Origin of the sequence: Cupriavidus sp. BIS7, assembly GCF_000292345.1 — a bacterium.
Classification (GTDB): domain Bacteria; phylum Pseudomonadota; class Gammaproteobacteria; order Burkholderiales; family Burkholderiaceae; genus Cupriavidus.
Genome location: NZ_ALOU01000093.1, coordinates 1 through 92,302 on the forward strand (window position 1 = coordinate 1; position 92,302 = coordinate 92,302).

Sequence of the window (92,302 nt, forward strand, 5' to 3'; positions counted from 1 at the left end):
GGAGAGGGGCAGGGGGAGAGGGCCAGCGGTTCAATCCATGACAGATCGCAACCTGGACCTCATCGCCCTCTCCCCCAACCCCTCTCCCACTTGTGGGAGAGGGGAGCAAACCATCACGGTCAGCTTACTTCTTCAACAGCGAGCACTTCGACTCGGCCGGCGTCGTGAATGCCTGGTCGCCCGGGGTCGTCGCCACGATCTTCAGGTAGTCCCACGGCTTCTTCGATTCCGCCGGCGTCTTCACCTGCATCAGGTACATGTCGTGGATGTTGCGGCCATCGGCGCGGATGTAGCCCTTGTTGTAGAAGTCGTTGATCTTCATCTTCTTCAACTCGGCCATGACCTTGTCCGGATCGTCGGTCTTGGCGGCTTCCACGGCCTTCAGGTACGTGCTGATCGCGGAGTAGTCGGCGGCCTGCAGGCTGCTCGGCATCTTCTTCATCTTGCTGAAGAAGCGGTTCGCGAACTTGCGCGTGTCGTCGTTCATGTCCCAGTACCAGCTGTCGGTCATCAGCAAGCCCTCGGTGGTCTTCAGGCCCAGCGAGTGGATATCGTTGATGAACATCAGCAGGCCGGCGATCTTCATGGTCTTCGTGATGCCGAATTCCTTGGCCGCCTTGATCGCGTTGATCGTGTCGCCACCGGCGTTGGCCAGGCCCAGAATCTGTGCCTTCGACGATTGCGCCTGCAGCAGGAACGACGAGAAGTCCGATGCGGACAGCGGATGCCGCACCGAGCCCACCACCGTGCCGCCATTGGCCTTCACCACGGCTGCAGTATCGCTTTCGAGCGAGTGGCCGAATGCATAGTCTGCCGTCAGGAAGAACCAGCTCTTGCCGCCCTGCTTGACCACCGCGCTGCCGGTACCCTTGGCCAGCGCCACCGTGTCATACGCGTAGTGCACCGTGTACGGCGAGCACTCTTCGTTGGTCAGGCGGGCCGTGCCGGCGCCCACGTTGAAGTAGACGCGCTTCTTCTCCTGCGCCACCTTGTTCATGGCCAGGCCGGTGGCCGAGTTGGTACCGCCCAGCAGCATGTCCAGGCCCTGCTGGTCCATCCATTCGCGCGCCTTCGAGGCAGCGATGTCGGCCTTGTTCTGGTGGTCGGCCGAGACCAGTTCGATCGGCTTGCCCAGCACCTTGCCGCCGTGGTCCTCGATGGCCATCTTGACTGCTTCCAGACCGCCCGGGCCGTCGATGTCGGCATACAGGCCCGACATGTCGGTGATGTAGCCGATCTTCACCACGTCACCCGACACCTGCGCCGAAGCGCCACCTGCAAACGCACCAAGGACAGTAGCTGCCAACGCGACAGCCAGCCGAGTCTTCTTCATTTCTTGTCTCCTGAGTTGCGGCGGCGTACCCACGCCACCCGTTCCTGCCAGCACCAGTGGTGCGAGTGAATTGAGATTCGCTGCGCGAATGTGACGCGGCGAAATCAGACCCCAAGCAATTCGTGGAGCACAGGCATCTTTGCCTGCAGCTCGTTGGCGGCAAATCGCTCGACGATCTCGCCGTGTTCCATCACGTAGAAGCGGTCGGCCAGCGGCGCGGCAAAGCGGAAGTTCTGCTCCACCATCACCACGGTGTAGCCGCGCTTCTTGAGCATCAGGATCATGCGCGCCAGCGCCTGCACGATCACCGGCGCCAGGCCTTCCGAGATCTCGTCGAGCAGCAGCAGGTTTGCGCCGGTGCGCAGGATGCGGCCCACGGCCAGCATCTGCTGCTCGCCGCCCGAAAGGCGCGTGCCCTGGCTCTGGCGCCGCTCCTTGAGGTTCGGGAACATCTCGTAGATCTCGGCCTCGCTCATTCCCTTGCCCGCGTTGGCGCCCTTGAGCACCGGCGGCAGCATCAGGTTTTCTTCGCAAGACAGGCTCGAGAAGATTGCGCGCTCCTCGGGGCAGTAGCCAATGCCGTAGTGCGCGATCTTGTGCGTCGACAGGTGGATCGTCTCGTGTCCGTTGACCTTGATCGATCCCTTGCGCGCGCCGGTCAGGCCCATGATCGCGCGCATGGTGGTGGTGCGCCCCGCACCGTTGCGGCCCAGCAGCGTGACCACCTCGCCGCGATTCACGGTGAGGTCCACGCCATGCAGGATGTGCGACTCGCCGTACCAGGCGTGCAGGCCCTTGATTTCAAGAGCGGGGGTGTTGGTATCCATGCTCATCAGTGCGCCCCCTGCAGTTCGGCGTCGGCCGTACCCATGTACGCTTCCATCACGCGCGGGTCCTTCGACACTTCGGCATACGGGCCTTCGGCCAGGATCGCGCCGCGCTGCAGCACGGTGATCTTGTCGGCAATCGACGACACCACGTTCATGTTGTGCTCGACCATCAGGATCGTGCGGCCGGCGGAGACCTTCTTGATCAGTTGCGTCACGCGGTCCACGTCCTCGTGGCCCATGCCCTGCGTAGGCTCGTCAAGCAGCATCAGCTCCGGCTCCATCGCCAGCGTGGTGGCGATCTCCAGCGCGCGCTTGCGGCCATAGGGCAGATTGACGGTGACGGTCTCGGCAAATTCGGTCAGGCCCACCTGCTCCAGTAGTTCCATCGCGCGCCCGTTGAGCACATCGAGCGAACGCTCGGTGCGCCAGAACTGGAACGCGGTGCCAAGCTGGCGCTGCAGGCCGATGCGCACGTTCTCGCGCACGGTCAGGTGCGGAAACACAGCGGAAATCTGGAACGAACGAATCACGCCGCGGCGCGCAATCTGGGCGGGCTGCTCGCGCGTGATGTCTACACCGTTGAACAGGATGGTGCCGGTGGTCGGCTCCAGGAACTTGGTGAGAAGGTTGAAGCAGGTGGTCTTGCCCGCGCCGTTCGGCCCGATCAATGCATGAATCGACCCACGCCGCACGCGCAGATTGACGTCGCTTACTGCGGTGAACCCCTTGAATTCCTTCGTGAGGTTCCTGGTTTCCAGGATGGTTTCCTGAGTCATAGTCTCCTGCCCGCCCTCTTGCTGCGGTGCCGGATTTTGCCCGGCACTGACAATGGTCCGAACTGCGGCGCGCGTGGCGCCATGGTTGCCGCTTTATATGTATGGGACGGCGCGGCTGCCGAAAGGACGCGGCGGCGCGGCGCGATGTGAAGACTGCGCCACCGGTATACCGGCGACTATTGTGTGCGCCTGCTGCGTCGCAAAACATCGGGGTTTGCACTAGGCGTAATACATGTACCGCGTGTCACCTTTGCGACACAAGTGCGAAAGCGTACCGACGTCTGCGCAGCACGCCGGCCGGGAGACCGGCCGACATGTTGCGTGGAAGGTTTGTGTTGCGGGTTTGTGTGAACTCAGGCGGTGACCGTCGGCGGCGTCACGGTGACGACATCCGCCCCGCCGGCTCGTGCCTTGCGGTCCGCGCGGATCATGTCACTGGCGCGCTCCGCGATCATGATCGTCGGCGAGTTCGTATTGCCTGACGTGATCAGCGGCATGACCGAGGCATCGACCACCCGCAGGCCCGCAATGCCACGCACGCGCAGCCGGTTGTCCACCACGGCGTCACCGTCGTCGGCACTGCCCATGCGGCAGGTGCCAACCGGGTGGAAGATCGTCGTGCCGATCGCGCCTGCGGCCTCGGCCAGTTCCTCGTCGGTCTGGAATGCCGCGCCAGGCAGGTGTTCCTGCGGCTTGTAAGGCGCCAGCGCGGGAGACGCGACAATGCGCCGCGTCAGGCGAATCGAATCGGCGGCCACCTTGCGGTCCTCGTCGGTCGACAGGTAGTTTGGCGCGATCAGCGGTGCGCGCCGGAAATCGGCATGTTCGATATGCACGCTGCCACGCGACGTCGGGCGCAGGTTGCACGCGCTGGCCGTGAAGGCATTGAAGCTGTGCAGCGGATCGCCGAACTTGTCCAGTGACAGCGGCTGCACGTGGTATTCGATATTGGCGCGCGCCTGGCCCGGATCGCTGCGCGCGAATGCGCCTAGCTGCGACGGCGCCATGCTCATCGGCCCGCTCTGGTTGAACGCGTACTGCAGGCCGATGCCGAGCTTGCCCCACCAGTGCGACGCACGCGTGTTGAGCGTGCGCACGCCTTCCACCTTGACCACGGAACGCAACTGCAGGTGATCCTGCAGGTTCTCGCCAACGCCGCGCAGCGCGTGGCGCACGCGGATACCAAGCGCCTGCAGCCGATCAGGCTGGCCAATGCCCGACAACTCCAGCAACTGCGGCGAGCCGATCGCACCTGCGGCAAGGATCACCTCCTCGGACGCACGTGCCTCGCTGGCATGGCCGCCGCCAATGTACTGCACCCCGGTGCAGCGCCGGCCATCCGGACCGTCGAACGTCAGCGCGCTGACCTGGGCGCCCGTGACGATAGTCAGGTTGGGCCGCTCTGAGGCCTTGCGCAGGAACGCCTTCGACGTATTCCAGCGAATGCCGCGGCGCTGGTTGACTTCGAAATACCCGACGCCAAAGTTATCGCCACGGTTGAAGTCATCGGTGCGCGGAATGCCGGCCTGCTCGGCGGCGTCGATAAAGCGCTCAAGAATCTCCCAGCGCAGCCGCTGGGCCTCCACGCGCCATTCGCCGCCGGCGCCGTGAAACTCGCTGGCGCCACGGTAGTGATCCTCGCTGCGTTTGAACAGCGGCAGCACGCTGTCCCAGCGCCAGCCGTCGTCGCCGGTGATGCGCGCCCAGTCGTCGTAGTCCTCGCGCTGGCCGCGCATGTAGATCATGCCGTTGATCGACGATGATCCGCCCAGCACACGCCCGCGCGGATACCCGAGCGAGCGGCCGTTCAGGCCCGGTTCGGCCACCGTGCGGTACAGCCAGTCGGTGCGCGGATTGCCGATGCAGTAGAGATACCCGACCGGGATATGAATCCAGTGGTAGTCGTCCTTGCCACCCGCCTCGAGCAGCAGCACGTTGACATCGCTGTCCTGCGTCAGGCGATTGGCCAGCACGCAGCCCGCCGAACCGGCCCCCACGATGATGTAGTCGTATGTCTCCATATCCCTGCTATCCCTTTCAGGCACCGGCTGTTCTTGTTGGATTGCCGGAAATCATCGCACGTCTTGGTGGCGCCTTGGTGGCGCCTTGGTGGCGCATTGGTGGCGTCTTGGTGGCGCCATCGTCAGGGCCTTGGCTGCGCCCCCAGACGCCGCAGCAGCCAGTCGGACAGCGCGGCAAACACCTCGCTGCGCAGCGGCTCGGCCTCGTTGAAGATCTCGTGATAGCCGGTGTCGAACCAGACCATCGTGCTCAGGTCCTTCGGCGCGCTGTCGAAGAAGATGCGGCTGCCCTCGGGGTCGACGACCTGGTCCGCGCCGCCCACCAGCATCAGCATCGGCGCCTCCAGCCGCGGCGCATCGGCCAGGGCCTGGGGCATGCCACGGATGAACGTCTCCAGCACGCTGGCACTGATCGTCCCCTGCACCAGCGGGTCGGTGCGGTAGGCCCGCGCCACCTCGGCATTGTGCGACAGCATCCGGGCGTCGATGGGATTCGGCACACGAATATGCGGTAGCAGCGCAAGCAGTACGCGATGCATCGTAAGCATGGTGTTCGACAGGCGCAGCGCCAGCGCGGGGGACGAGAGAATCAGTGCCCGGATCGGCCGTACACGGGCCGTGGCAAAGCGCGCGGCAATCAGTCCGCCCATGCTGTGCCCGAGCACGAAAGGCAGTTCGTTCCATTGCCGCACTGCAGCGTCGTAGATCTCGGCCAGGTCGTCGAGATAGCTGCCGGGATGCGGCACCACCATGCGCGGCCCGCCGCTGGCGCCATGCCCGCGATGGTCGTAGGCACGCACACGAAGTCCAAGTGCACAGAGCACGGCCGCCACATGCGCGTAGCGGCCGCTGTGCTCGGCCAGGCCGTGCACGAGCAGCACCGTACCAAGTGGATCAGGAAAGCGCAGCGGGTCCGGCAGCCAGGTGCGCAGCAGCAATTCGGTGCCGTCTCGCATCCGCTGGCGTGTCTCGGTCGGCACGGCGCCCGTGGCAACGGGTTCATGCGCCCCGGGCAAGCCAGGGGCGGTCACAGGTTCATTCATCCCACACGTCTCCTCGTCGGGTACACCTGCTTGTTGTTATCTGCTCCCCTCTCCCGCGATGTGGGAGAGGGGAGAAAACCCATGAGCATCTATACGTCCATCAGTGGCACGCCGGGCAATCCTCGCCACCGGCACGTGCCATGTCCGACAGGATCGGGCAATCGGGCCGGTCGTCGCCGCTGCATGCATCCGCCAGCGCCCGCAGCGTGTCGCGCATTGCGCCGAGTTCTGCAATGCGTACTTCCAGGTCCGCCACATGCTTGAGCGTCAGGGCCTTGACGTCGGCACTGGCGCGCGCGCGGTCATGCCAGAGCGACAACAGCCCGCGAATCTCGTCCAGCGAGAAACCGAGATTACGGGCGCGCCGCACGAAGCGCAAGGTGTGCACCGAGCGTTCGTCGTACCTGCGGTATCCGCCCTCGCTGCGCGGCGGTGCGTCGACAAGCCCGATCGACTCGTAGTGACGAATCATCTTCGCGGAGACGCCCGAGGCCTCCGCCGCTTCTCCGATATTCATGGCATTGCCCCCTTGCCTTCGCCCTTGCCTGCACCCTTACCCTCGGCCAGCGGATGCCAGCGCCGCAGCAGCAGCGCGTTGCTGACCACGCTGACGCTCGAAAACGCCATCGCGGCACCGGCCACCACCGGGTTGAGCAGACCGGCCGCCGCAAGCGGAATGCCGATCACGTTATAGATGAATGCCCAGAACAGGTTCTGGCGGATCTTGCGCACGGTGCGGTGCGACACTGCCAGCGCATCGGCCACCAGCGCGGGATCGCCACGCATCAGCGTGATGCCGGCCGCATGCATTGCCACGTCCGTGCCGGTGGACATGGCGATGCCCACATCGGCCGCCGCCAGTGCGGGCGCGTCATTGATGCCGTCGCCGACCATCGCCACCACGGCTTCTCCGCTTCGCTTGAGTGCGGTCACGCGCGCAGCCTTGTCCTCGGGCAGCACCTCGGCCTGCACTTCATCGAGCCCCAGTTGCTTGCCCACGCGCGCCGCCGCCCCCGCATTGTCGCCAGTCAGCATCACCGTGCGGATGCCGGCCTTGCGCAATCGTGCGATGGCGTCGGCGGCGCCCGGCTTGAGCGCATCGCCAAATGCCACCAGCCCCAGCACGCGATGCTGATTCGTGTCGACGAGCCATGACACGGTGCGGCCTTCGCCACGCAGCCGCTCGGCGTCGGCGTGAAAGGCTCCCGCGTCGGCATCAAGCGAGACGCGCAACGCCTCGCTACCGAGCTGCAGTGCCTGCCCCGCCACCACGCCAACGATGCCGCGCCCCGGCAGCGCACGCACTTCGGTAGCCGCCGGTGCCGTGATGCCCCGTTCGCCAGCCAGCGTCGTCACCGCACGCGCCAGCGGATGTTCGCTGCCGGCCTGTAGCGCCGCAAGCTTCGTTAGCAGTGCGGCATCATTGCCATCGGCGGCACGCAGCGCCACCACCTCGGGCTTGCCGACGGTCAGCGTTCCCGTCTTGTCAAACGCCACCACCGATACGCGATGCGCCACTTCCAGCGCCTCCGCATCCTTGATGAGGATACCGGCGCGCGCACCGGCACCGGTACCCGCCATGATCGCGGTCGGCGTAGCCAGGCCCAGCGCACATGGACAGGCAATCACCAGCACGGCCACCGCATTGAGCAGTGCCACGGTCCAGTCGTGCGTGATCAGGCCCCAGCCAAGCAGCGTGGCCAGCGCGATGGCCAGCACCACCGGGACGAATACCGCGCTGACCTGGTCGACGAGCCGCTGGATTGGCGCCTTGGCCGCCTGGGCATGCTCGACCATGCGGATGATCTTTGCCAGCACGGTCTCTGCGCCCACGGCCACCGTGCGCGCGACGAGCAGCCCTTCGTAGTTGATGGCGCCACCAGTCAGCCGATCGCCAGGTTGCTTGGGCACCGGCACCGATTCGCCCGTCAGCATTGACTCATCCGCATGGCTGCTGCCTTCGATGACTTCGGCGTCGACCGGAATCCGCTCACCGGGGCGCACGACGATCTCGTCGCCAACGCGGACGCTTGCCAGCGGCACCGTCTGCTCCACACCGTTGCGGCGCACCTGGGCTGTATCTGGACGCAGCGCGGCGAGTGCGCGAATGGCATCCGCGGTCTGGCGCTTGGCGCGCGTCTCAAGCCACTTGCCCAGGCGCACCAGCGTGATGACCACCGCCGCACTTTCAAAGTAGAGATGCGGCATGCCATCCGCTGCGTCGGCCCCCACCCCAGCCATCTGCCAGATCGACAGGAAATAAGCCGCCGACGTACCAAGCGCGACCAGCAGGTCCATATTGCCGGCGCCCGCGCGCACGGCTTTCCAGCCGGCCTTGTAGAAACGCCAGCCGAACACGAACTGCACCGGCGTGGCCAGCAGCCACTGCACCCAGCCTGGCAGCATTGCGTGGATGCCAAACCATTCGAGCACCATCGGCATCACCAGCGGCACCGACAGCACGGCCGATATCGCGACCGGCCACGGGCCCGCCCAGAAATCGGGCCGGGTATCGCCCGTACCCACCGCTGCGGCCGTGGCCTCCTGCACAGGCGCCGCGCCGTATCCGGCACGTGTCACGGCATCGGCCAGCGCCTCAGCATCGGCTGCGCCGCGCAGCACCGTCACGGTTGCCCGCTCGGTTGCCAGGTTCACCTGTGCATCCACCACGCCCGGCACGGCACGCAGCGCACGCTCCACGCGGCCAACACATGACGCGCAGGTCATGTCGGCGATGCCAAGTTCGATCTCGTCGCGCGGCACCTCGTAGCCCGCATCGGCCACGGCCTGCGCAGCCGCGCTCAATGCTGCGGGACTGTCAGCTTGCAGCGTGGCCAGTTCCGTTGCCAGGTTGACGGCAACCTCGCTCACACCGGGCACCTTGGCCAGGGCATTCTCAACGCGGCGCACGCAGGAAGCACACGTCATGCCCTCGACGGGCAGACGCCATTCGGACGGATTGAGGATGGTGGCTGGAGTGTTCATCGTGATCGATGGATCTGGGCGACGGAGCGCGACAACTGCACTGTGGACCTTACCATCATTGGAAGGTCAAGATTTTCCTGAGCCGCACGCGACACTTGCGTTTCCCACGGTGGGAAGGTTCACAATTCCGTTCGTAGTCGGATTCTGCATCTATTACTCATGCTCACGGGAGTCACCATGATTCAGTTCGAAGTCGAAGGCATGTCCTGCAACCATTGTGTCGGGGCAATCACCCGCGCCGTGCAGGCGGTGGACCCCGCCGCGCGCGTGTCGGCCGACGTGCCGACCCAGTCGGTCAAGGTGGAGTCGGGCGTGGATCGCCAGGCGCTGCAACAGGCCATCGAAGGCGCCGGATACCCGGTCAAGGCGGCCAGCTAAGCTGCACTAAGCTGCACGGCAATGAAAAAGGGCACCCGCGCGGGTGCCCTTTTTTACGCTCAGGCCGATAAGGCTCGGAAGCTCAGAAGCTTAGAAGCGGTAGCCGACGTTCAGGTACGTCACGACCGGATCGATCTTGATCTTGGTGTGCGACTGAACCAGCGCGCCGTTAGCCAGCGTCGTCGTGAAGCTGGCCGTGGTGGTGACCGGCACATACGACACCGAGAAGCCGACGAACCAGTTGTCGGTCACGGCGTAGTTGGCACCGGCGGTGAACACCGGGTTCCAGGACGACTTGGCGCTCGCGGACATGTGCGAACCCGGGCCGAATTCGCCTTGCACGAACGACTGGTTGGTCACCGTCTCACTCGTGAACCACGTGTAGTTCACGCCGAGGCCCAGGAACGGGCGGAACTTGGTCTTGGCGTCGAAGAAGTGCCACTTGGCCACGATGGCCGGGCTCCACTGGCGCACTTCGCCCAGCTTGCCGTACTTCTCGTAGCCGCGGTCACCGCTCACGTTGTGCTTCGGCGGCACCCCAAACACGAATTCCCCCGAGATGTTGTCGGTGAAATAGTGGGCGAAGGTCAGGCCGAGCGTATCGGCCGAATCGATCGTCGCGCCCGTATTCGGCTTCTGCGCGCCAACCGGGAAGCCGCCGATCGAATCAATCGTCAAAAATTCAGAGTGGCCCGTCGGCATGATGCGCATCCAGCCGAAACTGACCATATTGCTGCCCGCGGATTGTGCCTGTGCAACACCAGCGAGTGCCATGGCGGCGCCTGCCACCAGCATCTTCTTATAGATCGTTTTCATCGTTCCTCTTACTCCGTCCTTTGTTTCACATCGCACTGCAAGGCACGCATTATCCTGCGCACCGCATGCGGGCTGTTTCAAACCAGATACCGGACGGTAGAAGAATTGCCCTAAAGGCAGGGTTAACCCAAAAAGAGAGCAGCAATTTTCCGATTTACGCCCGCAAAACGACGCATACGCGCAACGATTCAGTTTCAGATATGAAAGACCCCGGGTACTGAGTGGTCTTCCTGCTGCACATGGCCCCGCTCAAACATGCGTTTGGATGCATCGGAAACATCCGACACATCACTTCTGGCTGGCGAGTACGCAGGCGGCAAGGTCCCAGAGCGCGTAGCCCACGCTCTTGAACACCAGCGGGCTGCCGGTACGGGCACGCAGCGTGTCGGCCTCCAGGATCGCGGTTTCGAATGGCTGCACGGTTTGCCAGTCGATACCGGCCTGCAGCAGGTCTCCGGCTTCGTCCTCGATACCGAACAGGGTGTCCGCAAGCAGGCGGCCACTGGCCGAAGCCGCGTGACAAAGCTGCGGCGGCAATTCGCACATCTCGGGCCGGAACGCGCCCACGGCGGCAATGAAGTGCCGATCGGTCCACAGGCCGCTATCGAGATCGGGCAGCACCGGCGTACGACTGGAAGTCACCGTCACCACCATCGACACATGTGGCAGCACCTGCGCCACGTCGTCGATCACAGTAGCCGCCACGCCCAGTTGCGCGGCGTGCGCGGCAAGCGCCTCTGCCTTGTCGCGCGTGCGCGAGTGCAGCCAGACCTTGCGCACGGGCAGGCCGGCCACGAATGCTTCCAGGTGGGTTTGCGCCTGCACGCCCGCGCCCACGATCAGCAGTTCGCCATCGGGCACCGGTGCGAACGACTGCGCGGCAAGCAGGGACACGGCAGCGGTGCGGCGGCCCGTCACGGTCGGGCCATCGAGCAGCGCGATCCGCTCGCCCGTGTGTGCATTTGCGACGACCACCTCGCCAAGGATATTGGGCAGGCCGCGCCGGGGATTGTCGGGGTGCACCGTGATGTTCTTGGTCATCACGATGTCGCTGTTGCGCGCGGGCATGACCAGCAGCGTGCCCTGCCCGCGTTCGGCATCGCCCACCGGCAGCGCGATGCGCGGCGGGGCCATCGCCGTACCGTTACGCAACTCCGAGAGCATCGCCGCGATGGCCTGGGCGAGTTCCGGATAAGGCAGGCGTGCCGCCGTGGCGGCGGCATCGAGGAGAGCAAGTGAAGCGGAAGCGGCGGTCATCGGCAACGCAGGCGGGGTGTCGGTGAAGCCGACATTGTCGCCCAGACCGTTACCTATACCGTCACCTATACCGTCACCCATATCGCCGCCTCTTCCGCGATGCCCTGCCCGTTCAGCGCGACAGAAGCTGCATCATCGCCTCCGCGTAGCGCGTACCTGCCGCTGCGCCGAGCGGGAAGATCGCGTCGATGCCGGCCAGGTCCTGTGCGGTCAGTTTCACGTCGAGCGCGCCAAGGTTGTCGTCAAGGTTGGCCACGCGCCGCGTGCCCGGAATCGGCACCACGTGCTCGCCGCGCGCCAGCACCCACGCCAGCGCCAGTTGCGCCGGTGTGCAACCCTTGGCGCTCGCCAGTTCGCGCACGGCATCCACCAGCTTCAGGTTTCGCGCGAAGTTCTCGCCCATGAAGCGCGGGTTGGTACGCCGATAGTCGTCCGCCGCGAAATCCTCGGGCGTACGGATCGCGCCGGTCAGGAACCCACGGCCTAGCGGGCTGTACGGCACAAAGCCGATGCCCAGCCGCTCGCACGTGGCCATGATGCCGTTCTCGTCGACGTCGCGCGTCCACAGCGAATACTCGGTCTGCAGCGCCGTGATCGGGTGCACGGCGTGCGCCCGTTCCAGCGTCGAGACACCAGCCTCGGAAAGCCCAATCCAGCGCACCTTGCCCGCCTTGACCAGGTCTGCCATCGCGCCAACGGTCTCCTCGATCGGTGTTTCGGGGTCGATGCGGTGCTGGTAGTACAGGTCGATATAGTCGACGCCAAGCCGCTTCAGGCTGGCATCGCAAGCCGCGCGCACATACTCGGGACGCCCGCTGACGCCGCGCGCCGTTGGATTGGCCGGATCGCGTACGATGCCGAACTTGGTCGCCAGCACTACCTTGTCGCGACGTCCGCCGGCCAGCGCCCGGCCAACGAGCTGCTCGTTCGTATGCGGGCCGTAGACGTCCGCCGTATCAAGCAGATTCACACCACGGTCGAGCGCGTGGTGAATCGTTCGGATCGATTCGGCGTCGTCATGCGCGCCGTAGAACTCGCTCATGCCCATGCAGCCCAGGCCGATGGGGAACACTTCGGGGCCAACACGGCCCAGTTTGCGCAAAGCGGTCTTGGTCATCGATGTCATCTGAAGGCTCCTGAGAAACGGAAGTGGAAGACGGCCGGCAGTGCCAGCCGGACGAGCGCCAGTATCGCCAGCCGGCGCACCGGGATATAGCGTGCTACGCTGCATGCATCATGAAGCCAGACTTCACAATCGACGCTGATTCCCTGCCCGCGCTGGCCGCGTTCATCCGCGTGGCGCGCCTGGGCAGCTTCACCGCTGCCGCCGGTGCGCTGGCCGTCAGTCCCTCTGCCGTATCGCAGACGATCCGTCATCTTGAGGACCGGCTCGGCGTGCGGCTGCTGCAGCGAACCACGCGACGCGTCGGGCTGACGGAAGCCGGGGCCGCATTGCTGGCCCGCGTGGAACCCGCGCTGGCGGAAATCCATGCCGCCGCCGACGACGTCCGGCAGCAGCGGGACCAACCTGTCGGCACGCTGCGCCTGACGAGTTCCCACTCCGCCGTGGTCATTGCGCTGCGCCCGATCCTGACCGACTTCATGCGGGCCTACCCGTCGATCTGCGTCGATCTGGTCACTGACGAGCGCTTCATCGACCTGATTGCCGAAGGCTTCGACGCAGGCCTGCGGCTGGGGGAGGCGCTGCAGCAGGACATGGTGGCGATCCCGGTGACGGGACCAATGCGCATGGTGGTTGCCGCATCGCCCGACTACCTGGCCCGCAACGGTACTCCGCAAACGCCCCAGGAACTGCATCGGCATGCGTGCCTCCAGTACCGGTTCGGCCCGCTGGGATCGGTCTATCGCTGGGAGTTCGCACGCGGCGGCCGGCCGTTCACCGTCGATACGCACGCCGCACTGATCGCGAACGACAAGTCGATGCTGCATCAGGCCGCGCTGGCCGGGCTGGGGCTCATCTACGAATTTCCACAGCATGTTGCCGACGCACTCGCATCGGGCGCACTGGTCACCGTGCTGGAGGACTGGACGCCACCGTTCTCGGGCTTCTATCTCTACTATCCGAGCCGCGCGCTGATGCCGCCGAAGCTGCGCGTGTTTGTCGACTTCCTGAAGACACGCGGGACGGCACACGGGCTGCCCTGACCCCTACCGGCGCAGCGAAGCCTTCTGCGAACCCACAGCGCGCACACCCGCGCCGCGTACCTCGATGCCGATCTCGTGCACCACCTTGCCTGCGGCATCGACCAGTTGCACGCGATGCCGTCCCGGCCACGGCAGCCAGGCCACCTGCCCGCCCTTGCCGAGTGGCTTGCCGTCCATGCGCCACGTCACGGCGTGCGCAGTCTGTCCGGTCAGCCCATCGGCCTGAAACCAGACGCGCTGCGCAGCCGGGGGAATATCGGGATCGAGCGCGAAGATCGTGCCGTTAGCCGGGCTGGCGATTGCCGGCACGCCACTGCCCTGCCCCGCCGTGCCCACGCTGACATGCCGCATGACGGTGCCGCTCAGGAACACCTCCTGCCGAGCCGGTTCGAGATCGTTATCGAACGTCAACGCCACACGCTCCACGCCGGGCGGCATCGCCGGTGCACCGCTTGGCGTGGTGCGATGCAGTGCTTCCATGACCTCGTGCCACACCGGCGCTGCGCCCGACACTCCCGACACATCATGCATGCTCGCGCCGCTGGCATTGCCCACCCACACGCCGACCGTGTAACGCTGCGACCAGCCAACACACCAGTTGTCGCGCATGTCCTTGCTGGTGCCGGTCTTCACCGCCGTCCAGAAGCGCGTGGTCAGCGGACTGTCGAGCCCGAACGTGCGGGCGCGAGCGTGCCGGTCGGACAGCACGTCACCGATCACGTAGGCCGATGCCGGCGTCATCACGCTCAATGTCGATGCCTGCTTCGAACCCACCGGCGCACCCGGCGTCATCCGCGAAGGACCGTACGTGCCCTGGTTGGCGAAGCTGCGATACGCATTGGTCAGCGACAGCAGCGACACATCGGCGCTGCCCAGCGCGAGGCTGTACCCGTAGTAGTCACCTGATTGCGTCAGCGGCAGACCAAGCGCAACCAGACGCTGGTGAAAGCGATGCGGCGTGACCATCACCAGTGTGCGCACGGCCGGCACGTTCAGCGACGAACCCAGTGCTGCGCGCAGCGTGACCCAGCCTGCGTAGCGGTGATCGTAGTTCTGCGGAATGTAGAGGCCGCCGCCGGTTGGCAGATTGACGGGCCGATCGTCGAGCAGCGACGCCGCCGTCAGCCTTCGTTCCTCGATCGCCTCGGCATACAGGAATGGCTTCAACGTCGAGCCGGCCTGCCGCAGCGCGGCTGCGTGATCGACCTGGGCCGCCGCCGACAGCACGCCCGACGACCCGACATAGGCCAGTACATCGCCGCTGGCGTTGTCGATCACCACCACCGCGCCGTCTTCAACGTTACGCCCGGCCAGCTCGCGCAGATGGCGGTCGAGGCTGCTCATCGCCACGCGCTGCAGTTCGGCATCGAGCGTGGAGACAATGCGCGGCGGCAGCGGCTTGCCAGACTCGCGCGCCTGCGCGATGACGATGCGCGCCAGATGCGGCGCGAGGTTTGCGCTGCGCGCTGCGGATGGCCCCGGCACGCTCGCGGTCCTGGCCAGCACCAGCGTCGTGAAGCCGTCGAGCCCATCGCACTCGCGCGGCTGCTGCATGTCGCGCAGGATGCCGCATGCGCGCTTCGACACTTGCGCAGCCGTGGCATTGGGTGCGCGCACAAGCGCCACCGCCACTGCCGACTCACGCGCATCGAGACCGCTCGGCACCTTGCCGAACAGCGTCTGCGACATTGCCGACAGTCCAACGAGTTCGCCGCGGAACGGCACAAGGTTCAGGTACGCCTCAAGGATCTGGTCCTTGCTCCAGCCTCTCTCCAGCGACGTCGCGCTGACGGCCTGCCCCACTTTCTGGCCCAGGCTGCGGCCACGGCCCGCGCGCAGGTCTTCGTCGAGCAACCCGGCCAGCTGCATGGTCAGCGTGGACGCACCGCGCGTGCGCGTGTTCCACAGATTGGCCCACGCCGCCGCAGCCACGCCCTGCCAGTCGACCCCGCTGTGCGCATAGAAGCGCCTGTCCTCCGACAGCACGATGGCGGTACGCAGCGCTGGCGATGTGTCGGTCAGCGCTACCCAGTCGCCGCGCCGTGCGCGGAAATCGTCGCGCACACGCGCCACGGTTTCGCCATGACGATCGACAACCGCGATATCGGCACTGCGCCAGTTGTCGCGTACCTCGCGAAACGTCGGCACGGCGTGCGCGGCCCCTGCAACCAGCAGCAGCGCCGCCGTGGCGATCGCCATGGTGACCGAGACAGGGAATCGCTTCATCACCAACTCCAGCCGCTCACACGTCGCGCTGCGTCACGACGCCAGCCACGATCAGCACCTGTGCAATCGCATAGGTCCACCAGATGCCGAGCTGGTACGTGTCGAACGGTGACAGGAATCTGGCCATGCCGATCATCGCGTCCGATGACACGAAGAACAACGCGCCCAGCGCTGTCAGCGGCGTAGGCACCACCGCCAGCAGCGCCGCGCAGGCCATGGCCGCCAGCACGCAGATGTAGGCGGTGACCGGCCACATCATCTCGCCAAGGTTGGGCCAGAAGCGCCCGAGCAGCGCACCTGCCGCACCGATGACGAGTCCGCAGCCGATCAGCCGATGCGGCCGCAGGTCGCCGAACAACGGCACGAACAGGCGCAGGTAGGCCAGATGCGCCATAAGGAACGCAGCCAGTCCGCCAATGAAAGAGATCTTCAGGACCGGCAGCGCCAGCAACAGGTCACCGATCCCCGAAAAGACCAGCGCGGTGACCAGCCAGCGCCGCTCGGAAAACGGGCGATGAAACCACGCCGCACGCGCAAGCATGATGGCCATCGCGATTTTCCAGAGCGGCTGATACGCGATCTGGCCCGTCAATGGCGTGCCGGGGGGCAGGTCCATCGACAACTGGATCAGCATGACGCCGTAGGTAACGCCGGCCAGCACACCGGCGATCCACCATTCGCGCACACGTGGGGGCATCCGCATGGCGATCCAGCTCACGGCCGTGCTCCCACGGTCAGCTTCGCGTTCGGCGTCTCGCCGAATACGTCGGGCGCGTACATCGCCTCCACGCGCGTTGGCGGTAGCGAGAACTCGCCGGCGTTGTTCAGCCGCACCGTGTACTCGACCGAGAGCGCGCCCTTCGGCACATAACCGAAATACTCGCGATAGGCCGCCGGCGTGCGTTCCGTGAACGCCGACCACGTCTTTTTCTCGTCCCGTGTGGCGATCTCGGAGTCGCGGCCCAAACCGCTGCCGAGAATCGTCGCGCCGGTTGGCACAGGGTCGCTGACCACCACCCACGTCATGTCGGCCTGCGCATCGATATCGAGCCTGACGCGATACGTGTCGCCACGCGACCACTTTCCGGCAACCGCCTGCTCCACCGGCGTCACCGTGCGGCGTACGCGATAGCCCGCAGTCACAGGCTCACTGAGCGGCACAGCAGCCAGCGCGCGCACGGTGGCCCACGGCCGCCCCGAGCCCTGCTGCTCGACATGCAGCGTGGCAGGTGCCGCCGATGCCGCCGGCCATGGCAGATCCACCGTGCCGCTGGCCACACCGTCCTTCTGCGTGGCCTTGGACCAATCGAACGTGCGCGAGGCATCGGCCAGCGCGACTCGCGCACTACCTGCCACCGGCGTCTTCTCGTACACCTGCGCATAGCGCTGGACGGCCAGCACGCCCCATGCGTTGGCCGTGGTGGTCATCCACGCGCCGCGCGTCTGGCGGCCGAGCAAACCGGTCACCAGTTGCGGCACGTCGTCCTTCCATCCTGGCAATTCCGTGGCCAGCGCCAGCAGCTTTGCCGCATTGACGTCGCCGCCGGACATCAGCCACCACCAGTAGTCCGTGCGTTCGGTCGAGAACACCAGCCGCGTGCCTTGCACCGTCAGCCGGCTACGCAGCAATTGCGTGGCCTCGGTCATGCGCTTGTCGCGCTGCGGGATGTCCTGCACGCGCGACAGGATGCCGAGCCAGTCGATCAGCGCCGACGTCGGCCATTGCTCGGGCAGGATCTGGATCGAGCCAAGCATGCGCGCCTGCGCATGGCCGGTGCGCGACAGCGCGTCGAGCGCGGCAAGCTTGCGCACGTCGAGGTCCATCGTTGCCGATGACGGTGCCCAGCGCGGCGGCGTGATGCGGCCCTCGACGAACGCGGTGAGCCCGCGCTCCATCTGCTCGCGCAGCGTATCGGGTATGCGCATCGGCAAACCTGCACGCGTGGCCTCGTCGGAGATCGACAACAGATAGGCCGTCAGCACTTCGCTGCCATAACTGCCGTCGCTGCGCAGCGGGAAGTAAGAGGCCAGCCCGTTGCCGTCGAGGTACGAAGGCAGTTGCGCCATCAGCGCGTCCCATGCCGCCGCATCGCCAAGACCAAGCGCCTTGGACGAACGCTGCTCCAGGCAACTAAACGGGTAGTTGCGGAACCACTCGCGCACGCCGGGCATACCGCCAGCCAGCGACGACTGCAGCGACACCTGCATGCCGCCACGCAGCCTGCCCTTGGGATCGGCCAGCGCACCTTCGGGAGCCTGTACAGGTATCGACATGTTGGGCGTCAACTGCGCGAGCGCCGCCTGCTGCACGGTGACCGGCACGGCGGGCACGATCTGCTGCGAGACCTTGAGCTTGTCGGTGGCGTTGCCCGTGCCCTTCTCCGTGGCCGCAACTTCCCACATGATCGTGCCGCTGCGGCTGAATGCCAGCAGGCCCGGCGCCGTGACATCCCAGCCGATCTCGCGCGCTTCGCCGGCCGGAATCTGCACGGTCTGCGCGGGCAGCGTCTGGGCGTCAACGAGCGTCGCGCGGGCCGTTGCTTCCACGGTCATCGCGCGTTGCGTGGTATTGCGCAGCGTGAACATCGCGCGGTACTTGTCATCCTCGCGTACCAGCAGCGGCAGGCCAGCGATCATCTGCAGGTCCTGCGTCGCGGCGATCGTCGCGCTGCCGCTGCCAAAGCGGCCCACACCGAGATCGGCCACGGCGACAATGCGGAAGCTCGTCAGCGAGTCATTGAGCGGCACGTCGAGCGTTGCCTTGCCATCTGCATCAAGCTGCACGCGCGGGTTCCACAGCAGCAGCGTGTCGAACAGTTCGCGCGTCGGGCTCTTGCCGCCACCGCCGCCCGCGGGCACCGCCTTGCGGCCATAGTGACGGCGGCCAATGATCTCCATCTGCGCGGTCGAGGTTTCCACGCCATAGCTGCGCCGCTGCACCATCGCGTCAAGCACGTTCCAGCTCGTGTTCGGCATCAGTTCAAGCAGCGCCTGATCCACGGCGGCCAGCGCCACTTCACCGTTAGCGGCAGGCTTGCCGTCGGGCAGCTTTACCTGCACCACCACGCGCGCCTTGCCGCGCACGGGATAGGTGGCCTTGTCCGGCGTTACCGTGACGTCGAGCCGGTGCGCCTCGTTGCCGACGCGGATCTCCGCCAGGCCAAGCCGGAATGCCGGCTTCGACAGATCGACCAGCGGCGACGGCGCCACGTACTCCTTGCCCTCGCTGCGGAACGCGTGCCACCAGTCCAGCGGCTGGCGCCAGCCCCACGTGAAGAACGAATACCACGGCACTTCGCGCAGGCGCCCACGAATGCTGAGCACAGAGACGTAGACGTTCGGGCCCCACTCTGGCTTGACCTTGAGCTTGATGGTCGGGTCGGTACCGTTCAGTTCGATCACTTCGGTGTCGAGGATGCCTTCGCGCTCGATGGCGACCAACGCTGTCGCACGGCGGAACGGCATGCGCACCTGGAACACTGCCGTGTCGCCCGGCGCGTAGGCCTTCTTCTCGGGCAGCACGTCCATGCGGTCGTGGTTCTCGCCGCCGAACCAGAGTTCACCCTGACGCGTGACCCATACGGTCGTCGCCGCCTGCGCGACGCGGCCATCGCCATCGCGTGCATTGGCAACCAGTTCCACTTCGCCCGCCTGCGACAGCGCGACTTCGCAGCGCGCGCGGCCCTGTGCATCGGTGCGCGCCTCGCAGACCACGCCAAGGTCCTTTGTCTCGCTACGATTGTCATAGCGATAGAAGCCGCCAACCACACGCTTGCGCGCCGAGGTGGTGATCCGCGCGCGCGCCTTGATCTGCACCGGCGAATCGGCAATCGGCTTGCCCTGCGTGTCGAGCACCACGCCATAGACAGCAAGCTTCTGGCTGACCGATACCCAGTTCGCGGCGCGGATGCCCGCTACCACGGCCGACGGCCACACCGGCACGGTCTGGCGCAGCGTCTGGATCTCTCCATTCGGATCGGCAAAGCCCGCTTCCAGCACGAGGTCGCCGGGCACGTTCACCTTCGGCAGGTTCTTCATCGAAACCTTGCCATTGCCGTCCTTGTCGAGCGTCATCGGCAGCTTGTCCGCCACGAGCTTTTCCGTTTCGTCGCGCGAGCTTTCGCCTTCCTGGTCTTCGTCCTCGTCACCGGTGGCGCTCTGCTGCTGCGGACGCGGCGGGTTGAACGAGAAGTCGTCGTAGTCGGCGAAGTTCACGTACTTGTTGCGCAGCAGGGCCGACACGGTCACCGGCAGGCCGGACGCGCCGCCGCCGTTCGTGTAGTGAATCTCGACACCAACCGGCACCTCGGCCGGTGCCACCAGCGCATTGCCCTTTGCCTTCGGGTCCTTGATCACCGATAGCGTGCCGGCCAGCACCGGCAGGCGGAACGCCTCCACGCGGAAGCTGCCGCTGTCGAGCGTGCGGCCATCGCCATACACCAGCGCCACGCCGTAGACGCCGAGCTTGGCCGCCTGCGGCACCTGGAAGCTGTTCTCCGCGCTGCGGCCGCCGGTGGCGGTGCTGCGCCACGTCAGCGGCAGTTCATAGGTCTGGCCGCTGCCCTCATGCGTAATAACGGCCTTCTCCGGCATGGCGGCGGGCAGCGCGAAGCCCTGCGCGGTTTCCGTGCGGATCAGGTGCTTCATCGACACCGTTTCGCCCACGCGCAGCAGCGTGCGGTCGAAGATCGTATGCGCACGCACGGTCTGGTTCGGGCTCAGGTCCGTCGGCACGTTGAAGCGCCATGTCTCGATGCCGCGATTCCAGTCGGACATCACGAACGCCATGTCGGCCTTGCCGCGTGCCTGGGCATGGTCGGCACCAATGCGGGCCGACACGAAATAACCTTCCATGCCGTTCGCGCAATCCTTGTAGCGGCGGTCGGGCAGCTTCGCGAAGCGTGCCACGCCGGTGGCATCGGTCGCGCCTTCGCCAAGCAGATCGCCGTCGCAACTGCGCACGGCAACCTTTGCATTGGCCACCGGCTTGCCATCGTCAAGCGTGGTGACCCACGCCAGGCCGCTCATGTCGCCATCGGCTGTGCCGCGCGCCAGCTTGAAATGCACGCCCAGGTTGGTGACCAGCACGGCGGTACGCACGTACATCGGCGCCTTCTTGCCGAGCAGCGCTTCACCGAGCATTGGCGACGCAATCTCCACCACATGAAAGCCCGGTTCCGGCAGCGGGATGCCGACCACTTCGAATGGCCGTGGCGTCGTATCGTTCGATTTCGGGATCGCAAGCGTCTTCGCGCCAGCAACGCCCTCGAGCAATGACACGGAGCGCGTTTCGATCGATGGCGCGTTGCGCGGGCTGCGCGCCTCCGACGGCGGCTTGCCGGCACGTATCGCGTCGAGCTCCTGTTTTGTCCACGCGTTCTCGTGCATGCGCTTGACCATGCCGAACCAGCGCAGGATCGCGCCGTCGTCATCGACCTTGATCCGCGCCACGGTGCCCGCTTCTGCCCGCACTAATTTGGCGGGAAGGTCCGCTTCCACGTTGCGCAGCGTCACCGGCAGCAGCGGCGGATAGTCGTTTGGCGACTTGCCACGTGGCAGATCGGCAAAGCGCTCAACCACGCCGAACGGCGCGGCGGCGAACTTGGCCAGTGGCGGCAACGCTGCCGTGGTCAGCTTGATCGGGAACAGATCGGCATTGGACAGCGCCCGGCCGCTCTCATCCTTCAGATCCTTCGGGGCTTCGATCGTGAGGCTCGCCTTTTCCGGGAACGGGCCGGGGAACCTTATCGACGACACGGGGGCATCGCCGGGCTGCTCGTCATCGAACTTCGGCGCGCGGGGCCCCGATGGCGTCTTGAGCACGATGTGCTCGGCCAGCTTGCGTGGCACCGGCGCGGTGAAGGTCACGACCATCGGCCGCAACGGCGTGCATGGGGCTTCGGCACGCTCACGCTCGCAGGTGAAGCCCGCAGCGAATGGTTCGCGCACCACGTAGTCAAAGCGGCGTGCCGTGGTGGTGGCCAGGCCGGACGGCGTGGCAATGCCGGCATCGAGCACAAGCTGCATGCGCGCACCGGCGGGCAGGCGCTGCTGGCAAGCCAGCAGGTGCACGGCATCGGGGTTCTGCTTGACGATTTCCTTCCAGCGCACGGCATCGACGACGCTGTCGCGCTCCTTGCCCGTCAGCAACCGTACCGGAATCCGCTCACCAAGGCCTTCGGCCTGACACCAGGCATGTTCGCGGACCGATCCCGCCGTGGCCGCGCCATTGAAACGCAGCACGAATACCTGGTCTTCTTCGATCTGGCCGCCGGACGGACGCGCTGCAATCACGAACGGGCCGCCCGTTTCAAACTTGTATTCCGGTTTGCCGGCGTAGGCCTTGCCGGCCACGCTCTTGAGTCCGGCGGACATCCGCACCGAACAGCGCACGCCCGGCGGCAGGTCGCGTTCGAAGTCGTACACCCAGTTCGTGGCGTTGACCCAGCGTCCGCTGCCGCCAACGCTGCCGCCCGTACACGACACGGCTGCCGGAGGCGCGGCCTTGAGATCGCCCATCGGGACCATCGGCTCGTCGAAGCGGATTGCCACCTGGCGCACCTGCGGGATCACCCCTTCGGGTGAAAAGCGCGTGATCTGTGCGGCCGACGCCGCCGGCACCCACATCGCCGCACCCAGCGCAGCCCCCAGCGCGAGACCCGCAGCGACGGTTCCAGCCGCCGTGACGATCTTCGACATCATCCTGCCCTCTCCGGAAATGGCACCGGGCGAGGGTGACATGCGCGCATGGCAAGCGCAAGCCTCTGCACATTTTGGGCGGATCGGGCGGCGAATTCAGCGCAAATGCGACAGCGGCAGCGCCCCTTCTCGCTTGAGCGCCGTCAGGACGATGTTCGATCGCACGCTTTCCACGCCGGGCACGCGCATCAGGCGTTTCATCGTGAATTCGGCCAGCGTGGGCAGGTCTGGCACGACCACGCGGATCAGGTAGTCCGCCTCACCCGCCACCGAGTAGCACTCCTGCACTTCCTCCAGCAGCAGGATTTCCTCGCGGAAGCGCTCGATGATCGTGTCGCCGTGGTGCGCCAGCTTGACGCTGATGAACACCAGCACCCCAAGCCCAAGCGCCTGTGGCGACAGGTTCACGCGATAGCCGGTAATCACCCCTTCGGCTTCCAGCCGCGCCAGGCGCCGCCCAACCTGGCTTGGGGACAGGTGCACGCGCTCGGCCAGTTGCTGGTGGGTCGACCTGCCGTCGTCCTGCAGCGCCGCCAGCAGCGATAAATCGTAGGGGTCCAGGTTGGTTGGGTTCATGACTTGCAGCGATACCGCATCGATTAATCGTTACATGCGGATTATATGCATCCATGAACGAAAGCAGGCCGATTTTGCGGCCTGAATGCAGCAGCGGATGGCTAGACTATGCAGAAATTCCGCATCAATGGAGACATACATGATCGACGCCCCGGCCGCTACACAAGAAAATTCCGGCAATTTTTCTGGCACGCTGACTGCCAAGCTCAAGGAACAGTTCGAAGAAGGCCTGCTGTCTGGCCAGGAACTGCGCCCGGACTTCACCATCGCCCAGCCGGTGCACCGCTATACCGACACCGACCATGCGATCTGGCGCAAGCTGTACGACCGCCAGGCATCGATGCTGCAAGGCCGCGTCTGCGACGAATTCCTGCAGGGCCTGACCACGCTGGGCATGGAACGCGACCGCGTGCCCGACTTCGAAGAACTCAATGAAACGCTGATGCGCGCCACTGGCTGGCAGGTGGTGGCCGTGCCGGGCCTCGTGCCGGACGAAGTGTTCTTCGAGCACCTGGCCAACCGCCGCTTCCCGGCAAGCTGGTGGATGCGCAAGCCCGAGCAGCTCGATTACCTGCAGGAGCCGGACTGCTTCCACGACGTGTTCGGCCATGTGCCGCTGCTGATCAACCCGATCTTCGCCGACTACATGGAGGCGTACGGCAAGGGCGGCCTCAAGGCGGCCCGGCTTGGTGCGCTGGACATGCTGGCACGCCTGTACTGGTACACCGTGGAGTTCGGCCTGATCCGCACGCCTGCGGGCCTGCGCATCTTCGGCGCCGGCATCCTGTCCAGCCAGGGCGAATCGATCTACAGCCTTGATTCGGCCAGCCCGAACCGGATCGGCTTCGACCTGAAACGGATCATGCGCACGCGCTACCGCATCGACACGTTCCAGAAGACGTACTTCGTGATCGACAGTTTCGAACAGCTGTTTGACGCCACGCGCCCCGACTTCACCGCGCTGTACCCGGAACTGCGCTCGCTGCCGACGCTGGGCGCCGGCGATATCGTCGACGGCGATCAGGTGATCAATGTTGGCACCCGCGAAGGCTGGGCCGACAGCGACGACATCTGAGCCAGGCCATCCAACCCGCTGCTTTGTGAAACAATGCCGGCATGCCCGGCCGTCCGCGGCCCGGGCGGGCCGGCATTTGTCTTGAATTTACCCTTCAGATCGAGCCCATCATGACTCCTCTCTCGCAAGAGGCCCGCGCGAGCCTGCTCGCCGGCCTTCCCGGCTGGACCGCTGTCCAGGACCGTGACGCCATCCAGAAATCGTTCCGCTTCGCGGACTTCAACGCCGCGTTCGGCTTCATGACACGCGTGGCGCTGCAGGCCGACAAGGTGGACCACCACCCCGAGTGGTTCAACGTGTACAACCGCGTGGACATCACGCTGTCCACGCACGACGCCAATGGGCTGACCCAGCGCGACATCGACCTGGCCCAGTTCATCGAAAAGGCAGCCGCCGGCCTGGCACGCTGAAGATGTAGGGCAACTGAAAGGCAGACAACGAAACGGCCCTGTACAATCGGCGGCATCGTTCCCATAGTTTCGTTGTCTTGCTGCCATGCGTATCCTGCTGATCGAGGACGACCGTCAAATCGCCAGCGGCGTGGAGGCCGGCTTGTCCCGTGCTGGCCACCAGGTACGCGTGGTCCATGACGGTGTCTATGCCACCGACCATCTGCTGCGCGAGCAGCACGACCTTGTCATCCTCGACCTGGGCCTGCCCGGCATCGACGGCATGACCCTGCTGGCGCGCTACCGCGCCCGCAACCGCACCACTCCCGTCATCATCCTGACCGCCCGGGACGAACTCGAAGACAAGCTCTCCGGCCTGAACGCTGGCGCCGATGACTACCTGGTCAAGCCGTTCGCGTTGCCAGAACTGGAGGCGCGCGTGCGCGTGCTACTGCGGCGCAGCCAGCATGGCGAGGCGGCGCCCGAGCGCGACGTCCGGCTGGGCCGGCTGCGCCTGTCCGGCAACGACCGCCGCATGTTCGTGGATGGCCGCCCGCTGGAACTGTCTCCGCGCGAATTCGCCGTGCTCGAACTGCTGCTGCAACGCCAAGGCCGTGTGGTCAGCAAGGCGCAAATGCAGGACCACCTGGCGACGTTCGCGCATCCGGCCGGCGAAGGCGGCGACACGGTGGGTGACACCGCCATCGAGGTCTACGTGCACCGTGTGCGCAAGAAGCTCGAGGACGGGGATGTCGAGATCGTCACGGTGCGCGGCTTCGGTTACCTGCTGCAACTCCGTGCCGGGCAATAACACCCACGCTAGCCAAAGCACTCGCGCGGAGCCCTGAATCGCCATGTGGCGGCGTTCGTCATCCTCCACCGCACAAGCCGGCGATACGCCTGCCGCGTCAGCGACGGGCAAGCCGAAGCCAACGTCGAACCCAAGCCTGCGCGTGCATCTGCTGCGCGCGCTGGCCACGCCGCTGTTCGCGCTCGTGCTGACCAGTGGCTCGCTGTCTTACTGGCTGGCCGCCCACTACACGACTCAGGTGTTCGATCGCGCGCTGTACGGCGTGGCCAACAACATCGCCCAGCAGATCCGCATCGCCGGGCCACGCCTGGATCAGGACATTCCGATGATCGCGCAGACCCTGGTCGAAGCCGAAGGCTCCGACCGGATCTACTGGCGCATCCACGGTCCCGACGGGCTGATCGGCGGCATGGATACCTGGCTCGGCTACGGCACGGGCCAGACCACGCTGCACGATGCGCGCCTGTTCTATGCGTGGTTCAGCGGCCGCCAGGTGCGTGCGGTGCGCTTGCCGGTCAACCTGCCGCCGCCCGGCCCCGATGAAGCGGGTACGCCTGGCGGAGCCAGCACGCCGCGCGGGCCGATCGTCATCGAGGTGGCAGAGCTGCTCGACCGCCGCGAAACGGCGGCCAATGAAATCCTGCTGTCGGTGTCAGTGCCGCTGATCCTGCTGCTGCTGGTTGGCGGTCTGATCCTGTCGCATGTGCTGAAGGAAGAACTTGTACCGCTGCAGATCCTCACCGACAAGCTCAACCGCCAGACCGCGCGCTCGCTGGCCGCACTCGACGAAACCCAGGTGCCGGCCGAGGTCGAACCGCTGATTCGCGCGCTGAACGCGCTGCTGTCCAGGCTGCGCGACGCCCTGGACGCCCAGCGCAAGTTCATTGCCGATGCCGCGCACCAGCTTCGCACGCCGCTTACCGCGGTAAAGCTGCATGCCGATCGCGCGGTCGATGCCGATTCGTTCGACGTGGCACGCCAGGCTTTGCGCGAAGTCCAGACTGCCGCCGATCGCGCGGTGCGCCTGTCCAACCAGTTGCTGTCGCTGGCGCGGGCCGAGCCGGGGTTGTCGCTGGAGCGGCTTGGGCCGGTCGAGCATTTCGACCTGGCCGAACTGGCCTTTGAAACGGGTGCCGAGTGGGTGCCGCAGGCGCTGGCGCGACGTGTCGACCTGGGCTTTGAAGTGCTGCCCGGTCCCACGTTCACGGGCGGTGCGCCAGCCGTGGTGCGCGGCAACCGGCTGCTGATGCGGGAAGCACTGTCGAACCTGATCGACAACGCGGTGAAGTATGTGCCCTCGGGCGGGCGGATCACGGTGCGCGCCGGCGGCGAGGCCATGGGCCATCGCGGCATGGCCGTGGTGATGATCGAGGATAACGGCCCCGGTATTGCGCTGGCGCGCCGCGAGGAGGTGTTCAAGCGCTTCTTCCGCGGCGATCACACGCCGGGCGCGCAGCCGATCCAGGCCGTGCCCAGCGGCGCGGGCCTTGGGCTGGCCATCGTGCATGAGATCGTGACGCTGCACCAGGGCACGATCCGCATCGAGGACGTACCCGCACCTGCGGGCTCCCAGACAGGTTCCCAGACAGGCCCCCAGACAGCGTTGGCCGCCGGGACGGTATCCGGCGAGATCGACGAGACCGTGGGCGGCGAGCCGCCGGTGCGTCGTCCGACCATGCGCTTCGTGATCCGGATCCCCTGCGAAGCGCCCGGGACCGCGGCCTGAACGGGCCGTCCTGCCTTACTTCTTGTCCTTCGGTGCCAGCATCGTGCCGCGGCAGTTCGGGCTGCCGCAACGGCACTCGTATTCCTTCTTGAGCTTCTTCGTGTAGCGCGCGTCGATCACGAGGCCATAGTCGTAGAACAGTTCCTCGCCTGGCTGGATGTCGCGCAGCGCATGGATAAAGACACGGCCCTTCTTCTCGCGTGCCTCGCAGTTCGGCTCGCAGGCGTGGTTGATCCAGCGCGCGCGGTTGCCACCGAACTTGGCGTCGATCACGTCACCGTCTTCCAGGCTGAAGTAGAAAGTGTGGTTTGGGTCGCTCGGATCGTGCGGATGGCGGTTGAGCGCTTCCTTCCACGAAATGTGCTCGCCCTTGTACTCGATCACACGCTCGCCCTCGGCAATGTGGCCGATCGCGTATACGCCCCTGCCGTGCACGCCCGATTGGCGCACCTCGATGCGATCGCTGGCGGTTTTCTTCTTGCCCGCCTTTTCCTCTTTGGCGTCCTTGGCCTTGTCCGACATGTGCTGATTCCCGTAAACGGTGGATGGCCGGTCCAGTCCGGCGCGAACCGGATGATACCCGTGGAGGCATGTCAGGTATACGCGCCAGGTCCGTATACGTCACAGCCGGCAATGTGGATAACCAGGCCAATTTCTGTGGAAAAGCGCGCGCGTTTGGTGTGGGTTTACTGGGGCTGGCATGGGGACGAGTCAGGAACAACTCGGGAGGTATACGTCCACCCCCTCATCCAAACGGTCGAGTCATCCACGCGGCCCGGGAATTCTTCCCTGCACTTTCGGTATACGTAAACACTTGATCTGCTTGACGTATACGGGGTTATCCACAGAAACGGGCGCTGCTTACCTACTACTACTATTCGTATACATGAAAAGAAGATGTAAACCGTATGCATGAGATGCGCCGGCAGGCGTATACGTCGACGCGTGGCCGGCACCCCTCCAATTCCAGGCCAGATCAAAAAATAAGCAGCAGCGGCAACGTGCGCTGGCGCGTATACCGCCCGCAGGCCACGTAAACGCTGCTGGAGCCCCCTGAAGGCCCTGAGACGTCCTTAGGGGCCCTCAGCGGTCCTGGGGGCTCTGGAAGACCTCAGACGGCCGTATACGTCTCCTTGGGCCCTCTGCGGCTTATGGAACGTCCAAGCCCTTCCAGGGCCGTATACGGGCTTCAGGTACGCGCTCCAGGCCCTCGCCATTACCCTGCCTTCCCCCAACCCGCGCGGCTGCACAGCCGGTGGCAGTAACAATCTGTTCCCGGTGCCCTTTGCCCGACACGGTATGATGTGGCCCGCGGCGTCTTTGCCGGAGCGGCTTCCAGGGTGGAGCCCCCGGTCGGGGCGTCAGTGTTTTTTCAACTCGATACGGAGTGAAGCATGACGAAAACTGAACTGATCGACGCGATCGCAGCAGGTGTGGACGGTCTGACCAAGGCCAAGGCTGAACAGGCTCTCAACGTGACCCTGGGCGCCATCATGGACGCCGTGGCCAAGGGCGACACCCTGAGCCTGATCGGCTTCGGTACCTTCAGCAAGGGCGAGCGTGGCGAGCGCATGGCGCGCAACCCGCGTACGGGCGAAGAGATCAAGGTGGAAGCTGCGAAGACCGTGAAGTTCAAGGCTGGTCAGAAGTTCAAGGACGCCGTCAACCAGTAATGCCGACGGGCGCCTTCGTGCCCATCGTATGACCCCGCCGTGCCGCCGCCAGACGCCAGAACCGGCGCAGGTGCGCGCCAGGCGGGGACGTTATCCACAACGAATTTCCCGCCACGGCGCGGGTAGAATTACACAGACGGTGGCATCACTTTCCAGGCCGCCGGAATTCCCTGAAAAATGGCATCCATGCGTGTTTAATCAAGGCATCGCGGGATGTCGCGATTCGTGGACCTGACATGCTGTACCGCTTGCTGTTGCGCAGATTTCCACAGCGTTATTCACAGCGCTTTCCACACAAGGCTCCACAATTTTCTCCACAGGCGCTGGCGCAGATGCTCACGGGGGCAATCGCCCTGGCCGTGCTCTGTGGTTGCACGACTACCCCACTGCAAACTGCCCGCCCGCAAGCCGTACCGCTGCCCGATTACGAGCGTGTCGTCACCCCGCCCGGGGACACTCAGCGCGAGCGCATCGTCGACATCGCCATGCAGGAATGGCGCAAATGGGGTAGCCAGGTGGTGCGTATCGGGCGGGACGACAGTGCCTGTGTCACACAGAGCCCCCTGCCCGCACCGGTGATTCAGGCACCGGCCGACGATTCGGACGGCGGCGATGTCAGCAGCCAGCCATCGGCCGACACAAATAGCGATGAAAACGACCGTACCAGCGACTGTGTCCGCTTTCCGGATGGCACCGGCATGGAAGCCACGCCGCAGGGCTGCAGGATGGCGCAGCGTTACTGGGCCATCGTTGGCGAGGCGCCGGACTGCCGCCAGATCACCCAGGGCGCCTGGGCCTGGTCCGCGGTGTTCATTTCCTGGGTCATGCGCAAGGCCGGGCTCGACAACGACCAGTTCCTGACCGGGCAATCGCATTCGATGTATGTGGTCGATGCGCGCGACGGCATCCTGCCGCGCCCCGCGTTCCATATCGAGCCGACACCGGCGGTACCCAGGCCGGGAGACCTCATCTGCGCCGGTCGCGGGCGGGACAAGTACATCTCCAGCCCGGATGAGATCGGCTTCGGCACCACGCCGATGCACTGCGACATCGTGGTCAAAGTGGACCCCGCCGCGCGCGTGGTCAAGGCAATTGGTGGCAATGTCCAGCAGTCGGTATCGATGGATGTGATCGACATGAACGATGCTGGCCAGCTAGACAGCTTCACGAACGCGCACATGCCGTGGCTGCTCCTGATGCGCAGCAACCTTCAGTAACGACGATCATCGACGGGATGAATGCAATCTATTTCATGATCGTTGTTGCTATTGATCGTGTCGATATAGCTTTGGCTGCCATTCGATACCCGCAGTTCGTTCAAAACATCTCCGTGCTGCATTGACGGGGTTTGCCACCGCGCGGAACACTGCGCGGTCGCTTTCACACCCCCCTTCAGCACGATGACCGCCACCACAGACACGTTTCGTACCCCGACGACCGCCCGCCGGCTCGTTGCCGAAGGACTGGGTACGGCGTTGCTGATTGCTATCGTGGTGGGGTCCGGCATTCGTGCCGAGCGGCTCGCAGCCGGCAATACCGCGCTTGCGCTGCTGTGCAACGCGCTGGCGACTGGCGCTGGGCTCGTGGCACTGCTGGTGTCGCTGGGCCCGGTCTCCGGCGGTCACTTCAATCCGGTTGTCAGCCTGTCGAACCTGGTTCAGGGCAATCTGTCACCACGTGATGCATTCGGCTACGTACTCGCGCAATTGTGCGGGGCTGTGGCCGGTGTAATGGCTGCGCATGCGATGTTTGGCATGCCGCTGCTGGCGTTCGCAACGCATGTGCGCACCGGACCGCCGATGTGGTGGAGCGAGTTCCTTGCTACGTTCGGGCTGATCGGCCTGGGCCTTGCCACCAGCCGCGCGCGGCCGGGGCTCGTTCCGTTCGTCGTGGCCGGCTATATCACGGCGGGATACTGGTTCACGTCCTCCACGTCGTTTGCCAATCCCGCGCTCACGATTGCGTGCGCGTTGACCGATACCTTTACTGGTATTCGCCCAACGGATGTTCCGATGTTTATTCTGGCACAGATTAGTGGTGCCATGAATGCTGCCATGCTCTTCCAGTGGCTGTGCCCTGCACCGGTCTGTGCGTCTTCCCCTGCGCAGTCAAACCCGCCAGCCCAAGGCTGGCAACGAGCCACCGAACTTACCAGCGCCGATTGAGCTGAACACCGAAGATGGAGCCGGACGCCTGGGACGCCCAGGTGTCGGCCGGCGTGGCAAACGTGATGCCGTCCACATCGTTGGCGCGGCTATACGTATAGAACGCGCGCAGGTTGGCGTTTCCGGCCGCTTTGCCCAGCGTAAGCGTTGGCGCCACGGTGAATGCGGTGCGCTGTCCGCCGACGCCAAACCCGGACGAGATCTGGTCGTGCGCCACCTCGAATGTCAGCCGGAACTGGTCATTGGCAATATATGCAGGCCGGATGCGCGTGGCGGCCCATTGCAGCGTGCCGATGTTCGAGCGATCGAACTGCAGACTTGACTCCACAGAGCCCGCCAGGCCGGAACGGGTTTTCCACTCCACCGAATCGGCTACGCGTACCCGCGACAGCGAGTTGCCCATACCCGAATAGCCAGTCATGGCCGTGCGCGATCCCTGGCCATACTGCAGCCCGAGCCGATTGGTGCCATAAAGCACGCCCTTTTGCTCATGCATGGCCGATGCCCACCACGCGCTGCCCGAATCCTCGACTTCCTGCATTGGCTCCACGCGCGTGAAGCCTATCTGTACCGAACCCTTGTCATTGGTGCCGATAGGCGCCGTACGCACTGTGTGATAGCTGGGCAGCTTGGCGCCATTTAGCTCGTTACGCGCGGTGTATTGATAACTCAGTCCAAAGTCACCGATTTTGGCGTTGTCGACGCCGAATCGCATCGATGGCGAGTTCGGCGGCAGCAGGCCGGACGACATCAGGAACTGATTGTTCTCGCGCCGGCCAGCCCAGACGTTGGCATCTTCCAGCACGGACAGTCCCGACAGTCCGCTGACCGATGTATAGAAGTTAGGCACCAGTGCATAGGGATCCACTGCGGCGGCGTTGCCGTTGTAAGACGTGGCGTTGGTGCCTTTAGCCTGCGCAATCAGCTGAACCTGCGTGCCGCCGCCCATATCGACGAGCGATTCGCGGATCTTGACCTCACCGGAACTGGTGCAGGCCAGCCCCTTGCCGAAACCGGCGGAAGGCGTGCCGCCGCCAACGCAGGCACGCTGAGACCCCGATCGGTCTTCCGCGGCGGCGCGGCCACTGTAGCCAAGCCGCCAGACCGAATCCCCAGCGGGATCTTCGGCAGGCAGTTGCGAGCGCAAGACCGGCGGTGCGTCGGATGGGGTTTCGGCGGAAGCGGCATCTTCTGCGCCGCTGCTGTCAGCGTTGCCCTTCTGAGGCTCGGCCTGAGCGGGAAACTCGCCAAGCCGGTGCGGAAACAGCACGAGCGGCGGAGGCGGCGGGGGCGGCGGCGCGAGGGAGTCGGGCGGGCCCATGAAGTCGGGGTCGGCCGATTGTGAGGACTGTGCGGCCTGTGCGGACTCCACAACGGGTGCCTCTGTCGTCGATGACTGGATCAGATCGCCAAGCGGATCTGCCGATGCTGCCGGCGCAGCGTCAGGTACGGCGGCGAATGGTTCCAGTGACGCGATGGCCGACACGACAGGCGGCGTAGTGCGTTCCGCGATGACCGGCGGCGGTGCCACCGTATTGCCCGTCTGCGCGCAGGCGCTCACGCCCCACGCGGCCAGGATGGCATACGTGAAGCGACGGTGGGCAGGCAGACGACGGGGAGACAGGGCAGAACGCAGCATGGAAACGACGAAACCGGCTTGGGACGAACTCCGGAGCAAGGGCTCAGGTTTTATCAGGTGAACTTTTGGACCGCAAGGCGGGTTACAAAATCCGCGGAACCGTGTGGCTTCTCACATTGCGAAAGGCCTTCGGCACCGTTGCCGAGCATGCTGGCAATCCGTTGCAGAAGTGCGAATTCCTAGCGAAAACCCCCATCCTGACGGGGCTCCGTGCATAAAACGCCACCGCTATAATCGACCGACCTGTCTTGCCGACAAAACAACCGGATTGGGACAGTTCTGCATACATACATATCTATAAAGAGGAGATGTCCATGGAACGCCGTTCCTTCCTGTTGAAAGCGTCCGCGGTGGCAGCCACCGGAGCGCTTGCCGCGTGCGGCAAGGAAGAAAAGCCCGCCGCGCCGGCCGCATCGGCCAGCGCCCCGGCAGCACCCGCCGTCATCGGCAGCAACCCTGCCGTGGAATGGCGGATGGCTTCGAGCTTCCCGAAGTCGCTCGACACGATCTATGGCGGTGGCGAACTGCTGGCCCAACGGGTGAAGGAACTGACGGACGGCAAGTTCACTATCAAGGTATTCGCTGCTGGTGAAATCGTGCCGGGCCTGCAGGTGCTGGACGCTGTGCAGAATCAGACTGTGCAGATTGGCCACACCGCCGGCTACTACTACTTCGGCAAGAACCCGTCGCTGTGCTTCGACACGACGATTCCGTTCGGCCTGACCGCTCGCCAGCAGAACGCCTGGATGATGCAGGGCAACGGCATGAAGCTGATGCGCGAATTCTTCAAGGAATACAACGTCGTCAACTTCCTGGGCGGCAATACCAACGCCCAGATGGGCGGCTGGTTCCGCAAGGAAATCAAGAGTGTGGCCGACCTGCAGGGCCTGAAGTACCGCATTGCCGGGTTTGCCGGCGTGGTGCTTTCGCGCCTGGGCGTGGTGCCGCAGCAGATTGCCGGCGGCGACATCTACCCCGCGCTGGAAAAGGGCACGATCGACGCGGCCGAGTGGGTGGGCCCGTATGACGACGAGAAGCTCGGCTTCTACAAGGTGGCACCGTACTACTACTACCCGGGCTGGTGGGAAGGCAGCGCCCAGCTGTCGTTCTACGCATCGGCGCCCGAGTTCGAGAAGCTGCCTGCGCTCTACAAGCGCGCGCTGGAAACGGCCACCATCGAAGCCCACACGAACATGATGGCCAAGTACGACACCGTGAACCCGCAGGCGCTGGCCCGCCTGCTGGAAAACGGCGTGAAACTGCGTCCGTTCTCGAAGGAGATCATGGAAGCCTGCTTCAAGGCCACGCAGGAAGCGTACGCGGACGAAAGCGCCAAGAACCCGTCGTTCAAGAAGATCTATGACGACTGGCGCGTCTTCCGCAACAACGAAGCCGCCTGGTTCAACGTGGCCGAGCAGGCGTTCTCCCAGTTCAGCTTCGCGCGCAAGCTGTAAGTACGCGGTTTACCCCTCCCACTTCGCGGTGCGAGGGGGCGCATAACGACGGATGGCGTCACCCAACGCCCTGACAGCCGGCATCGGCAGTCAGGGCGCTTTTATTTCCGGCATACCGGAAACTCGCTGATTCCGACAGTCCTGCTATCGATCAAATACAGAACTCCGCATCCTTCCTATCCTTTTGATCCATCGTCTTGATGGGAAAATTGGAGATACCAATGGAACGAATGCCGGAACGACGTCCTTCAGTTTCAATTGAAGAAAATATGCGGGTTTCCCGGAGAGCAGCTAGGTTTCGCGGGCCATTGTTTTACATCTGGTTCTATCAGCAGGTCCGCAATGGCGGACCATGGGATTACAAGCAGGAAAGTCGCGACTACGAGAATTTTGGCAACTTCCACTATGGGGCCACGGGCTATGCCGGGGGAATTCCAGAAGCCATCCTATTGAGGGCTGCGGGCTGTGCGCAATATTTTGCCGGCACCACTGAACTAGCTTGGGGAAATTGCTTGCGGCATGCCCCATATGGAGATGATCCAAAGGATCAAGAATGGATTCGTGAAGGAATAAAATATGCAAAAAAAAAAGGTTATTAATTACTTTCACCGAATATCGACGCTCCTGTTATCCCTCGGCTTGGCCGGCGTTATTCTGTTTAATTACTGGTCGTCGGATGAAATGCAGGCCGCAGCCAGCAAAATCGTTGTCGACAGGCCGCTATCCGATGATATTCACCTGTACGTGACGGAATGGACCGGCGGCAACGCGACGACGTCATTCGTATTTCGTTACTACCTGACAACCAAGGTGCGGGGGCCGGACGTCGTCAAGGTGCTCGCACAACGGTCCAGCGTCCTGATGGCCGATACCAAGGACGCCGAAATATCGGTGGCGGATCGCAGAATCATTCTCGCGATGAAAGGTCGCGTCTTCAGATTCAGAAATGTTATTTATCTGGCTGATACGGATGGCCGCTTGATTCCGAAACCACTGGAAATTGTTGCTCATTTGGAAACAGAGGCGCCCTGAAGCGTGGGGAGATTCCCGGTAGAATCCGCCGCACTACCGGACCGTTCTCCCGGACACTCCCATGCAACTCGGCATTCTCTACGCGCTGTTCGCGTACATCATCTGGGGCCTGTTGCCCCTCTACATCAAGTCACTGCACGGCGTGGCGCCGCTGGAAATCCTGCTGCACCGCATGGTGTGGTCGCTGGTATTCCTTGGGGCGATCCTGCTGTGGCGCAGGCATTTCGGCTGGCTGCGCGATGTCGTGGCCAATCCGCGCCTGGTGCTCGGCTTTGCTGCCAGCGCAGGCCTGCTCTGCTGCAACTGGTTCCTCTATATCTGGGCGGTTTCGGCCGACCGTGTGGTGGATGCGAGCCTGGGTTACTTCATCAACCCGCTGTTCAGCGTGCTGCTTGGTGTGCTGCTGTTGCACGAGCGGCTGCGGCCGGCCCAATGGCTGTCGATCGCGATTGCCGCGGCCGGCGTGCTCTGGCTGACCGTGACGGCCGGCCAGTTGCCGTGGATCGCATTGGGTCTGGCGGCAACGTTTGCCGGCTACGGCCTGTTGCGCAAGACCGGTGCGCTCGGCGCACTGGAGGGGTTGTCGCTGGAGACGCTGTTGCTGTTTCCGCTGGCGGCCGTCACGCTTGGCTTCCTGTTCGTGACCGGTCAGGACACCACACGCGCCGCAGCGCCGGGTACGCAGGTGCTCCTGATGATGGCGGGGCCGATAACTGCCGTGCCCCTGCTGTTCTTCGCGGCCGGCGCGCGGCGCATTCCGCTGTCGCTGCTGGGGCTGCTGCAATACGCGGGACCAACCATCCAGCTCGTGCTTGGCATCTGGCTCTATCACGAGCCGTTTCCGGCCCAGAAGCAGATTGGCTATGCGCTGATCTGGGTATCGCTGGCCATCTACGCGGCTGAAGGCCTGCTGGTGGCTCGGCTGACACAGCGCAAGCCTATTGATGTCAAGAATGATGTTAGTGCGGAGGCGTCACAGTAAATCCATCCTGTCGATGGAATATATCGGCGGCAGGTTGAGGGCTCTCCGCAAAATCCGGACACAACACTATACTGTACGTTTATACAGTATCGAAACGCCCTCTTCCGTCCATGTCCTCACCTGTCCGGCGCATTGCTCATCTCGACATGGACGCCTTCTATGCGTCGGTGGAGCTGTTGCGCTATCCCGACCTGCGCGGCCATGCCGTTGTCATTGGCGGCGGCCGCAACGCCGCCCCCGAGACTCAGCCCGACGGCACGCGCAGCTACGCGCGTTTGCGTGACTACGTAGGGCGCGGCGTGGTAACCACGTCGACCTACGAAGCCCGTGCGCTCGGCGTGTTCTCGGCCATGGGCATGATGAAGGCGGCCAGGCTGGCGCCTGACGCAGTTCTGCTGCCTACCGATTTCGACGCCTACCGACGCTATTCGGGCCTGTTCAAGGCTGCGGTCAGAGCATTCACGGGACAAATAGAAGACCGTGGAATCGATGAAATATATATCGATCTGACTGATGTGCCTGGCGACGCGCGCGATGTGGCGGCGCGCATCAAGGCGGCCGTCAAGGACGCAACCGGCCTGACCTGCTCGATCTGCGTGGCGCCGAACAAGCTGCTGGCCAAGATCGGTTCCGAACTCGACAAGCCCGATGGCCTGACGATCCTGACCCCGGCGGACATTCCTACGCGGATCTGGCCGCTGGCGGCGCGCAAGGTCAATGGCATCGGCCCGAAGGCGGCGGAAAAGCTGGCCGCTATCGGCATCGAGACCGTGGGCGAACTGGCCGAGGCCGACCCCGGGCTGCTGCAGGCCCATTTCGGCCGCAACTACGCAAGCTGGCTGGCCGAAGTTGCCAACGGGCGCGACGAGAGGCCGGTGGTGGTCAGCTCGGAGCCCAAGTCGATGAGTCGCGAAACCACGTTCGAGCGTGACCTGCATCCGCGCAACGACCGTCCCGTACTCTCCGAGCAGTTCACCCGGCTCTGCATGCACGTGGCCGAGGATCTGCGGCGCAAGGGCTACGTGGGGCGCACGGTTGGCATCAAGCTGCGGTTCGACGATTTCCACACCGTGACGCGCGACCTGACCATGACGGTGCACACCGCCGATGGCGCGGCGATCCGGCGCGGCGCCACCGAGTGCCTGAAGCGCATCCCGCTCGAGCGGCGCATCCGGCTGCTCGGCGTGCGCGTCAGTGCGTTGATTCCTGCTGGCGAACAGGGCGACGATCCGGCGCCGGTACAGGAGGAATTTCGCTTCGATGCCGATCCGGATGAGCCCGCGCCGCGTTGATCCGCGCTGAAAAGCCCTAAAGCCCCCACGTCATATGGCCTTTTTCATGTGCCGGTAGAATCGGCCGCCATGACATCCGCCACCGCCCAGCGCGCCGAAGCGCCCGCCTGGATCACGCTGCTACTGGCCACCGCCTGCGGCATGATCGTCGCCAATCTCTACTACGCCCAGCCGCTGGTCGGCCCGATCGCACGGGCCTTGCAGCTCTCGCCGGAGATCGCCGGCCTGATCGTTACGCTGATCCAGATTGGCTATTGCGCCGGCCTGCTGCTGCTGGTGCCGCTGGGCGATATCGTCGAGAACCGCAGGCTTGTGCTGACGCTGATCGGCGGGTGCGCGGCGGCGCTGCTGGCGGCCGCGCTGGCCAGTCACGCGAGCGTGTTCCTGATTGCCGGTTGTGCAATCGGCCTGTGCTCGGTGGCCGTGCAGGTACTGGTACCGTTTGCGGCGCACCTGGCGCCCGAACATGCGCGCGGACGTGCCGTCGGCAATGTGACCAGCGGCCTGCTGATGGGCATCATGCTGGCGCGCCCGGTGTCGAGCGTGGTGTCCGACCTGTTCGGCTGGCATGCGATCTTCGCGGCATCGGCCGTGGCCATGGTGCTGCTCGGTGTAGTGCTGTCGCGCAAGCTGCCGCAGCGCCGGCCGGCCCCCGGCGTCAACTACATCGGCATGCTTGGGTCGATGGCGCACCTGCTGCGCACGCAGCCGGTGTTGCGCAGGCGCGCGCTGTACCAGGCCGCCATGTTTGGCGTATTCAGCCTGTTCTGGACCACCACGCCGCTGTATCTGGCCGGGCCCGCGTTCCACATGTCCCAGACCGGTATCGCCGTGTTTGCGCTGGTGGGTGTGACTGGCGCGATTGCCGCGCCAATGGCCGGCCGATATGCCGATCACGGCCACAGCCACCAGATGACGGCGATCGCGCTGGCGCTGGGCGCCGGCTCGTTCCTGCTGAGCCGTATCGGGGCGGAGGGCTCGCTGCTGTCGCTGCTGGCCCTGACCGTCGCGGCCATCGTGCTCGACTTCGCGGTCTCGTCGAACCTCGTGATCGGCCAGCGGGCCATCTTCTCGTTGTCAGATGAGCATCGCAGCCGCCTGAACGGTCTCTACATGGCGATTTTCTTCGTGGGCGGCGCGATTGGCTCATCGGTCGGCGCATGGGCCTATGCCCGCGCCGGCTGGCCGCTGGCGAGCTGGATCGGCTTCGCGCTGCCTGCCATCGCCCTGCTCTATTTCCGCACGGAGCCCCGCCAGCGCTGACGCCGTTCCCGCCCCACGTGCCATGCGCGGCGCGGCTGCACTACACTGTGCCAGTTTGCCGTTGCCGTAGTTGTCGCCGAAGCAGTCATCGCAGTACCCGCAACAAGCGGGCTTGCCTGGAGACGTTCGATGTCGTGGCACAAAATGCTGCCGGGGCCGCGCTGGCTGCCGAACGCGGCACTGATGCATCCGCAACGGGTTGTGGTGGTGGGATTCAGCATCGCAATGCTGCTGATGTTCATCGTTGGTGTACGCGACCTGTACCTGCTGCGCGAGCGCGTGTTGAGCCTGCACCAGCATGACGTGGCGCTGCGCGCGCGCGGTACCGAGGCAGTCATCAACTCCGAGCGTTTCAAGCTGTCGTTCTTGCGCGATTACGCGCAGCAGCTCATCGAGCTTCAGCAGGGGGCGGGCCGCGTAACCGGCGACGACGCGATCGAGCAGGCCTATGCGGCGCGCAATGACCACGTGTGGCAACTGCCGGTGCCATTCGGCGACTCGCCGGTCGTGGGCGTCTCACCCGATGTGATGAAGGGGCTCGCGGGGTTCGACCGTCGCGACGATGAACTGCGGGCCGATCTTCGCGCGGCTCGCCAGCTCAGCCATGTGCTCGGCGTCAACCAGCGCAGCAATCGTTCCGAGGGCAACTTCACATTCATTTCGAGCAACGGTTTCTACGTCACCTACCCTCCGCTACCGCTGGACAAGGCGCCGGAACTGATCAGGCGCTTCAACGACATGGCCTACTACCGAGGCCTGCTCCCCGATCGCGATCCGAACCAGGACATGCGCTGGGCGCCGATCTACACACAGTACGAAAGCGCCGCGTTACTTACCACGTTGAGCGTGCCCGTCTATGTGGAAAAGCGCTTTCGCGGCGTGGTGGCCGTGGACGTGGAGCTGAGTCTGCTGCGTGACATGATCGGCCAGCCGGAAGTTGTGGGCGCCCGGCGCTATCTGCTGGACCGCAAGGGCGATGCCATCGTATCGAGCGAGACCAAGGACAGGACAAACCTGCGCTGGCCGGATGATTTCGGAAAGGGCCTGCGCAACATCCCTGTCACGAAGCTCTATGCGCGCGGTGCGGGCATGCTGCACGTCGATGGCCAGTACGTGATCTTCGAGCGCGTGGGGAGTGCCGGCAACTGGATGTTGATCGATACGCTCGACGACCTTGACGTCTACCGCACCGTTGCCGAGCGCACCAGCCTTCCGCTACTGGCAATCTGGATCGCATTGCCACTGCTGATGTACATCACGCTGCGCGTAGTGACGCTGCTGTTCAGGCACTATCTCGCCGCGGGTGAAAAGCTGCAGCAGATGGCCGAGACCGATCCGCTGACCGGCCTTGCCAACCGGCGCCATTTCAGCGACGCATACAGGAAGGAATCGGCCCGCGCGCTGCGCGACGAGAAGCCGCTGGCCATGCTGATGCTGGACATCGACTTCTTCAAGCGCGTGAACGACAAATGGGGCCATGCCAGCGGTGATCGCGTACTGACGGCGCTGGCGGACGTGCTGCGCAACAGCCTGCGCGCAGCGGACCTGCCGGCCCGCCTGGGCGGCGAGGAATTCGCCGTGCTGCTGCCCGGCGCCACGATGATCGAGGCCACGGCGACGGCCGAACGGCTGCGCGTTGCGATGGCGGCCGCAAGCGTGGAACCGGCGCCCGATGCGCCGCCGCCCGAAACGGGCGACGGACGCATCCGCTTCACCGTGTCTATTGGTGTTGCAGAAGCCGTGACCGACGGATGCCGGACACTCGACGCCATGCTGGCAGTGGCCGACCGCCGGCTCTATGCCGCCAAGCAAGCGGGGCGAAATCGGGTATGCGCAGCAGATGCGCTGGCCGACTGTGCAGCGGCGCCGCAAGTCCAGGGATAAGGCAGGTCATGGCCAACTCCTGATGCCATTCAGCGCAACAGGAACGCAATGTCGTCGGCGGTAATGACCGACGCCGGAATCCCCTTGCGGCGCTGAAACAGGATGTGTTGCTGAACGCGGCTGCGCTGCTCGGCAAATACCGCGGGGTCGATCGCCACGCCACTGCGCGCATAGTGCTGGACCAGCAGCTTGTAGGCGCGATGACGGATCTGCAGCGTTTCGTTCTCGGCGCGCAGGCGTTGCCATTCGGCAGGGCTCAGATCGAGTGTGTGGTTGAGTTCGTCGACCGTGCGCGAATGCAGGTCTCGATAGAGATCGCGCTCGGCCTCGGCACGGTGCAATTCGTCGCGCAGCGCCGTGATCTTGCGTTGCAGCTTGAGCGACTGGCCGACGGCCGCCTGCATGCCCTTGGCGGCTTCCAGCGCCTGGTTTGCCGCCGCTACCGTGCTTTTCCACAGTCCGCGATCGACGCCCGCGTCCAGTTCCGACGGCCAGCCGTCGGACGCCCTGATTGTTGTATCCATTGTTGACCCCAGTGACACCCTTTTGAAACACCCGTTTTGGCCGGCCGCATCGTCGTGCGGCGGTCCGCTTCGTTGTCATGGTTGCGCCGTCTGTGCGGCAGGCAACTCAGAACAATCCTAGTGAGATGTCTATCGGCCGCCAAGTCAAAGATGTTTAGATCAGATTTCCCGCCGGATCCGATTGCCGAAAAACCACAGGCGCTTGCAGGCGCCGTCATACGGGTGCAGCAGACAAAGGAGACAACACCACGTAAACCCCGACACATTAGCTGACGTTTTGACAGGCATTTGACAGTTTCGGCCAACTAGAATCCGGCCCATGACTGCTGCTGCGCATGCCTTCAGCGGTCTGGCCAAAAACATCGTGGCCGTTCTGTCGGCAAAACCACACATTCAAATAAGACTGGAGACTGCGATGACTCGCTCGTTTGCCCGCTTCACCCATGCATTCGTTGCCACGGCGACACTGGCTGCCGCCGTGGTGGCCGCGCCGGCCTATGCGTCGGAATCCCTCAAGGTGATGATCGGCGCCAACCCTGGCGGCGGCTTCGACCAGACCGGCCGTTCGATCGGCGCGGCAATGGTGGCCGCGGGCGTGGCCAAGAGCGCGTCCTATGACAACAAGGGCGGCGCAGGCGGCACGATCGGCCTCACGCAGTTCGTCAACACCGACAAGGGCAACCCGAACGCGCTGATCGTGACGGGCGCCGTGATGGTTGGTGCCATCGAAACCAACCACCCGCCGGTAACGCTGAAGAACGCCACGCCGATCGCACGCCTGTTCGCCGACACGATGGTGCTGACGGTGCCGGCCAGCTCGCCGATCAAGTCGATCAAGGACCTGACCACGCAGCTGAAGGCCAATCCCGGCAGCGTGAGCTGGGGCGGCGGCTCGAAGGGTTCGATCGACCACATCCTGGCAGGCCTGATTGCCAAGGAAGCCGGCGTGGACCCGAAGAAGATCAACTACGTGCCGTTCCAGGGCGGTGGTGAGGCCTCGGCATCGATCCTGGGCGGCCATGTGACCGTCGGCATCGCTGGCGTGTCCGAGTTCCTGCCGTTCATCAAGACCGGCAAGATGCGCGCGCTGGCCGTGACGTCGAAGGATCGCACCGCCGATATCCCGACGCTCAAGGAGCAAGGCATCAACGTCGAGATCTACAACTGGCGCGGCGTCTATGGTGCCCCTGGTATTTCGCCGGAACAGCGCAAGGCCCTGATCGATGCGGTGGTCAAGGGCACCGAGAACCAGGTCTGGAAGGAAGCGCTGCAGAAGAACGACTGGACGCCGTTCCTGCTGACCGGCGACGAGTTCGGCAAGTTTGTGGATGCTGAATCGGCCCGCCTGGGCGGCACGCTGCGCGAACTCGGCGTAGCCAAGTAAGAAGAACGCTCCCATAGGGGACCTGGCGCGAAGGCTGCGGTCCCCGACGATTTCTGTAGTCGCGGAAGTTCGTTTCACCCTGTCGTTCCCGCCCGGCCGCCGTAGTCATGTCCGGCGGCGCGGAGAGCGGCACGGGGCCCGGTGCCGCCACCTGCGTTACACCGAAAATCAAACTATATCGTCACCGGGCCCCGTGACCGTGCGGGTGGCAGGACCATCCGAGAGCCCCATATGAAACCATCCCACGTCTCCATTGGCGTCGCCATTCTGGCGCTGTCCGTCTTTTTCTTCGCCGGATTGCCGGGTATTTCCGGCGATGAAGGCTACGCCGGCCTGTCGCCGCGCTTCGTCCCCACGCTGGTGGCCATCGGCCTGGCCGTGTGCGGCGCACTGCTGACCTGGCAAGGTGTGCGCGGCGGCTTCCGCAACATGCCTGAAGAAGACGCCGAACTGCCTTCGGCCCCGCACAACTTCAAGGGCTTCCTGTGGGTGGCGCTGGGCCTGGTGGCCAACATGGCGCTGATCGGCACGCTGGGCTTTGTGTTCTCGTCGACGCTGATGATGGTTTGCGTGGCGCGGGGCTATGGCAGCCGCCGCATCGTGCGTGACGCACTGATCGGCCTGCTTCTCACGGTGCCGATGTGGGCGCTGTTCGAATTTCTGCTCGGCATCAACCTGCCGCTGCTGCCGGTAGCCGGCTTCTGAGCCTGCACCCCAACGGGAGGAACGATACATGGATATGCTGAACCAGTTGATGCACGGCTTTGCCGTGGCCATCACGCCAATCAACCTGATGTGGGCCCTGGTGGGCTGTTTCCTCGGCACCGCCATCGGCGTGCTGCCCGGCATCGGCCCGGCGCTGACCGTGGCGATGCTGCTGCCGCTGACCGCCAAGGTGGAACCCACCGCCGCACTGATCATGTTCGCCGGCATCTACTACGGTGCGATGTACGGCGGCTCGACGACCTCGATCCTGATGAACACGCCGGGCGAATCGTCGACGATGGTCACCGCGATGGAAGGCAACCTGATGGCCAAGAATGGCCGAGCGGGCCCCGCGCTGGCCACGGCTGCAATCGGCTCGTTCGTGGCCGGCACGATCGCCACGGTGCTGCTGTCGATGTTCGCGCCGGTGGCTGCCGACGTTGCGCTGCAGTTCGGCCCGGGCGAGTACTTCATGATCATGCTGCTGGCCTTCACGACCGTGTCGGCTGTGCTCGGTTCGTCGCTACTGCGTGGCATGACCAGCCTGTTCCTGGGTCTCGGCATCGGCCTGATCGGCATGGATTCGCTGTCCGGACAGACACGCTATTCGATGAACGTCCAGGAGCTGTATGACGGTGTGGACATCGTCGTGGTGGCTGTGGGCCTGTTCGCGGTGGGCGAGGCGCTGTTCAATGCATTCTTCCCGCAACCGGATGGCACGTTCAACAAGCTCAGTTCGGTCCATATGAACAAGTCGGACTGGAAGCGCTCGGTCCCGGCGTGGCTGCGCGGCACGGTCATCGGCTTCCCGTTCGGCCTGATTCCGGCTGGCGGCGCGGAGATTCCGACGTTCCTGTCGTACGCCACCGAAAAGAAACTGTCCAATCACAAGGACGAATTCGGCAGGGTCGGCGCGATCGAAGGCGTGGCGGGTCCGGAAGCCGCCAACAACGCCGCGGTGACCGCCACGCTGGCCCCGCTGCTGACGCTCGGTATCCCGACTTCGAATACCACGGCGATCCTGCTGGCTGCGTTCCAGAACTACAACCTGCAGCCGGGCCCGATGCTGTTCCAGACCTCGGGTGACCTGGTGTGGGGCCTGCTCGCGTCGCTGTATATCGGCAACGTGATGCTGCTGGTGCTGAACCTGCCGGCAATCGGCCTGTGGGTACGCATGCTGCGCGTGCCCACGCCGCTGCTGTACGGCGGCATCCTGATCTTCGCCGGCCTGGGTGCCTATGGCATTCGCCAGTCGTGGTTCGACCTGCTGCTGCTGTTCGTGATCGGCCTGCTGGGTATGGCAATGCGCCGCTTCGATTTCCCGACCGCGCCGGTCATCGTCGGCCTGATCCTGGGGCCGATGGCCGAGAAGCAGCTCCGCAATGCGCTGTCGATTGGCCAGGGCGACTGGAGCCTGTTCATCAAGCAGCCGATCTCCGCAACGATCCTGGCGATGACGGTGGGCGTGGTGGTGATTCCGCGCGTGCTGCGCTGGCATGCGAGCCGCACCACCGCACGCCTCGAGGCGGACAACGCGGCGTAAGACTGTGTTTGCTCCCCTCTCCCGCGTTGCGGGAGAGGGGCCGGGGGAGAGGGCTCGGCGGATCAAGACGCGATATCCGCAAGCAGAACCTCACCGCCCTCTCCCCCAACCCCTCTCCCATTTCATGGGCGAGGGGAGCAACCCCACCCCGCGAAGCACGATTCTGTATCATTGGCGCAAACGACACTTTGCGCGCCGAGGAGACACGGACCGTGCCCGAATCCACTTTCACGCTTGCCAACATAGACGCCACGCTCGAACGCGTGCTGGCCCCCTGGGTGCGTCAACTTGGCCTGCGCGCCGAGGCTGTCGACGCCGATGGCGTGACGCTGCGCCTGCCCTTCAGTGAAACCTTCCGCCATGCAGGCGGCGTGGTGTGCGGCCAGGTGCTGATGTCCGCGGCCGATACGGCGATGATCGTCGCTATCGCCAGCGCGCTCGGCGAGTTCCGCCCGATGACCACGGTCAGTCTCACCACCAACTTCATGCGTCCCGTGATCGACGGCGATGTGCTCGTACGGGCCAACGTGCTGCGCCTGGGCAAGACCGTGGTGTTCGGCGAGATCGAACTGACCGGCCAGGACGGCAAGCTTGCCGTGCAGGCCACCACCACCTACGCACTGCTTTGAACGCCGGCATGTCGAATCCCGCCACCCTCCTCCAGCAGCCGTTCGATCAGATCGTATTTGCCGGCGGCGGCAATCGCTGCTGGTGGCAGGCAGGATGGTGGGACACGGTGGCGCCCGAACTGAAGCTGCGCCCGCGCGTGATTGCCGGCATCTCGGCCGGCGCGGCCACCGCGTGCATGGTCTATGCGCACGATTCGCAACAGACCATGGCCTACTATCGCGAGGTGCTGTCCAACAATCCGCGCAATGCGTATTGGGGCAACCTGCTGCGGCGTGAACGAGTCTTTCCACACTACGGCATCTATCGCAACGCGCTGTTGTCGATCTTCGCGGACCGGCGCCTGGACCGCTTGCAGAAGGCCCCTGAAATCCGCATCGGCGTGGCCCATATCCCGAGCTGGACCGGTCCGCGCCTGGCCGTTGCGGCAGGACTGCTTGCGTACAACATCGACAAGCACCTGCTCAAGACGCTGCATCCAAGGCTGGGTCGCAAGCTGGGTTTCCATCCCGAGTTCGTGCGTGCGCAGGATTGTCGTTCGCCCGAGGACCTGGCCGACCTGCTGCTGCAATCGGCTTCGACGCCGCCGTTCACGCCGGTGCTGCGCCGGCAGGGCCGCGCCGTGCTCGACGGCGGGCTGGTCGACAATGTACCCGTTGATGCACTCGATGACTCGCGCGGCAATGTGCTGGTGCTGGTCACGCGGCTTTATCCGCGCCCGCGCCGCTTCGTGCTGGAAGTGGGCGGCCAGCGCCGTCTGTATCTGCAGCCTTCGCGGCGCGTGCCGATCTCGAGCTGGGACTACACGAAACCCGAAGCGATGACGCATGCGTACGATCTGGGCCGGCGCGATGCGGAGACATTCCTGCGCGAGTGGCCCGAGATCAGGCAGGAACTGTTGCCGGCGTCATAAGCAGCATGCGCCAGACTGGCGCCGGTACGAAACGTGTGTGCAATGCGGCCACGCGCCGCCAGGCAAGGAGGCATGAATGACTAAGCGTCAGGCATCAACCGGCACCACCACGAACACATCGGCAAAAGTCCGCCGCCGCGCCAGCGAGGTCAGCGCGGAACCGGTTGTCGAACGCGTGCCGCGCCGCAAACGCGCTACGCGGCCCAATTCCCGCGAAGCGGATTTTGTCGTCATCGGCGCAGGCTCCGGCGGCGTGGCCGCGGCACGGCGCGCGGCATCGCATGGTGCGCGCGTGCTGCTGGTGGAGCGTGATGCCATCGGCGGCACCTGCGTGAATCGTGGCTGCGTGCCGAAGAAGATGCTGTCATACGGCGCGGGCTGGGCGTCGATCCTCTCGACATGCCTGTCGCATACCGGTGGCAAGGAAGACTGGCGCGATGCCAGCGTGCGCGTGAATGCCGAAGTGGCGCGACTCAACGCATCGTACAAGCAGCGGCTCAACGAAGCTGGCGTGGAGATCCTGCACGGCGAGGCGCGTCTTGCCGCACCGGACGAGGTGGTTGTCGGCAACGAGATCATTCGTACGCGCAAGACGCTGATCGCGACAGGCGCGCATCCGGTCGCTCTCCCCGTTCCCGGTGGCGAGCTTGCGAGCAGTTCGGATGACGTGTTCACCTGGCAGACCGTGCCCGGATCGATCGTGGTGATCGGCGGCGGCTATATCGCCGTGGAGATGGCATCGATCCTGTCCCGTTACGGCGTGAAAGTGGACCTGCTCGTGCGCGAGGATCGCCTGCTGCCGAAGTTCGACCACGATATCGCCGCCGCGCTGGCGGATGCGCTGACGGCAAAGGGTGTACGAATTCATTTCGGGACCGAGGTAACGATGCTGGCGCGGTCCAACGGCGCTACCGAAGTCTGCTACTTGCAGGCCGGCGACACCAGCCGCACCCAGACCGTGCGTGCCCAGGCCGTGCTGGCGGCGATCGGGCGACGGCCGAATCTCGACGGGCTCGGACTCGATACGCTTGGCGTGAAGCTCGGCGAAAAAGGCGGTATTCAGGTCGACCGGCAGTTCCGCAGTTCCGTGCGGCCGATCTACGCGATTGGCGACTGCATGGCGCAGAACCTGCACCTGACACCGGTGGCGATTGCGCAGGGCCGCTGGCTTGCCGATCGGTTGTTCGGCAAGCGTGGCGATATCGCCGACTTCGACTTCGTTCCCTCGGCGGTGTTCAGCGAGCCCGCGATCGGCGCGGTGGGTTTGACCGAGGCACAGGCGATTGAAGCGGCTGGCGGCAAGGCGGAGCGCGTGCGTACCGAGATCAAGCGCTTCGTGTCGCTGGAGAATCGCTTCGGCGGCGTGGCCCAGGCGTCGGTATTCAAGCTGGTATTCAACGCGCGCAGCGGCCGGGTGCTTGGCGCGCACCTGATGGACAACGCTGCGCCCGAGATCATCCAGACGTTCGCCGTTGCGCTGAGGCTGGGGGTGAAGGACGCGCATCTGAAAACGACAATGGCGCTACATCCAACCGTGGCAGAGGAACTGTTTGGCTAAGGCGCTCGGAGGGCATTGGGCAAGGCGCGCTCCCTAGCCCAATGCCGCGTTCGCGCGTAGCAGCGCTTCTCGAAACAGGTTGGCCAGCTGCGTGGCTGCGAGTGACAGCGGGTTGTCGCGTAGCGTGACGATGCCTAGTGTCAGTGGCCGGAGCGGCAACTCCACGGGGATTCGGGTCAGCAAATCGGAATGCGGCTCGATTTTCAGGATGCCGCTCGGGATCGTCGACAACGCATCGGTGGTCGCCAGAAGGCTCGAGGTGACGCCGAACGTGTTGGTCTTGATGATGCGCCGGGGAAGCGGCAGCCGGAGCCCGTGCAACTGTTCGAGCAGGAACGTGTGCTGGCTGCCTGGTGAAAGCTGCATCAGCCAGTCGCAATCGAGCAATTCTTCCCAACGCGTGGCATTGGCCAGCGGGTGTCCCCGGCGGCCCGCGACCATCACGTCGAGCGTTTTCAGCGGCTCGAAATCGAAGTCGCTGCCCAGCGTCTCCTGAATCAACGCCGCGATCGCGAAGTCGACAGAACCGGCTCGCAGCGCGGGTAGCACCGCCGGCATCAATCCTTCCTCAAGCGTCAGATCGGCCAGCGGCATGCTGCGCCGAAAATCCTGCAGCACGTCCGGAAGCACGCTGAGGAACACCATTGGCGTCACCGCCACCGACACGCGTGCCTGCTCGCCTCCCATCAAGTGACGGATGTCCTGGCGCGCAAGTGCGAGCTGGTTCTGCGCCTGACGCGCGCGGACGGTCAACTGCCGGCCGCATTCCGTGAGCGTGATGCCACGCGAACTCCTGACGATCAGTGGCGCGTCGAGATCCTCTTCGAGTTCGCGGATCGCCTTCGTGATTGCGGCCTGGCTCAGGTGCAGGCTCCGCGCGGCGCCGCGGATGCTGCCGGCTTCGACCAGGCGAAGCCATGCCTTCAGTTGATGATCCCGCATGCGTTGTCTCCAAGGCGGCTGTCTGCGGCTGCCATGCGCGCTTCGCAGGTGACAACCATCAGTGGTCACCATTGGAAAAGTATTGTCTTTTGGTATGCATCATAGCGGATTAGTCTTTCTGCGAAGTGCCGTCAGCCCCGCAGGGGCAATACAGAACAAAACAGGAGACAAACGCATGAGCAACGAACTGTGGCGCTGGAGCGCCGTCGACACGAGCCGCCAGATCGCAAAGCGGGAGGTATCGTCCAGGGAGGTTGTGGCCAGTTGCCTGGCCCGGCTTGAGGCAGTGAATCCGGCCATCAATGCCGTGGTCGACGTACTGGCGGACGAGGCAATGCAGGCAGCGGCCGAAGCCGATGCGGCACTTGCCCGCGGCGAGCCAGTGGGGCCGCTGCACGGCGTACCTGTCACGGTGAAGGTCAACGTCGACATGGCGGGCCGCGCCACCACCAATGGCGTCGTGTCCTTTCGGGACACGGTGGCCAGCGAAGACAGCCCCGTGGTTGCCAACCTGCGCCGCGCGGGTGCCGTCATCATCGGCCGTACCAACACTCCGGCATTCTCGCTGCGCTGGTTCACCGACAACGATCTGCACGGCCGCACGCTCAATCCGTGGAATGCGAGCCATACGCCCGGTGGGTCCAGCGGCGGCGCGTCAGCGGCCGTGGCCGCAGGTATCGGCGCCATTGCGCACGGCAACGACCAGGGTGGATCGATTCGCTACCCCGCCTATGCGTGCGGCGTGGCTGGCCTGCGTCCAACGCAGGGCCTGGTTCCGGCGTTCAATCCGACGCAGTTGCGCGACCGCACGCTTGGCGCGCAGTTGTCGTCGGTACAGGGCCCGCTGGCACGCACGGTGGGCGACCTGCGCCTGGGTCTGACGGCGATGGCCGCCCCGGATGGCCGGGACCCCTGGCAGGCAGCGCTCCCGCCCGATGCCGTTCGCAAGACGTTCCCGACACGCGTCGCGGTCTGCGCGGCCATCCCGGGCTTCGGCGCTGACGATGCAGTCGTCGATGCCGTCAAACAGGCCGCCCGCTGGCTGGAAGACGCCGGCTGCGTTATCGAGGAGGTCACGCCGCCGCGCTTCCAGGAGGCCACCGACCTGTGGGCAGCGTTGACGATGAACGAACTGGCTGCGGGCCTCGGCGATTCGATCGAGCGCTACGGTGACGATGCCGTGCGCGCGGCCATGGGCACACAGCGGCAACTGACCGGCACGCTGGACCTCGCCGGATACATGAATGCGCTGTCGATGCGCACCACGCTGCTGCGCGAATGGCAGCGCTTCTTCGAACGCTATCCGCTGTTGCTGATGCCAGTGTCCTGGCGGCGCCCGTTCCTGATCGATGCAGACCGGCAAGGCGGCGATGCCGCACGCCACCTTCTCGACGCGCAGAGTCCGCTGCTTGCAACGGCGATTCTCGGCCTGCCGGGACTGTCCGTGCCAACCGGCATGGCGGATGGCGTGCCGATGGGCGTCCAGCTCGTGGCCGGGCGCTTCCAGGAAGGGCTGTGCCTGTCGGCAGGCGAAGCCATCGAAGCGCGGTGCGGCGTGATGACGCCGATCGATCCGCATTCGTCGGCCAACTCGGCATCGCGCTGAAAGGAGCCCGCTGATGCTCAAGTTACTGATCGGAGTCGGCATTCCTTACCTCGGCGTGCTGGGGCTGCTGCCCTGGGTCGCCTCGGTGGACAGCTTCGTGTTGGGCGTGCCGTTCATCTACGCGTGGATGTTTGCGTGGTTTGTTCTGACCTCGGCATGCCTCTATATCTGCTGGCGATGCTTTGACCGTCCTGCCGCCGACGCGCGTCGGCAGGACGCCTGACCTCAGGGAGCCACTCACATGTCCACAGCGGTTTTCCTCGGTTTTATCGTCCTGTCGCTGTTTCTGGCCCTGCGCTCGCGCAAGGGGGTGGGTACGCAAAGCACCCATGACTTCTTCGTGGCGTCACGGCAGTTCGGCGCGTTCCTGGTGTTCTTCCTGGCTGCGGGCGAGATCTACAGCGTCGCCACGATGGTGGGCTTCGCTGGCGGCATCTATGCGAAGGGGCCGACCTACGGCATCTGGTTCCTCGGCTATATCCTGCTGGCGTATCCACTCGGCTATTTCCTGGCCCCGAAGATATGGGAGGCGGGCAAGCGGTTCAACGCGATCACGCTGGCCGACCTGTTCAAGGGCCACTTCGATAGCCGTGCGGTGGAACTGGTTGTCGCGCTGTCGTCGATCCTGTTCCTGCTGCCGATGGCACAGCTTCAGTTCACGGGCCTGATCGCCGCATTCAGGGGGCTGGGATGGAGCTTTCAGCCGCTCTATCTGGTCCTGATCGCGGCGGCGCTGGCCTTCACCTATATCGCGATCTCGGGCGTGCGTTCGTCGGCCTACGTTGCCGTGCTCAAGGACGTACTGATGGTGGTGGCGATCGTGGTCACGGGGCTCGCGGTTGCCGGAGAAGTGGGTGTGGAAAAGGTCTTCCACGTGGCAAGCGAGCACGTCAGCAATCGGATGAACGACGAGCAGCTACGCTTCTCGATGAGCACGATCCTGTTTCAGTCGCTCGGCTTCTACATGATGCCGATCTCCGTGCAGTTCATCTACACGGCGAAGAGTGCCGACACGATCCGTCGCACGCAGGTGGCCATGCCGCTGTACATGCTGATGTATCCGTTCCTGGTGCTGGCGTCGTACTACGCGCTGACACGCAGCGACGCGCTCGCATCGGCGAACGAAGCCTTCTTCGTCGCGGCCATCCACCTGCTGCCATCGTGGCTGCTGGGACTGGTGGCGGCCGCCGCCGCGCTGTCCGGCCTGCTGGTCCTGACCGGCATGTGTCTGGCGATTGGCCCCATCGCCACGCGCAACCTGTTGCCGCACCTGCCGGAGTCCAGGCAGAAGGCGGGCGCCAAGGTCGTGATCATCGTGTACCTGATCGTGTCGATCCTGATGACGATGATGGCTCCCAACCTGATGCTGACGCTGATCAACACCACGTACTACGGTGTGACCCAGTTCCTGCCCGGCATGATCGTCATCCTGTTCTCGCTGCGCGTCAGACCGGGCGCGGTGGTGCTGGGTATCCTGACGGGTCAGCTTATGGCGATTGCCCTCTACCTGGAGAAGGTGGACCTTGGCGGCATCAATCTGGGATTGCCCTGTCTGGCGGCCAACATCATCGTGATGGTTGCATTGAACCTGCTGCGCACACCGAGGGGGCTTCAGGCGACGGCCCAGTAGATCGGGGCCGTGGAGGAGGTCGGGCGTGCCCCGACCTCAATCGCCGAAATGCAGAACGCAGAAATGCAAAGAGTAGAAAGCAAAAACGGACGCCGAAGCGTCCGTTTTTGCTGAATCTGGTGGCCTGGGACGGAATCGAACCGCCGACACAAGGATTTTCAATCCTCTGCTCTACCGACTGAGCTACCGGGCCAAAGAAGCGAAACTATAACGGGGCAAATCTGGTTCGTCAAGCGTTTTGTCGAGCCGTTACTGTTCGGTGGGCTCGGGCTTGTTACGGCTCAGTTCCACGCCCAGTTGCTTGAGTTTCCGGTACAGGTGGGTGCGTTCGAGACCGGTCTTCTCCGCCACACGCGTCATGCTGCCGTGTTCGCGCACGAGGTGGTACTCGAAATAGGCACGCTCGAACAAGTCACGTGCTTCACGCAGCGGCATGTCGAACGAGAACTGCATTTCGCCTTCGGGCATGCCACGGGTGGCCGTTCCGTTGGCCGTGGCATCCGCAGGTGCTTCGGCGGGCGCCGTGGCAGCGGCCACAGCTTCGCCGGCCCCGGCTGTTGCCGCAGGCGTTGCCGCCGTGGCAGGCGCCGTGCGCGGGCGGTCGATGCCGCGGGCCAGCCCGGCCTCGACGGCGGACAGCAGCTTCTGCAGCGCGATTGGCTTCTCAAGGAAGTTCAGTGCGCCGATCTTGGTGGCCTCGACGGCCGTATCGATCGTCGCATGGCCGGACATCATGATGACCGGCATCGTCAGGTAGCCCTGTGCCGACCACTCCTTGAGCAGTGTCACGCCATCGGTATCCGGCATCCAGATATCGAGCAGCACCAGGTCGGGCGTAGCGCCCGCGCGAAACTCGCGTGCCTGCTGGGCGTTTTCCGCCAGCTCGACCACATGGCCTTCGTCACTCAGGATCTCCGAGAGCAGTTCCCGGATACCCATTTCGTCATCGACTACGAGGATGGTTGCCATACTTCCCCTCTTAACCCCACCGCAGCGTCACCGGACGCTGCCGGTGCGCAAGATTGACTATGCCAGCTTAACGAACAGAATCGAGATCTGGGCGCCAACGATCTCTGTGCCGTTCATGCGATTGCGCAGTTCGATGCGCGCGCCATGTTCGTCAATGATCTTTTTCACCATCGCCAGCCCGAGACCCGTTCCCTTGGCTTTCGTGGTCACATACGGTTCGAACGCGCGGCTGAGAATCCGTGGTGCGAATCCGGGACCATTGTCCGTTATGGACAGCTTGACGGCTTGCCGGTCTTCGCCGGCAGAATCTTTGTATTCTACAGTCTCGGTGTGCAGAGTGATATGGGGCGCCGCCCTACCCGCCGCCACGTTCTCTGCCACCGCATCCTGCGCATTTTGCAACAGGTTGTGAATCACTTGCCGGAGCTGCGTCGGATCGCCCTTGATTTCAGGCATTTCCGGGCTTAGCGTCGGATGAATCACCGGATGCTCGTGCACGGCGGGATCGTCGATGCCGTACAGGTGCAAGACTTCCGACACAAGGCTGTTCAGCGGCAGCGACTGCACCACCGCCGGCGGCGTACGTGCGTAATCGCGGAAGTCGTCCACCATGCGTTTCATGGCCGCCACCTGGTTTACGATCGTCGCGGCGCCGCGCTTTAGCACTTCGGCGTCCGTGGTCTCCAGTTTTGGCGACAGCTTCATTTGCAGGCGCTCCGCCGATAGCTGGATCGGCGTCAGCGGATTCTTGATCTCATGGGCAAGGCGGCGCGCCACTTCGCCCCACGCCACCGAACGCTGGGCCGAGATCACGTCGGAAATATCGTCGAACACCACCACGTAGCCGGGCTCGTCGTGGCTGCCGCCCGGCAGATGGGCGCCACGCACCAGCAGCGTGAGCGGCTGCTCCTCATCGCCCTGGGGCAGTTCGATCTGCTTCTGCCAATGCTGCGCGCCGCCCAGGACCTCGCTGGTGGTCTGCTCGGAAAATGCCTGTCGCACGATCTCGGCGAACCCGCCCATGCCCGGAATCTGCTCAACCGGGTGGCCCAGCACGCCGCTGAGCGGCTGGCGGAAGATGCGCTCGGCACCGGGGTTTGCCGTGATCAGCACAAAGCTGCGGTCGAATACCAGAACGCCAGCGGTCAGGTTCTGCAGCACGCTTTCCAGGTACGCCTTCGATTGCTCCAGCGCGCTACGGTTCTCTTCCACGGCGATACGCGCTTCGGCAAGCTGCCGGGTCATCTGGTTGAACTGCTGCGTCAGCATGCCCAGTTCGTCACGGCTCTTGAGTTCGCGTTTGGGCGAGAGGTCGCCTTCCGCCACCTCCTTCGTCCCCTGCAGCAGCATCAGCAGCGGGCGTGCAAGCTGCCCGCCGAGCAACAGCGCCAGCATCACGGCGATGAACACCGCCAGGAACAGCGTCAGCGTCAGCGTGCCGATATACATCTTGCGCAGGCCCGTGCGGCCCAGCGCTTTTTCCTGGTACTCCTGGTACGCGCGCTGGACTTCGTCGGCATTGCGTGCCAGCACGCCGGGTACGGGGTGCAGGACCTGCAGATAGCGCTCTTCGCGCACGGTGTCGCCCACCAGCCCGAAGCCTGCCGCCGGCGCGTCCTCGGGGCGGCGTTCGACGGAAAGGCCGGAGCCGGCCCAGCGGCTGTCGGACGTGCCGATGCCGAATCGTGGCGAACGTTGCGTGCGAGCCGCCGCCGCCACTGCCGCGCTCGCGGCAGCTTGTGCCTGATCGTCGGCGTTCGCCGTGCTTGGCCCCGGTCCCAGCGGGATGATCACGCGAATGCGGTAGAGATGGTTGCTGTCGACATTGACGGGCGGCTTGTCGCTCGTCGATGGATCGGTGCCGCCTTCCACGGCCGCGTATCCGCCGGCCATGCGCGCCTGTTCGGCCAGCACGCCGGAAGGCAGGTCAGGCACCAGCGACGCATAGCTGCTCGATGCGGTTGCCAGAACGCGGCCGCTGCCGGTGAAGATGGCCGCTTCCTGGACGCCGTACTGTTCGCGCAGGCGGTTCAGTTGCAGCGATGTCGCCATGCCGCTCGCCCCGGTCAACTGATCGGCCATCAGGCGTGCCTTGCCCTGCAGGTCCGCCAGCTGGCTGTCGATGGTGGAGCGGCCAAGATTGAGGCCGGCCTCGAGCGCGGTTTCCACGCGCACGTCGAACCACGACTCAATGCTGCGCGATACGAACTGCAGCGACACCAGATAGATCAGCACGCCGGGCAGCACGCCTACCACGCCGAAGAACACGGCCAGCTTGGTCATCAGGCGCGTGCCGAACTTGCCGCGCCGATAGCGGACGCCCAGCGTCAGCGCCAGCGCACCCACCGTCAGCACCAGCAGGACGCCAACAACCAGGTTGACCTTGAAAAGCAGAGTGAAATAGCGGTCGAAGAACTCGGTATTGGCCGAGGCGCCAGCCAGCAATCCCACCAGCACGATCGCCAGAAAAACGATGATGCCGACCACGACGCGATAGAGCATGCGCCGGAATCTGCTGTCCCACGGATTGCCGTTCATGGCTGGCTGACCGGTTGGACCAGTTGGTTCGGCGAAAGCACGTTGGAGACCGTCTGCGAGAACGGTGCGCGTGCGTCGGCGGCCGATGACGAAGCGGCCGATGGCGTTGAGCCAGGCATGGCCGGCGGTGCGGGCGGCGCGACGGGCGGCGGTGCCACCGGCGCCGGTGGCGGCTGCGGCGCGTCGAGATTGGTCGGCACCGTGTAGTTGAAGCGCCGCCACTCCGACGACAGGTTCCATTCACGCGTATTGACCGCGTTGATCTGGAACGGCTTCGGCAACTGGGAAAGATCCAGGCGCATGCGTGTTTCGGCGTGGTAGGTCTCGCCGGGCTTGACCTGGTTGCGCTCGAATACGCGCCATCCACGTACCTGCTGAATGAACTGCAGCGCGCTCTTGAGGCGGTTGAACGGCAGTTGCAGGCCGCCGGTCGACACGCGGTACTGTCGCGTCAGCGGCTGATAGGAAATGCGCACCATGCGCGACGTATTGACCGGCTTTTCATCGAACCAGTACCAGCGCGAACGCGTGAGCTGGAAGTCGACGACGAAATAGAGCGAGATGCCCTTGTGCAGGGCGTCTTCGAGCGCCGCAGGCAATTCGAAATCGAACGAAGCGGCCAGGTCGAAGCCGCCATCCTGGTATTCGATGCGCGCTTCGGTGGTCTCGATCAACTGGGCCGATGCCTGCGGGGCATGCACCAGCAACATCAGCAGCAGCAACGCAGCCGCACACCATGCGCGCAGTCCGCTGGCCAGCGGACCCACCGGGCATCCGCACACCGCGTGACCGGGAATACGTAGGTCGAACAAGCGCGGCGTGCTCAGCATCGGTGGAATTCAGGCGCGTTTCTGGAAGCGGGCGTAGTAGAAGCCATCGTGATCCGATGGCAGGCTTGCCTTGCCGGCGATATCGCTGCCGGCCGTCTCAGGCGCCTTCGTACCGGGCAGGAGTTGGCCCGGCGCCTGCAATCGTATCGCATCTGGAAGCTGCGCACCAAACCAGAGCGCCTGCTCTTCTCCCTCCGTTGGGAAAATAGAACAGGTCACATAGACCAGAATGCCGCCCGGCTTCAGTAGCGGCCACAACTGCGAGACGATGCGACGCTGCTCATTGACAAGCTTCCCAATATCCGATTCGCGCCGCAGCCAGCGGATATCGGGATGGCGCCGGACGATGCCCGATGCCGAGCACGGCACGTCGGCCAGGATGCGGTCGAACTGCTGTCCGTCCCACCAGTCCTTCGGACGGCTGGCGTCGCCAACGATCACTTCGGCCTGCTGGCCCAGGCGGGCCAGGTTGTCATGAATGCGCGCTGCGCGTTGCGCATCGCTTTCCACCGCCGTGACGTGGATATCGGCCAGTTCAAGCAGATGGCCGGTCTTGCCGCCTGGGGCCGCGCAAGCGTCGAGCACGCGCATGCCGTCGGACACTTCGCACAGCGGTGCGGCAAGCTGCGCGCCGGCATCCTGCACGGAAACGTCGCCTGCCGCGAAGCCCGGAACCTGCGATACCGGAAATGCCCGAACCAGACGCACAGCCTGGGCGCCAACGGCCGTGCCGGCCATGCCCTCGTTCGCCAACTGCTTGAGATACTGCTCGACCGACACGCGCTTCGTGTTGACACGCAGCGTCATCGGCGGCCGTGCATTGACGCTTTCCGCCAGGGCGGTCCATTGATCGGGATAGGCCTGGCGCAGTTGCCGGAGCCACCATGCGGGCAGGTTCCAGCGCGCTTCATCGTCCTGGCCGATCGTAGCCATGAGCGATTTTTGTTCGCGCAGGAAACGGCGCAGCACCGCGTTGACCAGACCGCGCGCATGGGCGGTCTTCGGTTCGGATGCAGCCGCGCTGACTGCCTGGTCGACAACCGTAAACGCGGAATAGCCGCCGCGCCCCACCTTGCTTCCGTCGCCCTCGTCGCCTTCGAGCAGCAGTGCAAGCGCCACGGCAAGCAGTGAATCGACCAGCACGCCTGGCGGGCGCGTGACCAGTTGAGTCACCAGCGCACGCGTGGCACCGAACTGGCGCACGGTGCGATAGGCCAGGTCCTGGATGGCGCCGCGCGTGGCGGCATCGCGTACGCGGTCCAGGCGAAGTTGGGCCGAGGCGTCGTCGATGGCTTGCGGCAGGGCCGTGCCTTCGTGGACGCCGCGTACGGCTGCGGCGGCGCCGAGCATCTGGAAGGCAAGGGAATCTGGTGGCAGGCGCATGGGTAATACTGGAAATCTGCAAAAAAAGCGGTGGTACGGGCCATCAGGCGCGCGCGGATACAAAAAACCCGCCGGCTCCTGACGGAACACAGCGGGCAGTTTACCTGTTACCGCGCACGAGCCCCGGGAAACGTGGCGACGCTGGTCAGGCCGGGTAGGTGCCGGTCTGCGCCATATGCATCAGCCGTGCGATCCGTTCTTCCGTGGCGGGGTGGGTAGAGAACAGGTTCGCGATGCCTCCGCCCGAGAGCGGGTTCATGATCATCATCTGCGCCGTGGCCGGGTGTTCCTCGGCGGCCTGGAACGGAATGCCCTGCGCGTAGCGGTGGATCTTGTCGAGCGCCGCGGCCAGGGCCTGCGGGTCGCCGCTGATTTCCGCGCCGCCGCGGTCGGCTTCGAATTCGCGTGCGCGTGAGATTGCCATCTGAATCAGCGATGCGGCCAGCGGCGCAAGGATTGCCACCGCGATCGTCGCGATTGGATTCGAGCGGTTGCCGTTTTCGTCGCGCCCGCCAAAGAACATCGCCATATTGGCAAGCGCTGAAATGGCACCGGCCATCGTTGCGGCGATGGTCGAGGTGAGGATGTCCCGATGCTTCACGTGCGCGAGTTCATGGGCCATCACGCCGCGCAGTTCGCGATCGGAAAGCACGCGCAGGATTCCGGTGGTGGCAGCGACCGCCGCGTGCTCCGGATTGCGGCCCGTGGCAAACGCATTCGGCGCATCTTCGTTGATCAGGTACACGCGCGGCATCGGCAGGCCGGCGCGCTGCGCAAGCTCCTTCACCGTGTTGTAGAACTGTGGCGCGGTGCTGGCATCCACTTCCTGCGCGTTGTACATGCGCAGGACCATCTTGTCCGAGAACCAGTATGAGAAGAAGTTCATGCCCACTGCCAGCAGCAGCGCGAGCATCATCCCGTTGCGTCCGCCGATCATGCCGCCGATGACGATGAACAGCGCCGTGATGGCGGCCATCAGCATGAAGGTCTTGACCCAGTTGAACATGGCTTGATCTCCAGATCGTCAGTCGCGATGACGGTTAGATAGGGCGCGGGCCGCGGAAATTCAATGTCGAAGACAGGGTTTTACGATTGCAAGGATGTTTCGCGTCACTTGGCGGGGGCTTGGCCGGCCACGCCCGACACCACGCAGCGCGTGCCCGGCGGCAGCGGCATCGCCTGCAGGAACTGCTGCGCAGGTTGGCGCTTGCCGCCCGGTTTCTGGAGTTCAGTGACCTGCAGCGCGCTGCCATTGCCGCAGGCGATGATTACCCCGGCGGCATCGGCAGCCAGAACGGTGCCCGGCGGATGCGGCAGGCTGGTTGCCGCGTCCAGCGGCAGTGCCTGCCAGCACTTGATGACGGTTTCGCCCACCTGCACCGTGGCGCCCGGGAACGGATTGAACGCGCGTACCTGATTGGCCAGTTCGGCGGCGGGCCGCATCAGATCGAGCGGGGCTTCATCCTTGGCGATTTTTTCCGCGTAGGTCACGCCGTCCTCGGGCTGCGGCGTGGCCACCAGTGGCTGGCCGGCGGCAAGCTGGCGCAGCGCGTCGACGATCATGCGGCCGCCGAGTGTTGCGAGCGTGTCGTGCAGCGAGCCCGTGGTGTCCTGCGGGCCAATCGGCGTCGCTTCGCGCGAGAGCATCGCGCCGGTGTCGAGGCCTTCGTCCATCTGCATCAGCGTGATGCCGGTCTCGGCGTCACCCGCCTCGATTGCGCGATGGATAGGCGCCGCGCCGCGCCAGCGCGGCAATAGCGAGGCATGGATGTTCAGACAGCCGTATCGCGGCAGGTTCAGGACCTCGGCCGGCAGGATCAGGCCATAGGCGGCCACCACCATCACATCGGGCGCGATCTCGGCGAGCGCATCAACCGCCGCGTTGGCTTCCTCGGGATACTTGCCCTGGCGGCGCAGCGACCGCGGTTGCAAAACGGGTCCCAGGCTGGATTCGATGGCGAACTGCTTGACCGGGCTGGCCTGCAACTGCATGCCGCGGCCGGCGGGCCGGTCAGGCTGGGTCAGGACGGCGACGACCGGAAATCCGGCAGCGTGGATGGCCTCAAGGGCAACGCGCGCAAACTCGGGCGTGCCGGCAAAGGCAACGCGCAGTGGCTGGGCTTGAGTCATGGCGATTTTCCGCGATGGAAACGACACCGGCCGCATAGCGGCCGGTGCGTAAGTGTTCTCTGGAAGGTGTAACGATAGCAGACGCGCGTCCGCGCAGCGCTTACCGTTACATCCTTTAGAAACCGTTTCAGAATCGTTCTGAGACGATTTCCTTTACATGCGCGAGCGTACGCGCTTTTGCAGCTTGCTCTTGATGCGGTTGACCTTGAGCGGCGACAGGTATTCGACGAAAACCTTGCCGTTCAGGTGGTCGATCTCGTGCTGTATACATACAGCGAGCAGATCGTCGGCATCGATCTCGAACGTCTCGCCCTTTTCGTTGAGCGCGCGCACCTTGACGCGGTCCGGACGCTCCACGCGGTCATAGACCTCGGGCACCGACAGGCAGCCCTCTTCCCACACCTTGCGGTTGTCGCTGGCCCACGTGATCTCGGGGTTGATGAACACCATCAGCCCGTTGCGGTCCTCGGACACGTCGATCACGATCACGCGCTCGTGCACGTCCACCTGCGTCGCGGCCAGGCCAATGCCGGGCGCTTCGTACATGGTTTCGGCCATGTCTTTCACGAGCTTGCGGATGCGGTCATCCACCACTTCCACAGGCTTGGCTACTTTGTGCAGGCGGGGATCGGGGTAGGTGAGGATATCGAGTTTGGCCATGATGCTCACGCGCAACGCCGGGTGCTGTCCACTGCCCGGACGCCGTTGCGGCGGGCGGGGTTTCCATGCAGAATCGGGGCGCTAGTACAAAAATTCAAGGCGCGCCGCAGCAGGCACGCTCTACCTAGGGTCAATCCGGTCGTTCTCCCGGCCGGTTCAGGAAAATGCGCGATCTTACCAAAGAACAGGCGGCGTCGGGCCGCAGGCTGCACGCGTTCACCCTCGCCATGCTGAGTGTCGCCGGCATCACTGCCGGCGCGGCCATGGCAGTCCAGGCTGCCGACCTGAGCGTCTCGCCAGTCCAGCTTGCGCAGGCCGACCGCACCGCGCAGGAAGGTATTCCGGTTGCCGACCTGGCACCCAACGCGCCCGGCCAGTATACGGTGCGCACCGGAGATACGCTTTGGGGCATTTCCGGCCAGTACCTGCGCCAACCCTGGCGCTGGCCCCAGCTGTGGGGCATGAACCGCCAGCAGGTCCACAATCCTCACCTGATTTATCCGGGCCAGGTTCTCTACCTGGTCCAGCGCGATGGCCGCGCCTACCTGTCGACAACCCCTCCGGGCGGCGCCAGTGGCGATATCCGCCTGTCGCCGCGTGTCCGCGGGAACGGGGGCGACGGTGAGGCGATCCTGAGCATCCCGGCCGGCGACATCGAGCCGTTCCTGGCCCGCCCGCTCGTGGTTGACCAGGGCACGGTGGATACGTCGGCCCGTATCGTGGCCTTGCCCGATGCCCGCGTGTATATGGGACGTGGCGATACGGGCTACGCGCGCGGCATTGCGCCGGCCGATGCGTCCATCGGCAGTGACTGGCAGGCGTTCCGCCCGGCCAAGCCCGTGTTCGATCCGATCAGCAACGGCGTGATCGGCTTCGAGGCCCAGTATGAAGGCAGCGTACGCGTGACGCGCGGGCCGGAAGGCCCCAGCGCCGTGACCACGGTGCTGGCAACCCAGTCCCAGCAGGAAATGGGTCCCGGAACACTGCTGCTGCCGCAGCCGCCGCGCGAACTGATCCGCTACGTGCCACACGCGCCGGACAACGAAGTCGCGGGCCGCGTCGCGGCGGTCTACGGTGGTGTGCGATACGGCGGCGCAAAGCAGGTCGTTGTGCTCAATATCGGCGCGAATGCCGGGCTGGAGCCGGGCCACGTGCTGGCGTTGTCGCGCGATGGCGGAGTGGTGGCCGACCCAACGGACAGCAATCGCACGATCGAACTGCCTGAAGACCGCTATGGCCTCGCGTACGTTTATCGCGTGTTCCCGGGCGTCGCGTACGCGCTGGTGACGGACGCGACGAACGTGATGAAGGTTGGCGATATCGCCACCACGCCGCGCTGACAGCGGCGCGTGCCCCCTGGGCGTGCGCTGCATCGCTTCTGATGACCGAATCGACCCGCGATCCTGCCGACGTAGCTGCCTGGCTACGTCTGACGGCGACGCCAGGCGTCAGTGCACAGTCCGGACGACGGCTGCTGGCCGCATTCGGCTTGCCCCAGACCGTGCTTGCGCAGGACACCGCGCGCCTGCGCGAAGTCGTTGAGCCCGACGTGGCGCGTGCGTTGAGCGCGCCGCCGGACGCCGCCATGTCTTCGCTGATCGCGCGCACCGTGGCCTGGCTGGCGGAGCCGCATCATGCCGTGGTCACCATGGCAGACGCCGGGTACCCGGCGCAGCTGCTAGACCTCGCCGATCCTCCCCTGCTGCTCTATATCAACGGCAACCCCGGAAGGCTGTCGGGCCACGCGCTCGGGATCGTCGGTGCGCGCAAGGCAACGGCGCAAGGCGCGCGCGATGCCCGGGCCTTTGCATCGGCCTTTTCCCAGGCGGGCTTGACGGTCGTATCCGGCCTCGCACTCGGGATCGACGCGGCGGCGCATGCCGGTGCGCTGGAGGGCCTGGGCGGTACCGTAGCCGTGGTCGGGACTGGCGTCGATATCGTCTACCCCGCCCGGCATCATGCGCTGGCTCACCAGATCGTGGATGCGGGCGGCGCCATCGTCAGCGAGTTCGCATTGGGTACGCCCGGGATTCCGAACCATTTTCCGCGCCGCAACCGCATCATTGCGGCACTGTCGCGCGGCGTGCTGGTCGTGGAGGCGGCGGAACGGTCCGGATCGCTGATTACCGCGCGGCTGGCGTCCGAGATAGGGCGGGAAGTCTTCGCGATGCCGGGATCGATCCATGCGGAACTGGCGCGTGGCTGCCACAAGCTGATTCGCCAGGGGGCGAAGCTGGTTGAAACACCGGTCGACGTGCTCGAGGAATTCGGCGATCTGGCGGCTATCGCGCAACTTCAACCATCCCGACCATCCGGGCCATCCGCGCAACGCGTGCCTTCGGGAGCATCCGCCGACGTGGCCGACGTGTTCGGTGCCGCCCTGGCCTATGATCCTGTCACGTTCGACGCATTGTGCGAGCGGTCGGGCCTCACGGCGGATGTTGCGGCGGCAGCGCTTCTGGAGCTGGAGCTGGGTGGTACCGTTGAGCGCGTGCCCGGCAACCGATACCGGCGTCTGGCATGATCGACGGTATCGCAACCGTCTCATTTTTTGCGTGCAATGACCGTTTACTTCCCCGAGCGAGACCCTGCAGCCCTGCGCCAGGCGCTGGCGGCAAGGCCGCGAGGCCGTCTGGTGGCCTGTCTGTGCGCCGACTGGTGTGGCACCTGCAAGGGCTATCTGAGCGGGTTTGCCGCGCTGGCAGCGCGCTATCCGGACGATTGTTTTGTCTGGATCGATATCGAAACCCACTCGGACCGGCTGGGCGAGGACATCGATGTCGAAAATTTTCCTACTGTATTGATTCAGCCCATTGCCGGAGGCGCACCGCACTTTTATGGAACGGTGCTCCCCCACCTGGAAGTTCTGGACCGGATGCTGGCGCGCGGCAGCGCGATGCCTGCAACGGCATCGGAGATTCCTCAAGTGCTCGACTGGTTGCTTGAGTAGTGTGTCGGCCCGAGCTGCCGGACGTCGCGTATGCGCGATGCGTCGGCTTGCATGGCCGTCCGAACCGCGCTTATTATTGGCGCCTCAAAGCCCAGGCGGACTGTTTACATAGTTTGCCGTGAATTTCAAGAGGCGCGGACTGCTCATCAGGCAGTGGCGCCACAAGGACCCGTTGAATGTCTAAAGCCCTCATCATCGCGGAAAAGCCATCGGTCGCCGCCGATATCGCGCGCGCCCTCGGGGGCTTTACCAAGCACGACGAGTACTTCGAGAACGATGACTACGTGCTGTCATCGGCCGTCGGTCACCTCGTGGAAATCGCAGCGCCTGACGATTACGAGGTCAAGCGCGGCAAGTGGAGTTTCACCAACCTGCCGGTGATCCCCCCGCATTTCGACCTGCGCCCGATTGCCAAGACCGAGTCGCGCCTCAAGGTGCTGAACCGCCTGATCAAGCGCAAGGACGTGACCGCGCTGATCAACGCCTGCGACGCGGGGCGCGAAGGGGAACTGATCTTTCGCCTGATCGCGCAACAGGCCAAGGCCAAGCAGCCGGTGCGCCGCCTGTGGCTGCAGTCGATGACCCAGCAGGCCATTCGTGACGGGTTTGCCGCACTGCGCGAGGATGAGGACATGCTCCCGCTGGCTGACGCCGCCCGCTGCCGCTCCGAAGCCGACTGGCTTGTGGGCATCAACGGCACGCGCGCCATGACGGCCTTCAACAGCAAGGGCGGCGGCTTCTTCCTGACCACGGTGGGCCGGGTGCAGACACCGACGCTTTCGATCGTGGTGGAGCGCGAGGAGAAGATCAAGCACTTCGTGCCGCGCGATTACTGGGAAGTGCACGCCGAGTTCATCGCCGCCGCCGGCCTCTACGAGGGCCGCTGGTTCGACCCGAAGTTCAAGAAGAACGAGTTCGACCCCGAGGCGCGCGATTCGCGCCTGTGGAGCGAGGCCGAGGCCAAGAGCATCGTGGCGGCCTGCCGCGACAAGCCAGGCACGGTCACCGAGGAATCCAAGCCGTCGACGCAACAGTCGCCGGCCCTGTTCGACCTGACCACGCTGCAGCGCGAGGCCAACTCGCGCTTTGGCTTCTCGGCCAAGAACACGCTGGGCCTGGCCCAGGCGCTGTACGAAAAGCACAAGGTGCTGACGTACCCGCGTACCGATGCACGCGCGCTGCCCGAGGACTACCTGGACACGGTCAAGCAGACCATGGACATGCTGGCCGAAAGCTCGCCGAACTACCTGCCGCACGCGAAGAAGATCCTGTCCAGCGGCTGGGTGAAGCCGAACAAGCGGATCTTCGACAACAGCAAGATCAGCGACCACTTCGCAATCATCCCGACGCTGCAGGCGCCCAAGAACCTGTCGGAGCCGGAGCAGAAGCTGTACGACCTGGTCGTGCGCCGCTTCCTGGCCGTGTTCTTCCCGGCGGCCGAATTCCAGGTGACCACGCGGATCACCGAGGTTGCCGGCCACCACTTCAAGACCGAGGGCAAGGTACTGGTCAACCCGGGCTGGCTCGTGATCTACGGCCGCGAGGCGCAGGGCAAGGATGACAAGGACGCCAACCTGGTGCCCGTGCAGAAGGACGAGAAGGTCAAGACCGACAAGGTCGAGTCCGTCGGCCTGACCACGCGCCCGCCAGCCCGCTACAACGAAGCGACGCTGCTGTCGGCCATGGAAGGCGCCGGGAAGCTCGTGGACGACGACGCGCTGCGCGAAGCCATGGCAGGCAAGGGCCTGGGCACGCCGGCCACGCGTGCGGCCATCATCGAAGGCCTGCTGGCCGAAAAGTACCTGGTTCGCGAAGGCCGCGAGCTGATTCCCACGGCCAAGGCGTTCCAGCTCATGACGCTGCTGCGCGGGCTGGGCGTGGAAGAACTGACCCAGGCCGAGCTGACGGGCGAGTGGGAACACAAGCTTGCGCAGATCGAGCGCGGACGCCTCAAGCGCGACGAGTTCATGCGCGAGATCGCGCAGATGACGCAGCAGATCGTCAAGCGCGCCAAGGAATACGACAACGACACGATTCCGGGCGACTACGCAACGCTCGATACGCCGTGCCCGCAGTGCGGTGGCCAGGTCAAGGAGAACTACCGGCGCTTTGCCTGCACGGCGTGCGAGTTCTCGATCAGCAAGATCCCTGGCGGACGCCAGTTCGAGATCGAGGAAGTCGAGGAACTGCTGCTGAAGAAGGAAATCGGTCCGCTGCAGGGCTTCCGCAGCAAGATGGGCCGGCCGTTCGCGGCCATCCTCAAGCTGGCAAAGGGCGACGACGGCAACTGGAAGATGGAGTTCGACTTCGGTCAGAACGACGAGGAAGACGACGAGCCCGTGGACTTCAGCGAGCAGACGCCGGTCGGGAACTGCCCCAAGTGCGACGGCTCGGTCTACGAGCATGGCATGAAGTATGTCTGCGCCAACGCCGTGGGCAGCGAGAAATCGTGCGACTTCACCAGCGGCAAGATCATCCTGCAGCAGGAAATCTCGCGCGAGCAGATCGGCAAGCTGCTGACCGAAGGCAAGACAGACCTGCTGACCGGCTTCAAGTCGTCACGTACCGGCCGCAACTTCAAGGCCTATCTGGTCAAGCAGCCGGACGGCAAGATCGGCTTCGAGTTCGAGGCGCGAGAGCCCAAGGCGGGCGCGGCGGCGAAGACTGGTGCCAAGCCTGCGGCAAAGTCGGCTGCCAAGGCAGAAGCGGCACCGGCAAAGGTTGCAGCCAAGAAGGCACCGGCCGCCAAGAAGGCGCCGGCTGCGAAGAAGGCTGCCACCAAGACCGCCACTAAGACAGCCGCGAAGACCGCAACCAAGACGGCGGCAGCCAAGAAGACGCGCGCGGCCAGCAAGCAGACGGCCGAAGCGGAAGAGTAACGACTCACATACTGATATCGGGATGTACCAGGCGGCGGGGTGAAAACCCCGCCGTTTTGCTTATGCGTGCACCTTGCTTTCCGGATCCCCTACCCTTTGCCGACCCTCTTCCAGCAGGAAGTCGATGAACGCCCTGACCTTGGTTGGCAGGAACTTGCGGCTTGGGTAGACCACGCTTACGTCGCGGCGCGGCAGTTGGTATTGCGGCAGGATGTGGGTCAGCCGGCCCGCCTCGATATTGGGCCGCGCCAGATACGACGAAAGCATGGCAATGCCGAGGTTGGCCAGCGCGGCCTGGTGGGCCAGTTCGGCGTTGCTGCACAGCAGGCCGGGGCGGATCGGCACGGTGACTTCGCCTTCGGGGCCGGACAGCGTCCATTCGTGCTCGGCATTGGGTAGCCGCATGGCAATGGCACGGTGATTGGACAAGTCATGCGCGGTGCGTAACGGCGGGTGCTGGCGCAGATAGCCCGGCGACGCGCAGAGAATGACCTCGGCCGAGATCAGCGGCCTCGCCACAAGGTGCGAGCCGAGGCCGAGATCGGACAGCAACACGCCCACGTCTCGCCCTTCCTCGACGATATCGATCATGCGGTCTGAAAGCTGCACGTCGAAGACGACGTCGGGATAGAGCTGCTGGAAGCGTGCGAGCGTCTGCGGCAGCAGGTGCAGGCCGAACATGACCGGCGTTACCAACCGCAGCGTGCCGGATAACGACTGGCTGCGCGCCGTGACGACCGACTCGGCCTCCTCCACGTCTTCCAGGATCTGGGAGCAGCGCTGCAGATAGGTCTCGCCGGCATCGGTCAGCGACAGGCTGCGGGTGGTCCGGTTCAGCAGACGGGTTCCCAGGTGGCTTTCCAGATCGGCAACGTAGCGCGTCACAACCGCATTGGACATTTCCAATTGCTGCGCCGCACGGGCAAAACTGCCCAGTTCGACGACTTTCGCGAAGACGCGCATCGATTGAAGCCGATCCATGACATAGTCTCCCGATCCACCCGTGAACTTTTACGTGATCAGGGCGATTTATTGTTGAAACCACAACCAATCATTGTGGATGGCGCTATTTATTCATATCAGGGAAATGCCTAATATCGCTCCATCTGATGCCGCATCGCAGCAAGGTCCAGGACCACCGGCATCCTTGAGAGAGAAAGGATTCCACCATGAAGCGCCAATTCGCCCTGATCGCTGCCCTGACCGTTGCCCTGTCGGCAGCCCCTGCGTTCGCCAAGTCCAGCAAGTTCGACACGTACAGCGACGGCGCCCGCGCCGGCAAGTTTGACACTTACAGCGACGGCGCCCGTGCCGGCAAGTTCGACACGTACAGCGACGGTGCCCGTGCCGGCAAGTTCGACACGTACAGCGATGGCGCCCGCACCGGCAAGTTTGACACTTACAGCGACGGCGCGAAGATCTGATTCTTCCCCAGGCATTCCGCAAAAAGCCCGTACCTCCCCGGTACGGGCTTTTTGTTTTGGGCCTCCCGCTCTATGGGCCCAACTCTATGGGCCCAAGGATCCGAGGACGCTGCGGACAAAAGAAAACGGGCCACATGGGCCCGTGATCATCATTACTGCTCGACTCAGTCGTCGTGGTCGTGATGGTGGTGATGCTTGCTGCGCTTGTAGTGGCCGCGGTCGTACCGGCGATCGTCCTCGTACGAATTGTTGCGCGACACATTGCCGCCCAGCGCCGCGCCGGCCGCGCCGCCAAGGCCCGCGCCAACCAGGCCGCCAGCGCGGCCGCCCATCGCGTTGCCAGCCGCAGTGCCTGCACCGCCACCCAGTGCGCCACCTATGATGGCGCCAGTGCGTTCGCGACGATTCGAGGTGATGGCGCCACCGGCACCACCGCCCACGGCACCGCCGATCACGGCGCCGGTGCTGCCACCCAGCGCGCCGCCTACGGCAGCGCCAGCCACGCCGCCCAGGCCACCGCCAAGTGCATTATTCAGATCACCCCCTGCGAACGCCGGCAGCGCAGCCGCCGAAAGGGCAAGGGCCAGAGTCAGGTTACGAAGAGGACCGCGCGACATCGTTATTCCTTTATTTGCTATGTATCTGGATCGGGAGTGTAGAGAAGGAGCCTCACCGTTGCTGTAACGAGTTGTGAGGCCCTGTAACCCCCTGCAGAAACGGTTTCGAATCGTGAGAAATCGACGAAAAATCAGCGAAACATCGACGTTGCCGCGCAACACGGCCTGCCGCAACGTCACGGCCATCGAGACGGGCAACAAAAAAGGCGACCCGGACGGGGTCGCCCGGGTCGCCTTTCTTGCCTTCGTTGCCTGGCGCAGTGTCAGTCAGGCTAGCAGCACTTTCCTTGCCCCCCGCCGTACCGTGCTTCCTGACGCTCGCGGAAGAACTCCTCGTACGTCATGGGCGCGCGGTCCGGGTGGGTGCTTTCCATGTGGGCCACGTAGGTCTGGTAGTCGGGCAGGCCGACCATCAGCCGCAGCGACTGGCCCAGGTAACGTCCCATGTTTCCGATCTGTTCCAGCATGATGGCCTCCAGGTGATCAGTGCGACGCGGCCGAAGCCTGTGCCGGCATCGGCTCGAACGGCGTTTCGCGGTCCGTGCGCTTCGCGGCGCCCCGGGCCGACATCGCGGTCTTGAAGCCGTAGAAGACGATCGACAGCACCACGAACATGAACAGCGCACACAGGCCGGCGTCCAGGTAGTCGTTGAAGACGATGCGGTGCATCTGCTCCATCGTCTTGGCCGGGGCCAGCACCTTGCCTTCGGCAATCGCGGCGCTGAACTTCGACGCATGGGTCAGGAAGCTGACCTTCGGATCGGCATCGAACAGCTTCTGCCAGCCGGCGGTCAGCGTGCAGATCAGCAGCCAGACCGTGGGCAGCAGCGTCACCCAGGCGTACTGGCCGCGCTTCATCTTGACCAGCACGCAGGTGCCCAGCACCAGCGCCACGGCGGCCAGCATCTGGTTGGAGATGCCGAACAGCGGCCACAGCGTGTTGATGCCGCCCAGCGGGTCAACCACGCCCTGGTACAGGAAGTAGCCCCAGGCCGCCACGGTCAGCGCGGTGGCGATCAGGTTGGCCGGCAGCGAGTCGGTGCGTTGCAGGGCCGGCACGAAGCTGCCCAGCAGGTCCTGCAGCATGAAGCGGCCGGCACGGGTGCCCGCGTCCACGGCGGTCAGGATGAACAGCGCCTCGAACAGGATCGCGAAGTGGTACCAGAAGGCCATCATGGCCTGGCCACCCACCACCTGGTGCAGGATGTGGGCGATGCCGACAGCCAGCGTCGGCGCGCCACCGGCACGCGAGATGATCGTATTTTCGCCAACATCCTTGGCGGTCTGGATCAGCACGTCCGGCGTAATCACGAAGCCCCAGGTGGACACCACGTGCGCCACCGCTTCCGGCGTGTTGCCGATCACGGCTGCGGGACTGTTCATCGCGAAGTACACGCCCGGCTCGATCACCGATGCGGCCACCAGCGCCATGATGGCGACGAACGACTCGGCCAGCATGGCGCCATATCCGATGAAGCGCGCATGCGTTTCATTTTCCAGCAGCTTCGGCGTGGTGCCCGACGAGATCAGCGCATGGAAGCCCGACACCGCACCGCAGGCAATCGTGATGAAGAGGAACGGGAACAGGTTGCCCGACCACACCGGACCACCGCCCTGCGCAAACTGCGTGAAGGCCGGCATCTTCAGTTCCGGCGCGACGATCAGGATACCGATGGCCAGCGCGATGATCGTGCCGATCTTCAGGAACGTCGACAGGTAATCGCGCGGCGCCAGCAGCAGCCACACGGGCAGCACTGCGGCGATAAAGCCGTAGATGATCAGCATCCAGGTCAGCGCCTTGCCGTCGTACGTGAACAGCGGCGCCAGCGTGGCGCTTTCATGCACGTACTGGCCGCCGATGATGGCCAGCATCAGCAGCACGAAGCCGATCACCGACACCTCGCCAATGCGGCCCGGGCGGATGTAGCGCGTGTAGATGCCCATGAACAGCGCGATCGGAATCGTCACGGCCACCGTGAACGTGCCCCACGGCGATCCGGCCAGTGCCTTCACGACGATCAGCGCCAGCACGGCCAGGATGATGATCATGATCATGAAGCAGCCGAACAGCGCGATCATGCCCGGCACCGTGCCCATCTCGGACTTCACCAGGTCACCGAGCGAACGGCCGTCCCGGCGTGTGGAGATGAACAGGATCATGAAATCCTGCACTGCACCGGCAAACACCACACCTGCCAGGATCCACAGCATGCCGGGCATGTAGCCCATCTGCGCGGCCAGCACGGGGCCGACCAGTGGGCCTGCGCCGGCGATTGCGGCGAAGTGGTGGCCGAACAGCACCGCCTTGTTGGTCGGCACGTAGTCCAGGCCGTCGTTGTGGCGCCAGGCCGGCGTCATGCGTTTGGGGTCGAGCTGCATCACCTTGTCGGCGATGAAGCGGCTGTAGAAGCGGTAGGCAATCAGATAGATGCAGAGCGCGGCAACCACGATCCACAGAGCACTGACGGCCTCCCCGCGCGACAGCGCGACAGTGGCGAAGGCAAACGCGCCGAGTACGGCGACGGCCAGCCACAACAGATGTTGTCCGATGCGATTCATGTTGAAGGGTCTCCTCAGACCGGCTGAAAAAACCTGCGGCGACGGGAGGCGGGCAGCGGGGGGGGGCCGGATGGCGGCCGCTGACGATCGCGTGGATGAGTGTCTCCTGGATGTCTGCGGCGCCCGGTCTGTTTTCGTCTGGTCCGGATCTGTCGTGCAGGCAGGCAGTGCACCCGACAGCGAGGTTCGCCAGGACGAGTTAGCACCTACTGCGTCGAATTGCGCCAGGAGCCGGGTCCGGGAGCAATCCGGCGTGTAGTATTGACACCCGCCCTTGTCGGCACAAGCGCGAAACTACGCAACGCTTGCACGTAGTACTACGCAGATCGACGAGATCAAGCGGCCTTCCCGGCATCGGTGTTTACCCCCGGTTCAGATGAAACTCCGCCAAAAGATACTTTTGCTCGCTGTGGCGCCGCTGGCCGTTGCCATGTTCGGCATCGCGCTAGCCGTGCGTTATCAGGCCACGGCGCTTGTCCGTCACGAGCGTGCACTCGTGGAGGCCGCCTATCTGCAGAGCAAGGAAACCGAGCTGCGCCACTACGTGGAACTCGCCCAAAGCGCGATTGCACCGATGGTCAATTCGGGCCGCACGGACGCGGCCACGCGCCAGGCGGCAATGGATGCGCTGGCGCGGCTGGACTACGGCCCCGACGGATACTTCTTCCTCTACGACCTGCAGGGCCGCAATCTGATGCACCCGCGCCAGCCTGAACTCGTGGGCCAGGATCTGTGGCTGCTGCGCGATCCCCACGGTGCATTGACGATTCAGAAGCTGGTGGCTGCCGCCAAGGCTGGCGGCGGTTCGGTGCGCTACCAGTGGAAGAAGCCCTCGTCCCAGCAGGTGGCGCCCAAGCTCGGTTATGTGGTGGCTGTACCGGGCTGGAACTGGATGCTCGGCACCGGCATCTATCTTGACGATGTCGAAAAGACATTGCGCCAGCTCGATGCGCGCGCCGAGACCGATATTCGCGAAACGATGGCCTGGATCGGCGTGATCGCCGCCATCAGTATCCTGCTGGTGGCCGCCAGCGGCCTGGCGCTCAACGTCAGCGAGCACCGCGAGGCCGACGCCAAGCTGCGCCAGCTTGCCCAGCGCGTGGTGCAGTCGCAGGAAGACGAACGCGCGCGGCTGTCGCGCGAATTGCATGACGGTATCAGCCAGTTGCTGGTCTCCGTCAAGCTCGTGCTCGAAGCCGCGACGAACCGCATCCGCCTGGCGCCCACCGAAGGCGCATCGGTGGCGCCGATCCTCGGCATGGCGCTGAACCGGCTGGACTCGGTATTCAACGAAGTACGCCGCGTGGCGCGCAACCTGCGCCCTGCCCTGCTCGACGACCTGGGCCTCTACGCGGCGCTCCAGCATCTGGCGCGCGAGATGCAGGCCGGCAGCACGCTGACCGTCAACGTGACGCAGACCGGGCATCCGCGCGAACTGGCCGATGAACAGGCCACCGCGCTGTTCCGCATCGCGCAGGAAGCGCTGACCAACGTCGAGCGGCACGCCCACGCCGCGCACGTCGACGTGTCGCTTGAATTCTCCGATAGCGCCACACGCCTGACCGTGCGTGACAACGGCATCGGCTTCGACGTGGCCCGCATGCAGCTCGATCCACAACGCGGCATCGGCCTGCGCAACCTGCGCGAGCGGATGGCCGCACTGGGCGGAACCTTCGAGATCTTTTCCGCGCCATCGGGTACGCGGCTTGTCGCTGCCCTGCCGTTTTCTACTAATACCCCGCAGTCATGACCGATTTACACGACGACGATTCCGCAGTACGCGCCCCCACCGCACCGGCCCGTGTGCTGCTGATCGACGACCACGCACTGGTGCGCGACGGCATGCGCATGCATCTGACGCTACAGCCGGAACTGGAAGTCGTGGGGGAGGCAGACGACGGCGAGGCCGCGCTGGCCTGGCTGGCGGCGGCTGGCGCCGGGCGGATGCCGGATCTGGTGATTACCGACATCGGCATGCGCGGAATGGGCGGCATCGCGCTGGCTGGCGCGTTGCACGAGCACTATCCAGAACTGGCCGTGCTGATTGTCTCGATGCACGACAACCTTGAGTATGTGCGGCAGGCGATCCGTGCCGGCGCACGTGGCTACGTGCTCAAGGATGCGCCGGCCGACGAACTGCTGGCCGCAATCCAGGCAGTGCTGGCAGGCCGCGTGTTCTACAGCGCCCGCATCGCGCGCGGCATGGCCGCGCAGGACGTGAGCCCGCTAGACGCGCTGACCCCGCGCGAGCGCGACATCCTCAACGGCATCGGCCGGGGACAGGCCAACAAGGACATCGCGTCCCAACTTGGTGTATCGGTGCGCACCGTGGAGACACACCGGCTCAACCTGAAACGCAAGCTCGGCATCGAGGGGCGGGCAGAACTGGTGAAGTACGCTGTGCAGCAGCTCGGGATCGACGTGGAAGGGAACTAGTGTGGAAGGGAGGCAGGAGGGATGAGGCTCCCCTCTCCCGCGCGCGGGAGAGGGGAGAACACCGACTGAAACTCAGGCGGACAGGCGCTTGGCCAGTGCGTCCTTGGTTTCCGCCAGCGCCTGCGGCAGGTTGTGCTTGAGCTGGGTGAACAGTTCGTCGTGCAGCGCCAGTTCCTTCAGCCATGCGTCATGGTCGATCGACGTGACCTGGTTGAACTGCTCGGCCGTGAAGGCCAGGCCGCTCCAGTTCAGGTCCGTGTAGCGCGGCGACGTGCCGAACACGTGATCGGCGCCTTCGCCATGGCCTTCCACGCGGTCGATCATCCACGACAGGACGCGCATGTTCTCGCCGAAGCCCGGCCACACGAAGTTGCCGTCGGCATCCTTGCGGAACCAGTTCACGCAGTAGATCTTCGGCAGCTTCGCGCCAGCGGCTTCCAGCTTCTTGCCCAGCGCGAGCCAGTGGCCGAAGTAGTCGCTCATGTTGTAGCCGCAGAACGGCAGCATCGCGAACGGATCGCGGCGCACCACGCCTTGCTGGCCGGCAGCGGCTGCGGTGGTTTCCGAACCCATCGTGGCGGCCATGTAGACGCCTTCGGTCCAGTTGCGGGCCTCGGTCACCAGCGGCACCGTGGTGCTGCGGCGGCCGCCGAAGATGAATGCGTCGATGGCCACGCCAGCCGGGTTGTCCCAGTTCTCGTCGATCGACGGGCACTGCGAGGCCGGGGCCGTGAAGCGGGCGTTCGGGTGGGCGGCCTTGGCGCCGGTGGTCTTGGCGATCTCGGGCGTCCAGTCCTTGCCCTGCCAGTCCACCAGGTGGGCCGGGGCTTCCTTCGTCATGCCTTCCCACCACACGTCGCCGTCATCGGTCAGCGCCACGTTGGTGAAGATGACGTTTTCCTTGAGCGTCGCCATGGCGTTGAAGTTGGTCTTCTCGCTCGTGCCCGGGGCCACGCCGAAGTAGCCGGCTTCCGGGTTGATGGCGTACAGGCGGCCGTCCTTGCCCGGCTTGATCCAGGCGATGTCGTCGCCGATCGTGGTGACCTTCCAGCCCTCGAAGCCCTTGGGCGGGATCAGCATGGCGAAGTTGGTCTTGCCGCAGGCCGACGGGAACGCGGCGGCCACGTGGTACTTCTTGCCTTCGGGCGATGTCACGCCGAGGATCAGCATGTGCTCGGCCAGCCAGCCTTCGTCACGGCCCATCGTCGAGGCGATCCGCAGTGCAAAGCACTTCTTGCCCAGCAGCGCGTTGCCGCCGTAGCCGGAGCCGAACGACCAGATCTCGCGCGATTCCGGGAAGTGCACGATGTACTTGGTCGGGTTGCACGGCCACGGAACGTCCTTCTCGCCGGCGGCCAGCGGCTTGCCCACGGTGTGCACGCACGGCACGAACTCGCCGTCGGTGCCCAGTACGTCAAACACGGCGCGGCCCATGCGGGTCATGATGCGCATGTTGACGGCCACGTATGGCGAATCGGACAGTTCCACGCCGATATGGGCGATCGGCGAACCGAGCGGGCCCATCGAGAACGGCACCACGTAGAGCGTGCGGCCACGCATGCAGCCGTCGAACAGGCCGTTCAGCGTCTGGCGCATTTCGGCCGGGGCGATCCAGTTGTTGGTCGGGCCGGCATCTTCCTGCTTCTGCGAGCAGATGAAAGTGCGGTCTTCGACGCGCGCCACGTCGGACGGGTCCGACAGCGCCAGGAACGAGTTCTTGCGCTTGGCCGGGTTCAGGCGGCGCATCGTGCCGGCGGCGACCATCTGTTCGCACAGGCGGTCATATTCTTCCTGCGAGCCGTCGCACCAGTAGATCTGGTCTGGCTTGGTCAGTGCGGCGATATCGGCAACCCAGGCGACCAGTTTCTGGTTCTTGACCCAGGCCGGCACGTTCAGTGCCGGAGTGCCTTGCATGGTGGGGTGGTTCATACAGCAGCTCCAAAGCGAAAAAGAAATCTTGCAACGTCCGATCGGCAGTACGCGGAGGAGTGGGGCTGGGAATGCGGGCCGGGCCGGCTGCCTGCCGCGTTTGGCATGGCGCACTTGCCTTCTGACCGTGACATCCCGTTACAACTCGGCGGCGACCAAATCCTTGCAAATGGTCGCGGGGGGCCCTGCTGCTGCGATACAGTTGCGCTTCGCCTGCTTTTGGCGGGCGACAGGGGCCGGGCGGGCATTGTCCGGCGACGAACAGGGAGCGGGAGGGTGGCTCGACCGCATTGTCTCGTCGCGGGAGCGGGCAAGGATACCATTGCGCGGAAGACCTGTTTTTTGCTGCGCAGCATTGTCCCCCCTGTCAGAATGCCTGTACGCCACCGCTGCGGATCGTCGCAGCACGGGTCGGGGACAACCATGTCTCCTGTCAATGTTGCGTCAGGGAAGCCAACAATACTGTCGGTCGCACGCTGATTCTGTGGTCGTGCGCACCAAGCCCCGAGGTCAAAGAGTCACCGATGAAAATTGCAGTTCTCGACGATTACCAGGACGCCGTGCGCAAGCTGCCGTGCTTCGCGTTGCTTGAAGGGCACGACGTCAAGGTCTTCAACAACACCGTGAAGGGCGTGGGCCAGCTTGCCGCACGCCTGTCCGACGTGGAAGCGCTGGTGTTGATCCGCGAGCGCACGCGTCTGACGCGCCAGTTGCTCGAGAAGCTGCCCAAGCTCAAGATCATCAGCCAGACCGGCCGGGCGGGTAATCACGTCGACCTCGAAGCCTGCACCGAACGCGGTGTGGCCGTGCTGGAGGGTGTTGGCTCGCCCGTGGCGCCCGCCGAACTGACCTGGGCGCTGATCATGGCCGCCCAGCGCCGCATTCCGCAGTACGTGGCCAGCCTCAAGCATGGTGCCTGGCAGCAGTCGGGCCTGAAATCGACGACGATGCCGCCGAACTTCGGCCTGGGCCAGGTGCTGCGCGGGCAGACGCTCGGCATCTGGGGCTACGGCAAAATCGGCCGCCTGCTGGCGGGCTTTGGCCGTGCGTTCGGCATGAACGTGCTGGTCTGGGGGCGCGAGGCCTCACAGCAGGCAGCCCGGGAGGCCGGCCTGAACGTGGCGGAGTCGGTCGAACAGCTATTTGCCGACTCCGACGTGCTGTCCCTGCATCTGCGTCTGAACGACGAGACGCGCGGCATCGTCAAGCTGGCCGACCTGCAGCGCATGAAGCCCACGGCGTTGTTTGTGAACACCAGCCGCGCCGAACTGATCGAGGAAAACGCCCTGGTGGCGGCGCTGAACCGCGGACGCCCCGGCATGGCGGCCATCGACGTGTTCGAGTCCGAGCCTATCCTGCAGGGTCACGCGCTGCTGCGCATGGAAAACTGCATCTGCACGCCGCACCTGGGCTATGTGGAGCGCGACAGCTACGAGCTTTATTTCCGCACGGCGTTCCAGAACATCCTGGACGTACTGGCCGGCAAGCACGACAGCATTGTCAATCCCAAGGCGCTGACCCCCGTCCTCACCCGCTGACCCGCTGACCTTTCGCAACACGCACCCATTCGTTTCACAAAATAGTTGGAACGTGGGTGCGATGTGCCTATTATTCCCCTTGGCCATGGGCCTTTGGAGAGAGCCGAGTCCGTGGTCGGACCGTTGCCTTGCGTAGGCAATTCGGAACACAAATGCCGGAGGAGAGGTGAAATGACCGTGCGAAAGCTTCCCGCAGTTGGTTTGGCCGTAATGGTGGCGCTCTTGTCCATGGGCGCAAGCGCCCAGCAAGCCCCACAACCGCAACCACAAGCTCAACAAGGATCGGCGGACCAGGTGCCTCCGATACCGCCGACGTCCGAAGCCAAGGCCATGATTTCCGAGAAATTCAAGGCTGCGGATACCAACCATGACGGCAAGCTGACCCGTGAAGAAGCCAAGGCGGGCATGCCGGAGGTCTACAAGCACTTCGACCAGATCGACGTCAAGAAGAAGGGCTACGTGACCGCTCGTCAGATTGGTGCGTACTGGCAATCGAAAACGCAGAAGCAGATGCAGAAGGAAAATCCCATCTGGAACTGAGCCTCCAGACCCTGCCGGATCGGCGCCTGAAGCCGCGCTGAATCCGGTTTGAACCTTGCTGGCGGCGGATGCACGTGCCAATGCACGTGCGTCTGTTTCCCCACATTTCACGCGCTCAATCGAGCGGTCAAGTCGGTACACTCGGTGCAAAGCCTAAGCGCGCGCAGCAGCAAGCGCGTATCGCCCCGCACACGCAAGGAGAGCGTACCGTGGCCGAATCCGATCCGCGTCCGAACCCGGCAGGCGCCGGCGGCACGGCCATAGGCCGGGTGCTCGCCGTCAACGTCGGCACGGCCCTGCCGCTTGTGGTGGCGGGCGCCGGCACCGAAGCGGTGGTGATGTCGGCCATCCGCAAACACCCGCTCAGCACGTTGCATCACCCGATTGCGGTAGGCGTGCACCGGCTCGGCATGGCTGGCGACGAACAGGTCGATCGCACCGTCCATGGCGGCCCTGACCGGGCTGTCTATGCCTATCCGATCGAACACTACACCTGGTGGAATACGCGTCGCCGCGAGGCCGGCGTGGAGGAAGCCGACCGCCCGCTGGCGTTCGGCGCGCTGGGCGAGAATTTGACTACGCAGGGTTTGCTCGAGTCCGGCTTATGGGTCGGCGATCGCCTGCAGATCGGGGAAGTCGAATTTGTGGTGAAAGCGCCACGCCGCCCGTGCTACAAGCTCAATGCTGTGCTGGGCTATGCGCATGGCGTGCGCGACATGCAGCACAGCGGCTTTACGGGCGTGTACCTCGGCGTGCTCCACCCGGGAGTGCTACGCGCCGGCGACTCCCTGATCCTGACGCCCGGGGCGCGTGAAATCCGGCTCGAAAGCCTGATCCACCGCGACGACAGGCACGACAGGCAAATCCCACGTTAGTCCGGAGTGGCCAACATTGGCTTTTCTGCTAATGTTTCCAGGCCCATACAAGCAGTTCTGCCATCCCTCCTCTGCTGGCCAGACATTCACATCCTGCGATGCTGTAATGGGTTGTAATACAACGTGCTAGCCTGAAGCGGCCGAGGCGCGGTACTACTAGCGGTTTGCGCGGACAAGGCCGGTTGCATGAAGCCGGTGTCAGGGGAGTCGCGCGCCGTGCAGTAATTGAAGGTCCTCACACTTATGAAAACAGACGGGATCGACCAGCCGAAGGGCTTTGTCGATGGCAACTGGAGCGCGGCCGCAGGAACGGGCCGTGGTCGGATTTCGCCCTGGCCGGCCATTCTGGTCGTGCTTGCAATCGGCGCCGCCGGCTGGTTTGGCTGGAAGACCTGGTTCGCGCCGAAACCTCCCGCGAAGGGGCCGGCAGTGACGACGGTGGCCACGGCGATCGTCCGGCAGGGCGACATGCCGCTGGAGGTAACTGCCAACGGCAACGTCATGGCGATGCAGACCGTCGAGGTGCGTCCGCAGGTGTCCAGCACCGTGCGTACCGTCCATATCAAGGAAGGCCAGTCCGTAAAGCCGGGGGATCTGCTGTTCTCGCTGGACACGCGCATGGACGAGGCCAATCTGGATAAGGCCCGCGCCCAGCTCATGCGTGACCAGGCCGATCTGGCCGATGCCCGCCGAACGCTGGCGCGCAGCCAGGAACTGCTGCAGCGCAATTTCATCTCGCGCAGCGCCGTGGATACCGCCCAGGCCAAGTTCGATGGCTTCGAAGCCACCATTCGCGCCGATCAGGCGGCCATCGAGGCCAGCCGGGTGGCCATCAGCTATGGCACGATCCGCGCGACGATCGGCGGCCGGACCGGCGTCATCAATGTCTTCCCGGGCTCGCTGGTCACGCCGACCAGTGCCACGCCGATGGTGATCGTGGCGCAGATCGCGCCGATCACGGTCATGTTCACGCTGCCCGAGCGCCAGCTCGCCGCCTTGCGCGAGGCGCTGCGCGCCGGGCCGGTTTCGGTAACGGCCCTGCCCAACGACGGCAGCAAGACGCCGGTGACCGGCAAGATCACGTTTGTCGACAATACCGTCGATCCGCAATACGGCAGCATCCGTGTCAAGGCGACGTTCGACAACGAGGAGCATCGACTGTGGCCTGGCACGTACGCCAGCGTCAGTGCAACCGTGCAGGTGCTGAAGAACGCGTTGTCCGTGCCTCCGCAGGCCGTGGTGACGGGGCCCGAAGGCCGCTTCGTCTACATCGTGCAGCCTGACAACAAGGTGGCGCGCGTGCCGGTGCAGGTCGTGGCCACCACCGCTGCAGCCGCCGTGATCGAGGGCGTGCAGCCCGGCGCGCGCGTGGTGACAGAGGGCGCGCAGAACCTGCGCCCGGGCGCTCTTGTGCGGGAAGCCACCGCACGTGGCGCCTCGGCTCCCGCCGCCGCAAACAAGCATTGAAGCCATGACGCTGTCCGAGCTCTGTATCCGCCGGCCCGTCATGACGGTGCTGCTGTGTCTGGCCGTGATCGTGACCGGCATCGTGCTGTATCCGACGATTCCGATTGCGGCGCTGCCAAGTTTCAATTCGCCCGTGATCCAGGTCACGGCCACGCTGCCGGGGGCCAGCCCCGAGACCATGGCCGCATCGGTGGCCACGCAGCTGGAAAAGCAGTTCGCGACGATCCCGGGTGTCTCGGTGATCAGTTCGTCGAACACGCTCGGCAACTCGAGCATCACGATCGAATTCAACAACGATCGCGACATCGATGCCGCCGCCGTCGACGTGCAGGCCGCGCTGTTCCGCGCGCAGCGGTCGCTGCCGATCGAAATGACGCTGCCGCCGTCATACCGCAAGGTGAACCCGGCCGATGCGCCGGTGATCCTGCTGGCGATCAACTCGCCTTCGATGAGCCTGGGCGATCTGAACGCATTCGGCGACAACCTCATTTCGCCCACACTGGCCACGCTGCCCGGCGTGGCGCAGGTGCAGGTGTACGGCCAGAAGCGCTTTTCCGTGCGCGTGCGCGCTCACCCCGACGCACTGGCTGCGCGCGGCCTGACGCTGGACGAACTGGCCACCGCGCTCAATCGTGCCAATGCGAACACGCCGGTCGGCACGCTTGATGGCGCGCGCCAGATGCTGACGATCCAGGCCAATCGCCAGATGACCAACGCGGACGCATTCCGCAACATCATCGTGGCCAGCCAGCCCAGCGGTGCCGTGGTGCGCCTGTCTGACGTGGCCGAGGTGGAAGACAGCGTCGAGACGATCAAGGCCGGCAGCTGGCTCAATAACGAGCGCTCGATCGTGCTGGCTGTGCAGCGCCAGCCGGACGCCAACACCGTGGCCGTGGTCGATGCGATCAAGTCTGCCTTGCCGCGTCTGCTGGCGCAGATGCCGGGGTCGGTCAACGTCAACGTGGTGAACGACCGTTCGGTGTCGATCCGCGAGTCGATCCACGACGTGCAGTTCACGCTGGCGCTGACCGTGGCGCTGGTGGTGATGGTGATCTTCCTGTTCCTGCGGCGTGCGGCGGCGACGCTGATTCCCACGGTATCGCTGCCGATCTCGCTGATCGGCACCGTGGCGCTGATGAAGGCGTTCGGCTACAGCCTGGACAACGTGTCGCTGCTGGCCATTACGCTGGCCGTGGGCCTTGTGGTCGACGACGCGATCGTGATGCTCGAGAACATCGTGCGCCATATCGAGGAAGGCGTGCCGCCGCTGAAGGCCGCGCTGGTGGGCTCGCGCGAGATGGGCTTCACGATCCTGTCGATCTCGATCTCGCTGGTGGCCGTGTTCATCCCGATCTTCTTCATGCCGGGCGTGATCGGCCTGCTGTTCCACGAGTTCGCCGCCGTGGTGTCGCTGTCGATCCTGGTGTCCGCGCTGGTGTCACTGACGCTGATCCCGATGCTGTGCGCGCGCTTCCTGTCAGCCGAGAACGTGCCCGTCGATGAATCGCAGCATGCCTATGGCGATCACGCCGCCGGCGCGCCCGCGCATCGCGTGCAGCAGAAGCAGACGCTGGGCATGCGGTCGACGCAGTGGTTCGAGGACCTGTTCGAGTGGACGCTGCACAAGTATGCGAGCGGGCTGGACTGGTGCCTGGCCCACCGGCGCGTGGTGCTGGCCGTTGCCGGGCTGACGTTCGTACTGACCGCCGTGCTGTTCGTGAAGATTCCGAAGGGCTTCTTCCCCGAGGAGGATATCGGCCAGATCCAGGTCAACGCGGAAGGCCCGCAGGATATTTCGTTCGACGCGATGGCCGAGCGCCTGCGCGACGCTGCCGAGCGCATCCGTGCGAACCCGTCCGTGAAGAGCGTGGTCGCGTCGATCGGCGGCGGTCCGTCCCCCGCCATCAACACGGGCCGCATGTTCGTCGAACTGAAGCCGCTGGGCGAGCGCCCGAAGATGCCACAGGTGTTGGAGTCGCTGCGCAAGGATGTTGCCGGGGTGCCGGGGCTGGCGGTCTACTTCTCGCCCGTGCAGAACCTGCGTCTCGGTGGCCGGCAGAGCAAGAGCCGCTACCAGTACACGCTGCAGAGCGTGAAGCCGGGGCAACTGCAGGAGTTCAGCGACAAGCTCATGGCGAAGATGCGCGCCGAGCCGATTTTCCGCGACGTGACCAGCGATTCGCAGCAATCGGGCCTGGAAGCGCAACTGACGATCGACCGCGACAAGGCCAACGCGCTTGGCGTGCAGATGCAGGATGTGCGCACCGCGCTGTACACGGCGTTCGGTGAACGCCAGGTGTCGACGATCTATACGCCGATCGACAACTACTACGTGATCCTGACCGCCGCCGATATCGATCGCGCGGACGAGACCGCGTTCTCCAAACTCTACGTGCGCAGCAAGACGGGGCAGATGGTGCCGGTGTCGGCGTTCGCCACGACCGAGCGTCGCGTGGGCCCGATCGCGGTGAACCACCAGGGGCAGTTGCCGTCGGTGACGGTGTCGTTCAACCTGGCCCCCGGCGCCGCGCTGGGCGATGCGTCGAGGCTGATCGACCGCTATCGTGACGAGATCTCGATGCCGACCGCGATCTTTACGAGCTGGGGCGGCGACGCAGCCGTGTTCCAGTCGTCGCAGGCCACGCAAGTGGTGCTGCTGGTGGCGGCCATCGCGGTGATCTACACGCTGCTGGGCGTGCTCTACGAGAGCTACATCCACCCGCTGACGATCCTGGCGGGCCTGCCCTCGGCGGCCATCGGCGCACTGGTGACGCTGTTCCTGTTCAACGTCGAGCTATCGCTGATTGCCACCATCGGCGTGCTGATGCTGATTGGTATCGTCAAGAAGAACGCGATCATGATGATCGACTTCGCGCTGGCCGCACAGCGCGAACAGGGCATGGCGCCTGCAAAGGCGATCCGGCAGGCGTGCCTGCTGCGCTTCCGGCCGATCATGATGACGACGTTTGCCGCGGTGATGGGTGCGCTGCCGCTGGCACTGGGCCTGGGCGCGGGCGCCGAACTGCGCCAGCCGCTCGGCCTGGCCGTGGTCGGCGGGCTGTTGTTCTCGCAGGTCATCACGCTGTTCATCACGCCGGTGATCTACCTCGCGCTTGACCGTTACTCGGGTACGGGCCCGCTGCAGATCGACTCGGAAGGCAATCCGCTGGAAGACAAGCAGCCTGCGATGGCGTCGCACTGACGGCGGATTTCGCCGTATCAAGCCGGTTCCCGAACGCAGCGGAACCGGCGCGCCCTTCTCCCCAAAACCACAAATTTCGACAGCCCTTTCCGCGGAGGGCTTGTCACGTCTCTCGTAAACAAGAATAATTCTCGTTATCAACGGCAGGGCTGCCATTCAACGATACAAGGCTCGCCGACTCACGCCAGCCAGCCCATCGCCTCCCGACGCACGCGGTTCTCGACCGTGATCCGTCGCCGCCAGCCAGCGTTTCGTTTTTCTACAGGGGAAAATCCGATGAAACGCTGTTACCTGGCGCGCCGCCTGCGCGCCTCTGTCCGGGTCACGCCGGCCGCCGCGGTTTGCGCCACGCTTTGCACGCCGCTATGGGCCGAAGAAGTCCAGCAACTTCGCGAGGTGGTCGTTACGGCCACGCGTACGGAAGAACGCGCCGACGACGTGGCGTCGACGATCACCGTCGAAGACGCACGCATGATCGAACACTCGATGCCGGTCGATGAGACCGGACTGTTCGCCGACGAGCCGGACATCGACGTGCCGCGCGACCGCCGCCGCTTCGGTGCCGGCAGCATCAACATCCGCGGCATCGAGGACAACCGCGTGCTGCAGATGGTCGACGGTGTGCGCCTGCCGGATTTCTATAATGGCGGCGGGCCGTCGAATATCTCCACGTCGACGCGCGATGCTCCCGAGTTCTCGTTCCTGAAGCGCGTGGAAGTGTTGCGCGGGCCGGCGTCGAGTCTGTACGGGTCTGACGCCATTGGCGGCGTGGTGTCGTATGCCACGAAGGATCCATCGGATCTGATGCGCGGCAAGTCGGTCGGCGGCGAAGTCGGCCTGAACTGGAATGGTATCGACAATGGCTTCGGCCAGACTGTCGGCGTGGCCGGCGGCAACGACTCGATCCAGGGTTTGTTCATGTACGCGCACCGCAGCGCGCACGAGATGAAGAACATGGGCGGCGACGATTCGGTATCGGTGTCGCGCAGCACGCCGAACCCGCAGGACGTGGAATCCAACGCCTACCTCGGCAAGATCGTGCTCAGTGCCACGCCACGGCAGCGCTTCCGGCTGACGTACGAACATCGCGACGCCAGCAGCAGCACGGACATGCTGCGACTGTCCCGTTCTCTGCCGCGCGTGACATCGGCCAACGGCACGGAAGATCTTGAGCGCGACCGCGTATCGCTCGACTACGAATGGCGCCCCGAGAACGGTGTACTCGATCGCCTGGTTGCAGCGATCTACTATCAAAAGAGCCACACCACCAACAACACCAACCAGGTGCGTAGCCGCACAAGTAGCGCTTGTTCCGGCACCAGGCCGGGCGCGAACGTGTGCAACGTGGCGCTCGGTTTCGGTTTCGAGCAGCAACAGACCGGTTTCAACGTCCAGGCCGACAAGTCGTTCCACACGGGCAGCGTGGAGCATCGACTGATTGGTGGTGTCGACGTCATCCGCACCGAGTCCGAAGAGTATCGCGACGCCAACGTCGCCAATATCACCGCCGGCACCGGCACGAAGTCGCTGGCGGGCGAGACCTTTCCACTTCACGACTTTCCCAAGGGCGAGACGCGGCAGGTGGGCGTCTTCATGCAGGACGAACTGCGCTTCATGCATGGCCGCTTCACGCTGACGCCGGGCCTGCGCTTCGACCACTATTCGCTCGGACCTGACGACGATCCGCTCTACAACAGGGTCGCCGCGAAGCCGGCGATCAGCAAAAGCGACTCCAACCTGTCACCGAAGCTCTCTGCGCTGTGGCAAGCCACCGATCGCATCAACGTCTGGGCGCAATACGTCTTTGGGTACCGTGCACCGAACTACCGGGAGATCAACGGCAGCTTCCGCAATCCGGTGCAGGGCTATGGTGCCGCGCCGAACAGCGATCTCGATGCCGAGAAAAGCCGCTCGTTCGAAGTCGGTGTGCGCTATTCCGACGAGAACGTTCAGACCAGTGTGGCCGTATTCGACAACCGCTACAGGGACTTCATCGAACAGATTCAGCTGGCTTGTCCGTCCGACCCCGCATGCCTGCCGGGCATGCGCGCCACCTATCAGTTCCGCAACCAGGCAAGGGTGCGCATCTACGGCGCAGAGTGGCGCGGCGTATGGCGCTTCCTGCCGCAGTGGCGCGTCGATGGTGCGGTGGCCTATGCACACGGCACGAACGAGCAGAAGGACCAGCCGCTCAACAGCGTGTCGCCACTGCGCGCGGCGGCGGGTCTGACGTGGGAGCCGTCGGTCAGCGAAGGGCCAGGTGCCGCATTGCGCTGGCGTGGTGCCAAAGCTGTCACGCGGACTGACGACACAACCTTCACGTACTTCAAGCCAGGCGGCTATGGCGTGGTCGATCTGCAGGCGTGGTGGCGCCTTGGCAAGCGCGCCACGCTGACGTTGGCCGTGAACAACCTGTTCGACAAGAAGTACTGGCTCTGGGGCGACGTGCGCCAGACCGGCGTTTCCGCGACGGAACCAGGCCTCGACTTCTACACGCAGCCCGGCCGGACCGTTGCCGCTAGCGTGAAAGTGATGTTCTGAGACGCAGGAGGAATGATGTCCTCACAATCGGCATCAGCAAGATGGCTGGCGTTCTTCGGCATCGTGCTGCTCGTGATTACGGCACAGATCGCGCAGCACCCGCTCAAGCCGTTCATGCACAATGATGACGTCACGATCAAATGGCGCAATGCCGGCGCCGGTGCAAACGCAACAAGAGATCGCACAACCATGATCCGTTTTGTAGCCTGTTTCGCAGCGGCGGCGATGATAGCCGGCTGCGCATCGACCGGGCCTTCGCCAGATTCCCTGAGCCAGCAGTTCACAGGCAAGTCCTATGTGCTGCTGGGCGAAGTCCACGACAACGCGGCAGGCCAGCAGCAGCGCTTGCAGGCGCTGACGCGCGCCGTGGAGGCCGGCTGGCGCCCTGCAATCGCTATGGAGCAGTTCGATCGCGAGCGGCAGGCTGACATCGATCGCGCGCGCCACGAACGGCCGCGCGATGCGGAGTACCTCATCGTCCAGGCGTCTGGTCTCAAGAGCGGCTGGGACTGGGACCAGTACCGCCCGGTGGTGGCACTCGCGCTGCAATACGACCTGCCGCTGCTTGCGGCGAACCTGTCACGCGCCGATGCCGCGAAGATCGTGCGCGGCGGACTCGGTGATGTTTTCGATCGCGCACAACTCGGCGCGCTCGGTCTGGACAAGCCACTGCCGGCGGACCTTGTCGCATCGCAGACGGCCGAGCTTGAAGCTGGCCATTGCGGCCATTTCCCGACATCGATGCTGCCGGGGATGCTCAACGCCCAGGCAGCGCGCGACGCGGTCATGGCGCAGACGATGAAGACGTATGCCGATCGTGGCGTGGTGCTGATTGCCGGAAACGGTCACGTGCGGCGCGACCTTGGCGTGCCCCGATGGCTGAACCGTGATGGCAGCCGCGTGCTCAGCGTCGGCTATGTGGAAGCGCAGGGAAATGTCGAAGGCTTCGACGAACTGGTGCGCGTTCCCGCCGTGGAGCGGCCCGACCCCTGTGCCGATGCGGTGATGCGCAAGTAGGTGCCGAACGCGCGTGCGGGCGCGCGTGATGTCATGCGTCCGGCTCGCTGTGCGCCGCCAATGGCAGGCTCAGTTCCGCGCGCACGCCGCGCCCCTGTGCACCCTCTTTCAGGACCACGGCACCGCCGAAGCGCACCGCCATCTCGCGCGAGATGGCCAGGCCCAGGCCCGAGCCGGTCTCCGTGTTGCCAACCCTGCGATAGAAACGCGCGAACACTTTCTCGCGTTCCGGCTCGGGAATGCCGGGGCCATCGTCCTCTACCGCCAGCGTTGCGCTGTCTTCGACCAGTGCAGCCGAAAGCGTGATGCGGCTGCCGCGCCCCGAGTACTGGATGGCGTTGTGGACAAGATTGGCGAATGCCTCGCGCAACAGCGCCGGATCGGCCTGCACCGGCAGTGCGAGTCCGGCGGGCCGTTCCCATCCGAAATCCTGCTGCTTGCCGCGCGCAAGTGGAAGGTAGTCGAGCGCCACCTGCTCGGCCACGCCAATGGCGTCGATGACGTCCACTTCCGCCGCCGGTGAGGGGCCATCCTGCGTGTGCTGACGGACGCGCGCCAGCGCCAGCAACTGGTTGGTCAGGCGCGCGGCTTGCTCGAGCTGCTTGACGATGCCCCCAACCGCTTCGGTTGCGGCCGTGTGCGCTGCGCCATCGCTATCGGCTATGTCAAGCTGGCGCTGGGCAAACTCGGCCTGTGTCTTCAGGATGGCCAGCGGTGTGCGTAGCTGATGCGCCGCATCGGCGATGAACTGCGTCTGGGCCTGCGCCATCGCATCGGAGCGCGACACGTGCAGGTTGACCGCATCGACGAGCGGGCGCACTTCCACCGGCACGTGCTCGAATTCGAGCGGTGTCAGGTCTTCCGCCGAGCGTGCGCGCACGTCGTCGCGTACCCGCTGCAGCGGCCGCAGCACGTACGTGATGCCACCCACCAGGATCAGCGCCGAAGCGACGATCAACGCCATGTCGCGCAGCAATGCGCTGCGCCAGACCTTGCCGATCAGCGCGGCACGCGGCTCGGCCGTCTCGGCCACCTGGATGATCACGCGCATGTGGGCATCCGGGCGATAGATCGGGCGCGCCATGGCCGCGATGCGCACCGGATCGCCACGATAGGTGGCATCGTAGTAGCGCGGCTGGTTGTTCAGAAGCGGCCCGGGCGGAAGCGGGAGATCGTCATAGCCGGTGACGGTTGCGATCCGGCCTGCGCGTTCCGTCGACACGCGATAGAACACATGCGTCTGCGCCGCGGTCTCGAACATCTCCATGGCGGCATCCGGCAGCGATAGCTGGATGCTTTCGCCGGCCATGCCGACAGCGTTGTCGATGGTCAGGACGGAGCCGTACAGCGAGCGGTCATAGGCCGTGTTGGCCGCGTCGCGCAGCGTGCCGTAGGTGAACCAAGTGTCGACGGCCATCATCAGCGCCAGCGCCGGCACCAGCAGTATCAGCAGCTGGCGCCGCAGGCTGCCGCGCAACCACGACCGCACAGGCAGGCGGCGCGGCCACATGTCAGGTTTCGCTCTCTGGCTCGAGCAGGTAGCCGAATCCGCGCAGGGTGACGATTGTCACGCCGTGGCCGGTCAGCTTCTTGCGCAGGCGATAGACCAGCACCTCGATCGCGTCGGGGCTCACATCGGCATCGAGCGAGAACACCTTGTCGAGTAACTGGGCCTTCGTCAGCGGCTGGCCGCTCCTGGCCAGCAACGCGCCCAGCAATGTCGATTCGCGCGGTGTCAGGGACAGCGGCGCGCCACCCAGCGTGAAGCTGCGTGTCTCGCCGTCGAAGACCAGTGCACCGCATTGCAGGCGCGGATGCGCCCGGCCGCGGCTGCGCCGGATCAGCGCCAGGATACGGGCTTCGAGTTCGGCAATCGCGAACGGCTTTGGCAGGTAGTCATCGGCCCCGAGATTGAGGCCGCGCACGCGCTCATCCAACGTGTCCTGCGCAGTCAGGATCAGCACGGGGGTACGATCGTCGCGGCCGCGCATGGCCTTCAGGACGGCGAGCCCGTCCTTGCCCGGCAGGCGCAGGTCAAGCACCACGGCGTCATATTCTTCAGCCATCAGGCGTGCCTCGGCCTTCAGGCCGTCGGTGACGTGCTCGATCACGAACCCGCCCTGCTCGAGCGCGCGCGTGACCCATCGGGCCAGTTCCACCTCGTCTTCCACCAGCAGAATGCGCATGCCGGACCTCCTCTGCCCGCTCTCGATCTGTACGCGAGGTAGCCCCCGCGGGCGCCTATGATACCGCCGCCTTGCCGGTCGGTGTCGCCGGGCGCCAGCCTATAATGGCGGCGCCCCATTTCGTGTTCAACACGCGTGCCTACCGTGCCTGAATCCATGCCGCCCTCCGTTCATGCCACACGCCGTCAGCTGCTGCTGGCGGGCGCAGCCATGGCCGCGGGGGTCCCGGCATTCGCACAGCCTTCGGTACGTGTTCCGGCGGGCTATCCGAGCGACTACATCGAGGTGATCGCCCGCGCGCAGCGCGAAGGGTCGGTCATGGTCTATAGCTCGACCGATCTCGAGATCGCGCAGCCGCTGATCGACGCATTCGAGGCGCGCTACCCCGGCATCCGGGTGCGCTACCAGGACCTGAACACGATCGAACTGCACGACAGGTTCCTGTCGGAAAGCGCAAGCCTGGGCCCGAACCGGCCCGCGCGGGCCGCGGATTTCGCCGACGTGCTGTGGAGCACGGCGATGGACCTGCAGATCAAGCTCGTCAACGACGGTTATGCCCAGCGCTACGAATCGCCCGAGCGCGATGGCCTGCCCGGCTGGGCGGTCTGGCGCGATGAAGCGTTTGGCACCACGTTCGAGCCCGCGGTGATCGTCTACAACCGCAAGCACTTTGCCGGCACCCATATCCCGGGCAGCCGCAGCGGCCTGGCGCGGCTGCTGCAGGAGCGTTCGCCACAATGGCGTGGCAAGGTGGTGACCTACGATGTGGAGCGGTCCGGCGTCGGGTACCTGCTGGCGCAGCAGGACGCCCGCATGGGCAGCGAGTTCTGGTACCTGGCGCAGGCACTGGGCCGTGCGCGCGTGCAGTTGTCCGCATCGACCGCCGACATGATCGAACGTATCGCCAGTGGAGAACTGGTGCTGGGCTATAACCTGCTTGGCTCGTACGCGCTGTCCCTGATGGAGCGCGGGGCGGGAATCGGCGTGATTGCACCGCGTGACTACACGCTGGTGATGTCGCGCGTGGCGTTTATCGCGCGGCAGGCGCCGCGGCCGCATGCGGCGCGATTGTGGCTGGATTTCCTGCTGTCGCGCGAAGGACAGGCGCGGCTCGGGCAGTCGACATCACAGCTCTATACGGTTCGTACCGATTCCGACAGCACCCACACGGCCAACGCGCTGGCAGAGCGCCTGGGCTACGCGCTCAGGCCGATCAGCGTCGGCCCGGGCCTGCTGGCCGGGCAGGATGCGCTGCGCAAGAAGACGTTTATCGCGCGCTGGCGCGAAGCCATGCGCGGCTAGGTCAGTCGGCCAGTGCCTGCTGCGGCTGGGGCTGGCGATCGCACAGCGCCGCCATTTCCGCATCGAGCGGCGCCATCGGGCGCGGCACATAGCCCACGCGCAGCGCTTGCGACAGCCGCAGCGTATCGACGAAGGCATCGGCCAGTCGTTCGGCTTCGTGGTTCAGATCGAAGTCTTCCGGGGAAAACAGCCAGTGGGCCAGCACGCCGCCGATTGCGGCGTGGAACGCGTTGACGGCTAGCGGCAGGTCGAGTTCGGCGGGAAGCTGGCCGCGCTCCATGGCCAGGCGCAGGTGCTCGCGCATCTTCACCATGCCATCCTGATGCGATTGCCGCTGCCGTTCAAAAATGGCGCCGTTGTCTTCGACCATCTCGCACTTGTGGAAGATGATCTCGAACACGCGGCGCCACTGGGGATTGGTCACGGTCTGGCGGAACACGAAAGCGCAGATGTCGCGGATGCCGCCAAGAGGGTCTTCCTGCGTGGCAAGGCGCTCTGGCGAGCACAGGGCCTCGACGGGAAGGTTGACGCGGTCGCACATCGCGGCGAACACATCGCTCTTGTTCTTGAAGTGCCAGTAGATCGCACCGCGGGTGACACCTGCCGCCTCGGCAATGTCCGCCAGCGACGGGCGCGCCACGCCGCGGGCGTGGAACACGGACTCGGCCGCATCCAGAATCCGGTTGCGCGTCTCTTGCGCTTCTTCCTTGGTACGTCTGACCATTTCCTCTCTCCCCGGACGGTGGGGCCGTCGGGTCTCCAAACGCCCTGCCCGATAGGGGCATGGACGGATCTCTCCAAATTGCGCTAGGGCACTGGGCGGGGCGCATCGTACCGTGAATGGAACAATCATGCTCGAATCGCACGAGCATTCCACTGCACGCAACCATCGCCAGGTGTTGTAATCGGCCCAAATTACAATGCGGGACTTACATACATGCGCGAATGTATCTATACTAGCCGCCTGCCCGGGATTCGGCCAACCTGATTTTTGTGACGGCTCGCACGCAAAGTGACGCAGCCGCAAAGCCTGACCCGGGAAATCCTGCCTGTTTAAACAAACGTTCCAGCGAGCTGCCGGTTGTCGTGCGGCGCCTGGGAACCAGCAAGACCTGTTTGGCCGCCACGCCCCGCCCCCGGGGTGTGTTGGCCTGCGACCGTTGCGTCGCAGGCGTTGCGGCAGATCTCAAATTGCCATCATGGGGTTATCGATGAGGAAGTCCCGACAAATCCGTAGCGTTGCCGCCGCCGTGGCGGCACTGGCGTTGTCCGCTTGCGGCCAGAAAGCCCCCCAGGGCGGCGCGATGCCGCCGCCGGAAGTCGGCGTTGTGACCGTCACGCCGTCTGCTGTTGCCGTCGTCAATGAATTGCCGGGCCGTCTGGAAGGTGTGCGCACCGCCGAGGTACGCGCCCGTGTGGAAGGTATCGTGCTGTCGCGCAACTACACCGAAGGCGGTGAGGTGAAGGCCGGTCAGGTGCTGTTCCGCATCGATCCTGCCCCGTACCAGGCACAACTGGCCTCGGCCAAGGCCCAACTGGAGCGCGCCGAGGCCAATGCCGTCTCTGCACGCCAGAAGGCCGAGCGGTACAAGCCGCTGGTTGCCGCGAACGCCGTCAGCAAGCAGGAATATGACGACGCCGTGGCCGCCGCAGGCCAGGCCAATGCCGATATCGCCGCGGCCAAGGCGGCCGTGACCACCGCGCAGATCAACCTTGGCTACACCACGGTTACCGCGCCCATCTCGGGCCGCGTGGGCCGCGCGCTGGTTACCGAAGGCGCACTGGTCGGCAAGGGCGAAGCCACCAGGCTGACCACGGTCGAGCAGGTCGATCCGATCTGGGTGACCTTCACACAGCCGGCCACCGAAGTGGCGCGCCTGCGCCGCGCCATCGAGTCCGGCCAGGTCAAGGGCGTGAACGGCGGTGCGCGTGTGCACCTGTTCCCGGAGGGCAGCGACAAGGAATACGGCATGACCGGCAAGCTGCTGTTCTCCGACATGACCGTGGACCCGACGACCGGCTCGATCACGCTGCGCGCCGAGTTCCAGAACCCGAAGCGCGAACTGCTGTCGGGCACCTTCGTACGCGTGAAGATCGAACAGGGTGTCGATGAAAAGGCGCTGACCGTGCCGCAGCGCGCGCTGATCCGCAACGCCCAGGGCGCAAGCGTGCTGGTGGTGGGCGACGACGGCAAGGTGGCCGCGCTGCCGGTCAAGGCACCGCAGGCGATCGGCGATCGCTGGGTGGTGACCGAAGGCCTCAAGGGCGGCGAGAAGGTGATCGTCGAGGGCCTGCAGAAGGTCCGGCCCGGCGCGCCTGCCAAGGCCGTGCCGTTCCAGAACCCGCAGACCGCGGCTGCTCCCGCATCGGGCGCAGGAGCGGCGGGCGGCAAGTCGGAAGCCAGCAA

The 92,302-nt window shown here is 64.8% G+C and carries 74 protein-coding genes and 1 tRNA gene; 41 read left to right on the plus strand and 34 right to left on the minus strand.

Going from position 1 to position 92,302, the window contains the following annotated elements; genetic code table 11:
* Nucleotides 1-124: 124 nt before the first annotated feature.
* The 7 genes from B552_RS0125405 to B552_RS0125435 all read right to left on the minus strand — a co-directional run bounded on the left by B552_RS0125405 (nt 125) and on the right by B552_RS0125435 (nt 8,988).
* On the minus strand, nt 125-1,333 hold the full coding sequence (locus B552_RS0125405; protein ID WP_019451876.1) for an ABC transporter substrate-binding protein: 1,209 nt from the start codon (nt 1,331-1,333) through the stop codon (nt 125-127).
* 104 nt (nt 1,334-1,437) lie between these two features.
* Nucleotides 1,438-2,166, minus strand: coding sequence for an ABC transporter ATP-binding protein (locus tag B552_RS0125410; RefSeq protein ID WP_019451877.1), 729 nt, complete (start codon nt 2,164-2,166; stop codon nt 1,438-1,440).
* Nucleotides 2,166-2,939, minus strand: a complete 774-nt coding sequence (locus B552_RS0125415) for an ABC transporter ATP-binding protein (RefSeq protein WP_019451878.1) — start codon at nt 2,937-2,939, stop codon at nt 2,166-2,168. The genes B552_RS0125410 and B552_RS0125415 overlap by 1 nt, the downstream gene beginning before the upstream one ends.
* A gap of 353 nt (nt 2,940-3,292) precedes the next feature.
* Complete coding sequence (locus B552_RS0125420; RefSeq protein WP_019451879.1) at nt 3,293-4,960, minus strand: FAD-dependent oxidoreductase; 1,668 nt, start codon at nt 4,958-4,960, stop codon at nt 3,293-3,295.
* Nucleotides 4,961-5,082: 122 nt separating this feature from the next.
* Complete coding sequence (locus tag B552_RS0125425; protein WP_019451880.1) at nt 5,083-6,003, minus strand: alpha/beta hydrolase; 921 nt, start codon at nt 6,001-6,003, stop codon at nt 5,083-5,085.
* 100 nt (nt 6,004-6,103) lie between these two features.
* The gene (gene cueR, locus B552_RS0125430) at nt 6,104-6,520 is read right to left on the minus strand and encodes a Cu(I)-responsive transcriptional regulator (RefSeq protein WP_019451881.1); all 417 of its coding nucleotides are present in this window, start codon (nt 6,518-6,520) and stop codon (nt 6,104-6,106) included.
* Complete coding sequence (locus B552_RS0125435) at nt 6,517-8,988, minus strand: heavy metal translocating P-type ATPase (RefSeq protein WP_019451882.1); 2,472 nt, start codon at nt 8,986-8,988, stop codon at nt 6,517-6,519. The genes cueR and B552_RS0125435 overlap by 4 nt, the downstream gene beginning before the upstream one ends.
* A 177-nt stretch (nt 8,989-9,165) precedes the next feature.
* On the opposite strand from B552_RS0125435, the gene B552_RS0125440 reads away from it, so the two are divergent.
* The gene (locus tag B552_RS0125440) at nt 9,166-9,366 is read left to right on the plus strand and encodes a heavy-metal-associated domain-containing protein (RefSeq protein WP_019451883.1); all 201 of its coding nucleotides are present in this window, start codon (nt 9,166-9,168) and stop codon (nt 9,364-9,366) included.
* 90 nt (nt 9,367-9,456) lie between these two features.
* Here the strand turns inward: B552_RS0125440 and B552_RS0125445 are convergent, their stop codons facing one another.
* From B552_RS0125445 to B552_RS0125455, 3 genes are all read right to left on the minus strand, one after another.
* Nucleotides 9,457-10,182 (minus strand): OmpW family outer membrane protein, encoded by a 726-nt coding sequence (locus B552_RS0125445; RefSeq protein ID WP_019451884.1) that lies wholly within the window; start codon nt 10,180-10,182, stop codon nt 9,457-9,459.
* A gap of 288 nt (nt 10,183-10,470) precedes the next feature.
* Entirely contained in the window at nt 10,471-11,439 is a 969-nt protein-coding gene (locus B552_RS0125450; RefSeq protein WP_019451885.1) for a delta(1)-pyrroline-2-carboxylate reductase family protein, read from the minus strand.
* Between the two features lie 112 nt (nt 11,440-11,551).
* Entirely contained in the window at nt 11,552-12,556 is a 1,005-nt protein-coding gene (locus B552_RS0125455) for an aldo/keto reductase (RefSeq protein WP_035880341.1), read from the minus strand.
* Nucleotides 12,557-12,675: 119 nt separating this feature from the next.
* On the opposite strand from B552_RS0125455, the gene B552_RS0125460 reads away from it, so the two are divergent.
* On the plus strand, nt 12,676-13,605 hold the full coding sequence (locus B552_RS0125460; RefSeq protein WP_035880343.1) for a LysR family transcriptional regulator: 930 nt from the start codon (nt 12,676-12,678) through the stop codon (nt 13,603-13,605).
* A 3-nt stretch (nt 13,606-13,608) separates the two neighbouring features.
* On the opposite strand, the gene pbpC is transcribed toward B552_RS0125460, so the two are convergent.
* From pbpC to B552_RS0125480, 4 genes are all read right to left on the minus strand, one after another.
* The gene (gene pbpC, locus B552_RS0125465; protein ID WP_019451888.1) at nt 13,609-15,831 is read right to left on the minus strand and encodes a penicillin-binding protein 1C; all 2,223 of its coding nucleotides are present in this window, start codon (nt 15,829-15,831) and stop codon (nt 13,609-13,611) included.
* A gap of 16 nt (nt 15,832-15,847) precedes the next feature.
* Nucleotides 15,848-16,549 (minus strand): lysoplasmalogenase, encoded by a 702-nt coding sequence (locus B552_RS0125470; RefSeq protein ID WP_019451889.1) that lies wholly within the window; start codon nt 16,547-16,549, stop codon nt 15,848-15,850.
* The gene (locus B552_RS0125475) at nt 16,546-22,533 is read right to left on the minus strand and encodes an MG2 domain-containing protein (RefSeq protein ID WP_019451890.1); all 5,988 of its coding nucleotides are present in this window, start codon (nt 22,531-22,533) and stop codon (nt 16,546-16,548) included. Before B552_RS0125475 ends, B552_RS0125470 begins: the two co-directional genes overlap by 4 nt.
* A gap of 93 nt (nt 22,534-22,626) precedes the next feature.
* A complete protein-coding gene (locus B552_RS0125480) occupies nt 22,627-23,106 on the minus strand; it encodes an Lrp/AsnC family transcriptional regulator (RefSeq protein WP_019451891.1) in 480 nt (159 codons plus the stop codon).
* A gap of 139 nt (nt 23,107-23,245) precedes the next feature.
* Between B552_RS0125480 and phhA the strand changes: the two genes are divergently transcribed.
* The 4 genes from phhA to B552_RS0125500 all read left to right on the plus strand — a co-directional run bounded on the left by phhA (nt 23,246) and on the right by B552_RS0125500 (nt 27,107).
* The gene (gene phhA, locus B552_RS0125485; RefSeq protein WP_019451892.1) at nt 23,246-24,181 is read left to right on the plus strand and encodes a phenylalanine 4-monooxygenase; all 936 of its coding nucleotides are present in this window, start codon (nt 23,246-23,248) and stop codon (nt 24,179-24,181) included.
* Between the two features lie 110 nt (nt 24,182-24,291).
* Nucleotides 24,292-24,591, plus strand: coding sequence for a 4a-hydroxytetrahydrobiopterin dehydratase (locus B552_RS0125490; RefSeq protein ID WP_019451893.1), 300 nt, complete (start codon nt 24,292-24,294; stop codon nt 24,589-24,591).
* A gap of 85 nt (nt 24,592-24,676) precedes the next feature.
* On the plus strand, nt 24,677-25,381 hold the full coding sequence (locus B552_RS0125495; RefSeq protein WP_019451894.1) for a response regulator transcription factor: 705 nt from the start codon (nt 24,677-24,679) through the stop codon (nt 25,379-25,381).
* Nucleotides 25,382-25,424: 43 nt separating this feature from the next.
* A complete protein-coding gene (locus B552_RS0125500; protein WP_019451895.1) occupies nt 25,425-27,107 on the plus strand; it encodes a sensor histidine kinase in 1,683 nt (560 codons plus the stop codon).
* 15 nt (nt 27,108-27,122) lie between these two features.
* On the opposite strand, the gene B552_RS0125505 is transcribed toward B552_RS0125500, so the two are convergent.
* A complete protein-coding gene (locus tag B552_RS0125505) occupies nt 27,123-27,629 on the minus strand; it encodes an SET domain-containing protein-lysine N-methyltransferase (protein WP_019451896.1) in 507 nt (168 codons plus the stop codon).
* Nucleotides 27,630-28,501: 872 nt separating this feature from the next.
* Between B552_RS0125505 and B552_RS0125510 the strand changes: the two genes are divergently transcribed.
* The 3 genes from B552_RS0125510 (at nt 28,502) to B552_RS0125525 (ending at nt 30,945) form a co-directional block, all read left to right on the plus strand.
* Nucleotides 28,502-28,780 (plus strand): HU family DNA-binding protein, encoded by a 279-nt coding sequence (locus tag B552_RS0125510; protein WP_019451897.1) that lies wholly within the window; start codon nt 28,502-28,504, stop codon nt 28,778-28,780.
* Nucleotides 28,781-29,016: 236 nt separating this feature from the next.
* Nucleotides 29,017-29,997, plus strand: a complete 981-nt coding sequence (locus tag B552_RS0125515) for a DUF2272 domain-containing protein (RefSeq protein ID WP_026036048.1) — start codon at nt 29,017-29,019, stop codon at nt 29,995-29,997.
* A gap of 183 nt (nt 29,998-30,180) precedes the next feature.
* Nucleotides 30,181-30,945, plus strand: coding sequence for an MIP/aquaporin family protein (locus B552_RS0125525; protein ID WP_019451900.1), 765 nt, complete (start codon nt 30,181-30,183; stop codon nt 30,943-30,945).
* On the opposite strand, the gene B552_RS0125530 is transcribed toward B552_RS0125525, so the two are convergent.
* Nucleotides 30,929-32,584 carry a carbohydrate porin gene (locus tag B552_RS0125530; RefSeq protein ID WP_019451901.1) on the minus strand — a complete coding sequence of 552 codons (1,656 nt, stop codon included), beginning with the start codon at nt 32,582-32,584 and terminating at the stop codon, nt 30,929-30,931. The genes B552_RS0125525 and B552_RS0125530 overlap by 17 nt on opposite strands.
* Nucleotides 32,585-32,898: 314 nt before the next feature.
* On the opposite strand from B552_RS0125530, the gene B552_RS0125535 reads away from it, so the two are divergent.
* The 7 genes from B552_RS0125535 to B552_RS0125560 all read left to right on the plus strand — a co-directional run bounded on the left by B552_RS0125535 (nt 32,899) and on the right by B552_RS0125560 (nt 40,491).
* Entirely contained in the window at nt 32,899-34,038 is a 1,140-nt protein-coding gene (locus tag B552_RS0125535; protein ID WP_019451902.1) for a TRAP transporter substrate-binding protein, read from the plus strand.
* A 221-nt stretch (nt 34,039-34,259) separates the two neighbouring features.
* Complete coding sequence (locus B552_RS28635) at nt 34,260-34,637, plus strand: polymorphic toxin type 44 domain-containing protein (protein WP_083860359.1); 378 nt, start codon at nt 34,260-34,262, stop codon at nt 34,635-34,637.
* On the plus strand, nt 34,615-35,070 hold the full coding sequence (locus tag B552_RS0125540) for a hypothetical protein (protein ID WP_019451903.1): 456 nt from the start codon (nt 34,615-34,617) through the stop codon (nt 35,068-35,070). The genes B552_RS28635 and B552_RS0125540 overlap by 23 nt, the downstream gene beginning before the upstream one ends.
* A 61-nt stretch (nt 35,071-35,131) precedes the next feature.
* Nucleotides 35,132-36,052, plus strand: a complete 921-nt coding sequence (gene rarD, locus B552_RS0125545; protein ID WP_019451904.1) for an EamA family transporter RarD — start codon at nt 35,132-35,134, stop codon at nt 36,050-36,052.
* 110 nt (nt 36,053-36,162) lie between these two features.
* Nucleotides 36,163-37,344, plus strand: coding sequence for a DNA polymerase IV (dinB, locus tag B552_RS0125550; protein WP_026036049.1), 1,182 nt, complete (start codon nt 36,163-36,165; stop codon nt 37,342-37,344).
* Nucleotides 37,345-37,413: 69 nt separating this feature from the next.
* Complete coding sequence (locus tag B552_RS0125555; RefSeq protein ID WP_019451906.1) at nt 37,414-38,607, plus strand: MFS transporter; 1,194 nt, start codon at nt 37,414-37,416, stop codon at nt 38,605-38,607.
* A 129-nt stretch (nt 38,608-38,736) separates the two neighbouring features.
* Nucleotides 38,737-40,491 carry a diguanylate cyclase gene (locus B552_RS0125560; RefSeq protein ID WP_019451907.1) on the plus strand — a complete coding sequence of 585 codons (1,755 nt, stop codon included), beginning with the start codon at nt 38,737-38,739 and terminating at the stop codon, nt 40,489-40,491.
* Nucleotides 40,492-40,520: 29 nt separating this feature from the next.
* Here the strand turns inward: B552_RS0125560 and B552_RS0125565 are convergent, their stop codons facing one another.
* Entirely contained in the window at nt 40,521-41,015 is a 495-nt protein-coding gene (locus B552_RS0125565; protein ID WP_019451908.1) for a hypothetical protein, read from the minus strand.
* 415 nt (nt 41,016-41,430) lie between these two features.
* Here B552_RS0125565 and B552_RS0125570 point away from each other — a divergent pair, with 415 nt between their 5' ends.
* The 6 genes from B552_RS0125570 (at nt 41,431) to B552_RS0125595 (ending at nt 47,745) form a co-directional block, all read left to right on the plus strand.
* Nucleotides 41,431-42,399 (plus strand): tripartite tricarboxylate transporter substrate-binding protein, encoded by a 969-nt coding sequence (locus B552_RS0125570; protein ID WP_019451909.1) that lies wholly within the window; start codon nt 41,431-41,433, stop codon nt 42,397-42,399.
* Between the two features lie 231 nt (nt 42,400-42,630).
* The gene (locus B552_RS0125575; protein ID WP_019451910.1) at nt 42,631-43,104 is read left to right on the plus strand and encodes a tripartite tricarboxylate transporter TctB family protein; all 474 of its coding nucleotides are present in this window, start codon (nt 42,631-42,633) and stop codon (nt 43,102-43,104) included.
* A 28-nt stretch (nt 43,105-43,132) separates the two neighbouring features.
* Complete coding sequence (locus B552_RS0125580; protein WP_019451911.1) at nt 43,133-44,647, plus strand: tripartite tricarboxylate transporter permease; 1,515 nt, start codon at nt 43,133-43,135, stop codon at nt 44,645-44,647.
* 212 nt (nt 44,648-44,859) lie between these two features.
* Nucleotides 44,860-45,276, plus strand: a complete 417-nt coding sequence (locus B552_RS0125585; RefSeq protein ID WP_035880339.1) for a PaaI family thioesterase — start codon at nt 44,860-44,862, stop codon at nt 45,274-45,276.
* 8 nt (nt 45,277-45,284) lie between these two features.
* The gene (locus B552_RS0125590) at nt 45,285-46,187 is read left to right on the plus strand and encodes a patatin-like phospholipase family protein (RefSeq protein WP_019451913.1); all 903 of its coding nucleotides are present in this window, start codon (nt 45,285-45,287) and stop codon (nt 46,185-46,187) included.
* Nucleotides 46,188-46,263: 76 nt separating this feature from the next.
* A complete protein-coding gene (locus B552_RS0125595; protein WP_019451914.1) occupies nt 46,264-47,745 on the plus strand; it encodes an FAD-dependent oxidoreductase in 1,482 nt (493 codons plus the stop codon).
* A gap of 33 nt (nt 47,746-47,778) precedes the next feature.
* On the opposite strand, the gene B552_RS0125600 is transcribed toward B552_RS0125595, so the two are convergent.
* Nucleotides 47,779-48,687, minus strand: coding sequence for a LysR substrate-binding domain-containing protein (locus B552_RS0125600; RefSeq protein ID WP_019451915.1), 909 nt, complete (start codon nt 48,685-48,687; stop codon nt 47,779-47,781).
* Nucleotides 48,688-48,862: 175 nt separating this feature from the next.
* On the opposite strand from B552_RS0125600, the gene B552_RS0125605 reads away from it, so the two are divergent.
* The 3 genes from B552_RS0125605 to B552_RS0125615 are packed head-to-tail and all read left to right on the plus strand — an operon-like array spanning nt 48,863 to nt 51,923.
* Nucleotides 48,863-50,293 (plus strand): amidase family protein, encoded by a 1,431-nt coding sequence (locus B552_RS0125605; protein ID WP_019451916.1) that lies wholly within the window; start codon nt 48,863-48,865, stop codon nt 50,291-50,293.
* Nucleotides 50,294-50,306: 13 nt separating this feature from the next.
* Nucleotides 50,307-50,516 carry a DUF3311 domain-containing protein gene (locus tag B552_RS0125610; protein WP_019451917.1) on the plus strand — a complete coding sequence of 70 codons (210 nt, stop codon included), beginning with the start codon at nt 50,307-50,309 and terminating at the stop codon, nt 50,514-50,516.
* Nucleotides 50,517-50,534: 18 nt separating this feature from the next.
* Nucleotides 50,535-51,923, plus strand: coding sequence for a sodium:solute symporter (locus tag B552_RS0125615; RefSeq protein WP_019451918.1), 1,389 nt, complete (start codon nt 50,535-50,537; stop codon nt 51,921-51,923).
* Nucleotides 51,924-52,040: 117 nt separating this feature from the next.
* Here B552_RS0125615 and B552_RS0125620 read toward each other — a convergent pair.
* The 8 genes from B552_RS0125620 to def form a co-directional block, all read right to left on the minus strand.
* Nucleotides 52,041-52,116: transfer RNA gene (locus B552_RS0125620), tRNA-Phe, on the minus strand.
* 56 nt (nt 52,117-52,172) lie between these two features.
* Entirely contained in the window at nt 52,173-52,892 is a 720-nt protein-coding gene (locus B552_RS0125625) for a response regulator (RefSeq protein WP_019451919.1), read from the minus strand.
* A 57-nt stretch (nt 52,893-52,949) separates the two neighbouring features.
* Nucleotides 52,950-55,430, minus strand: coding sequence for a PAS domain-containing sensor histidine kinase (locus B552_RS0125630; protein ID WP_019451920.1), 2,481 nt, complete (start codon nt 55,428-55,430; stop codon nt 52,950-52,952).
* Nucleotides 55,427-56,260: a DUF4390 domain-containing protein gene (locus B552_RS0125635; RefSeq protein WP_019451921.1), complete on the minus strand. Its 834-nt coding sequence runs from the start codon at nt 56,258-56,260 to the stop codon at nt 55,427-55,429. Before B552_RS0125635 ends, B552_RS0125630 begins: the two co-directional genes overlap by 4 nt.
* Before the next feature lie 9 nt (nt 56,261-56,269).
* Nucleotides 56,270-57,643, minus strand: coding sequence for a 16S rRNA (cytosine(967)-C(5))-methyltransferase RsmB (rsmB, locus tag B552_RS0125640; protein ID WP_019451922.1), 1,374 nt, complete (start codon nt 57,641-57,643; stop codon nt 56,270-56,272).
* Nucleotides 57,644-57,788: 145 nt separating this feature from the next.
* Entirely contained in the window at nt 57,789-58,649 is an 861-nt protein-coding gene (gene htpX / locus B552_RS0125645; RefSeq protein WP_019451923.1) for a zinc metalloprotease HtpX, read from the minus strand.
* Nucleotides 58,650-58,753: 104 nt separating this feature from the next.
* The gene (gene fmt / locus B552_RS0125650) at nt 58,754-59,773 is read right to left on the minus strand and encodes a methionyl-tRNA formyltransferase (RefSeq protein WP_019451924.1); all 1,020 of its coding nucleotides are present in this window, start codon (nt 59,771-59,773) and stop codon (nt 58,754-58,756) included.
* A 153-nt stretch (nt 59,774-59,926) separates the two neighbouring features.
* Entirely contained in the window at nt 59,927-60,433 is a 507-nt protein-coding gene (gene def / locus B552_RS0125655; protein ID WP_019451925.1) for a peptide deformylase, read from the minus strand.
* Nucleotides 60,434-60,597: 164 nt separating this feature from the next.
* Here def and B552_RS0125660 point away from each other — a divergent pair, with 164 nt between their 5' ends.
* The 4 genes from B552_RS0125660 to B552_RS0125675 all read left to right on the plus strand — a co-directional run bounded on the left by B552_RS0125660 (nt 60,598) and on the right by B552_RS0125675 (nt 66,262).
* Complete coding sequence (locus B552_RS0125660) at nt 60,598-61,773, plus strand: LysM peptidoglycan-binding domain-containing protein (RefSeq protein ID WP_019451926.1); 1,176 nt, start codon at nt 60,598-60,600, stop codon at nt 61,771-61,773.
* Nucleotides 61,774-61,814: 41 nt separating this feature from the next.
* A complete protein-coding gene (gene dprA / locus B552_RS0125665; protein ID WP_019451927.1) occupies nt 61,815-62,957 on the plus strand; it encodes a DNA-processing protein DprA in 1,143 nt (380 codons plus the stop codon).
* Between the two features lie 36 nt (nt 62,958-62,993).
* Nucleotides 62,994-63,383 (plus strand): thioredoxin family protein, encoded by a 390-nt coding sequence (locus B552_RS0125670; protein ID WP_019451928.1) that lies wholly within the window; start codon nt 62,994-62,996, stop codon nt 63,381-63,383.
* A 176-nt stretch (nt 63,384-63,559) separates the two neighbouring features.
* Nucleotides 63,560-66,262: a DNA topoisomerase III gene (locus B552_RS0125675; RefSeq protein ID WP_019451929.1), complete on the plus strand. Its 2,703-nt coding sequence runs from the start codon at nt 63,560-63,562 to the stop codon at nt 66,260-66,262.
* Nucleotides 66,263-66,322: 60 nt separating this feature from the next.
* Here the strand turns inward: B552_RS0125675 and B552_RS0125680 are convergent, their stop codons facing one another.
* Entirely contained in the window at nt 66,323-67,243 is a 921-nt protein-coding gene (locus B552_RS0125680; protein ID WP_019451930.1) for a LysR family transcriptional regulator, read from the minus strand.
* Between the two features lie 188 nt (nt 67,244-67,431).
* Between B552_RS0125680 and B552_RS0125685 the strand changes: the two genes are divergently transcribed.
* Complete coding sequence (locus B552_RS0125685) at nt 67,432-67,686, plus strand: hypothetical protein (protein ID WP_019451931.1); 255 nt, start codon at nt 67,432-67,434, stop codon at nt 67,684-67,686.
* A gap of 164 nt (nt 67,687-67,850) precedes the next feature.
* Here the strand turns inward: B552_RS0125685 and B552_RS0125690 are convergent, their stop codons facing one another.
* The 3 genes from B552_RS0125690 to B552_RS0125700 all read right to left on the minus strand — a co-directional run bounded on the left by B552_RS0125690 (nt 67,851) and on the right by B552_RS0125700 (nt 70,862).
* Nucleotides 67,851-68,303 (minus strand): hypothetical protein, encoded by a 453-nt coding sequence (locus B552_RS0125690; protein ID WP_019451932.1) that lies wholly within the window; start codon nt 68,301-68,303, stop codon nt 67,851-67,853.
* A 272-nt stretch (nt 68,304-68,575) separates the two neighbouring features.
* The gene (locus B552_RS0125695) at nt 68,576-68,770 is read right to left on the minus strand and encodes a YbdD/YjiX family protein (protein ID WP_019451933.1); all 195 of its coding nucleotides are present in this window, start codon (nt 68,768-68,770) and stop codon (nt 68,576-68,578) included.
* A 16-nt stretch (nt 68,771-68,786) separates the two neighbouring features.
* A complete protein-coding gene (locus tag B552_RS0125700; protein ID WP_019451934.1) occupies nt 68,787-70,862 on the minus strand; it encodes a carbon starvation CstA family protein in 2,076 nt (691 codons plus the stop codon).
* Nucleotides 70,863-71,238: 376 nt separating this feature from the next.
* Between B552_RS0125700 and B552_RS0125710 the strand changes: the two genes are divergently transcribed.
* Together B552_RS0125710 and B552_RS0125715 are read left to right on the plus strand one after the other, a co-directional pair.
* Nucleotides 71,239-72,612 (plus strand): cache domain-containing protein, encoded by a 1,374-nt coding sequence (locus B552_RS0125710; RefSeq protein WP_026036051.1) that lies wholly within the window; start codon nt 71,239-71,241, stop codon nt 72,610-72,612.
* Entirely contained in the window at nt 72,609-73,298 is a 690-nt protein-coding gene (locus B552_RS0125715; RefSeq protein ID WP_019451937.1) for a response regulator transcription factor, read from the plus strand. Before B552_RS0125710 ends, B552_RS0125715 begins: the two co-directional genes overlap by 4 nt.
* A gap of 72 nt (nt 73,299-73,370) precedes the next feature.
* Here the strand turns inward: B552_RS0125715 and B552_RS0125720 are convergent, their stop codons facing one another.
* Nucleotides 73,371-75,227, minus strand: coding sequence for a phosphoenolpyruvate carboxykinase (GTP) (locus B552_RS0125720; RefSeq protein WP_019451938.1), 1,857 nt, complete (start codon nt 75,225-75,227; stop codon nt 73,371-73,373).
* Nucleotides 75,228-75,751: 524 nt separating this feature from the next.
* Between B552_RS0125720 and B552_RS0125725 the strand changes: the two genes are divergently transcribed.
* From B552_RS0125725 to B552_RS0125755, 7 genes are all read left to right on the plus strand, one after another.
* Nucleotides 75,752-76,765, plus strand: coding sequence for a D-2-hydroxyacid dehydrogenase family protein (locus B552_RS0125725; RefSeq protein ID WP_019451939.1), 1,014 nt, complete (start codon nt 75,752-75,754; stop codon nt 76,763-76,765).
* A gap of 171 nt (nt 76,766-76,936) precedes the next feature.
* Nucleotides 76,937-77,305 (plus strand): calcium-binding protein, encoded by a 369-nt coding sequence (locus B552_RS0125730; protein ID WP_026036052.1) that lies wholly within the window; start codon nt 76,937-76,939, stop codon nt 77,303-77,305.
* Between the two features lie 209 nt (nt 77,306-77,514).
* Nucleotides 77,515-78,180: an MOSC domain-containing protein gene (locus tag B552_RS0125735; protein ID WP_019451941.1), complete on the plus strand. Its 666-nt coding sequence runs from the start codon at nt 77,515-77,517 to the stop codon at nt 78,178-78,180.
* 243 nt (nt 78,181-78,423) lie between these two features.
* The gene (locus B552_RS0125740) at nt 78,424-79,647 is read left to right on the plus strand and encodes an efflux RND transporter periplasmic adaptor subunit (protein WP_019451942.1); all 1,224 of its coding nucleotides are present in this window, start codon (nt 78,424-78,426) and stop codon (nt 79,645-79,647) included.
* A gap of 4 nt (nt 79,648-79,651) precedes the next feature.
* Complete coding sequence (locus B552_RS0125745) at nt 79,652-82,849, plus strand: efflux RND transporter permease subunit (protein WP_019451943.1); 3,198 nt, start codon at nt 79,652-79,654, stop codon at nt 82,847-82,849.
* 276 nt (nt 82,850-83,125) lie between these two features.
* Nucleotides 83,126-85,390 (plus strand): TonB-dependent hemoglobin/transferrin/lactoferrin family receptor, encoded by a 2,265-nt coding sequence (locus B552_RS0125750; RefSeq protein ID WP_019451944.1) that lies wholly within the window; start codon nt 83,126-83,128, stop codon nt 85,388-85,390.
* Nucleotides 85,391-85,579: 189 nt separating this feature from the next.
* Nucleotides 85,580-86,407 (plus strand): ChaN family lipoprotein, encoded by an 828-nt coding sequence (locus B552_RS0125755; RefSeq protein WP_026036053.1) that lies wholly within the window; start codon nt 85,580-85,582, stop codon nt 86,405-86,407.
* A 31-nt stretch (nt 86,408-86,438) separates the two neighbouring features.
* Here B552_RS0125755 and B552_RS0125760 read toward each other — a convergent pair whose 3' ends face one another.
* Both B552_RS0125760 and B552_RS0125765 read right to left on the minus strand, forming a co-directional pair.
* A complete protein-coding gene (locus tag B552_RS0125760) occupies nt 86,439-87,917 on the minus strand; it encodes a sensor histidine kinase (RefSeq protein WP_019451946.1) in 1,479 nt (492 codons plus the stop codon).
* Nucleotide 87,918: 1 nt separating this feature from the next.
* On the minus strand, nt 87,919-88,593 hold the full coding sequence (locus B552_RS0125765; RefSeq protein WP_019451947.1) for a response regulator: 675 nt from the start codon (nt 88,591-88,593) through the stop codon (nt 87,919-87,921).
* A gap of 210 nt (nt 88,594-88,803) precedes the next feature.
* Here B552_RS0125765 and B552_RS0125770 point away from each other — a divergent pair, with 210 nt between their 5' ends.
* Nucleotides 88,804-89,895, plus strand: coding sequence for an extracellular solute-binding protein (locus tag B552_RS0125770; RefSeq protein ID WP_237718371.1), 1,092 nt, complete (start codon nt 88,804-88,806; stop codon nt 89,893-89,895).
* Between the two features lies 1 nt (nt 89,896).
* On the opposite strand, the gene B552_RS0125775 is transcribed toward B552_RS0125770, so the two are convergent.
* Nucleotides 89,897-90,619: a TetR family transcriptional regulator gene (locus B552_RS0125775; RefSeq protein ID WP_019451949.1), complete on the minus strand. Its 723-nt coding sequence runs from the start codon at nt 90,617-90,619 to the stop codon at nt 89,897-89,899.
* A gap of 487 nt (nt 90,620-91,106) precedes the next feature.
* Between B552_RS0125775 and B552_RS0125780 the strand changes: the two genes are divergently transcribed.
* On the plus strand, nt 91,107-92,302 hold a 1,196-nt coding region (locus B552_RS0125780; RefSeq protein WP_035880344.1), incomplete at its 3' end, for an efflux RND transporter periplasmic adaptor subunit.

Coding starts and splice junctions, on each gene's coding strand:
- B552_RS0125405 (WP_019451876.1), bottom strand. CDS start 1,333: ATGAAGAAGACTCGGCTGGCTGTCGCGTTGGCAGCTACTGTCCTTGGT.
- B552_RS0125410 (WP_019451877.1), bottom strand. CDS start 2,166: ATGAGCATGGATACCAACACCCCCGCTCTTGAAATCAAGGGCCTGCAC.
- B552_RS0125415 (WP_019451878.1), bottom strand. CDS start 2,939: ATGACTCAGGAAACCATCCTGGAAACCAGGAACCTCACGAAGGAATTC.
- B552_RS0125420 (WP_019451879.1), bottom strand. CDS start 4,960: ATGGAGACATACGACTACATCATCGTGGGGGCCGGTTCGGCGGGCTGC.
- B552_RS0125425 (WP_019451880.1), bottom strand. CDS start 6,003: ATGAATGAACCTGTGACCGCCCCTGGCTTGCCCGGGGCGCATGAACCC.
- cueR (WP_019451881.1), bottom strand. CDS start 6,520: ATGAATATCGGAGAAGCGGCGGAGGCCTCGGGCGTCTCCGCGAAGATG.
- B552_RS0125435 (WP_019451882.1), bottom strand. CDS start 8,988: ATGAACACTCCAGCCACCATCCTCAATCCGTCCGAATGGCGTCTGCCC.
- B552_RS0125440 (WP_019451883.1), top strand. CDS start 9,166: ATGATTCAGTTCGAAGTCGAAGGCATGTCCTGCAACCATTGTGTCGGG.
- B552_RS0125445 (WP_019451884.1), bottom strand. CDS start 10,182: ATGAAAACGATCTATAAGAAGATGCTGGTGGCAGGCGCCGCCATGGCA.
- B552_RS0125450 (WP_019451885.1), bottom strand. CDS start 11,439: ATGACCGCCGCTTCCGCTTCACTTGCTCTCCTCGATGCCGCCGCCACG.
- B552_RS0125455 (WP_035880341.1), bottom strand. CDS start 12,556: ATGACCAAGACCGCTTTGCGCAAACTGGGCCGTGTTGGCCCCGAAGTG.
- B552_RS0125460 (WP_035880343.1), top strand. CDS start 12,676: ATGAAGCCAGACTTCACAATCGACGCTGATTCCCTGCCCGCGCTGGCC.
- pbpC (WP_019451888.1), bottom strand. CDS start 15,831: ATGAAGCGATTCCCTGTCTCGGTCACCATGGCGATCGCCACGGCGGCG.
- B552_RS0125475 (WP_019451890.1), bottom strand. CDS start 22,533: ATGATGTCGAAGATCGTCACGGCGGCTGGAACCGTCGCTGCGGGTCTC.
- B552_RS0125480 (WP_019451891.1), bottom strand. CDS start 23,106: ATGAACCCAACCAACCTGGACCCCTACGATTTATCGCTGCTGGCGGCG.
- phhA (WP_019451892.1), top strand. CDS start 23,246: ATGATCGACGCCCCGGCCGCTACACAAGAAAATTCCGGCAATTTTTCT.
- B552_RS0125490 (WP_019451893.1), top strand. CDS start 24,292: ATGACTCCTCTCTCGCAAGAGGCCCGCGCGAGCCTGCTCGCCGGCCTT.
- B552_RS0125495 (WP_019451894.1), top strand. CDS start 24,677: ATGCGTATCCTGCTGATCGAGGACGACCGTCAAATCGCCAGCGGCGTG.
- B552_RS0125500 (WP_019451895.1), top strand. CDS start 25,425: ATGTGGCGGCGTTCGTCATCCTCCACCGCACAAGCCGGCGATACGCCT.
- B552_RS0125505 (WP_019451896.1), bottom strand. CDS start 27,629: ATGTCGGACAAGGCCAAGGACGCCAAAGAGGAAAAGGCGGGCAAGAAG.
- B552_RS0125510 (WP_019451897.1), top strand. CDS start 28,502: ATGACGAAAACTGAACTGATCGACGCGATCGCAGCAGGTGTGGACGGT.
- B552_RS0125515 (WP_026036048.1), top strand. CDS start 29,017: ATGCTGTACCGCTTGCTGTTGCGCAGATTTCCACAGCGTTATTCACAG.
- B552_RS0125525 (WP_019451900.1), top strand. CDS start 30,181: ATGACCGCCACCACAGACACGTTTCGTACCCCGACGACCGCCCGCCGG.
- B552_RS0125530 (WP_019451901.1), bottom strand. CDS start 32,584: ATGCTGCGTTCTGCCCTGTCTCCCCGTCGTCTGCCTGCCCACCGTCGC.
- B552_RS0125535 (WP_019451902.1), top strand. CDS start 32,899: ATGGAACGCCGTTCCTTCCTGTTGAAAGCGTCCGCGGTGGCAGCCACC.
- B552_RS28635 (WP_083860359.1), top strand. CDS start 34,260: ATGGAACGAATGCCGGAACGACGTCCTTCAGTTTCAATTGAAGAAAAT.
- B552_RS0125540 (WP_019451903.1), top strand. CDS start 34,615: ATGCAAAAAAAAAAGGTTATTAATTACTTTCACCGAATATCGACGCTC.
- rarD (WP_019451904.1), top strand. CDS start 35,132: ATGCAACTCGGCATTCTCTACGCGCTGTTCGCGTACATCATCTGGGGC.
- dinB (WP_026036049.1), top strand. CDS start 36,163: ATGTCCTCACCTGTCCGGCGCATTGCTCATCTCGACATGGACGCCTTC.
- B552_RS0125555 (WP_019451906.1), top strand. CDS start 37,414: ATGACATCCGCCACCGCCCAGCGCGCCGAAGCGCCCGCCTGGATCACG.
- B552_RS0125560 (WP_019451907.1), top strand. CDS start 38,737: ATGTCGTGGCACAAAATGCTGCCGGGGCCGCGCTGGCTGCCGAACGCG.
- B552_RS0125565 (WP_019451908.1), bottom strand. CDS start 41,015: ATGGATACAACAATCAGGGCGTCCGACGGCTGGCCGTCGGAACTGGAC.
- B552_RS0125570 (WP_019451909.1), top strand. CDS start 41,431: ATGACTCGCTCGTTTGCCCGCTTCACCCATGCATTCGTTGCCACGGCG.
- B552_RS0125575 (WP_019451910.1), top strand. CDS start 42,631: ATGAAACCATCCCACGTCTCCATTGGCGTCGCCATTCTGGCGCTGTCC.
- B552_RS0125580 (WP_019451911.1), top strand. CDS start 43,133: ATGGATATGCTGAACCAGTTGATGCACGGCTTTGCCGTGGCCATCACG.
- B552_RS0125590 (WP_019451913.1), top strand. CDS start 45,285: ATGTCGAATCCCGCCACCCTCCTCCAGCAGCCGTTCGATCAGATCGTA.
- B552_RS0125595 (WP_019451914.1), top strand. CDS start 46,264: ATGACTAAGCGTCAGGCATCAACCGGCACCACCACGAACACATCGGCA.
- B552_RS0125600 (WP_019451915.1), bottom strand. CDS start 48,687: ATGCGGGATCATCAACTGAAGGCATGGCTTCGCCTGGTCGAAGCCGGC.
- B552_RS0125605 (WP_019451916.1), top strand. CDS start 48,863: ATGAGCAACGAACTGTGGCGCTGGAGCGCCGTCGACACGAGCCGCCAG.
- B552_RS0125610 (WP_019451917.1), top strand. CDS start 50,307: ATGCTCAAGTTACTGATCGGAGTCGGCATTCCTTACCTCGGCGTGCTG.
- B552_RS0125615 (WP_019451918.1), top strand. CDS start 50,535: ATGTCCACAGCGGTTTTCCTCGGTTTTATCGTCCTGTCGCTGTTTCTG.
- B552_RS0125625 (WP_019451919.1), bottom strand. CDS start 52,892: ATGGCAACCATCCTCGTAGTCGATGACGAAATGGGTATCCGGGAACTG.
- B552_RS0125630 (WP_019451920.1), bottom strand. CDS start 55,430: ATGAACGGCAATCCGTGGGACAGCAGATTCCGGCGCATGCTCTATCGC.
- B552_RS0125635 (WP_019451921.1), bottom strand. CDS start 56,260: ATGCTGAGCACGCCGCGCTTGTTCGACCTACGTATTCCCGGTCACGCG.
- rsmB (WP_019451922.1), bottom strand. CDS start 57,643: ATGCGCCTGCCACCAGATTCCCTTGCCTTCCAGATGCTCGGCGCCGCC.
- htpX (WP_019451923.1), bottom strand. CDS start 58,649: ATGTTCAACTGGGTCAAGACCTTCATGCTGATGGCCGCCATCACGGCG.
- fmt (WP_019451924.1), bottom strand. CDS start 59,773: ATGACTCAAGCCCAGCCACTGCGCGTTGCCTTTGCCGGCACGCCCGAG.
- def (WP_019451925.1), bottom strand. CDS start 60,433: ATGGCCAAACTCGATATCCTCACCTACCCCGATCCCCGCCTGCACAAA.
- B552_RS0125660 (WP_019451926.1), top strand. CDS start 60,598: ATGCGCGATCTTACCAAAGAACAGGCGGCGTCGGGCCGCAGGCTGCAC.
- dprA (WP_019451927.1), top strand. CDS start 61,815: ATGACCGAATCGACCCGCGATCCTGCCGACGTAGCTGCCTGGCTACGT.
- B552_RS0125670 (WP_019451928.1), top strand. CDS start 62,994: ATGACCGTTTACTTCCCCGAGCGAGACCCTGCAGCCCTGCGCCAGGCG.
- B552_RS0125675 (WP_019451929.1), top strand. CDS start 63,560: ATGTCTAAAGCCCTCATCATCGCGGAAAAGCCATCGGTCGCCGCCGAT.
- B552_RS0125680 (WP_019451930.1), bottom strand. CDS start 67,243: ATGGATCGGCTTCAATCGATGCGCGTCTTCGCGAAAGTCGTCGAACTG.
- B552_RS0125685 (WP_019451931.1), top strand. CDS start 67,432: ATGAAGCGCCAATTCGCCCTGATCGCTGCCCTGACCGTTGCCCTGTCG.
- B552_RS0125690 (WP_019451932.1), bottom strand. CDS start 68,303: ATGTCGCGCGGTCCTCTTCGTAACCTGACTCTGGCCCTTGCCCTTTCG.
- B552_RS0125695 (WP_019451933.1), bottom strand. CDS start 68,770: ATGCTGGAACAGATCGGAAACATGGGACGTTACCTGGGCCAGTCGCTG.
- B552_RS0125700 (WP_019451934.1), bottom strand. CDS start 70,862: ATGAATCGCATCGGACAACATCTGTTGTGGCTGGCCGTCGCCGTACTC.
- B552_RS0125710 (WP_026036051.1), top strand. CDS start 71,239: ATGAAACTCCGCCAAAAGATACTTTTGCTCGCTGTGGCGCCGCTGGCC.
- B552_RS0125715 (WP_019451937.1), top strand. CDS start 72,609: ATGACCGATTTACACGACGACGATTCCGCAGTACGCGCCCCCACCGCA.
- B552_RS0125720 (WP_019451938.1), bottom strand. CDS start 75,227: ATGAACCACCCCACCATGCAAGGCACTCCGGCACTGAACGTGCCGGCC.
- B552_RS0125725 (WP_019451939.1), top strand. CDS start 75,752: ATGAAAATTGCAGTTCTCGACGATTACCAGGACGCCGTGCGCAAGCTG.
- B552_RS0125730 (WP_026036052.1), top strand. CDS start 76,937: ATGACCGTGCGAAAGCTTCCCGCAGTTGGTTTGGCCGTAATGGTGGCG.
- B552_RS0125740 (WP_019451942.1), top strand. CDS start 78,424: ATGAAAACAGACGGGATCGACCAGCCGAAGGGCTTTGTCGATGGCAAC.
- B552_RS0125745 (WP_019451943.1), top strand. CDS start 79,652: ATGACGCTGTCCGAGCTCTGTATCCGCCGGCCCGTCATGACGGTGCTG.
- B552_RS0125750 (WP_019451944.1), top strand. CDS start 83,126: ATGAAACGCTGTTACCTGGCGCGCCGCCTGCGCGCCTCTGTCCGGGTC.
- B552_RS0125755 (WP_026036053.1), top strand. CDS start 85,580: ATGATCCGTTTTGTAGCCTGTTTCGCAGCGGCGGCGATGATAGCCGGC.
- B552_RS0125760 (WP_019451946.1), bottom strand. CDS start 87,917: ATGTGGCCGCGCCGCCTGCCTGTGCGGTCGTGGTTGCGCGGCAGCCTG.
- B552_RS0125765 (WP_019451947.1), bottom strand. CDS start 88,593: ATGCGCATTCTGCTGGTGGAAGACGAGGTGGAACTGGCCCGATGGGTC.
- B552_RS0125770 (WP_237718371.1), top strand. CDS start 88,804: ATGGCCGCGGGGGTCCCGGCATTCGCACAGCCTTCGGTACGTGTTCCG.
- B552_RS0125775 (WP_019451949.1), bottom strand. CDS start 90,619: ATGGTCAGACGTACCAAGGAAGAAGCGCAAGAGACGCGCAACCGGATT.